General features: G+C 50.6%; 99 protein-coding genes, 8 tRNA genes and 1 other annotated feature (1 of these 108 running past the window's edge). Of the genes, 24 read left to right on the top strand and 83 right to left on the bottom strand.

The features are described 5' to 3' along the window. The 19 genes from ybeY to spoIIP all read right to left on the bottom strand — a co-directional run. On the bottom strand, positions 1 to 64 hold the 5' portion of the coding sequence (gene ybeY, locus AC15IQ_RS12480) for an rRNA maturation RNase YbeY (protein ID WP_483179480.1). The gene continues 407 nt to the left of window position 1, outside the view; 64 of the gene's 471 nt are visible here — the first part of the coding sequence; its start codon is at positions 62 to 64; its stop codon lies beyond the left edge, outside the window. Beyond that, entirely contained in the window at positions 33 to 2225 is a 2193-nt protein-coding gene (locus tag AC15IQ_RS12475; RefSeq protein ID WP_483179479.1) for an HD family phosphohydrolase, read from the bottom strand. The genes ybeY and AC15IQ_RS12475 overlap by 32 nt, the downstream gene beginning before the upstream one ends. Positions 2226 to 2270: 45 nt before the next feature. Beyond that, entirely contained in the window at positions 2271 to 3227 is a 957-nt protein-coding gene (locus AC15IQ_RS12470; RefSeq protein ID WP_483179478.1) for a PhoH family protein, read from the bottom strand. An 82-nt stretch (positions 3228 to 3309) separates the two neighbouring features. Then, a complete protein-coding gene (yqfD, locus tag AC15IQ_RS12465) occupies positions 3310 to 4518 on the bottom strand; it encodes a sporulation protein YqfD (protein ID WP_483179477.1) in 1209 nt (402 codons plus the stop codon). A 13-nt stretch (positions 4519 to 4531) separates the two neighbouring features. Further along, positions 4532 to 4810, bottom strand: coding sequence for a sporulation protein YqfC (gene yqfC, locus AC15IQ_RS12460; RefSeq protein ID WP_483179476.1), 279 nt, complete (start codon positions 4808 to 4810; stop codon positions 4532 to 4534). 600 nt (positions 4811 to 5410) lie between these two features. After that, positions 5411 to 7048, bottom strand: coding sequence for an FAD-dependent oxidoreductase (locus AC15IQ_RS12455; RefSeq protein ID WP_483179475.1), 1638 nt, complete (start codon positions 7046 to 7048; stop codon positions 5411 to 5413). Between the two features lie 436 nt (positions 7049 to 7484). Further along, positions 7485 to 7661, bottom strand: coding sequence for a 30S ribosomal protein S21 (gene rpsU, locus AC15IQ_RS12450; RefSeq protein WP_481037926.1), 177 nt, complete (start codon positions 7659 to 7661; stop codon positions 7485 to 7487). A gap of 76 nt (positions 7662 to 7737) precedes the next feature. Beyond that, the gene (locus AC15IQ_RS12445; protein ID WP_483179474.1) at positions 7738 to 8088 is read right to left on the bottom strand and encodes a histidine triad nucleotide-binding protein; all 351 of its coding nucleotides are present in this window, start codon (positions 8086 to 8088) and stop codon (positions 7738 to 7740) included. Between the two features lie 150 nt (positions 8089 to 8238). Next, positions 8239 to 9522 (bottom strand): tRNA (N(6)-L-threonylcarbamoyladenosine(37)-C(2))-methylthiotransferase MtaB, encoded by a 1284-nt coding sequence (gene mtaB, locus AC15IQ_RS12440; protein WP_483179473.1) that lies wholly within the window; start codon positions 9520 to 9522, stop codon positions 8239 to 8241. Positions 9523 to 9539: 17 nt separating this feature from the next. Continuing rightward, entirely contained in the window at positions 9540 to 10286 is a 747-nt protein-coding gene (locus AC15IQ_RS12435) for a 16S rRNA (uracil(1498)-N(3))-methyltransferase (RefSeq protein ID WP_483179472.1), read from the bottom strand. Between the two features lie 33 nt (positions 10287 to 10319). Beyond that, positions 10320 to 11240 carry a 50S ribosomal protein L11 methyltransferase gene (gene prmA, locus AC15IQ_RS12430; protein WP_483179471.1) on the bottom strand — a complete coding sequence of 307 codons (921 nt, stop codon included), beginning with the start codon at positions 11238 to 11240 and terminating at the stop codon, positions 10320 to 10322. 13 nt (positions 11241 to 11253) lie between these two features. Then, positions 11254 to 12387 carry a molecular chaperone DnaJ gene (gene dnaJ, locus AC15IQ_RS12425; protein ID WP_483179470.1) on the bottom strand — a complete coding sequence of 378 codons (1134 nt, stop codon included), beginning with the start codon at positions 12385 to 12387 and terminating at the stop codon, positions 11254 to 11256. 165 nt (positions 12388 to 12552) lie between these two features. Continuing rightward, positions 12553 to 14379 carry a molecular chaperone DnaK gene (dnaK, locus tag AC15IQ_RS12420; RefSeq protein WP_483179469.1) on the bottom strand — a complete coding sequence of 609 codons (1827 nt, stop codon included), beginning with the start codon at positions 14377 to 14379 and terminating at the stop codon, positions 12553 to 12555. 61 nt (positions 14380 to 14440) lie between these two features. Further along, positions 14441 to 15004 (bottom strand): nucleotide exchange factor GrpE, encoded by a 564-nt coding sequence (gene grpE / locus AC15IQ_RS12415; protein ID WP_483179468.1) that lies wholly within the window; start codon positions 15002 to 15004, stop codon positions 14441 to 14443. 80 nt (positions 15005 to 15084) lie between these two features. Beyond that, positions 15085 to 16116, bottom strand: a complete 1032-nt coding sequence (gene hrcA, locus AC15IQ_RS12410) for a heat-inducible transcriptional repressor HrcA (RefSeq protein ID WP_483179467.1) — start codon at positions 16114 to 16116, stop codon at positions 15085 to 15087. Positions 16117 to 16210: 94 nt separating this feature from the next. Next, the gene (gene hemW / locus AC15IQ_RS12405) at positions 16211 to 17368 is read right to left on the bottom strand and encodes a radical SAM family heme chaperone HemW (protein ID WP_483179466.1); all 1158 of its coding nucleotides are present in this window, start codon (positions 17366 to 17368) and stop codon (positions 16211 to 16213) included. A 198-nt stretch (positions 17369 to 17566) separates the two neighbouring features. Further along, on the bottom strand, positions 17567 to 19369 hold the full coding sequence (gene lepA / locus AC15IQ_RS12400) for a translation elongation factor 4 (RefSeq protein WP_483179465.1): 1803 nt from the start codon (positions 19367 to 19369) through the stop codon (positions 17567 to 17569). 454 nt (positions 19370 to 19823) lie between these two features. Continuing rightward, complete coding sequence (locus AC15IQ_RS12395; protein WP_483179464.1) at positions 19824 to 20174, bottom strand: hypothetical protein; 351 nt, start codon at positions 20172 to 20174, stop codon at positions 19824 to 19826. Positions 20175 to 20188: 14 nt separating this feature from the next. Beyond that, positions 20189 to 21199, bottom strand: coding sequence for a stage II sporulation protein P (gene spoIIP / locus AC15IQ_RS12390; RefSeq protein WP_483179463.1), 1011 nt, complete (start codon positions 21197 to 21199; stop codon positions 20189 to 20191). A 167-nt stretch (positions 21200 to 21366) separates the two neighbouring features. Here spoIIP and rpsT point away from each other — a divergent pair, with 167 nt between their 5' ends. Then, on the top strand, positions 21367 to 21633 hold the full coding sequence (gene rpsT / locus AC15IQ_RS12385; RefSeq protein ID WP_483179462.1) for a 30S ribosomal protein S20: 267 nt from the start codon (positions 21367 to 21369) through the stop codon (positions 21631 to 21633). 78 nt (positions 21634 to 21711) lie between these two features. Here rpsT and holA read toward each other — a convergent pair whose 3' ends face one another. Then, entirely contained in the window at positions 21712 to 22701 is a 990-nt protein-coding gene (holA, locus tag AC15IQ_RS12380) for a DNA polymerase III subunit delta (RefSeq protein WP_483179461.1), read from the bottom strand. A gap of 178 nt (positions 22702 to 22879) precedes the next feature. Here holA and AC15IQ_RS12375 point away from each other — a divergent pair, with 178 nt between their 5' ends. Next, complete coding sequence (locus AC15IQ_RS12375) at positions 22880 to 24256, top strand: NAD(P)/FAD-dependent oxidoreductase (RefSeq protein WP_483179460.1); 1377 nt, start codon at positions 22880 to 22882, stop codon at positions 24254 to 24256. Between the two features lie 111 nt (positions 24257 to 24367). Further along, complete coding sequence (locus AC15IQ_RS12370; protein WP_483179459.1) at positions 24368 to 25303, top strand: MBL fold metallo-hydrolase; 936 nt, start codon at positions 24368 to 24370, stop codon at positions 25301 to 25303. 47 nt (positions 25304 to 25350) lie between these two features. On the opposite strand, the gene AC15IQ_RS12365 is transcribed toward AC15IQ_RS12370, so the two are convergent. Then, positions 25351 to 26784: an MATE family efflux transporter gene (locus tag AC15IQ_RS12365; protein ID WP_483179458.1), complete on the bottom strand. Its 1434-nt coding sequence runs from the start codon at positions 26782 to 26784 to the stop codon at positions 25351 to 25353. Positions 26785 to 26903: 119 nt separating this feature from the next. On the opposite strand from AC15IQ_RS12365, the gene AC15IQ_RS12360 reads away from it, so the two are divergent. Beyond that, on the top strand, positions 26904 to 28229 hold the full coding sequence (locus AC15IQ_RS12360; RefSeq protein ID WP_483179457.1) for a 5'-deoxyadenosine deaminase: 1326 nt from the start codon (positions 26904 to 26906) through the stop codon (positions 28227 to 28229). Here AC15IQ_RS12360 and AC15IQ_RS12355 read toward each other — a convergent pair whose 3' ends face one another. Both AC15IQ_RS12355 and AC15IQ_RS12350 read right to left on the bottom strand, forming a co-directional pair. Further along, positions 28230 to 30545 (bottom strand): DNA internalization-related competence protein ComEC/Rec2, encoded by a 2316-nt coding sequence (locus tag AC15IQ_RS12355; protein ID WP_483179456.1) that lies wholly within the window; start codon positions 30543 to 30545, stop codon positions 28230 to 28232. It abuts the gene before it with no gap. Further along, on the bottom strand, positions 30545 to 31138 hold the full coding sequence (locus tag AC15IQ_RS12350; RefSeq protein ID WP_483179455.1) for a ComEA family DNA-binding protein: 594 nt from the start codon (positions 31136 to 31138) through the stop codon (positions 30545 to 30547). Before AC15IQ_RS12350 ends, AC15IQ_RS12355 begins: the two co-directional genes overlap by 1 nt. Positions 31139 to 31435: 297 nt before the next feature. Here AC15IQ_RS12350 and AC15IQ_RS12345 point away from each other — a divergent pair, with 297 nt between their 5' ends. From AC15IQ_RS12345 to leuS, 3 genes are all read left to right on the top strand, one after another. Then, on the top strand, positions 31436 to 31606 hold the full coding sequence (locus AC15IQ_RS12345) for a DUF1540 domain-containing protein (RefSeq protein WP_483179454.1): 171 nt from the start codon (positions 31436 to 31438) through the stop codon (positions 31604 to 31606). Between the two features lie 318 nt (positions 31607 to 31924). Next, positions 31925 to 32000, top strand: a tRNA-Ala gene (locus AC15IQ_RS12340). Between the two features lie 99 nt (positions 32001 to 32099). Further along, entirely contained in the window at positions 32100 to 34571 is a 2472-nt protein-coding gene (leuS, locus tag AC15IQ_RS12335) for a leucine--tRNA ligase (protein WP_483179453.1), read from the top strand. A gap of 94 nt (positions 34572 to 34665) precedes the next feature. On the opposite strand, the gene rsfS is transcribed toward leuS, so the two are convergent. From rsfS to AC15IQ_RS12310, 5 genes are all read right to left on the bottom strand, one after another. Next, entirely contained in the window at positions 34666 to 35013 is a 348-nt protein-coding gene (gene rsfS, locus AC15IQ_RS12330; protein WP_483179618.1) for a ribosome silencing factor, read from the bottom strand. A 40-nt stretch (positions 35014 to 35053) separates the two neighbouring features. After that, positions 35054 to 35641, bottom strand: a complete 588-nt coding sequence (yqeK, locus tag AC15IQ_RS12325) for a bis(5'-nucleosyl)-tetraphosphatase (symmetrical) YqeK (protein ID WP_483179452.1) — start codon at positions 35639 to 35641, stop codon at positions 35054 to 35056. Then, positions 35638 to 36264 carry a nicotinate-nucleotide adenylyltransferase gene (gene nadD / locus AC15IQ_RS12320; RefSeq protein WP_483179451.1) on the bottom strand — a complete coding sequence of 209 codons (627 nt, stop codon included), beginning with the start codon at positions 36262 to 36264 and terminating at the stop codon, positions 35638 to 35640. Before nadD ends, yqeK begins: the two co-directional genes overlap by 4 nt. 199 nt (positions 36265 to 36463) lie before the next feature. After that, positions 36464 to 37408: an SPFH domain-containing protein gene (locus tag AC15IQ_RS12315; RefSeq protein ID WP_483179617.1), complete on the bottom strand. Its 945-nt coding sequence runs from the start codon at positions 37406 to 37408 to the stop codon at positions 36464 to 36466. Between the two features lie 37 nt (positions 37409 to 37445). Beyond that, positions 37446 to 37877 (bottom strand): NfeD family protein, encoded by a 432-nt coding sequence (locus AC15IQ_RS12310; protein WP_483179450.1) that lies wholly within the window; start codon positions 37875 to 37877, stop codon positions 37446 to 37448. Between the two features lie 242 nt (positions 37878 to 38119). Here AC15IQ_RS12310 and AC15IQ_RS12305 point away from each other — a divergent pair, with 242 nt between their 5' ends. From AC15IQ_RS12305 to AC15IQ_RS12295, 3 genes are all read left to right on the top strand, one after another. Continuing rightward, positions 38120 to 38764: a hypothetical protein gene (locus AC15IQ_RS12305; RefSeq protein ID WP_483179449.1), complete on the top strand. Its 645-nt coding sequence runs from the start codon at positions 38120 to 38122 to the stop codon at positions 38762 to 38764. Positions 38765 to 38788: 24 nt separating this feature from the next. After that, on the top strand, positions 38789 to 39823 hold the full coding sequence (cysK, locus tag AC15IQ_RS12300) for a cysteine synthase A (protein WP_483179448.1): 1035 nt from the start codon (positions 38789 to 38791) through the stop codon (positions 39821 to 39823). 211 nt (positions 39824 to 40034) lie between these two features. After that, the gene (locus tag AC15IQ_RS12295) at positions 40035 to 42470 is read left to right on the top strand and encodes an S-layer homology domain-containing protein (RefSeq protein WP_483179447.1); all 2436 of its coding nucleotides are present in this window, start codon (positions 40035 to 40037) and stop codon (positions 42468 to 42470) included. 149 nt (positions 42471 to 42619) lie between these two features. Here the strand turns inward: AC15IQ_RS12295 and AC15IQ_RS12290 are convergent, their stop codons facing one another. The 7 genes from AC15IQ_RS12290 to rplU form a co-directional block, all read right to left on the bottom strand. Further along, positions 42620 to 43882, bottom strand: coding sequence for a glutamate-5-semialdehyde dehydrogenase (locus AC15IQ_RS12290; RefSeq protein ID WP_483179446.1), 1263 nt, complete (start codon positions 43880 to 43882; stop codon positions 42620 to 42622). A 30-nt stretch (positions 43883 to 43912) separates the two neighbouring features. After that, positions 43913 to 45040 carry a glutamate 5-kinase gene (gene proB / locus AC15IQ_RS12285; protein ID WP_483179445.1) on the bottom strand — a complete coding sequence of 376 codons (1128 nt, stop codon included), beginning with the start codon at positions 45038 to 45040 and terminating at the stop codon, positions 43913 to 43915. A gap of 71 nt (positions 45041 to 45111) precedes the next feature. After that, positions 45112 to 46374, bottom strand: a complete 1263-nt coding sequence (obgE, locus tag AC15IQ_RS12280) for a GTPase ObgE (RefSeq protein WP_483179444.1) — start codon at positions 46372 to 46374, stop codon at positions 45112 to 45114. A 4-nt stretch (positions 46375 to 46378) separates the two neighbouring features. Next, entirely contained in the window at positions 46379 to 46828 is a 450-nt protein-coding gene (locus AC15IQ_RS12275) for a Spo0B domain-containing protein (protein ID WP_483179443.1), read from the bottom strand. 88 nt (positions 46829 to 46916) lie between these two features. After that, positions 46917 to 47210: a 50S ribosomal protein L27 gene (gene rpmA, locus AC15IQ_RS12270; protein ID WP_483179442.1), complete on the bottom strand. Its 294-nt coding sequence runs from the start codon at positions 47208 to 47210 to the stop codon at positions 46917 to 46919. Between the two features lie 5 nt (positions 47211 to 47215). Then, a complete protein-coding gene (locus AC15IQ_RS12265; protein ID WP_483179441.1) occupies positions 47216 to 47551 on the bottom strand; it encodes a ribosomal-processing cysteine protease Prp in 336 nt (111 codons plus the stop codon). Next, positions 47548 to 47865, bottom strand: coding sequence for a 50S ribosomal protein L21 (gene rplU / locus AC15IQ_RS12260; protein ID WP_483179440.1), 318 nt, complete (start codon positions 47863 to 47865; stop codon positions 47548 to 47550). The genes AC15IQ_RS12265 and rplU overlap by 4 nt, the downstream gene beginning before the upstream one ends. A gap of 11 nt (positions 47866 to 47876) precedes the next feature. Continuing rightward, positions 47877 to 47954, bottom strand: a sequence feature (ribosomal protein L21 leader region). A 231-nt stretch (positions 47955 to 48185) separates the two neighbouring features. On the opposite strand from rplU, the gene AC15IQ_RS12255 reads away from it, so the two are divergent. After that, a complete protein-coding gene (locus AC15IQ_RS12255; RefSeq protein WP_483179439.1) occupies positions 48186 to 48809 on the top strand; it encodes a carbonic anhydrase in 624 nt (207 codons plus the stop codon). A 256-nt stretch (positions 48810 to 49065) separates the two neighbouring features. On the opposite strand, the gene AC15IQ_RS12250 is transcribed toward AC15IQ_RS12255, so the two are convergent. The 6 genes from AC15IQ_RS12250 to AC15IQ_RS12225 form a co-directional block, all read right to left on the bottom strand. Next, positions 49066 to 50487 (bottom strand): Rne/Rng family ribonuclease, encoded by a 1422-nt coding sequence (locus AC15IQ_RS12250; protein WP_483179438.1) that lies wholly within the window; start codon positions 50485 to 50487, stop codon positions 49066 to 49068. Continuing rightward, positions 50484 to 51170: a TIGR03936 family radical SAM-associated protein gene (locus tag AC15IQ_RS12245; RefSeq protein WP_483179437.1), complete on the bottom strand. Its 687-nt coding sequence runs from the start codon at positions 51168 to 51170 to the stop codon at positions 50484 to 50486. Before AC15IQ_RS12245 ends, AC15IQ_RS12250 begins: the two co-directional genes overlap by 4 nt. Further along, on the bottom strand, positions 51154 to 53004 hold the full coding sequence (locus AC15IQ_RS12240) for a TIGR03960 family B12-binding radical SAM protein (protein ID WP_483179436.1): 1851 nt from the start codon (positions 53002 to 53004) through the stop codon (positions 51154 to 51156). The genes AC15IQ_RS12245 and AC15IQ_RS12240 overlap by 17 nt, the downstream gene beginning before the upstream one ends. Positions 53005 to 53272: 268 nt before the next feature. Beyond that, on the bottom strand, positions 53273 to 54142 hold the full coding sequence (locus AC15IQ_RS12235; RefSeq protein WP_483179435.1) for a site-2 protease family protein: 870 nt from the start codon (positions 54140 to 54142) through the stop codon (positions 53273 to 53275). Continuing rightward, entirely contained in the window at positions 54143 to 54712 is a 570-nt protein-coding gene (locus AC15IQ_RS12230; protein WP_483179434.1) for a peptidoglycan DD-metalloendopeptidase family protein, read from the bottom strand. Between the two features lie 165 nt (positions 54713 to 54877). Then, positions 54878 to 55669: an REP-associated tyrosine transposase gene (locus tag AC15IQ_RS12225; protein ID WP_483179433.1), complete on the bottom strand. Its 792-nt coding sequence runs from the start codon at positions 55667 to 55669 to the stop codon at positions 54878 to 54880. Positions 55670 to 55741: 72 nt separating this feature from the next. On the opposite strand from AC15IQ_RS12225, the gene AC15IQ_RS12220 reads away from it, so the two are divergent. Beyond that, positions 55742 to 56227, top strand: coding sequence for a transposase (locus AC15IQ_RS12220; RefSeq protein WP_483179616.1), 486 nt, complete (start codon positions 55742 to 55744; stop codon positions 56225 to 56227). Between the two features lie 154 nt (positions 56228 to 56381). Here AC15IQ_RS12220 and AC15IQ_RS12215 read toward each other — a convergent pair whose 3' ends face one another. The 31 genes from AC15IQ_RS12215 to AC15IQ_RS12065 form a co-directional block, all read right to left on the bottom strand. Then, positions 56382 to 56792: a YkvA family protein gene (locus tag AC15IQ_RS12215; protein ID WP_483179432.1), complete on the bottom strand. Its 411-nt coding sequence runs from the start codon at positions 56790 to 56792 to the stop codon at positions 56382 to 56384. Between the two features lie 30 nt (positions 56793 to 56822). Then, positions 56823 to 57959, bottom strand: a complete 1137-nt coding sequence (gene rodA, locus AC15IQ_RS12210) for a rod shape-determining protein RodA (protein ID WP_483179431.1) — start codon at positions 57957 to 57959, stop codon at positions 56823 to 56825. Positions 57960 to 58144: 185 nt separating this feature from the next. Continuing rightward, complete coding sequence (gene minE, locus AC15IQ_RS12205; RefSeq protein ID WP_483179430.1) at positions 58145 to 58447, bottom strand: cell division topological specificity factor MinE; 303 nt, start codon at positions 58445 to 58447, stop codon at positions 58145 to 58147. An 11-nt stretch (positions 58448 to 58458) separates the two neighbouring features. Then, on the bottom strand, positions 58459 to 59256 hold the full coding sequence (minD, locus tag AC15IQ_RS12200) for a septum site-determining protein MinD (protein ID WP_483179429.1): 798 nt from the start codon (positions 59254 to 59256) through the stop codon (positions 58459 to 58461). 14 nt (positions 59257 to 59270) lie between these two features. After that, positions 59271 to 59885, bottom strand: coding sequence for a septum site-determining protein MinC (gene minC / locus AC15IQ_RS12195; protein WP_483179428.1), 615 nt, complete (start codon positions 59883 to 59885; stop codon positions 59271 to 59273). Between the two features lie 148 nt (positions 59886 to 60033). Next, a complete protein-coding gene (locus AC15IQ_RS12190) occupies positions 60034 to 62109 on the bottom strand; it encodes a penicillin-binding protein 2 (protein WP_483179427.1) in 2076 nt (691 codons plus the stop codon). Then, positions 62110 to 62613 (bottom strand): rod shape-determining protein MreD, encoded by a 504-nt coding sequence (gene mreD, locus AC15IQ_RS12185; RefSeq protein WP_483179426.1) that lies wholly within the window; start codon positions 62611 to 62613, stop codon positions 62110 to 62112. It lies immediately after the preceding gene. A 3-nt stretch (positions 62614 to 62616) separates the two neighbouring features. Continuing rightward, complete coding sequence (gene mreC / locus AC15IQ_RS12180; RefSeq protein WP_483179425.1) at positions 62617 to 63474, bottom strand: rod shape-determining protein MreC; 858 nt, start codon at positions 63472 to 63474, stop codon at positions 62617 to 62619. A 5-nt stretch (positions 63475 to 63479) separates the two neighbouring features. Next, positions 63480 to 64502 carry a rod shape-determining protein gene (locus AC15IQ_RS12175; protein ID WP_483179424.1) on the bottom strand — a complete coding sequence of 341 codons (1023 nt, stop codon included), beginning with the start codon at positions 64500 to 64502 and terminating at the stop codon, positions 63480 to 63482. 21 nt (positions 64503 to 64523) lie between these two features. Beyond that, positions 64524 to 65210 carry a RadC family protein gene (gene radC, locus AC15IQ_RS12170; protein WP_483179423.1) on the bottom strand — a complete coding sequence of 229 codons (687 nt, stop codon included), beginning with the start codon at positions 65208 to 65210 and terminating at the stop codon, positions 64524 to 64526. Continuing rightward, the gene (locus tag AC15IQ_RS12165) at positions 65185 to 65796 is read right to left on the bottom strand and encodes a Maf family protein (protein WP_483179422.1); all 612 of its coding nucleotides are present in this window, start codon (positions 65794 to 65796) and stop codon (positions 65185 to 65187) included. Before AC15IQ_RS12165 ends, radC begins: the two co-directional genes overlap by 26 nt. A 17-nt stretch (positions 65797 to 65813) precedes the next feature. Continuing rightward, entirely contained in the window at positions 65814 to 66080 is a 267-nt protein-coding gene (locus tag AC15IQ_RS12160) for a DUF4321 domain-containing protein (RefSeq protein WP_483179421.1), read from the bottom strand. Positions 66081 to 66220: 140 nt separating this feature from the next. Next, positions 66221 to 66850: a redox-sensing transcriptional repressor Rex gene (locus tag AC15IQ_RS12155; protein ID WP_483179615.1), complete on the bottom strand. Its 630-nt coding sequence runs from the start codon at positions 66848 to 66850 to the stop codon at positions 66221 to 66223. A gap of 96 nt (positions 66851 to 66946) precedes the next feature. Further along, on the bottom strand, positions 66947 to 67936 hold the full coding sequence (locus AC15IQ_RS12150; RefSeq protein WP_483179420.1) for an inorganic phosphate transporter: 990 nt from the start codon (positions 67934 to 67936) through the stop codon (positions 66947 to 66949). Next, a complete protein-coding gene (locus AC15IQ_RS12145) occupies positions 67929 to 68561 on the bottom strand; it encodes a DUF47 domain-containing protein (RefSeq protein ID WP_483179419.1) in 633 nt (210 codons plus the stop codon). The genes AC15IQ_RS12150 and AC15IQ_RS12145 overlap by 8 nt, the downstream gene beginning before the upstream one ends. Before the next feature lie 103 nt (positions 68562 to 68664). Beyond that, the gene (locus AC15IQ_RS12140; protein ID WP_483179418.1) at positions 68665 to 69924 is read right to left on the bottom strand and encodes a bifunctional folylpolyglutamate synthase/dihydrofolate synthase; all 1260 of its coding nucleotides are present in this window, start codon (positions 69922 to 69924) and stop codon (positions 68665 to 68667) included. A gap of 29 nt (positions 69925 to 69953) precedes the next feature. Beyond that, entirely contained in the window at positions 69954 to 72599 is a 2646-nt protein-coding gene (locus AC15IQ_RS12135; RefSeq protein WP_483179417.1) for a valine--tRNA ligase, read from the bottom strand. A 314-nt stretch (positions 72600 to 72913) separates the two neighbouring features. Further along, the gene (locus tag AC15IQ_RS12130; RefSeq protein WP_483179416.1) at positions 72914 to 74677 is read right to left on the bottom strand and encodes an adenine deaminase C-terminal domain-containing protein; all 1764 of its coding nucleotides are present in this window, start codon (positions 74675 to 74677) and stop codon (positions 72914 to 72916) included. A 154-nt stretch (positions 74678 to 74831) separates the two neighbouring features. Beyond that, positions 74832 to 75662 carry a flavodoxin family protein gene (locus AC15IQ_RS12125; RefSeq protein ID WP_483179415.1) on the bottom strand — a complete coding sequence of 277 codons (831 nt, stop codon included), beginning with the start codon at positions 75660 to 75662 and terminating at the stop codon, positions 74832 to 74834. A 115-nt stretch (positions 75663 to 75777) separates the two neighbouring features. Beyond that, entirely contained in the window at positions 75778 to 76425 is a 648-nt protein-coding gene (locus AC15IQ_RS12120) for an adenylate kinase (protein WP_483179414.1), read from the bottom strand. An 18-nt stretch (positions 76426 to 76443) separates the two neighbouring features. Continuing rightward, positions 76444 to 78894 carry a sodium-translocating pyrophosphatase gene (locus tag AC15IQ_RS12115; protein WP_483179413.1) on the bottom strand — a complete coding sequence of 817 codons (2451 nt, stop codon included), beginning with the start codon at positions 78892 to 78894 and terminating at the stop codon, positions 76444 to 76446. A gap of 98 nt (positions 78895 to 78992) precedes the next feature. Next, positions 78993 to 80336: an acetyl-CoA hydrolase/transferase family protein gene (locus AC15IQ_RS12110; RefSeq protein WP_483179412.1), complete on the bottom strand. Its 1344-nt coding sequence runs from the start codon at positions 80334 to 80336 to the stop codon at positions 78993 to 78995. 140 nt (positions 80337 to 80476) lie between these two features. Further along, entirely contained in the window at positions 80477 to 81883 is a 1407-nt protein-coding gene (locus tag AC15IQ_RS12105) for an SLC13 family permease (RefSeq protein WP_483179411.1), read from the bottom strand. 140 nt (positions 81884 to 82023) lie between these two features. After that, on the bottom strand, positions 82024 to 82854 hold the full coding sequence (locus AC15IQ_RS12100) for an FAD/NAD(P)-binding protein (RefSeq protein ID WP_483179410.1): 831 nt from the start codon (positions 82852 to 82854) through the stop codon (positions 82024 to 82026). 12 nt (positions 82855 to 82866) lie between these two features. Then, positions 82867 to 83892: a 4Fe-4S dicluster domain-containing protein gene (locus tag AC15IQ_RS12095; RefSeq protein ID WP_483179409.1), complete on the bottom strand. Its 1026-nt coding sequence runs from the start codon at positions 83890 to 83892 to the stop codon at positions 82867 to 82869. A 20-nt stretch (positions 83893 to 83912) separates the two neighbouring features. After that, positions 83913 to 86057, bottom strand: coding sequence for a molybdopterin-containing oxidoreductase family protein (locus tag AC15IQ_RS12090; protein WP_483179408.1), 2145 nt, complete (start codon positions 86055 to 86057; stop codon positions 83913 to 83915). 438 nt (positions 86058 to 86495) lie between these two features. Next, the gene (locus AC15IQ_RS12085) at positions 86496 to 87938 is read right to left on the bottom strand and encodes a sigma-54 interaction domain-containing protein (RefSeq protein WP_483179407.1); all 1443 of its coding nucleotides are present in this window, start codon (positions 87936 to 87938) and stop codon (positions 86496 to 86498) included. 128 nt (positions 87939 to 88066) lie between these two features. Beyond that, positions 88067 to 88876, bottom strand: coding sequence for a 4Fe-4S binding protein (locus AC15IQ_RS12080; protein WP_483179406.1), 810 nt, complete (start codon positions 88874 to 88876; stop codon positions 88067 to 88069). A 106-nt stretch (positions 88877 to 88982) separates the two neighbouring features. Then, on the bottom strand, positions 88983 to 90635 hold the full coding sequence (locus AC15IQ_RS12075) for an acetate--CoA ligase (RefSeq protein ID WP_483179405.1): 1653 nt from the start codon (positions 90633 to 90635) through the stop codon (positions 88983 to 88985). A gap of 57 nt (positions 90636 to 90692) precedes the next feature. After that, positions 90693 to 91874, bottom strand: a complete 1182-nt coding sequence (locus AC15IQ_RS12070; RefSeq protein WP_483179404.1) for a lipid-transfer protein — start codon at positions 91872 to 91874, stop codon at positions 90693 to 90695. Positions 91875 to 91905: 31 nt separating this feature from the next. Further along, positions 91906 to 92334: a Zn-ribbon domain-containing OB-fold protein gene (locus tag AC15IQ_RS12065; RefSeq protein ID WP_483179403.1), complete on the bottom strand. Its 429-nt coding sequence runs from the start codon at positions 92332 to 92334 to the stop codon at positions 91906 to 91908. 343 nt (positions 92335 to 92677) lie between these two features. On the opposite strand from AC15IQ_RS12065, the gene AC15IQ_RS12060 reads away from it, so the two are divergent. Further along, the gene (locus AC15IQ_RS12060) at positions 92678 to 93943 is read left to right on the top strand and encodes a YecA family protein (RefSeq protein ID WP_483179402.1); all 1266 of its coding nucleotides are present in this window, start codon (positions 92678 to 92680) and stop codon (positions 93941 to 93943) included. Here AC15IQ_RS12060 and yihA read toward each other — a convergent pair. From yihA to AC15IQ_RS12015, 9 genes are all read right to left on the bottom strand, one after another. After that, positions 93927 to 94541, bottom strand: coding sequence for a ribosome biogenesis GTP-binding protein YihA/YsxC (gene yihA / locus AC15IQ_RS12055; RefSeq protein ID WP_483179401.1), 615 nt, complete (start codon positions 94539 to 94541; stop codon positions 93927 to 93929). The genes AC15IQ_RS12060 and yihA overlap by 17 nt on opposite strands. A gap of 73 nt (positions 94542 to 94614) precedes the next feature. Beyond that, entirely contained in the window at positions 94615 to 96963 is a 2349-nt protein-coding gene (gene lon, locus AC15IQ_RS12050; protein ID WP_483179400.1) for an endopeptidase La, read from the bottom strand. A gap of 118 nt (positions 96964 to 97081) precedes the next feature. Further along, a complete protein-coding gene (gene lonB, locus AC15IQ_RS12045; protein WP_483179399.1) occupies positions 97082 to 98725 on the bottom strand; it encodes an ATP-dependent protease LonB in 1644 nt (547 codons plus the stop codon). A 123-nt stretch (positions 98726 to 98848) separates the two neighbouring features. Further along, positions 98849 to 100099 carry an ATP-dependent protease ATP-binding subunit ClpX gene (clpX, locus tag AC15IQ_RS12040; RefSeq protein WP_483179398.1) on the bottom strand — a complete coding sequence of 417 codons (1251 nt, stop codon included), beginning with the start codon at positions 100097 to 100099 and terminating at the stop codon, positions 98849 to 98851. 27 nt (positions 100100 to 100126) lie between these two features. Next, a complete protein-coding gene (gene clpP / locus AC15IQ_RS12035; protein ID WP_483179397.1) occupies positions 100127 to 100723 on the bottom strand; it encodes an ATP-dependent Clp endopeptidase proteolytic subunit ClpP in 597 nt (198 codons plus the stop codon). Positions 100724 to 100776: 53 nt separating this feature from the next. Continuing rightward, positions 100777 to 102117, bottom strand: a complete 1341-nt coding sequence (gene tig / locus AC15IQ_RS12030; RefSeq protein WP_483179396.1) for a trigger factor — start codon at positions 102115 to 102117, stop codon at positions 100777 to 100779. Positions 102118 to 102288: 171 nt separating this feature from the next. Then, positions 102289 to 102363 (bottom strand) — tRNA-Gly (locus AC15IQ_RS12025). Between the two features lie 70 nt (positions 102364 to 102433). Then, positions 102434 to 102889, bottom strand: a complete 456-nt coding sequence (locus AC15IQ_RS12020; RefSeq protein WP_483179395.1) for a peptidoglycan-binding domain-containing protein — start codon at positions 102887 to 102889, stop codon at positions 102434 to 102436. 83 nt (positions 102890 to 102972) lie between these two features. Next, positions 102973 to 104169: a tetratricopeptide repeat protein gene (locus tag AC15IQ_RS12015; protein WP_483179394.1), complete on the bottom strand. Its 1197-nt coding sequence runs from the start codon at positions 104167 to 104169 to the stop codon at positions 102973 to 102975. A 152-nt stretch (positions 104170 to 104321) separates the two neighbouring features. Here AC15IQ_RS12015 and AC15IQ_RS12010 point away from each other — a divergent pair, with 152 nt between their 5' ends. Beyond that, on the top strand, positions 104322 to 105179 hold the full coding sequence (locus AC15IQ_RS12010) for a L,D-transpeptidase family protein (RefSeq protein WP_483179393.1): 858 nt from the start codon (positions 104322 to 104324) through the stop codon (positions 105177 to 105179). A gap of 303 nt (positions 105180 to 105482) precedes the next feature. Next, positions 105483 to 105559, top strand: a tRNA-Pro gene (locus tag AC15IQ_RS12005). Between the two features lie 86 nt (positions 105560 to 105645). Here AC15IQ_RS12005 and AC15IQ_RS12000 read toward each other — a convergent pair. Beyond that, positions 105646 to 106410 (bottom strand): SDR family NAD(P)-dependent oxidoreductase, encoded by a 765-nt coding sequence (locus AC15IQ_RS12000; RefSeq protein WP_483179392.1) that lies wholly within the window; start codon positions 106408 to 106410, stop codon positions 105646 to 105648. A 116-nt stretch (positions 106411 to 106526) separates the two neighbouring features. On the opposite strand from AC15IQ_RS12000, the gene AC15IQ_RS11995 reads away from it, so the two are divergent. Then, positions 106527 to 106952 (top strand): UDP-N-acetylglucosamine 2-epimerase, encoded by a 426-nt coding sequence (locus AC15IQ_RS11995; RefSeq protein WP_483179391.1) that lies wholly within the window; start codon positions 106527 to 106529, stop codon positions 106950 to 106952. Here AC15IQ_RS11995 and AC15IQ_RS11990 read toward each other — a convergent pair. Beyond that, positions 106949 to 107995, bottom strand: a complete 1047-nt coding sequence (locus tag AC15IQ_RS11990) for a two-component system sensor histidine kinase NtrB (protein ID WP_483179390.1) — start codon at positions 107993 to 107995, stop codon at positions 106949 to 106951. The genes AC15IQ_RS11995 and AC15IQ_RS11990 overlap by 4 nt on opposite strands. Positions 107996 to 108325: 330 nt before the next feature. Between AC15IQ_RS11990 and AC15IQ_RS11985 the strand changes: the two genes are divergently transcribed. The 8 genes from AC15IQ_RS11985 to AC15IQ_RS11950 all read left to right on the top strand — a co-directional run bounded on the left by AC15IQ_RS11985 (position 108326) and on the right by AC15IQ_RS11950 (position 115201). After that, a tRNA-Gly gene (locus tag AC15IQ_RS11985) sits at positions 108326 to 108399 on the top strand. Positions 108400 to 108404: 5 nt separating this feature from the next. After that, positions 108405 to 108481 (top strand) — tRNA-Arg (locus AC15IQ_RS11980). Positions 108482 to 108503: 22 nt separating this feature from the next. Next, a tRNA-His gene (locus tag AC15IQ_RS11975) sits at positions 108504 to 108580 on the top strand. A gap of 47 nt (positions 108581 to 108627) precedes the next feature. Next, a tRNA-Gln gene (locus AC15IQ_RS11970) sits at positions 108628 to 108702 on the top strand. 14 nt (positions 108703 to 108716) lie between these two features. Continuing rightward, a tRNA-Lys gene (locus AC15IQ_RS11965) sits at positions 108717 to 108792 on the top strand. A 414-nt stretch (positions 108793 to 109206) separates the two neighbouring features. Then, positions 109207 to 110754 (top strand): class I SAM-dependent DNA methyltransferase, encoded by a 1548-nt coding sequence (locus AC15IQ_RS11960; RefSeq protein ID WP_483179389.1) that lies wholly within the window; start codon positions 109207 to 109209, stop codon positions 110752 to 110754. Beyond that, complete coding sequence (locus tag AC15IQ_RS11955) at positions 110744 to 112069, top strand: restriction endonuclease subunit S (RefSeq protein WP_483179388.1); 1326 nt, start codon at positions 110744 to 110746, stop codon at positions 112067 to 112069. The genes AC15IQ_RS11960 and AC15IQ_RS11955 overlap by 11 nt, the downstream gene beginning before the upstream one ends. A gap of 9 nt (positions 112070 to 112078) precedes the next feature. Beyond that, the gene (locus tag AC15IQ_RS11950) at positions 112079 to 115201 is read left to right on the top strand and encodes a type I restriction endonuclease subunit R (protein ID WP_483179387.1); all 3123 of its coding nucleotides are present in this window, start codon (positions 112079 to 112081) and stop codon (positions 115199 to 115201) included. The last annotated feature ends 142 nt before the right edge of the window (positions 115202 to 115343 follow it).

Here is a 115343-nt window from a genome sequence, read left to right as displayed (position 1 = left end):
TGGTTTTCTGCATCACCCTGGTGTAATTAACCTTATTCTGCTGGTTGATAATCAGGGTCTCCATCCGGTTCCCTCCTCTTTTCGAATTCCCTTACTATTATCTCCGGGTATTCAATGCGTTTATGATATATTCCCTCCAGGGATTTGCAGAAGGACTGGGAAATGATATCCAGATCTTTAAAGGTCAGGTCAGCCGTCTCCAGCTGGCCTTCGCTGAGTTTGTCATTGATTATCATACGGACCATCTGATTGATTTTCTGCGGATTGGGATCCTGCAGAGAACGCACCGCTGCTTCCACCGAGTCAGCCAGCATCACCAGGGCTACTTCCTTGCTCTGCGGCTTGGGGCCTTCATAGCGGAAATTGTCTTCATTGATATAACCGTCCGGGTCCTCCTCCAGGGCGCGGCTGTAAAAATATTTGGCCAGGCTGGTGCCGTGATGCTGTTCTATGAAATCCAGTATGGCCTGAGGCAGATGGGCCTCACGGGCCAATTCCGCACCCTCTTTTACATGGGAGGTGATTATCAAGGTGCTTAAGGCGGGAGCGATCTTCTCATGGGGGTTTTCGAAGCCGCGTTGATTTTCCACAAAATACTCGGGGCGCTTAATTTTCCCCACATCATGGAATAATGCCCCCACCCGCACCAGCAGTGGGTTGGCGCCTACCGCCTCAGCCGAAGCCTCGGCCAGATTGCCCACCATCAGGCTGTGATGATAGGTCCCCGGAGCTTCCAGTAACAGTCGCCGCAACAGGGGATGATTCGGGTTGGATAATTCTAGAAGCTTTATCATGCTGGTCAGAGAAAATCCCGACTCCAGATAAGGCAGAGCTCCGATCATTAGCACTGCCGAGAGAATTCCATTGGCTGCGCCCATGATAACGCTCACGGTCAGAATGCTGGGGTTTATTTCGCCGCCAATCAGGTTAAGGGTAATGATGGTCACTATGTTGGCAAAGGCAATGCGCAGACCTGATTTGGCCAGGTCTGACATCTGGGTGAGGCGATGCACCCCGAAGACTCCTACAGTGCCGCCTATGAACGCTGTTATGGCATAATGCAGCTGGTCTCCCTGAGTAAGGAAGCCTACATACAACGCCATAATTATGGTCATAAAGTAGGCCATACGGTTATCGAGGAGGATGGCGATGAGCATCGAGCCGGCCGCCACCGGAGCCAAAAATCCTGCCAGGTGATGGAGCTCGGGGTTGTCACCGATCTTTATAATGGTAACGAACCTGGCGAAGGCTATTACCAGGATGAATATCAACCCTATTAAGAGCATCATCATATCATTGCGGTAAAACTGTTCATAATGGCGGCGCAGGAATTCCAGAACCAGCCAGAAGGTGAGCATTACGAAGATGGAAGTACCGATAAGGGTGGCAATATAGCTTTTGCTGCGCTGTATGCCCAATTGTTCCAATATGGAGATCTGCTCAGGGGTGACCCGGTCACCCTCACGAACAATGATTTCCCCTGCTTTGATGGTCTTTTGCACCGGCTGCACTGCGTCGGTGGCTTCTTTCAAAGCTTTGTTAGTGGCGCTTTCATTGTATATCAGATTGGCGCGCAGTGAATTGATGCATATTATCTTGATGACATCCCGGGCCTCGGGTGCATAGCCCAGCTCGCTTATCCTGCTGAAGGCCTGTTGATATATGCCATTCAAAGTATCATCGGTGATGGGGTTGGTCATTAAGGGACGTACGATGGTGAGGCTGCTCTGCCGCATCTTCTCAATATCCGGGGCGGAAGTGGCCATGAGATACTCCGCTAAGCGAACCGGGGTATATTGCAGCTGAAACAATTCCTTTTTTACATTGGTCTGAATAAGCAGATTCTGCACCGCATCATTCCTGTCCTCCTCCGGTCCAGCCAGGATCTCGTTTAGCCTGGTGAAGAACAGATTGATGTCTTTTTCGGTGTTGGTCAGGGCGAAGTTGTCCTCCTGATAGACCTTCTGCACCTTGTCAGCGGCTTGCTGTTTGAGGATTTCGGTCTGTTTGGTGTCTATTACCACCGCATTGATATTGGATACGATATTACTGCGCGCAACTTCATCCTGTTTCAGCCAAACCTGTTTGGGGTTGAAGTTGCTGAACAGGATCAAAATGGTTATGCCGAAAAAGAGGAGTATGCTTAATAGCTTCTTAGTACGGGATTTCTGCAAAAATATATTGAAACGTCTCAGGATAAACTGCAACACAGTGGGGATCTTCATGCTACGCTCCTCTACGTACTCACATCTGAGAATGGTAGTGGATTTTTAACTGCCATGGGTTTCATAAGCGTCGATTATCTTCTGCACCAGGGGATGGCGGATGACGTCCTCTTTGGTGAGATAATCGAATGCTACCCCTTCAACCCGGCTGAGTATCTTCTGAACCTCAATCAAACCCGAAAATTCTTCTTTGGGTAGGTCGACCTGAGTGATGTCGCCGGTGATCACCGCCTTGGAGCCGAACCCGAGACGGGTCAGAAACATCTTCATCTGCTGAGGGGTGGTGTTTTGGGCTTCATCCAGAATTATGAAAGCGCTGTTCAAGGTACGCCCTCTCATGTAGGCCAGAGGGGCGATTTCTATTATATTGCGCTCAATATAGCGCTGGGTGACATCTACACCCAGAACATCGAAGAGCCCGTCATAGAGCGGACGCAAATAGGGGTTGACCTTCTCCATGAAATCTCCCGGGAGAAAGCCCAGTTTTTCACCCGCCTCCACCGCCGGCCGCACCAAGACGATCCTCTCCACGTCCTTGTTCTTCAATGCCCGCACGGCCATAACCACCGCCAGATAGGTCTTGCCGGTTCCGGCTGGACCTATCCCAAACACCACATCATTGTCCATGATGGACTGTACGTATTTCTTCTGTCCCAGGGTTTTGGCCTTGACTGCCTTGCCACGCACAGTGGTGATAATAGTGCCGGACACGATCTCATTGTGGCGCGCCTTCTCGCCGCGTTTGATGAGTTTGTCGACATAGTTGATATCATTAATTGTCAGTTGACCTTCATGATCTACAATATCTATAAGACTGTTGACCAGTTCTGTGGCCTGGTCCACTTCATCTGCCGCCCCTTTAACATATATATCAGAACCCCGTGCCGAAATATCAGCTGGACACAAGCCTCTGAGATAGCGGAAATTCTCGTCTCCAGTCCCGAAAAAAGCTGAAGCAATGTCATTGTTGGCAATCGATATGCGTTGTTCTTTTTCGATCAAATAGCTTTTCCTCCCTGGATCGTCTGGCATGGGCTGCTTTTATGCTAGTTATTATAGCACATGTCATCAGGAAGTACACTTCTCATGACCCGGCTATAGGCTGGACTACGGCTATATCTTCTATGATCTCCACTGAGACCTTGATGCGCATGATGGTATCGCTGGGGGATGATAAGACCTCAAACTTGCTGTCGGTAACCACGGCGGATTCCCCAATTTGGTCCTCCAGACTCTGTAAAGCCTTTTGCCGGGCGATCTGTGTGGCTTCGAGCTCGGAATGGATAACCTCCTCAGGCTGCTCCTCACTGAACAGATGATAGTTGAAACCTAATGGTCCAAAGGGAGTGCCCAGTATATAGCTGGTGGCTTTGATCTGTTCATGTTCATACTGGGGCCTCTTCTGACCCCAGAGGGTGAATTCCTTCCATGGAGTCAGCAAGCCTACCTGATGGGCTTCTCGTCCGCTCAAGACCATGTTCTGGCTCCTTAAAGGGCACTCTCCGTAGCCCTGGTACCACACCCGGGCTTTCACTACTCCTCTGGCCTGCACCTGGTAAGGGGTGAGCGGCTCTATTGGAGGAGGAGCATAAGGATTCAATACCGGAGTGACCGTACCCGAAATGAGTACATCTCCTTTAGCCACCGCCTGCCCGCTCTCGACCTTGGCCTGACCGTCTATAACCAGGATTTCCTCTACCACCCCGCTGCGGGCTGCCACCATGTCACTGGGCCCGGTAATCTCCTGCTGCGGAACCACGATTTTCTCCACTACTTTTATATTGGCTTTGACCCCGCGGATATCTATTTTAATATAGGACAGATCGCCAATCTCTCTTAACACCTGTTCCTCCACTTCCACACGGCTGAAGCTCCATTTAGGCACGCCCTGCTGGATGCCGTATTTGTTGATGGCGGCTAAAATCCGTTCTGTGGGGATGCGTTCATTGCCCTTGACTTCTATGAACCATACGAAGGAAGAGAGCAGGTAAAGCGCGATGATGAAGAACAGCCCCCCCGCCATGAAGCCCACCCGTCTTTTCATGATGCTTTTATACACCGGCAGTCCGTGTTTTGAAACCACTTGCAGATGGTAGCCATTCTCCTCGGCTATGGTACGCAGGGCTTCATAGCCGCTGCTGCGGATTTCAAAACGCATGCCATTTGACAACGGTTTGATATTCCAAATATATATCCCCCGCGATAAGGCCATATTTATCAGGCGTTCCGGATATTGACCTTCTACAGTGACTGTAATCACCCCGCCGAATTGTTCAAAAAAGCGGTTGCCCATGGACTAACCCCCTTTAATCCCTAAACCTAACCGATTTGATTTCACCGCTGATATACAACTCTTCCGGCATTAAAGCTCTGATCTCCATGTCCTGACCTTCGATTTCCAGAAACCCCCGGCTCAGATTGATACGCAGCAGCTGGGGGTTATACTGTATGATGCCGCGGTGGTTTTCCAAATACAGTTCGTTTCTCCCCACCAGAGTCAGCTTAGGTATGTCCATGACCAGGTCGCGGGGTATCTCCAAAAAATCGGCCACAGCTTTATTAAAGGCCTCCCTGCGGTTTTCCATTTATAATCACCTCTCGGCTAAATTCACTCACACAAGTATATGCCAGCCGAAAAGTCATAATGACTGCAGGAGCGGGGCTCTGCTCCGCCCGCCAAACCACATTCATGAAATAGCTGTAATTTCTGGGGGTGTACAGGTCGTCTACCCCTAACCATGAAATATTTTATATTATTTGCGGACGCTAAACCGTTCCCTGCCGCACCCGAATAACAAAAGGGGCTGTACCAATGTCCATTTTGGACATTGGTACAGCCCCCTACATACCGCGAGCGGAGCAGAGCCCCGCCCCTACATACCGCGGGTGGAGCAGAGCCCCGCCCCTACATACCGCGGGCGGAGCAGAGCCCGCCCCTCATACTGCGGGCGGAGCAGAGCCCTGCCCCTACATACTGCGGGCGGAGCAGAGCCCCGCCCTACATACCGCGAGCGGAGCAGAGCCCCGCCCTACATACTGCGGGCGGAGCAGAGCCCGCCCTACATACCGCGGACGGAGCAAAGCCCGCCCTACATACCGCGGGCGGAGCAGAGCCCCGCCTCTACATACCGCGGACGGAGCAAAGCCCCGCCTCTACATACCGCGGACGGAGCAAAGCCCCGCCCCTACTTGGGATACATTTTGTATCCGCCGCTGATGTTCTTGACCTTGAATCCTTTTTGACGCAGGATACGGTTGGCCACATACGACCTCAAGCCAACCTGGCAGAAGGCCAGAATTTCTTGGTCCTCAGAGATTTGACCCAAATTATCGCGCAGTTCATCCAAAGGCATATTGACCGAACCCTCCACCGGCATCTTCTGATGTTCCTTATCGGTGCGCACGTCCACCAGCAAAGCACCGGCTTTGACCAGAGCATCAACATTTTCCCATCTGACCGGCTCCACCATGCCCTCCAAGATATTGGCAGCCGCATAACCGGCCAGGTTGACAGGGGTTTTGGCGGAAGAGAAGGGCGGCGCATAAGCCAGTTCCAAATCCTGCAGATCATACACCGTCATACGAGCACGAATAGCAGTAGCAAAGGCGTCTATGGCTTTGTCCACATTGTCGTATCCTACTATTTGCGCTCCCAAAATCTTGCCTTCCGGACTGAAAATCAGTTTGATGGTCATCTGGCTGGCACCCGGATAATAGGTGGCATGAGAGTTGGGGTGAACATGGCAGGTCAGATAGTCGATTCCCCAGCGTTGCAGGGAGCGCTCATTCCTGCCGGTCACAGCCACTACCATATCCATGAGTTTGATTATTCCCGTCCCCTGACTGCCCGGATATTCGATCTTGCGCCCGGCGATATTGTTGGCCACTATCCACCCCTGGCGGTTGGCCGGTCCGGCCATGGGTACCAGGGTGGCGTTACCAGTCACATAATCGTTGACCTCGATGGCATCTCCTGCGGCATAAATAAAGGGGTCCGAAGTCTGCAAGTATTGGTTTACCTTGATTCCTCCGGTTTCACCTATTTCCAGCCCGGCCTGCACAGCCAGCCAGGTTTCCGGCTTGACTCCGATCCCCAGAATAACCAGGTCGGCAGGGATTTCAATTCCGCTTTTCAGTATGACTTTATTGACTGCCGGGTCTCCTTCCAGGGCCACTGCCACATCTCCGGTGATAAACTTCACCCCTTGGGAGGTCACATATTTCTCGACGATACTAGCCATTTCCGGATCTAAAACGCCTAAAATCTGCGGACTGGCTTCAACCACGGTGACATTCAATTCCCGCACTTGCATCATTTCCGCCATTTCCATGCCAATGAAACCGGCCCCGATAATTACTACATTTTGTACATCGCTAACTTCCACATGGGCTTTTATCTTCTCGCTATCGGGAATATTTCTGACGGTATATACATTGGGCCGGTTGATCCCTGGTATGTCGGGTATCACCGGAGCTGCGCCCGGACAAAGCACCAGATAATCGTAGCTTTCGGAGTATTTCTCTCCGCTGCCAAAGTCATGGGCTACAATTCGCTTTTCTGTCGGTATGATCTCCTGCACCTCGGTTAAAACGCGTACATCTATGGCAAAACGTTTAGACATAGCTCTCGGGGTCTGCACTAAAAGGTTGTTCTTTTTGGCGATAACGCCTCCCACATAGTAAGGCAAACCGCAATTGGCAAAGGAAATGTCCTGGCCCCTTTCAAACATTACTATCTCGGCTTCTTCGTCCATTCTTCTCAATCGTGCTGCAGCACTGGCGCCAGCAGCAACCCCACCTATTATCACTATTTTCTTTCTCATACCGACCCGGCAGAAGGTTCACAAAAACCTTCAGTCCAGGTGCTTCACCTCCTTTTCTACAAACTATCTCTTATCTCCTATTTAGATATACACTGCGACTAGCAGAGTACACGGCTTAGTAGAATTGAAACGCAAGTATGCTTACCATAAAGGAGACTATCACCAAACCTACGACGACTGACAGCCAAATCCGTTGTTTGCTGCGGGCGCCTTTTTTTAAAAACGTCAAGATCATAACCTCCTTACCAAGTCTTATATAAATAAAAGTCTGGCAACTAAGAGTTTACCAGACTTTTGTCGGTTTATTGAAGCATGGCATGCAACATCTTGGTTGGGTCTTGAAAAGGTTATCGCTTTGAGCGGTTCCGGTTTGGTTCCGGTTCTCGACTCTCCTCCTTTAAGCTGCCACATGCCTCTCTAGTCTAAGGATGCCGCTCTAGTATTTCTTTTTCTTGCGTGCAGCTTCAGATTTTTTCTTTTTCCTTATACTAGGTTTTTCATAGTGTTCGTGTTTTCTAATATCTTGCATGACGCCTGATTTCTGACAGGAACGTTTAAATCTTTTAAGCGCAGAATCAAGCGATTCATTCTTTCCTACTTTAACTTCGCTCATTGTTTCCCTCCCCTCATCCGACTGGGCTGAAATAAATGCCATTCTATTTTACTATTCCCGAGCTTCCCCGTCAAGATTAGCCTGGAGGCCATTTGAGGTCCCGGCCGCCGAGCAAATGGTAGTGAACATGCATAACCAGCTGTCCGCCCCATTCTCCGCAATTGTTGACCAGGCGGTAACCTCTCGTGGCAATACCCTGTTCATTGGCAATCCTGGCTGCTGTAAGCTGTAAATGGCCTAGTAGGCTGGCATCTTCCAGGCCTGCTTGGTCAAGAGACGGAATATGCTTGCGGGGTATAAGCAGGATGTGAATCGGCGCCGCAGGGTTGATATCTTCAATGGCGATCAGCTCATCATCCTGGTATACTATTTTAGCTGGAATCTCCTGAGCCGCGATCTTACAGAATATACAATCCGCAGCACTCACTTCTTTTCACCCCCTCTAACCTCGAAGCAACCTGCTTTTGAGCTTATGGTGTACGAATTCATTTTACCAGATTATCGGGCTAAATTAAAACCTCTTTTCTTATTTCCCCGATTTATCCATATTATTCATCAAGCAGTACTTTTTTAAACCTCATGGCTGCAGGCTGCCTAGAGCAACGCCCTGTTCCTGTCCGCTGATGCGAACCGGGACCAATTCCCCGCGCAGATCTTCGGGGCTTTCCCATTTCACAGTGATATAGTTGTCGCTCAACCCGCTGTAGGTATGCGACCCGGCTTGCTGCTCCACCAGCACCTCTATCACCTGACCCTGTTGTTTTTGCACAGCTTCTGCGCGCTTGCTGATGGCCAGTTCCAGTAAAACCTGACTGCGCTGCTGTTTTATCTCCTCCGCCACCTGTCCGGGCATAAGTGCCGCCGGAGTGCCGTCTCGCCGGGAATACTTAAATACATGCAGATCAAGCATAGGCAGTTGTTTAAGAAGATCGTAAGTATCCTGGAAATCGGCATCCCGCTCTCCGGGGAAACCCACCATCACATCGGCGCTTAAGCCCACGCCGGGGATCCGCCTGCTTATGTCCAGTATCAACTCACCATAATAATCCCGATCATAGCGCCGGTTCATTGCCTTAAGCACGGCGTTGCTGCCGCTCTGCAGAGGAATATGGAAATGCCTGCAGATACGGTCATGGCTGGCAGCAAGTTCTAGAAGCACCGGAGTCACCTCCAAAGGCTCTATAGAGCTGAGCCGGAGACGGTAGTCGCCCCTGACCTGTTGCAGCAGATATTTCAACAGCCCCGCCAGGTCGATGTCCCTCAGATCATAACCGTATAGCCCGCTGTGTATGCCGGTTAGGACTATTTCCCGGTAACCCAATTCCACCAGGCGGCCCAACTCATCCTTAACATGCTCCGGCTTTTTGCTGCGCACCGCTCCGCGGGTATACGGTACAATGCAGTAAGAGCAAAAACTGTGGCATCCGTCCTGTATTTTTATAAAAGCCCGGGTGCGTTCATGGCGGTGGCTATAAAGTACCGGTTGGATAGTTTCATTATTGGCAGCGTCTGCCTTAGATATGCTGCCCTCGATCAATTGCGGTATGCTATTTTTTGATCGGTTGTCTACCACCAGTGATACACCGGGAATGGCCTCGATCTGTTGCGGAGCAGCCTGAGCCAGGCAGCCGGTCACCACAATGGTGGCTAGAGGATTGCGGCGCGAAGCCCGGCGAATAACAGCCCGGGCTTTTTTGTCACTTACATGGGTCACGGTGCAGGTATTGATAACATAGACGTCGGCGACCTCATTGAAACCGACCTCCTGATAGCCCCGTCTCAGGAAGTCTTCCTTGATTTCTTCTGTATCAACTTGATTGACCTTGCAGCCCAAGGTGTAAAAGGCAGCCTTCTTGACCATGGCTCCTCCTTATTCGATCATCCCAGTTCTCCCGCCTCATACAGGGCCAGCGCAGCGGCTACTACTGCGGCCGTCTCGGTGCGCAGAATGCCCCGGCCCAGGGAAGCGGTTAAGACTCCCGCAGCGGTCAGTTCATCAATCTCGCTGTCATCCCAACCACCTTCGGGTCCTACCATTATATAGAGTTCCCGGTTTATACACCCCGGGATCAGTCTATGCAGGAGTTCTCTATAGCCTGCCTGCTTTTCTTTTTCATACAGCACTATACCAGGAGCAGCTTGCATAAATTGCAATACCTGAGTTACATCACGGACTGGCTGAACATGCAGCAATCGGTTGCGCCCGGATTGTTTACAGGCGTCTCGGACGATAGCATCCCAGCGCTGCATCTTCTTGTCCAGCAGGCTCGCTTTCAACTGGGCTACGCTGCGTTTGCATTGCAGGGGGTATAGCGAGTGCACCCCCAGCTCTACCGCTTTCTGTATTATGGTATCCAATTTATCGCCTTTAGGCAGACCCTGAACCAGATGAATATCAATCGCCGCTGCGGGAGTGTCTTCCAGGACTTGCAGCAGCAAGGCCTGCACCCGGCGGCCTTGTGTGCCTTCCAGCATAGCCTGGTAGGACCGGCCCTGCCCATCGAACAGGACCACCTCCTGACCGGCTTTAAGCCGCATCACCTGCAGGGCATGGCGGGACTCGTTCTCATCGAGCAGAGCCTGATGCCCGTCTATGTCTTGTGGAGCAATAAAAAAGCGGTGCATCAAACACCCCTCTTTTCTCAGTGAATTGACGGCTCAGCTTCGTCGCGCCGCCACTCCGACCCAATCTGCGTCGAAAAGCACCTCTTCGATGACCAAACCAACCTGTTCCATAGCCTGTCTCATTTCCGGCCAGCGTCTATCCTGGATGCCGGAGGCGAATAACCATCCCGACCGGTTAAGCGCCGCTGCCGCCGCGGGCAGCCAGGGCAGAATGATGTCAGCGGTCAGGTTGGCCATAATGAGGTCAGCTTGCTCACAACCAATATCGGTGTAAATGTCTCCCGCATATACCTTGATCCTATCAGCCAACCCATTCAACTCAACGTTCTCTGCGGCCACTTTTACCGCTACACTATCCAGATCTATGGCTAGCACCTCGGCCGCGCCCAGTTTAGCCGCCGCCAGGGAGAGAATCCCTGAACCGCATCCGGCATCGATAACCCGTTCCCCGCCACGAAGATACTTTTCAATGAGCAACAGGCAGAAGCGGGTAGAGGCATGGCTGCCGGTTCCAAACGCCATACCCGGATCGATTTCGATCACCACATCTTCTTCCTTGGCAGGCCACGGCTCCCAGGAGGGTTTTATAAGCAGTCGCTGTCCCACTTTGAAGGTGTGGTAATACTGCTTCCAACTGTCCTCCCAATCTTTATCCTCAACCTCGTTATACTGGACCTCATAGCTGCATCCGCAAAGGCTCTGCACCTCATCCAGGCCAGCTGAGATCTGCTCCTGCAATTCCCGCTCGGCATGAATATAGGCTTTTATACGGTAAGGTCCGAGACCGCTGAAATCGCAGCGGGGAGCCTTATCTTCATCCACCGGTTCCGCAAAAGTATTTGCCAGCTGCGGGTCTTCTATCATCACCCCACCGCTCCCCAGTCGGTGAAACAATGCGGCCGCGGGTTCAACACCCGGGCCGGCAATCAATACATTGATCTCTATCCATTTCAAAGCCTAAGCACTCCTAGCCAATAGCATCTTTAAACTTGTCGAATATGCCTTTGCGTCCGGGCTTCTGCTCTTCGCCGCCTTCGTAGAAGGCCTCTAACAGTTCACGCTGTTTCTTGCTGATGCGGGTGGGGATGCGCACCTCGACATTGACCTTGAGGTCCCCGATGCGATGCCCCTGAATGTGCGCCACTCCTTTGCCTTTGGCAGTCAGTACAGTTCCCGGCTGAGTGCCTTCCGGTATGTGCAGGTTATGGATTGCTCCTCCGGGAAGGTCTATGGTGATATCGGCTCCTAAAGCCGCCTGCACGAAATTGATCTCCAGCGTGGTGATGAGATTATAGCCCTCGCGCCTGAAGCGAGGATGTGGTTTAACCGCTATCAAGATGTACAGATCTCCAGGAGGGCCGCCATTGCTGCCCACCTCGCCTTCGCCCGAGATGCGCATCCGGGAACCGCTATCGACCCCAGCCGGGATACGCACATTTATTTTGCGGATTTTCCGTTCCTGCCCGGTGCCACGACAGCGGGTGCAAGCTTTCTCAATGATCTTGCCCTCACCGCGGCATTGATTGCAAGGCCGGACGGTTTCAAAACGCCCAAACGGGGTGTTCTGTACGTTGCGCATCTGCCCGCTGCCATTACAGGCTGAGCAGGTCTTGGTGGAAGTGCCCGGTTCGGCTCCGCTGCCTTCGCATTTTGTGCAGGTTTCGACTCTGGATAGTTCCAGATCACGCTCTATGCCGAACAAGGCATCTTCAAAGTTTATATCCACGCGCATTTCACGGTCTGCGCCCCGCCGCGGACCGCTCCTGCGGCTGCGTCCACTGGCGCTGCCTCCGAAGATGACATCGAATAAATCTCCGAAGCCGAAGTCACTAATATCGAAATCGAACCCGCCGAAGCCTCCGCCCTGTCCGGGTTCAAAGGCGGCATGCCCGTACTGATCGTAGGCAGCCCGCTTCTGCGCATCACTCAGAACCGCATAGGCTTCGGTGAACTCCTTGAACTTCTCGCCAGCCTCAGGATCATCCTTATTCACATCAGGATGGTATTTGCGAGCCAGCTGGCGATAGGCTTTCTTAATCTCTTCCGGAGTGGCATTGCGACTGACCCCCAGCAGCTCATAATAATCTCTTTTTGCGGGCATATGAATCCACCTTCCAGGATAATAGGCTGCGCCCGAAAACCATGGGGCTTCCGGGTCGCTCAGGCCTGTTTGTTCGGTTTATAAGCCTCAGCCGACAAGGCCCGAGGCAACCATCTATATATTATACGATGTAAATAGCTTTTTCTATAACATATGTGCAGGAGGTTATTTTTCATCCTCCACGCTGTAGTCGGCGTCGAACACACCATCTTCCCCGGGACCACCGGGCTGACCACCCTGCTGCTGGCCTGCTTCACCCCCGGCCTGTTCATACAGTTTGCTGCTCACCGCGTAAAAGGCCTGAGTCAGGGCTTCGGTCTTGGCTTTGATGTCTTCTACATCGCTGCCCTCCAGGCTGGTTTTTAGCGCGGCTATAGCAGCTTCTATCGACTGTTTGGATGCGTCGTCGATCTTGTCCCCGTTCTCCTTCAGGGCTTTTTCCGACTGGTAGATCATGCTGTCCGCAGTGTTGCGGGCTTCGATTTCTTTGAAACGTTCTTCGTCTTCTGCGGCATGGCGTTCGGCATCTTCCATCATTTTCTTGATCTCCTCTTCGGACAGTCCGCTGGAGGAGGTAATGGTGATCTTCTGTTCTTTGTTGGTGGCCAGGTCCTTGGCGGTGACGTTGACTATGCCGTTGACATCGATATCAAATTTGACCTCGATCTGCGGCACTCCGCGCGGAGCCGGCGGAATGCCAGTCAGCTGGAACCTGCCCAGTGTAACATTGTTGGTGGCCAGTTTCCTTTCCCCCTGCAGCACATGTATATCCACTGAAGGCTGCTGGTCAGCAGCGGTGGTGAATATCTGGCTCTTGGCAGTAGGGATGGTGGTGTTGCGGTCGATTATCTTGGTGAACACCCCGCCCAGGGTCTCGATCCCCAGGGATAAGGGGGTCACGTCCAGCAAGACCACATCGGTGACATCTCCAGCCAAAACCCCGGCCTGAATGGCTGCGCCCACAGCCACTACCTCATCGGGGTTGATGCCTTTGTAAGGCTCTTTGCCAATAAAGTTCTTAATGGCGTCCTGGACTGCCGGGATGCGGGTGGAGCCGCCCACCAGGATCACACGGTCAATCTGTTCTGGTTTAAGCCCCGAATCCTTCAAAGCTTGACGGGTTGGTCCCATGGTCTTTTCCACCAGGTCAGCGGTCATGTCATTGAAACGCGCCCGGGTGAGGCTTTTCTCCAGATGCAGGGGTCCTTCCTGAGTGGCGGTTATATAAGGAATATTGATATCGGTGCTCATCAGGGTGGAAAGCTCGTGCTTGGCTTTTTCCGCCGCTTCTTTGAGGCGGTGCATGGCCATTTTATCATTGGTCAGGTCAACACCCTGCTCTTTCTTAAAATCGGCTATCAGCCAGTTGATGATCTTATCGTCAAAGTCATCGCCGCCCAGGCGGTTATTTCCGCTGGTCGCTTTGACCTCAAAGACTCCGTCGCCGATTTCCAGGATGGAGACGTCAAAGGTGCCGCCGCCCAAATCGAATACCAGAATGGTCTGGGCGTTCTCTTTATCCATGCCATAAGCCAGTGCGGCTGCAGTCGGTTCATTGATAATCCGCAGCACTTCCAAGCCCGCGATTTTACCGGCGTCTTTGGTAGCCTGACGCTGGGAGTCGGTAAAATAGGCCGGCACCGTAATGACCGCTTGAGTAATTTTTTCGCCCAGGTAGGCCTCGGCATCGGTTTTCATCTTCTGCAGTATCATAGCCGAGATTTCCTGAGGAGTATAGCTTTTATCGTCGATCTTGACCCGGTAATCTGTGCCCATACGGCGTTTGATTGACAACACCGTACGGTCCGGGTTGGTTATGGCCTGACGTTTGGCGACCCGACCCACCAGTCGCTCACCACTCTTGGAGAAGCCCACCACCGATGGGGTAATGCGTTCACCTTCCGCATTGGTGATAACTTTGGCCTCGCTGCCATCCATGACTGCTATAGCCGAGTTGGTAGTGCCCAGGTCAATTCCTACAACTTTTGCCATCTAACACACCTCCACATTTTGGAACTATTATTTGCATTTGCATTGAATATAACTGCAACTTTTATCCACTGACCTTGACCAGACTGGGCCTGATGACCCGGCCGTGCATGACATAACCCTTCTGTAATTCTTCGATAACAGTATTATCGGGGTGTTCGGCACTTGCTTCCACCATCAGGGGTTGGTGATATTGCGGATCGAAACTCTGTCCCAGAGCCTCCACTGGCTCCACTCCGGCAGTGGCTATGATCTCTTTCAGCCGCTGACAGACCATTTCAATGCCTTTATGCAGGCTGGCGTAATCCTGATCAGGGCTGGCCATGGCCAGAGCCCGATCCAGATCATCAATCACAGTCAGCAGGGGTTTGATTAAAGGCAAGGGTGCGAATTTGAGATACTCATCCCGTTCCCGCTGATTGCGTTTCCTCAGGTTTTCCATTTCAGCCATCGCCCTGAGGTAGAGATCGTAATTCTTTTTGCTCTCCTCCTGAGCAGCCAGCAAATCCTCCTGCAGTGCAGCTACAGTCGCGGCTTCTGGGGCATCATTATTTAGATCTGGTTGCTGGGATTCTTGTGCTGCGTCCAATTGCTCTTGATGGTTGACTGTCGGGTCATGTGCTTTCATCTTTGTTTCACCTCTGTATAATCAATTGTTGTCGTTTGCGGCCAGGCATGGCTCTTCCCGCCGGGGCGGCAAGGCTGCGACTAGCCATGGTAATGTTTTTTTAAGACTTCATCTATTATTGTGCGCACCGATTCAACTGTGCCTGCGGCCTTCCAGTACTCCATGCGCACCGGCCCGATCACGCCTACCCGGCCGATTTCGCCGAAAACTTTGTATCCGGCTAGAACGATGCTCATCTCTTTGGCCTCATCCAGGCGGTTCTCCCGTCCGATGGTAATATCCACAGCTTCACCGCTGGCTTCGGGCAGCAGATTCTTTAGCGCAGTATCTGCTTCTAGTATGGTCAGTATTTTCTTAAGCTTTTCCAGGTCTTTGAATTCCGGCTCATTGAGCATGTTGAGAATTCCGCTGATGACCACTTTTTCCTCGCCAGTATTCTCGGTCAGGTTATCGATGGCTTCCAGCATGCTGTCGATCGCCTTCTTGCGCTTTTTGAGGTCGTCCCTGAGGGATTGCAGGTCGGTCCTGCGCAGTTCAGTCAGTTTTTTGCCGGCGAAAAGGCGGTTGAAAACCTCATTGATACTCTGCACATCTCGGCTGTTCACTGATTCGGGCACATCGATGCGGCGATGCATTAACACGCCGGTATCGGTGACCACAATCACCATGGCTTTGCCCTTCTCCACCGGCACCAGTTGAATATACTTGAATTCATCAAATTTGATGGTAGGGACGATGATAAATGAGGTATAGCGGGTGACCTGGGACAGAAAACTGCCAATCGATTGAATAACTTCGTCCCAATCCTGCAGGTTGTCCTTGAGAATTTTTTGCAGGAGTTCCACTTCGTCATCCACCAGGGTCTCCCGTTCCATCATGCAGTCCACATAGTAGCGAAATCCGCTTTCGGATGGAATCCGCCCCGCGGAGGTGTGGGGCTGCTCCAAGTACCCCAAATCCTCCAGATCGGCCATCTCATTGCGCACCGTAGCAGCGCTGATGCGCAGGTTGTGTTTTTTGACGATGGCTCTGGACCCTACCGGTTCAGCAGTTTCCACATAGTCTTTTATAATTGATTCCAGTATCCTCTTTTTGCGTTCATCTAAGGTCATATCGATCACCCCTGTTAGCACTCGACCTCATTGAGTGCTAATCCCTACTTAATAAAAAATAGCATCGCTACCACTTCTTTGTCAAGCCTGGAATCTACGCAACAAACCCGCATAAAACCTGGTTTGAGACCATAATGCCCGCTTTCGTCAGCCTTAACCAACCGTGTTCCAATTCCAGCTTTCCCTGGCTGATAAACATTTCTATTTCGCTCTTATACATTTGCATCAAGTCGATGCCAAAACGCCTCTTATAATCTGCAAGATTTACACCCTCGTGCAGGCGCAAGGCCATGATCACTGCCTCAACCGCCTGTTCGCGGGGATCCATTTTCTCCAGCAAGAGCTGCCCTGGCACATTCCCGCAGTCCCCGGACATATATTCATCCAGGTCCGGTCTATTCATCCAGCGCCTATTCCCCAGCCGACTGACTGCCGCAGCGCCAAAGCCCAAATACTCACCGAAATGCCAGTAGCGCAGGTTATGACGACAACTGTACCCGGGCTCAGCCAGGTTGGAGATTTCATACTGCTTAAGGCCTCTATGGCCCATATAATCAAGGGCCGTAAAATACATGGCCTCGCACTCTTCTTCCTCGGTTTGGGCCAGCTCTCCTCGGGCTATAGCCTGGGCCATGGGAACCTCATCATCCAGCTGCAAGAGGTAAATGGAGATATGGCGGGGCAAGTATCCCGCCACCGCGGTCAAGGTCTCCATCCAGCTATGCTTAGTCTGCCCGGGGATGCCATAAATTAAATCAAGGCTCAAGTTATCGAATCCAGCCGCCCGGGCTGCGGTTATGGCTTCTGCCGCCGTGTTTGCAGAATGCAAACGCCCCAGGGTTTGCAGTTCGCTATCCTGAAGGCTCTGCACGCCTAAGGAGATGCGATTGATGCCAGCCTGCCGATAGCCGACCAGGGAATTCAGGTCGACTGTGGCCGGGTTGGCCTCCATGGTAATCTCGGCATCCTGCTGCAAATGGAATGAGGATGCCAGTGTCTGGATCATTCGGTTTATCTGGGTGGGAGTTAGCAGGCTGGGTGTTCCACCGCCAAAAAAGACGCTGTCGACTGGCTTAGTTCGATATGCGGCTGGGCAGGCTGCAATTTCGTTGCATAGCCTGTTTGTATAAGCTTCCAGCTCCGCATGCCCCAGCCCGGTTACAGAATAGAAATCGCAATAAGAGCATTTTTTCCTGCAAAAGGGGATATGAACATATATTCCCAGACTATGCTGCGGCCAGCCAGCTTTCATTCAACACACTCCGAATAATTAATGAAGGGGACAACAATTCGCCTATGCCCCCTTATTCGATGCAATTATGTATTGCGCCCGGTGAAATTCCCGGTATATGATGATTCAAAACTGAATGACACATTTAAAGCGTCCCCACGTGTCATATGATGATTCAGAATTGAATGACACACTTAACGTGTCACACGTATCATTTCATTATTCTTTTTCTATGTTAAGTACTGACATGAAGGCATCTTTGGGAACTTCTATATGGCCGATCTGCTTCATGCGCTTTTTACCTTCTTTTTGTTTCTCCAGAAGCTTTTTCTTGCGGGTGATGTCGCCTCCGTAGCATTTGGCCAAAACGTCTTTGCGCATGGCTTTTACCGATTCGCGTGCTATAACTTTGGCACCGATGGCGGCCTGTATGACCACCTCGTACATCTGCCGGGGGATGATGCGGCGCAGCTTCTGGGTCAGGGCTCGGGCCCGGTAATAAGCATTGTCACGGTGGGTAATAAAGCTCAAGGCATCAATTATTTCTCCATTGAGCATAATATCCATCTTCACCAGATCAGACATCTCATAACCGCTGATTTCATAATCCAGAGAGGCATAGCCCCGGGTGCGAGACTTCAAGGCATCGAAGAAATCGTACAGTATCTCCCCCAGGGGCAGTTTGTAGGTTATCATCACCCGCTGCGAGGTAAGGTATTCCATGTTAACATATTGCCCCCGCTTCTCCCGGCACAATTCCATTACGGTTCCCACATACTCGTTGGGCACCATCATGCCGGCCTTAACATAAGGCTCCTTGACCCCTTCCATACGCTGTGCCGGCGGCCACAGCTTGGGGTTCTGTATGTCTTCTTCACTGCCGTCGGTAAGCATAACCTTGTACACCACACTAGGGGCGGTGGCCAGAAGACTTAAATCATATTCCCGTTCCAGACGCTCCCTGACTATTTCCAGGTGCAAAAGACCCAGAAATCCGCAGCGGAAACCGAAGCCCAGGGCATCCGAGCTTTCCGGTTCATAAAACAGGGATGAGTCATTCAGTTTCAATTTGTCCAGGGCATCCCGCAGACGTTCAAAATCGTTGTTCTCCAGGGGGTATAGACCGCAATACACCATGGGCTTTACCACCTGGTAGCCGGGCAAAGGCCTGGCAGCCGGATTATTGGCCAGGGTGATGGTGTCCCCTACCCGGGTGTCGCTGACATTCTTGATACCTGCCGCCAGATAGCCGACTTCGCCCGCGCCCAGGGTCTCAACCTCAGTCATGTACGGGGATATGACTCCTAAAGCAGAGACTTCATATACCTTGCCGCTGGACATCATCTTTATCATATCGCCGCGGCGTATCTGTCCCGAGACCACCCGTATATATGATATGGCACCCTGGTAGGGGTCGAAATATGAGTCGAATATCAGGGCCTGCAGGGGTCCATGTTCTTCGCCCTGCGGGCAGGGCACTCTTTCTACTATGGCCTCCAGAACATCTTCCACACCCCAGCCGGTTTTAGCGGAGATTGATATAATCTCCTCACTGGCTATACCGAGCACATCCTCCATTTCGGTCTTTACTTTCTCAGGTTCAGCGCCGGGGAGGTCAATCTTGTTGATGATGCCGATAATCTCCAGATCCTGATCCATGGCCAAATAAACATTGGCCAGAGTCTGGGCTTCAATGCCCTGCGAGGCATCAACCACCAGCAAGGCACCTTCGCAGGCCGCCAGGCTGCGGGAGACTTCGTATGAAAAATCCACGTGCCCCGGAGTATCGATCAAATTGAGTATATAATTCTTGCCGTCACGGGCCTTGTATTTGAGCCTCACCGGCTGCAGCTTGATAGTTATCCCTTTTTCCCGTTCCAGATCCATCTTGTCCAGAAACTGTTCTTTCATCTCCCGGTCACTGATGGTACCGGTGACTTGCAACAGGCGGTCGGCCAGGGTCGATTTCCCGTGGTCGATATGAGCGATGATGCTGAAATTGCGAATGTGGTCCAGTGACAAAGAACTGCCCTCCAAATCGTATGGGTGAATACCGCCTAGATTATAACCGAAATCCAGGTTATGATGCAATTCTATCCTTATCTCTCCATGCGGCCGCCCTCTACCCGATATTGGCCTTCATCATTCCCAGCACCAAATGGGCTTTTTTCGGTATCAGGATGTGCATCTTACCCCGGCGATGGTGCTGATCCCCAGCATATAGAGCGTATCGGAAGTGAAAACGCCGCTAATCAGATATTGGTAATAAGCTCGGCCCGAATATGTAAAAGGCCACCTTGCGGCCAAACTTCAAAGGGCGCGCCAAGGCCACGGTCAGGCCTTATGCAATAGTACTGCCGGGGCCATGTAAATACCGCTTCAGGCCATCTACCCTTTCCTCCCGGTTCTTGAGCGGACATACAAAAAAGGCCTCCATGACGGCCTTTAGCTGCTTACTGCTATAATGCTGTTTTTATTACGGCCCGGCCCATTCATGAAGGATCTCCCCGGAGCGCTCTTGCAGCCAGGCCAGCACCCTGTTCAGATGTACCTGCCCCTCGTGCAGCACAACTTTACCAGCGATGGTTATCCTCAAAGTCAGTTTATTCAGATGGGCTTGGATATCCCGCATCGATTCCGCAGTGCACGGGTAAATCTGGCCCAGAGCCTCGACCTGAACCTGCCCGTCCCCTAAGTGTACGGCAAAAACGTAGCCGGGATTATTCATAGTCAAGTCGTTTAGGCCCTGATTGCTTATGTTCAATCCGGCCGCTACCAGCATGAATAATATGCTGACCGGAAGCAGCCATAAAACTGTCCTCATCACTACAAGGATCCTTCCTATAAAACCTCGGCCAGTACATCGGAAAACAGAGTGGCCGCATACTGCGCTTCAGCCAGGGTGTTATGGTCATAGCCAATTTCCAGCAGCAGAGCCTGCGGATGAAACTCCTGATTGTAGGTTCCGGCCTTTGTGCGCACATCTTTCACCAAACCGGGGTACTTGGCTTCTGCAGCCTGTTGTATGGCATGAGCAAAGGCCAGGTTTTTTTTCCACTCTGGATGCGGTTTGCGTTCGTTGGTTCCAACTATGATAAGAATCGGGGCACATTTCTTGCCGTTGATGGTGACAGTCTCACCAGAAGTCGCCCCGGGAATACTGTCGCGATGGACATCAAATATCGCCTCCACCGATTTGTTGTTGGCCAGGTAGTTTTTTATAGTATTCCGTGATTTGCTGTAGCTTATAAGATAGTCGGCATCGTGTATGGTATTGATGAATTCGCTATTAAATCCATCCTTGCGCAACTCGTCGTTCAAGTGCTGAGCCACCTGGTTTATCAGCCCTCTCTTGCCGTCCACCCGGGCCTTGACTCCGTCCGGTATATAGGATTCAGCGCTGTGTGTACAATAGAGCATGATCTTACCCTTATTCGGCCGGGCAGCAGCGACTGGATCTGGAATCGGTTCGGAAACATCCTCTGTGTCAGCAGCGGATACGTCCTCCACTTCAATAACGCTGAAATCCTCCTCATCTGGACTGGTGTAAGCCAGAGCCTGTATACTCGCGGTTAAAAGCGTCTCTGAAAACACCTCGTCCAGATATTCAGGATCAAGATACAACAGGTTCGCCTCACCGGGCAGGAAACTGCTGTCCCTAAACATATTCATGGCCATCTTTTCCCCGATCACGATGCGGCTGAAGGGGTCCAGGTAATCGACCGTAGAAGTCCTGATGGCGGGCAGGGTGACCCGCTGGTAATTGCCGGTAACACCTATTAGGATGATGATTACAAACAGCTGCACCAAAAATACACTTTTTAGCAGAGACATAAAACCGCGGCGCCTCATGATTCCACCTCCCGTTCGTAATAAATTTATTTATGTGCAGGAGAGAATAGAACCGTATCTATACAATATTAATAAAGGCGGCCAAAAATAACTGCCAAATCATTGCATTTTGAAAACCATAATGCTATAGTATTTCTGTTGGATATGACCCACAAGGAGGTGAAATGGTGGCAAAAAGCAAAACCCCGGCCAAGCGGGCAAGAAGGGCTGAAGAGAATCGAATCAGAAACAAAGCCTACAAGAGCAGGCTTAAAACAGCCGTGAAGAAATATGAGGATTCATTACAGGGCGGCGACGTAGAAACTGCTCAGAAGAGCCTGATTGCGGCAACCTCCCTTATCGATAAAAACGTGACCAAGGGGATTCTGCATAAGAACACTGCAGCCAGAAGAAAATCGGCTCTGGCGAAACGGTTCAATGCACTGGCAAAATAAGCAAAAGACCTGTCTTAAAGGCAGGTTTTTTATTTTCTGAAAAGCCTTATTCCAGGCGTGGCAGCAAACGCACACCTTTCATCGGCGCCGGCCTTGACCGCACACCTCAATAATCAACGCTTCCAGCACAATTTTTCCATCCCTGCCGCTGCTCTTGAGATTAATGTCAGCCTGCAGGAACAGTTCAAAGCACCTCTTAAGCTCATCCCAACTGTATTGACTAGCTGCAGAGAGCAGTCTTTTAACGGCAAAATCCCTGGCCCCGGTAGCTTTAGCGATTGCTGCCTGGTGCATGCCCTCCTGGCTGAAATGCTTGACCTTGCCCAACAGCATGAATTGCCTGATGATCATGTACAGAAAGAAGGTCGGCTGTCCACCCTGGCGGAGCAGTTGGTAATACGCCTTAAGCGCCTCGCGGCTGCGGCGGTTGAGTAAAGCATCGGTCAGCTTGAAAACACTGGTTTCGATCTGTTGGTCCAATTCCTCCGCCACATCCTGCTCAGTGATCATTTCGGGGCTTTTCTGCAGGCTCAGTTTCTCTAAGAGACGCTGCAGGTAATACATATCCTGACCGCTGCTGGCCAGCATTTTTGCAACCGGTGGGGCCAGCGGCTGATTCAAGGCGGCGGCCAGTTGTTTCACCCAGGTCTCCAAGCCCTGGGGATTAGGCCTGACACAAGCGACTTTGTGCACCGCTTTACCCAACTTCTTCATCAAGGGGTGTGAAGACACATCCTCTTCGGCGGTGAAGATAACTACCTGGCCGGGGATGGGCTCACTTAGGAAAGCGGCCAGCCCTTCCACCAACTGTTCCACCTTGCTAGCTTTGCGGCGGGTTTTGCCCAGCCAGGAGGGTCGGCGTATGACCACCACCCGTTCCAGGGCGAACAGGGGGCTGAAATCAAGCTGTTCCAGCAATTGCTGTGCAGTGAGTTCATCAGCATCGATATATACCAGTTCCGCCTCAGCCCCGCCCTCCCGGCTGAGCTCGGCCCTGACCCGTTCTATTTCCTTATCTATAAGATACGGCTCCGTTCCGTAGATGAGTATAAGGTTGCTTATCGCCATGAGTACTCCTCCTGCAGCCCTGAACCGGGACATCGGGTACAAAACCATGATACCATAAGCTGATAATAGCCGAAATGTGATAAATTAGTAGTACTTCACATAACATTAAGGTGAGACGAGCAACCCACAAGACAACCAGCCGAGCAGAAATGTGCATGGTAATACAGGAGGAATGCTTATGCCTCATTATGATGTGATAATAATCGGCGCCGGTCCGGCCGGTATATTCACTGCCCTGGAATTGTGCCAGCACAGCGGCTTAAAGGTGCTCTTAGTAGAAAAGGGCAAAAAGGTGCAAGACCGCCATTGTTTGATCGGCGGACAGATAGACACCTGCCAGGGATGCCCGGTATGCTCGATAATGAGCGGTTGGGGGGGAGCCGGGGCCTTCTCTGACGGCAAACTGACCCTGACCAGTGATTTCGGAGGCTGGCTGGCGGACTACATCGGCAAAACCTACCTGGATGAACTGATCGCCTATGTTGATGATATCTACGTCAAACATGGGGCGCCGCCCCGGGTATTCGGCCAGGACGACGTGAAGACCCGCGAAATCGCCATGAATGTGGCCTCAGCGGGCCTGAAACTGGTCCCGGCCCGTATCCGCCATATGGGCACGGAGAATACCAAGGCGGTGTTAGAGGCCATGTACCGATCTTTGCAGCCCAGGGTCGATATCCGCACCGGGCTGATGGTCGAGCAGTTTTTGATTGAAGACGGCCGGGTGGTGGGCATATCAACCGCCGCTGGTGATTTCTTGGCCCCCTATGTGGTGGCCGCACCGGGAAGAGAGGGTGCCCACTGGTTCTCCCAGCAGGCCCGGAACTTACATATAGCTATGCACAACAACCAGGTCGACATCGGGGTGCGAGTGGAGGTCCCGGAAGTGGTATTGAGGGAAGTTACTGCCTCAGTGTGGGAACCCAAATTGCTTTTTAATACCAAAACCTATGATGACATGGTGCGGACCTTCTGTGTTAATCCCAATGGCTATGTGGTGATGGAAAATACCAATGGAGTCATCACCGTTAACGGCCATTCCTATGCCAACAGCCAGAGCGGGGTAACTAATTTCGCCCTGCTGGTGAGCCAGGAATTCACCGAGCCGTTTGATAAGCCTATCCTTTACGGGCGCTGCATTGCCAGCCTGGCCAACATGCTCAGCGGCAGCATCATCGTGCAGCGCTACGGGGATCTGAAACGCGGCCGCCGTTCCACCCCGGCCCGCCTGTCCCGGGGTCTGGTCACTCCCACCCTAAAAGGAGCAGTTCCGGGGGATCTGTCCCTGGTCCTGCCTCACCGCTACCTGATCGGTATCATGGAGTGCCTGGAAGCTCTGGATAAGGCCTTTCCCGGGGCAGCCTCCGATCACACCCTCTTGTACGGGGTGGAAGCCAAGTTTTATTCCGCCCGACCGCGATTAGATTCCCAGTTGCAGACCCCTATACAAGGCCTGTGGGCTATCGGCGACGGTGCCGGAGTCACCCGCGGCTTGATCCAGGCCAGCGTCTCCGGGGTGGTGGCAGCCCGAGCCATACTGGCCGAGCAGGGATAGTGGAATAAGGGCCGGTTCTCAGAACTGGCCTGGGATCTGTTTCCAGCCCCTAAAATAGGGGACACCTGAACCTATTCCTTGGCCTTGACACCCCCGGCGATCCGGGCTAGCATGGAAAAGAAATGCTCGTCCAAAGGGGAAATGGCTATGAAAATCACCAAGATATCCGGGAATACTCATTTCATCCCCGGTCCTACCAATGTTGGGGTATTTGTTTTCAAGGACAAATACACTCTCTTGATCGACAGCGGAGACAGCAACCAAGATGCCCGCCTTTATGAGCGAATACTGTCTGAGGCTGACCTTAATGTCAAGTATGTGTTCAACACCCATGAACATCATGACCACTGGGGAGGCAACAACTATCTGCAAGAGCATTACCCCGGCAGTGTTTTCTATGCCTCAGAGACGAGTGCGCTATTCATCGAGAATTTTCAAATGTATCCTTTGGCCATTTATGGCGGCCTTCCCCCGGCCACTCTGGTCAGATCTATGGGCGGAAGCAGGTCGGGACGCATCGACCAGCGCTTGCGGCCAGGCACCATACGGGTCAATGATGAGAAATTCGATATTATACCGCTGTCAGGCCATTCCCTGGGGCAGATAGGGATCGCCACCCGGGAAAAGGTCTGTTTTCTGGGCGATGCTCTGTTCAGCCCTGAGATATTGGACAAATACGGCTTTCCCTTCATATCAGATGTGGCCGCACAGTACCGCACCTTCAACGCCATACTGGATCTGCCTTACGACTTATTTGTCCTGGGGCATGCTGAGAGAATCTATTCAAACGGACAGATCCAGGACCTGGTGGACCTTAACCGTTTCCGCCTGGACCACTGTATGGAACTGCTCTTAGACCTGTTACAGCAGCCCAAAAGCAGAGAAGAATTACTGGAGGAAGTAATCATCCTGGAGGAACTCAGACCCGACTTCCACGAATACTGCCTGCTTAACTCCACTTTGGGGGGCATGCTCAGCTACCTGATGAACACCAGCGGACTGGAATTGCAGCTGGAGAATGGCAGGGTTTATTACTACCAGAAATAACCTCACTCGGCTGGCAGCTGTATAGCAGCTTTGGTGAAACAGCTATTCTACCAGATATATAATTTTTGCCAGCGCAGCCAGGCCCATAGCCGTTTGGCCCAAGCCCCGCTGCGGATCAATTGCAGCACTGGACTGTTTTGTCCCGGCTGCAGCTGCTTCCACAACCGTACCCAGAACACCGCAAATATTCCTACCGACAGCAGTTCAGACAAGGTGAAGGCCAGCCATACCCCATTGAGCCCCAGATAGGGCGGCAGCAGAATCAGTGCGGGCAGGAAGAATAGCACCTGGCGGGTCAGCGACAGCCACATCGCGGCCATGCCTTTACCTATTGCTTGCAAGACCGTGCTGAGGATTATTATCGGCCCCACTAATGGCAGTAAGATGGTGCCCAGGCGCAGCGAAGCAACCGCAATTCTGGTCAGATCGGCATCCTGAGAAAAGAAGCCTACGATCCATTGGGGATGAAACTGCATGACCGACCAGCCCAGGCCCATTATCAATACTATAAAAGCCGAGGCCTTTATCAGCACTTCTTTTACCCTTTCATAGCGCCCCGCCCCAAAAGCAAAGGAAGCTATAGGCATAGTGCCCTGTAACAGTCCCCCTATAGGTATTAACACCAGGGAGCGGACTCTGAGGAAGATGCCCAGGGCGGCCACCGCCTCAAAACTGTGAAAAGCCAGGATACGGTTTATATAGACCATTATCAGCACCCCCGCCACTTCCATCACCAGGGCCGGAAATCCCACCTTGTAGATAGCCAAAAAAATGCGGGGACGCAGGGAAAAATGCCTTAACGACCAGCTCAGATAGTTCTTGCGCCGGGTCATCACCGCCATCATCATCACCAGACTGCCTACTTGTGCCAACAGGCCTGCCCAGGCAGCCCCGTTCAATCCCATGGCCGGGACCACACCCCAACCGAAAATAAACAACGGGTCCATGGCTACATTGAGAATGATACCGATCAAGCTGGCCACTACCGGCAAGACCGTATCTCCTTCCCCCTGCAGAGTGCTGCCCACAATTATTAGCACCATAGTCACAAGCGAGCCGGGCAGGGCGATGCTGAGGTAACCCTGACATAAGCCCAGGGTTTCCGGGGTGCATCCGAACATTATCAATAAGGGCACCTGATAGCGATACCCCAACCACAGAAAAAAGACGCTGTAGGCAGCTGTGATGAGCATGCCGTGCCAGGCGATATTGTCGGCATGGCGATACTGCTGCTGGCCTAGCATACGACCAATCAGCGATGCAACCCCGGTTCCTAAGGCTGCAGCCATACTCACTATCAAAACCTGCAAGGGCAGACATAGGGTCAAGGCTGCCAGGGCGGCTGGCCCCAACTGGGCTATGAAATAAGTATCCGCCAGGCTAAACAGGGCATACAGGACCATTCCCCCCATGGCCGGGCAGGACAGGCGCAACAGCAGGACACCGACTCGGTTGTGCAGCAGGTCAGGTTGTTGGATCATAATCGCCCCCTGCATAAAGCTATGAAATCCCAGCCCAGAATAGTATGATGGAATCAATCGCTGTACAGAATTTGTATAGGTGGGTAGATTTATCCACATACCGCAGAGGAGGCAGACAGTTGTCCTTATTGATCAAGAACGGCCTGGTGGTGACCATGAACCCGCAGAGAGAAGTGATGTATGCCGATGTTTATGTTGAAAAAGACCGCATCACAGCTATTGGTGACTGCAAGGCCTTTACTGCCGACACGGTCATCGAAGCTGCTGGCTGCCTGGTCATCCCCGGTTTGATACAGACCCATGTACATTTGTGCCAAGCCCTTTTCAGGGGTATGGCCGATGATATGGAACTGCTGGATTGGCTCAAGAAGCGGATCTGGCCTTTGGAAGGGGCCCATGACCAGGATTCCCTGTACTATTCTGCCTTACTTGGTTGTGCCGAACTTCTCCGGGGGGGCACCACCGGCATAATTGACATGGGCACGGTGCATCACACCGAGGCTGTCTTTACCGCGGTGGAAAAGGCCGGCATACGTTACCTGGGCGGCAAATGCCTGATGGATAGTGGTGAGGAAGTGCCAGCTACTCTGGTGGATGATTGCGACAATGCCCTTGAAGAGAGCCTGGCCTTGTACCAGTACTGGGAAGGTGCAGGTAATGATCGTATCCATTACTGCTTTTGCCCCCGCTTTGCAGTCTCCTGCAGTGAAGGCTTGCTGAGAGAGGTGGCGAAAATTGCGGCAGCTGAACATATCCCGGTGCATACCCATGCTTCCGAGAATCGTGCCGAGGTCAAACTGGTACAGGATCAGCGCGGCATGCCCAATGTGCTCTATCTGGACCACCTGGGTCTGATCGGCCCCAACCTGATTCTGGCCCATTGCATACACCTCAATGATGCCGAAAAGGAACTGCTGGCAACCAGCGGTGCGCATATCGCGCATTGCCCCGGCTCCAATCTCAAGCTGGCTTCTGGTATCGCACCTATTCCCGAATTGCTGGAGAAAGGTGCCAATGTATCCCTGGGAGCAGATGGCGCCCCATGCAACAACCTTTTAAGCATGTTCAATGAAATGCACCTGGCTGCATTGATACATAAGCCGCTTTATGGGCCTGTGGCCATGCCGGCGGAAACCGTATTCACCATGGCCACCGTTGGCGGGGCCAAAGCCATGGGCTTATCCGATCAAGTAGGCAGCCTGGAGGTGGGAAAAAAGGCTGATTTGGCCGTAGTATCCCTGGCGCCCTGGCATCACTGCCCGCCACAAGGGGCCGGAGTATACTCCCATCTGGTCTATCAGGCTGTGGCCGCTGATGTTTGCGCCACCATCGTGGACGGCCAGGTGCTGATGAGAGAAGGCCATTTGATGACCATTCCCGAAACCGAAGTCAGGCTCCAGGCAGGCCAGGCCTTGGAGAGGGTAAGGAAGCGCTGCGGGCTATAATTATGGATGCCTGTTTTTGAAGGTCTGGATTCTCAATGTTTGGCCATCACTATAGAAGCTAACCAGGCCGTCCCTGTCGGTGCGCAATAACCTGGCTCCACCCCTGGCTATATCGTCGACCACATCTTGATGCGGATGACCGAAAGCGTTTTTACCCACCGACAATACCAACCATTCCGCCTGCCTATCCAATGCGCTGCTCCAGGAGTAGCGGCTGCCGTGATGGGGCACCTTGACGATGAGGGCTTTATCCCGGTGCTGCCGCAGCACTTCTTCCAGGCCGGCTTTACTCTGATCAGCGGTGAGCAAGGCTGAAAAATCCCGGTAGCGGCAGTACAATACCAGGGATCGCTCATTGTTGCCCGACTCCCCTGCTAGCTCTGGCGGCGGATACCAGACCTCCATCCGCACACCATCGATATTTAACACCTGGCCTTGTTCCAAGGCTACTACCCGACTGTCCTGCTGCCTGGCCGCAGCCAAGAGGTGCTGTGAAAGCGGTTCGGTCATGGAGGCAGCCGCCAAGCCTACATATTCAGCCGGGCGCTCCTGCATCACCTCCAAGAGTCCCTGTATATGATCCACATCAGGGTGGGTATTTATTACCATATAGAGACGGTTGACCCCCAGGTGGTTCAAGTATGGCGATACTTTGCGGCGTCCCACCTCGGTGAATAGACTGCCCCCGCCATCAATCAGAATGAAACGGTTGTGAGGGGTTTTTAGCAGAATGCTGTCACCCTGGCCGACGTCTATAAAGGTCATTTGCAGCTGGCCAATGGAAAAGCACCACCGGGGTATGAGTATTATAACCAAGGCGGCCCCCATCATCAGCAAAGGCCAGCGTAGCGTTATACGCCCGGCCTCTAAGCGCAGCTGCCAGGTCAGCCACAGCAGTCCGGCAAAATACATCGCTACCACGGCTATCGGCGGGGTGGCCACTATCCAGTATGCAAAAGGCAAGGCCTTGCAGAAGTCATTGAGAGACAATAGAACATACGCACCAACACCGGTGGGCATAAGCAGCATAGTGCTCAGAAGGGGAAAGGGAACTGCCAGCAATAAGGCTGCAAAGCCTAATATCACAATGATTCCGGCCAGATAGGTAGCCAGCAGATTGCTCAGTATGGAGACCGGGGTGATAAGGTGGAAGTAATAGGCTATCAGGGGCAGTACCGCAACCTGAGCGCACAGCGGTACCAGGAGGTAATCCCAGTGAGGCTGCTTGAACTTAAAATACTTTTTGACAGCCGGATACAGTGAGACCAGCCCCCAGGTGGCTAAGAAGGATAATTGAAAAGAGATGGTGAACAGGGCGCAGGGATCCATCATCAGTATGATCAAAGCAGCCAGCCCCAGCCCATTGGCAGGCTGATGGTTCCTGCCCAGATATCCCGCCATAATCGACAATAAGGCCATGGCCACAGCCCGCTGAATCGAGACCGGCCATCCGGTGAGGCTGCTGTATAGCAAAACCAGAAGTATGGTAATAACCAGGCCGGTGGTCCGTGGCAACCTCCCCAGTGCTATCAGCCCAGCGGCCAAAAGGACCACAAAGCCGACATTGAGGCCGGATACCGCAAATAAATGCACCAGCCCGGTCTTCTGAAAATCCTGATACAGATCCTCATCCAGGTTGTCCAGTATCCCCAGTACCATGGCCAGGATGAGTGCCGCCTCTTCAGCCGGTAATACCGCGCGGGTGTGTTCCACCATGCGGTTGCGCAGCAGCGGGGCCACTGCCAGGATCCGGTTAGGTCCCGAATCCTGACGCAGATCATTTGATTCCTCCACCTGCAAGAGGTAATAGATATGATGCCGGGACAGGTAAGAGGGGTAATTGAACTCACCGGGATTGCCGGGTTCATCGGGCTTTTTCAGCACGCCTTTAAGCTCTACGCTATCACCGGGCCTAAGCTGCACCTCGAAGTCGCAGAAAACCTGAAATCGTTTTAAGTAGGGATTATCACTGGCGGTTTTAATAGTGAAGCTGCTCCTTTTTTCCTTAACCCGGGGATAACTTGTTACTTTTGCGGAGATTACCTGAGCTGCCGAATCATCGACCTCGGGAGCGGCCGGAAGATAATGCCAGTGCATGTAGACCAGCCCGGTTGCGGCTAACAGCAAAGCGATCAGGATCTCTTTCCGCAATAGCTGAAAGCGCCACCAGATAAGGCTTGAAGCGCCCACTAGGCCTGGTGCAGCCACCCACCAGGGCACATAGACCAGCGCGATACCAACTGCAAAATAGACTGCGCGCATAGCCCATGAAGGCGTGAACAAGCTGTCTACCAGTTTTTCGGCCGAGGTTCCCATCAGTACACCGAGATACGGTCTTTGATGGCTTCAAAGCGTTTATCTCCAATCCCGCCCACCTTCTTGATATCCTCGATTTTCTTGAAAGGGCCGTTGGTATTGCGGTAATCCACAATCTGCTGAGCCAATCCCGGACCTATGCCCTCCAGCCCGGCATCTAACTCGGCGGTTGTAGCCCGATTGATATTGATTTTGTTACTAGGGGCTTTTATCGGAGGGCTTTCACCCGGTACAGCTCCGTCAGCCTCCAGCTCGGGAACCAGTATGCTTTCCCCATCGATCAACTCCCGGGCCATACCCAGGTAGCGCAGGTCGGCAGTGGGAAGCGGAACCGCCATGGCCAGGGCCTGATGTACCCGGTCCCCCTCCATTAAGTGATACACCCCTGGTGAAACTACCGCTCCGGCCACATAGACCTGAATCTCCCGGGGGGACTGTGGCGTACTGATCTGCAGAGCTTCACCTCCCTCGTCGGGGCTGGCCATGATTTGCGGCGGAGCATTGCGGTAATGCATAAACCAGTACGAACCCGCCAACAACACAACAGCTAGCAAAGCTATCCCAGCTATAATGTAAGGCCGCTCGATCTTCATCTCCCCATACCTCCATACTACTATTCTACAACTATTTACATATATTTCCAATATAGTCACATTCAGTCTGCTTTTACGGATATGATATTGCAATTGCCGTCATATTCGTAGCCGAATTGGGACAGGGTTGCGCCGCCGCGTTTGTTGATTAGGGACGTTAAGCGGTAAATCTGATCCTTCTACGTGACGAAGCTTCCGATTCATCCCTTTAAGAACCGTTGCTTAAATTGTGGGGTATAAATCGGTCATGCCGGGGCATAGTTACAATATCAGCGTTTAAGGAGGGGAATGTTGATCATGACTGGAGAACAAACTATTCGCTGCGGGGTAGAAAGCTGTAAATTCTACGGCTCGGGAGGATATTGCCGATTGGAATCCATAGAGGTCGCTCCCCAGCACCACATATGCAGCGGCCTGGCCAACGAGGAAACCCTTTGTTCCAGCTACGAACCCATCTTGGAATTATAAAATAGAGCTGTCTGCTACGGATCATGCGGGGCGATTTTTGCCAGGCATATTTGTCAGCGGGAGATCCGCAGTTGCCTTGCGTCGAAATTAGGGACTTCACAGTTGCATAACACAAATTTATATAGTAAAATAACTTTCGTGGATTAAACACGGCTATTTTTTATAGCAAAAGGCTAGGAACCGGAGCAGTAAGCTGGCAGCCTACAGAGAGCCGCCGATCAGGTGGAAGGCGGCAACGACTGGTTGAACTCGCCGGGGAGCTGCACAGGCGGTAAGCCTGTGACGCAACCTTCGTTACAGGTTGAAGTGGACAGACGTGGGGCTATGGCGCAGTTGGGAGCGCGCTTGAATGGCATTCAAGAGGTCGGGGGTTCGAATCCCCCTAGCTCCACCATAATTATATCTGTCAACAAGGGTGGTACCGCGGGAAACCAGCTCTCGTCCCTCAAGGGATGAGGGCTTTTTTGTCTACTAAACGCCAGGAGGTAGAGTGATGGAAAACAAGTACGATTTTAAGGTGATAGAGACCAAGTGGCAGCATTACTGGGAAGAGCATGGTTTCTATAAAGTGAGCGAAGATCCCGGCCGGCCCAAGTATTATGACCTGGAAATGTTCCCCTACCCTTCCGGCAACCTACATATGGGACATGTACGCAATTACGCCATCGGTGACGTGGTAGCCCGTTTCAAAGCCATGAACGGTTTTAATGTGCTCCATCCCATGGGATGGGATGCCTTTGGCCTGCCGGCTGAGAACGCCGCTATCAAGAATGGCATCCACCCTTCCATCTGGACCGATACCAACATGGAGAATATGAAAAGTCAGCTTAAGACCATGGGCATCAGCTATGATTGGGACCGGGAAATAGCCACCTGCAAACCCGATTATTACAAATTCACCCAGTGGATGTTCTTGAAGCTGTACGAACACGGGCTGGCTTATAAAAAGAAATCGGCGGTTAACTGGTGTCCTTCCTGCCAGACAGTGCTGGCCAACGAGCAGGTTGTCGACGGTGGTTGTGAACGCTGTGAAGCGGTAGTGGAAAAGAAACAACTGGAGCAGTGGTTTTTCAAGATTACAGATTATGCCCAGCGCCTGTTAGATGATCTGGAGATGCTGCCGGGATGGCCGGAAAAGGTCAAAATCATGCAGCGCAATTGGATCGGACGCAGCGAGGGCTGTCAATTCGACATGAAAATCAAGGGCAGCGATCAGGTGGTACCGGTATTCACCACCCGGGCGGATACTGTTTTTGGGGTTACTTATATGGTAATGGCACCCGAGCACCCGCTGGTAGCGGATATCTCCCAGAATACCCCCCAGGCCCAGGAGGTTAAAGAGTTCGTGGAACGCATCAAGAACCTCAGTGAAATTGCCCGCACCTCCACCGAGGTGGAAAAGGAAGGGGTATTCACCGGGGCCTATGCCATCAATCCCATGAACGGCGAAGAAGTACCGATCTGGATTGCCAACTATGTATTGATGGACTACGGAACCGGAGCTATAATGGCGGTTCCCGCCCATGACCAGCGTGACTTCGATTTCGCCCGCAAATACAATCTGCCTATCCGGGTGGTGATCCAAGGCAACGACACCCCCCTAGATGGAGCCGATCTCACCGAGGCTTATGTGGGTGACGGCAAGATGGTGAATTCCGGAACTTTTGATGGCAATAGCGTTGAATCCGGTATAGCAGCGGTTATTGCTTATATGGAGGAGCATGGCATCGGTCAGGGTTCGATCAACTATCGCCTGCGCGACTGGTTGATCTCCCGGCAGCGGTACTGGGGCGCTCCCATCCCCATAGTCTACTGCAACGATTGCGGAATGGTGCCGGTGCCTGAAGAAGACCTTCCGGTGCTCTTGCCTGAGGATGTGGAATTCAAACCGTCCGGGGAATCCCCCCTGAATTATGTGCGTTCCTTTTTCGAGACCAACTGCCCCAATTGCGGTAAGGAAGCCCGCCGGGAAACTGATACCATGGATACTTTCGTCTGTTCATCCTGGTATTTCGACCGCTTCTGCAGTCCGCATGAAAGTGAACAACCTTTCGATAAAGCCGCCACCGATTATTGGATGCCGGTGGACCAGTATATAGGAGGGGTGGAGCATGCCATCCTGCATTTGATGTACGCCCGCTTCTTCACCAAATTCCTCTATGACATCAAATGGCTGTCATGCCAGGAACCGTTTACCAACCTGCTCACCCAGGGTATGGTCTTAAAAGATGGCTCCAAGATGTCCAAATCAAAAGGCAATGTGGTAAGCCCGGAAGATATCATCAATACTTACGGGGCCGACACCGCCCGTCTGTTCATCCTGTTTGCCTCTCCTCCGGAGCGCGACCTGGAATGGAGCGATGCCGGGGTCGAAGGTGCCTACCGTTTCTTAAACCGGGTGTGGCGTCTGGTAGTGGATTACGCACATTTGATCAATAGCCAGGACGGCGAAGGGGCTGAGTTGGATGAAGCGGCACGCCAGCTGCGTTTCAAAACCCATGCTACCATTAAGAAAGTGACTGACGATATCGAAGGCAGATTCAATTTCAACACTGCGATAAGCGCCATCATGGAACTGTCCAACATGCTGGGGGCTTACCGCGACAATCCCCAGCCCAACCCTGCAGTGGTGAAAGAGGCTTTGGAATCGTTGCTCCTGATGTTGAGCCCCTTTTCACCGCACATCGCTGAGGAATTATGGCAGTTGACCGGCCATGAAGGCAGTATAACCCTGATGGCCTGGCCACAATACGACCCCTCCGCTTTAGTACAAGATGAGATCGAGATGGTCATACAGATAAATGGCAAAGTACGAGACCGCATCATGGTGCCTTCAGACAGCAACGAGGAGGAGGTGCGCCAGCAGTGTATGCAGACTGAGCGCATCGCCGCACAGCTGCAGGGCAAAACGGTGCAGAAGATGATCGTAGTACCCGGAAAACTAGTCAACATAGTGGCCAGGTAGACCGGCTGATAGGCAAAGATGACAGGGGGACGGGGTTGTTGACACACTCAAGAGTGTGCCAACAACCCCGTCCCCCTGTCATCTTCCTGTCATCCTATGATTGCATGCGTTCCAGGCTTACCTCACGAGCGTCGCCCCACAGATTTTCCAAATCGTAGTACTCGCGCTCCTCCTGGCGGAAAACATGGAAAAGGATAGAGCCATAATCCAACACCACCCATATGCCTTCTTTGTGCCCTTCGCGACGCAAAGGCTTGATCCCCGCCTCCGCCAGACGGTCCTCAACGTGTTCGGCTATGCTCTTTACTTGCAGGATATTCCGTCCTGCTGCTATAACAAAATAATCGGCGATTACGGTGAGGTGGTTAACATCCAGAACCACCACGTCCATGGCCTTTTCTTCCCAGCAGGCTTCAGCGATCTGTTGCAGCATCTTCTCCATGTTCAGCAATCATCAATCCCCCTTGTTTATTTCATGGTCGTCAGGCCAGGTCCATCATATTTCCAAATAAACGCAGATACTGGTTCCTCACTTCGACGGTCCGCGGGTGCAAGAGCCTTCCCCGCTCGATGCAGTACTTGATGGTAGTCTCCAGCCCCAAAAGCATGCCGTAATCCAGGTTGCGCAGGGCCAGGCAGCGCAGCCGCTCCATACCCGGGTAATCCCGTCCCGGTTCGATCATGTCGGCCAAATAGATGATCTTGTCCAGGCCATTCATATCGAGCGCTCCCAGGGTGTGGGAGCTGACCGCGTGCAGCAGCTCCGCATCATCGATATCCAGTTCGTCAGCTAATAGACAGGCCCCCACCGACCCATGCAGCAGATCCGGCACCTCTCGATCTATGGGTACCAGTTCCAGGCCATACTTTTCGGCTAAGTCAATCAATTCTTGGCCAGAAATGCCTTTGGCATAATCGTGCAATAATCCAGTCAGATAAGCCTGTTCTTCGTCAAATCCATACTGAGCCGCCATTTCCCGGGCGGTATTAGCGACATGCACTGAATGCTTGAACCGGCTCCGGGATAATTTAAAGCGAATGATCTCCAGCGCCTCCTTGGGGCCGATCATGATTTCATTCCTCCTCGATAGAGGTCATGGTCATAGATGTATTCCTCAACCTGCCTGGGCAAAAGATATTTAATGGTTTTCCCTGCGGCTACCCGACTGCGGATATCGGTGGAGGATATGTCCATGGCGGGAATCTCCACCTGCCTCATCTCCTGCCACCATTCATCGGGCAAAGTGTTTAGAACCGGATGGCTGCGATCGATCACATAGTTAGGCCGGGTGACTACCACGAAACAGCACAGAGTAATTAATTGCTGATAGTCTTTCCAGGTATCTATGGTCAATAAGGCATCCGCACCCATCAAGAAATATATCAAACTGGCGGGATTAAGGCTTCTCAACCTGCGGATAGTATCGATACTATAAGAGAACTCGCCCTTCGGTTCTTCCAGGGACGAAATCCCAAAAGCAGGGTTGTCGCTGGTTGCCAGTTGAAGCATCCGCAAGCGATGCTCCCAAGCCGTCACAGCTTGGGAGGTCTTGTGCGGGGGTCGGCCGGTGGGAATAAACAACACCTTATCGATGCCTAACTGCACCCGGGCATGTTCTGCCGCGATCAGGTGCCCGTAATGGATGGGATCGAATGTCCCTCCAATGACCGCCAGCTTTGCACCTGCATCCAAACAATATCTCCCCCTGTCAGGGCTGGCATATTCCAATTCCAGTAACATTGCATTGGTGTGCCAAAATCTAAGGTAAATGATACCTGTCATGCATTAAAAATGCAAACCGACTCAAGTCGGCTATGCATACGGCTCTGTCGAGGTACCATTATCAGCCTGATCCCCATTTACGGGTACGCACACTCGCTCTACAGCGCATTTATTCTCCGCTTTTGAAGGCGTCGCCGCCGCTTTCCTTCAAGGCTGCAAAGACTCCAGCCAATCCAGCCAAGTCCCCGGGGATGATCAACTTGGTGGCCTGGCCTTCGGCCATGCTCTTCAAGGTCTCCAGGGATTTTAACGAAATGACCTTCTGGTCCGGTGCCGACTCGCGCAGCATAATCAAGCTGTCGGCGAAGGCCCTCTGCACATTGAGAATCGCCTGGGCCTCACCCTCAGCATTAAGGATTTGCGCCTGGCGGTGCCCTTCAGCCTCACGGATGGCCGCTTCCCTTACTGCCTCGGCTTTGAGGATGGCAGCCTGCTTCATTCCTTCAGCTTCCAGGATGGCCGCGGTCTTCTGGCCTTCGGCGCGCAGAATAGCCTCGCGCTTCTCACGCTCAGCGCGCATCTGTTTTTCCATGGCGGTCTGTATATCCTGTGGAGGCAAAATATTCTTCAACTCCACCCGGTTGACCTTAATACCCCATTTGTCGGTAGCCTCATCGAGAATCACCCGGAGTTTGGTATTGACGATGTCCCTGGAGGTAAGGGTCTGGTCCAGTTCCAGTTCGCCGACAATATTTCTCAGGGTGGTGGCGGTCAGGTTCTCGATAGCCAGTATGGGGTTGGCAATTTCATAGATATAACTGAACGCATCTGTTACCTGGTAATAGATGACGGTGTCTATCATCATGGTGACATTATCCTTGGTGATGACCGGCTGGGGCGGAAAATCCACCACCTGCTCGCGCAGGTCGACTACGGCTCGGAATTTGTCAATCAATGGTATGATAACATTAATGCCCTGCTCCGCCCTTTTGTGGAATTTACCCAGGCGTTCCACTATTCCTACCGTAGACTGTCGGATGATACGGATTGAGGAAAACAGCAAACCGATGACAAATAATACTACTACAAGGTTGACGAAAAAGCCTAGCAATATGACCACTCCTTTCAGCTTAGAAAACTCTATTAATCAATTATTCTACTGGAGCTTTCTCTACCATTAACTTGACCCCTTGAATACCAACTACCCGGATGCGAACATCCACCTCGATGTCTTCCTCAGCGGTTGCTGTCCATATCTCACCATTGACCTTGGCCTGGCCGACATGATAGGGATTGATCGATTTTGTGACCACGCCGTGCTGACCTATCAGTGCGTTGACATTACTGGGGGTATCCTTGGTTTCCAGGAACCTCAAGGCTATAGGTCTGGTAAATACAATAAAGGCCAGCGTGAATATCGCAAACACCAGCAACTGCGACCCTATGGAAGTCAGCCATCCAATTTGCACCCCCAGAGCGGTCAATAAAGCTGCCAGGGCCAGCCACAAAAACCATAATCCCACCGTAGCCAGCTCTATCATCCCACATACCAAGGCCAGCAGTACCCATTGAAGACTTGACATGAGATACCTCCTTCCCGTCATAGTGAGCTGTTTTGTATATCATAACACACTCGTTTACAGTCTGCTGAAGCAACCGGTTGTGAGCAAAACGGAGTGTAGACACATAGTATATTTTATGCACAGTTCAGCCAAATAACCTGCTAAAAGGGGGGAATAGAAGTTCTGCCATGAATTAAGCCTTTCCCCCCTGCCCCAAAAACCATATAATGAAAATATTAGTCTGAATGGGGTAGAAAAGTCGAATGAAGGCAGATAAAGAGATTCGCTTGACCTTTCATAACCGCGGATTGCGCAGCTACATCGAAGTGGACCTGTGCAGTGAATGTCCCCGTCAGGACGACAAGGGCTGCTGCGGGCATTATTCGCCGGTTTTTTACAGCACCGATCTGGCCTATCTGGCCCTTAACCGGCCGGATCTGCTCGACCTGATCTTCAGCCAGCCCCATCTCACCATATTGGATGCTTCGATCACGGTAAACAATGAGATTGACGGTTCAAGCTACCGCTGCCGTTTCCATAAGCGTGAAGGCGGGTGCGTTTTAGAACAGCAGGAACGCGAATCAGTGTGCCGCCATTTCGTATGCCCGGGTATCAACTGGCAGCAGGAACCGGCTTTGGAGTCATGGCGGCAGTTTTTTGAACACTTGGAAGACTATGAAATAGGTTTGAATCAGCGCATTGCCCAGCGGCTGGAGTATGATGGCTGGACGCTGCGCAGGGCGGACACTCGAGGCCAATTGTTGGAGGTCTTAAAAGGCATTTATTTACAAGAAACCTCGATACTGCCGGATTTTATTTTAAATCAGCCCAGCGACCAGGAATATATTGTGCTTAGGACACTTAGCTACGGAGAACAGTGGGAGCTGTTTTATAAGACTCGTAAATAGGAACTAATAACGTGGAGGTTTGTCATGGACTGGGATATTAACAGAAAGATCAAAAACAGTGTTTTGGATGCGGTAGGATACTCCCCGTTGATTCGATTGAACCGGGTATCAGCCGGCATCAATGCCGAGGTTTGCGTAAAAATGGAATTCGTCAACCCCAGCGGCAGCTTGAAAGATCGGGTAGTGACAGCCATAGTAGAACAGGCCGAACAGCGTGGCGAGCTCAAACCGGGTATGATTCTGTTAGAAGGCACCACCGGCAATACTGGCATATCAACTGCTATGGTGGGAGCCGCCAAGGGCTACAAGGTTATTATCGTCATGCCTGAGGGAATGACCGAAGAACGCAAAAAGACCATTCAGGCTTATGGAGCTGAACTGGTTCTCACCCCCGGCGCAGAGAGCGATGTCGATCTGGTTCTTGATGAAGTGGAGCGCCTCAAACAGCAGTACGGTGATCAGGTATTTCAAATCGGCCAATTCTCACGTCCGGACAACGTCTTGGCCCATTACGACCGGACCGCTCCAGAGATCTGGGAACAGACCGATGGCAGAGTGGATGTTTACATCATGTGTCAGGGCACCGGAGGCACCGTAACCGGCAACGCCAAATTTCTGAAGGAGAAGAATCCCGATATCAAGATCTTCATCTCCGAGCCATCGGACTCGCCTATCTTAGCCCATGGGCGCATCGGCCCACACCGGGTGCAAGGTATCGCTGACGGCCTTATACCTGATATCCTGGATTTACAATACATCGACGGCATAGTACTGGTAAGTTCCGAGGAGGCTATGGACACAGCCCGTCAGTTAGCCAGTCAGGAAGGCATATTCTGCGGACCTTCCTCAGGCATCAATGTGGCTGCCGCCTTGAAAGTAGCCCAGAAGTATCCTGACCGCCAGTGCATTGTGACCATGATCAATGACAATGGGCTGCGCTATTTGTCCACTGAGTTGTGTGGCATACCCGCAGAACGCACTCTATTGGAACGGGATTACAAACTTTCCCCACAAGACCAGGAGAAGTTAGCCCGGTATAATTATGAAGTAATCGTCTAAGAATCAACAAATTCGGGTAGGGTGATTTCATAGCAGCACCCTACCCGATTATTTTTTTCTGAATCGAGGGGAAACCTGGGTTATTGTAGAGAAAAACCCGTATTTTTCTCTGGTAGTGGAGGTGGGCCTTGGAAATCTTGGAATAATGCTGACAGAATGGTAAAGTATCGGAGTATAATAGTAAAATAAAAAATTATGAGGTTACTAAAAAATGAAATTTATTCAGAGCCAAAGATTCACCGCAGTTCTCCTGGCCTTTACCATCCTTTCGGCAACATTTTTGACCGGTTTTACATATCAGCAAGGCATAGGGTATGTCTATTATGAGACCAACTCAGAAATTTATCATAATGCTCTTTATTACGAACAATTGGCGGGTCATAGCACCAATGGGATCATAAGAGCCTATTTTATCACTGCGGATACCCAGGACACAGATTTGAAGCCCTATGTTTTTGAAGGTGAAGTTACCGGAACTTATACCATGAATACCATGGTCAGTACTCTGGAGAATCAAGGCTACAAGGTGGTCGCGGGAATTAACGGAGATATGTATGACACCGCCACCGGCACTCCAAAGGGACTTACCATTCATGACGGTAAGATCAAAACATCCGGATATGCTCCGGAATATGTTATATCCTTTGACGAAGCCGGTATCGCTTCCCTGGAGAAAGCAAATCTAAGATTTACGCTGAAGGGAACCATTAACGTTCCCACTATAGTTGTTCAGGATCCTGCTCAGTCGGAAAAACCGGCCCAGCTCGATGATTCTTACCAATTGTCGGAGTCGACCCCACCGGCAGATTCCACCGAGCCGACAGATGTTGTCCTCGCGCAAGAGACGGTTTACGTGCCCACAGAATATAATGCCGATATCGGTTATTTCAACGTTCCACACGGTGGGTCCAAGGCTTTGCATCTTTATAACCGCCACTACGCATCCTCCACCAAAACCTGTGAAACCTCTGTTGAGGTAGTATTGGATGCGCTCTCGCCGGAAAATGCGGAATTAACGGTAGGAAGCACAATCATTGCTACTGTAGCCGAAGTCAGAAATGGTAATTACAATACGCCGATAGGTGACAGTCAACTGGTGCTTTCAACAGTGGGCGATTCGGCCTATGCGGTGCCGCTGGCTCAGCTGATTCCCGGAAGCCAGGTAGAGATTTCCGCATTAGATGACAGTGGCACAAACCTTTCAAACAGCCAAGAAGCGATCGGTGTAAACCATGTATTATACGATAAGGGTCAATATGTATCCAGCGGAAGCAACCTGAACCCGAGAACCGTCATCGGTATCAAACCGAACGGAACCCTGGTGTTGTATGTGGTCGATGGAAGGCAGCCAGGTTTTTCAGAAGGCCTGGGACTGACCGACGTAGCAGCCCACCTGGTTGATCTGGGTTGCAGCACGGTCGTGAATATGGACGGAGGCGGCTCTACGGTCATGGCGGTGAGAGCGGGAGGAATCGATTCTAGGGCAGTTGCCAAGAATTCTCCTTCCGGGCAAACCCAGAGAAAAACAACCAATGGTCTGTTTTTGGTATACGACCAACGCGGGGATTCCGATGCAATGCATTTGCATACTTATCCAAGTCAGCCGGTGGCCATGCCAGGAGCGCATATTCAGCTGAAAACTTACGCAACCAACAACAGATATGAGCCGGTTCCGTTGAGGAAAAATGCAGAATACAGCGTTGATCCCGATTCAGGCCATTCCGTGGACGTAAACGGCCTCTTTAGCGCCGGCAGCGCCATCGGACCTGCCGTGATCGAAGTGCAAAGCGGAGATCTGAGTACAACCGCCCAGGTCGATATTCAGAATAAGATAACTTTTACGCCCAATGTACAGAATCTGCTGATCGATCCAGGGGAAAGCTTCGACATCAATGTATCAGCCAAATACGGGTATGCGCCGATTGCCAGCCAGGACAGCCTGTTTGCATGGAACTGCGATCCTGAGATCGGTACCATCGATGCCAACGGGCTCTTTCAGGCCACGAATAGATCTGGCATAGTGGGAAATATCTATGTAGCCTACAACGGCGTACAGCAGGCCATACCGGTTCAGGTTGGTCTTGCCAGCATTGACTTTGCCGATACTAAAGCACATTGGGCCAGAGAATACATCGGGAAGTTGGCGGCCTGGGGAGTTGTAAATGGAATGGGCAACAATTACTATTTACCGGATGATTCTCTGACCAGGGCGCAGTTCCTGACGATGCTGGCAAATACGATCGATGGCTTAGACGTGACCCAGGCTGCTCCGGCGGGCTTTAGGGACGTACCTGCTGCGGAATGGTACTATAACTATGTTAATTGGGGTTTTGAGCAAGGAATCGTACGGGGTATGGATAAAACCTCCTTTGCTCCCAATGCCAGGATAAGCAGAGAGCAAATGGCGACCATGCTTGACAATTTCGCCAAAAACAACGAATTGATCCTTCCGCCAACAAATGAGGGAATTATCTTTACGGATAGTACCAAAATCAGTCCGTGGGCTGCCGAAGCTGTAAACAAAGTCGTATCCTCGGGCCTGATGGGGGGATATCCGGAAGGGGATTATAAGCCGCAGGGGAATGCAACCCGGGCCGAAGCCGCAACGGTTGTCTATAAACTGATGATGATAAAGGATAATAAATAGCTCCCCGTGTCAGGGGACGGTTCTGCGACACACCCCGCAGACATGTCCGGGGACGGTTCTGCGACATGCGTGTCAGGGTGTGTGTCAGGGGACGGTTCTGCGACATGTGTCAGGGTGTGTCACAGAACCGTCCCCTGACACATCAAAGCCTATTCTCTGATCTGACCGTCGCCGTATACGATGAATTTGATGGTGGTCAATTCAGTGAGCCCCATCGGGCCGCGGGCGTGCAGTTTCTGGGTGCTGATACCCATTTCCGCCCCAAATCCAAACACATTGCCATCGGTAAATCGGGTGGAAGCGTTGGCATAAACTGCCGCTGCGTCGACTGCATTGATGAAGCGGCGCACGTGGCCATAGTTTTCGCTGACAATGGCTTCGCTGTGGCCGGTACCATAGGTGTTGATATGGGTGATGGCCTCTTCCACATCGTCCACCATTCTTACCGCCAGTATAAGATCCAGGTATTCTTCGCTCCAGTCAGCATCGCTGGCAGCCAATAGGCCGTCTACGATGGCCCGGGTACGTTCACAGGCGCGGATTTCCACCCCGGCCTGCTGTAATTTGGGCAGCATCAGAGGCAGGAAAAAGGGCGCGATCTTACTGTGCACCAAGAGGGTTTCAGCCGCGTTGCAGACCGAGGGACGCTGCACTTTGGCGTTGAAAACGATCGGAAGGGCTTTTTCTATATCGGCATATTCATCCACATAGACATGACAGTTGCCCATGCCGGTCATGATAACAGGCACCTTGGCGTTTTCCATCACAGCTTGTTTGAGACCTTTCCCGCCCCGAGGGATGAGAACATCCAGAGTGTCGTGCATTTTCATCATAAATACAGCCGCTTCGCGGTCATCACTGTCCACCAATTCGATGGCCCCTTCTGGAATGCCAGTATTATAGGCAGCCTGCGATATCACTTGGGCGATACTGCGGTTGGAGTTCAAGGCCTCTTCCCCGCCCCGCAACAAGATGGCATTGCCGGATTTGAGGCACAAACCGGCCGCGTCTGCGGTCACATTAGGACGCGACTCATATATGATGCCGATCACCCCGATAGGGGTGCGTATCCTCCCTACCTCCAGACCATTAGGTCGGCGCGTCATCCCCAGGACTTCACCTACCGGGTCGGGCAGAGCCGCGATCTCACGCAAGCCCTGGGCCATATCGGCCACCCGTTTTTCGTCCAGGGAGAGCCGTTCCAGCAAAGCGGAGGTCAGGCCCATTCGCCTGCCGTTCTCCAAATCGATAGCATTGGCATTGATGATTTCCGCGTGATTAGCTTCTAAGGCGTCGGCCATGGCATACAAGGCCTGGTTCTTAACAGTGGTGGAAGCCGTGGCTAAAAGCCTCGAGGCCTTCTTGGCCCGTCTGCCCTGCTCCAGCAGTATGTTCTTCAAATTATCCTCCATTAATCCTCACTCCTTGATCCCGCTGATATGCTATCGCACCAAACACAAGTTGTTGCGATGAATCACTTCGTCATAGTCCTTTTCTCCCAGGATCTGCTCAATATCGCTGCTCTTGTGCCCGGCGATTAGCCTGATCTCCCCCGCGTTGTAATGGGTTATTCCCCGAGCTATTTCTGCGCCTGCCGGGCTCATGACCCCTACTACCGCCCCGCGCTCAAACTCGCCGACAACCCCAGTGATACCTGAGGCTAACAGGCTGCGGCCCCTTTTGATCAAGGCGAGTGCTGCCCCCTCATCGACTACGATGCGACCCTGCACCAGGCTGCCGAAGGCGAGCCATTTCTCGCGGGCATGCATCCTGGTTCCGCGGGGTACAAACAGAGTCCCCACTTCCTCACCGGCGATGATTCTACGAATAACGTTATCTTCCGCACTATTGGCGATGATCATGGTTATTCCCGAAGCCATGCAAATTCTGGCCGCTTTGAGCTTGGTGTACATCCCTCCGCTTGAAAAGCTGCTGCCCCGGTTGTGAGAGCTGTCCTCCATTGCAGAGCTTATCTCGGTAACCTGGGTTAACAGGCGGGCATCTTCTGAAGAACGCGGATCAGCGTCATACAGCCCGTCGACATCAGAGAGGATGATTAACAGGTCAGCATCAACAAGCCCTGCCACCAGGGCGGAGAGGGTATCATTATCCCCGAATTTGATCTCCTCTACTGCTACGGTGTCATTCTCATTTATAATAGGGATGACTTCCATTTTCAGCAAAGCCAAGAGTGCATTGGTGGCATTCAGATAGCGGATGCGTTCGTCGAAATCGCCCCGGGTCAATAGCAACTGGGCTACGGTCTGATTGTATTCGGCAAAAAGCTTCTCATAAAGCTGCATTAGAGCCCCCTGCCCTATGGCTGCCAGAGCTTGCTTTTCGGGGATGGTGGTGGGAGCCTTCTTCAGACCCATGCGGTTGGCTCCTACCCTGATGGCGCCGGAACTGACCAGGATCACCTCCATATCACGGTTGTGGAGGTCGGCCATCTCTCGCACCAGCTGCTCGATGCGGAACAAATTGAGCTTTCCGTTGGCATATGTCAGAGTGCTGGTTCCTACTTTTATTACCACCCGGCGGGCGTTGGCCAGCTTTCTGCGTTTGTTCACTCCTCAACACTTCCTATGATTAATATCGGCAGCACTCAGATAAATCTGGCTGCACTTATTACAAAATTCCTCTACTCGCTGAAATCGAATTCCATATCCTTAATGCGCACCGTATCACCCTCTTTGATACCCTGGGCTTTCAAGGCGTCTTCCAAACCCATGCGGATGATGGTACGCTGGAAACGCTGCAGCCCTTCGTCAGTGGAAAAGTTGGTCATTGTCAAGAGCTTTTCAATTCGGTTGCCCTTAACTACATAAACCCCGTCCTCCACTTCGATATAGAAAGGGGCCTCATCCACAAAGCGGGTTACTACGGTCTCTTCCACTTCCTCCTCGGGCGGAGGCGGCGCCTCTTGCAATACCTGATAGACCCGTTCCACCAATTCCTCCACCCCTTGCCCGGTCACCGCCGAAATGAATAGCAGGCGCGACCCGAAAGCCTCTTCAAGCCGCTGGCGGTTTTCCTCAGCCTGGGGCAGGTCCATCTTGTTGGCTACGATCAAAGCCGGACGTTCCAATAATTTGGGGTTGTGTCCGGATAATTCTGCCTCCAGGGTGTGATAGTCCTGCATCACATCGCGGCCTTCGGTTTCGGCCGCATCAAGAATAAACAATAGGACTCGGGTCCTCTCGATATGGCGCAAAAAGCCATGACCGAGTCCAGCCCCCTGATGGGCGCCTTCGATCAGACCGGGTATATCGGCCACCACGAAGCTCTCATGGTTGCGAGTCTGCACCACCCCCAGATTTGGAGTAAGGGTGGTGAAAGGGTAGTCGGCGATCTTGGGCCGGGCTGCGGAAATACGCGATATCAAGGTGGATTTACCCGCATTGGGGAAGCCCACCAGACCCACATCGGCCAACAATTTCAGTTCCATCCTCAGCCAGTGCTCCTCGCCGGGTTCGCCGTTTTCCGAAACCGTGGGGGCCCGGTTCACCGAACTGGAGAAGCGCGCATTGCCGCGCCCACCGCGTCCGCCCCGGGCTACCACCGCCTCCTGGCCGTGTTTAGTCAAATCGGCAATAACCTCGCCGCTGTCCTCATCTTTGATCACAGTTCCCACCGGTACCCGCACCAGCAAATCCTCACCCCAGGCGCCGTGCATATTCTTGCCTTGCCCATGCTGGCCGCGTTCAGCTTTGAAATGACGTTTGTACCGGAAATCCATCAAGGTTCTCATACCTTCATCGGCCTGAAAGACTACATTGCCTCCACGCCCGCCATCGCCTCCGGCCGGGCCTCCCTCAGGGACATACTTCTCCCGGCGGAAAGCTACGATGCCGTTGCCGCCATCGCCGCCTTTCACATATACCCGGGCTTCATCTATGAACATGGCTTCACTCCTCTATTTGCACCTGTACTTCCCGTCTCAGGAACGGTCCGGAAAACACTACCCGGCCTTTGCCTGCATGCGCGGTCACATCAGCATAGACGACCGGTTCTTCCTCCAAATTGAAGGCTGCCTTGGCGGTCAACTGCTCTAAGCTGTTATATGGTTCCTGCCTTTTTTCAAACACGGCATAAGAATCCAGTTGAAACTGTTTATACCTTAGTATTAGCCCCAGGTCGCTGCATAATAAGGCTTGCTGATAAAAAAACAGGGCGGCTTCGGCAGGCAGTTCCTCAAACAAGCGGCGTTCTTCATAAAGCTGCTCGACTATACTGTTTATGTACTGGCGGGCCGACTCTGGTTTGCCCAGGTCGATGTAGCCCATTATCACTTGCAGGTGATTACCGTTATCGTGTCGTATGCGGCGCAATATGTTTACCATTTGCTCAGCTTCCATAATTATCCCCCCGAACGTGAACTAATGATAACAAAAACCCCTGAAAAACTCCAGGGGTCTCGCTAATCAGATATTGCACTGGTCGGCTTTATTGCGCCGCTGATTCCAAAGGATAGACGCTGACCTGTTTCTTGTCGCGGCCTTTTCTTTCGAACTTGACAGCGCCATCGATAACGGCAAACAAGGTGTCGTCTCCGCCGATCATGACGTTGTTGCCGGGATGAATCTTGGTGCCGCGCTGTCTGACCAGTATATTCCCGGCCTTGACAAACTGCCCATCCGACCTTTTAACGCCCAAACGCTTGGAGGTGCTGTCGCGTCCGTTTTTGGAGCTGCCCACTCCCTTTTTATGAGCAAATAATTGCAGGTTAAAAGTAAACATGGTTTTTACCTCCTGATTCTCACTTTTACATATTGCGGGTACGCTTCCTGTAGGGACAGCAACCCGGCTTCCATGGTGGATAAAATCAAACTGGCCTTGTATCTGTCATCGATTCCCATATCTGCCGGCAGGATACACTTTAAAAGCGCATCTTCTCCCTCGACAATGTTCACCTGCGGGGTCTGAGCCAGGTGTTTGGCCAACCCCAGCAGCGCAGTCTGCGCTATGGCAGACACCCCGGCACAGTAGATATCCTGGCCTGGGGCGGCATAACCGGCATGACCACTGATGGTGAATGCGGCTATGTCTTCACCTCTATAATCAATGGTGGCGGTAATCATCCAACTACGATCTGTTCGATCTTGATCTTGGTAAAAGGCTGTCTGTGGCCTTGTTTGCGCCGATAGTTCTTTCTTTTCTTGTACTTGTAAACGATGATCTTTTTATCTTTGCCCTGTTCACAAATCTCAGCAATGACTGAGGCACCTGCCACCACAGGATCTCCCACTTTCAAAACGCCGTCATCACCGCTTACCAGCAAAACCTCCGGCAAGGTTACCTTATCGCCCTTTTCTCCGGCAATCTTTTCAATTTTCAAAATCAATCCTTCGTTTACTCGGTACTGTTTGCCACCGGTCTTAATAATGGCATACATTAAGCTACACCTCCGTTTTTTAGACTCGCCGATGATAGGCAGGCCATTGGCCATTTTAGTGAGCCCTCACCGAGCGGTTGCAAAAACTCGCAACACATATGAAAATTTACCACATTTATATTACCCTAGTCAAGTGCGGCCATTTTTCTTAGAACCCTTGATAAACGCCTGGGGCGCCGCCATTAATCGCGGCTCTTAGGTATTACAGAGCCTCTGGCCAGCAGAATATTTCGGCTGCTATAGTTGCAGGAGTATGCCCCCCGATACCGAATTATTTCACCAAGGGTCACAATATATAAAGAAATCAGGGGGGATAAATCTTGACAGACTTAAATCACGAAAATGAAAGCAGCCGTATAACCGCCGCTGATGCTTTGAGAAGGCTTATCGAGGGCAACCGCCGCTATGTAGCCGGTCAATCCACAACGGCTGACCTGAGCACTTCCCGCCGCTCCAATCTGCGCAGCAACGGACAGCACCCTTTTGCAGTGGTTCTGACCTGCTCCGACTCCCGAGTACCACCGGAACATATCTTTAATCAAGGCCTGGGCGACCTGTTTGTGATACGCGTAGCCGGCAACGTAATCGATGATTTAAGCATGGGCAGTATCGAATACGGGGTCGAACACCTGGGTTCACCGCTGCTATTAGTGCTGGGCCACGACTATTGCGGGGCCGTAAAAGCAAGTGTCGACGGCGGAGAAGCACCTGGCAAGATCGGGGCCATCGTAGAACGCATCCAGCCCAGCGTTGAAGCGGTCGTACAGTCCGGTGCCTCTGGGGATGACCTGTACCGCAAAGTCGAAGACCAGAATATTCTGGCGGTGATCAAGGAGATTCAATCCAGCCCCATCGTTAAGCATCTGATTGAGCACGGTCATCTCACCCTGGTAGGCGGCAAGTACCACCTCGATTCTGGGGAGGTCACCTTCATAGAGGTCTAAACCACTCTAATCGGGCAGGAGAATACTCATTAGTTGGCAGCCGGCATCTCACACCGTATGGACCGTTTGGTATACGGCTATTTCAGGGTATATACATCACCCAGCGGGTAAAATCCATCAGACTGACAGGTCCAACCAGTGTGAACCTCTGGTTGAATAAGGCCAGGGGATATGTGGACAGATAAGGGGGAGTTCTCAAATGTCAGAGAACTCCCCTATTACTTCCTGTCTCACTTTGTCCATGCGCATATCCCCATTATTGCCCCCGCAGGGTGTATTCCAGCGGTCCCATGCGGTCGCTCTTTAAGAACTTAACCTTCTTGCCGCAGCGCTTTTCAATATAGGGCAGATCCTGGATATCGCGGTTTATCTCATCAATCAGGTCGGTATGGGCCTCGCAGATCAGAGTATCCTGCTGTATGTAGTCCATGTTGACCAGTTTGCGCTTGATCTCGCAGGCGACTGACTGCAGGTTGACGGTGCGGCCCCGGCCGTTGCAGCGGGTGCATTCGTCGGTGAATATTTCTGAAATGCCGTAGCGTGATTTTTTGCGGGTCATCTCCAAAAAACCTAAGCCGGTCATACCGATGATGCGGGTGTGAGCCTTATCCTTGGCCAGTTCACGCTTCAGGGCTTCCACTATCTCTTCCTGGTTCTGCTTGTTTTTCATGTCGATGAAATCGATCAGTATGATCCCCCCCAGGCTGCGGAGCCTTAGCTGCCTGGGGATCTCAATCGCAGCCTCCAGGTTGATGCGGTAAACGGTATCTTCGAAATCATCCTTGCCGGTGTATTTGCCGCTGTTGACATCAATGACGGTCATGGCTTCAGTTTCATCTACGATCAAATAGCCCCCATTTTTCAGCCACACCTTTCTTCTCAAGGCGCGGCGGATGTCTTTTTCCAGGCCGTATTTTTCAAACAGGTCGCCGGGTTCGTATAAGACCGCCCTGCATAAAGTGGCCTTGTGCTGCAGGTAATCGAGCACCCGATTGCGCAGCCGCTCATTATTGAGAATTATGCGATGAATCTCCATGTCAAGATAATCCCGCAGAGTGCGTTCCAGTACGTCGATATCTTCATAGATCAGACTGGGGGTCTTCATGCGCTGATAACGATCCAGAATCTCCTGCCAAACCTTGATCAGTTCCTCCAGTTCGTTCAGAATTTCATCGTCATCGGCCTCCAGGCAAGCGGTGCGCAAGATGCACCCATATTCCAGGGGCTTGAAGCTGTTCACCAGGCTGCGCAGGTATTCGCGGCGCTTGCTGTCCGTGATCTTGCGCGAGATAGAAACTTCGTTCTGAAAGGGCAGAAGCACCAGAAAATGGCCGGGTATGGTTATGTTTCCGGTAACCCGGGCACCTTTTTCGGAGAAGGCCTCTTTTTTAACCTGCACCAGGATGTTCTGCCCGCTTTTTAATAGATCGAAAACGTTACCGCCGCGCTTCTTGTCAGGGGAAATGATATCCCCGGCGTATAGAAAGGCATTTTTGGCCAGGCCGATATCCACGAAAGCACAGGATAGGCCGGGGATGATGTCTTTCACCCGGGCTTTGTACACATTGCCCACGCTCTCATTCTGATCGGCCCAGAATATCTCAGCCAGGCGGCCGTCTTCAACAATGGCCACCCGTGATTCCCAGGGGTAAACCTCAGCGATGATCTCTCTGATCACGGACTTTTCACCTGCTCCATGGGGGTGTAGAACTTATTCCCGACCCGGCAATAGTTGCCGCTGCGCCACACATCGACCAATTGCTGCGGTGCCAGACCGAATTGGCTCAAAAGGTCGGCCAGTTCATCAAAACGCACATTTACTGGTTCCCCGGTACTTACCCATGCTTCAATAATATCAAATTGAGCTTCACTCTTGATCTCTATTTTGAAAATTCCTGGCTTAAGGTCTTTAGGACGGTTCTTTTTTTTGCCCCGGCTGGCCACCACTAATTCCGGCTGTTCAGTAATCGTGCTGATCCGCTCCCGAGTCTTTGCATCGGCCTTTACTGCTTTGAAAGCATAGCTGGCGGCATTGACCAATCCCATTATCGATGGAGATGTCGGTTTGATGGCTATTGCCCTGGTTGCCGTAAGGCCTTGCGGGCACACTGTGTTGAGCCGTTTGACGAACTCTTCTTCGGCAAGCTCGGTGGCGAGTTCAATATCAAAGTATTCCCGTTCCCCCCACAGACCCACTGGTAAAACCGTTCCCAAAGACAGTCTGATGTGGGGATTGAAGCCTTCACTGAGGGCGTAGGGGATCCTGGCCCGGCGCAAGGCTCTCTCCATGGCGTGTATCATATCCAGATTGGCCAGGAACCTCAGCTCCGGACCAACTCTGTATTCAACCCTTAATCGCATCCAAACCCTCCCCAATTTGCAGTTCCACTTCTAGGGATGGGCATACCCCGCAATCGTTGCAGCCCTCCATGCGGCAATCGCCGCTGCTGACTCCCCTATCGGCCAGTTCATCTTCCTGGATCAGGAATTCTTTATCAATGCCGACATCAATAATGTCCCAGGGCAGGGCTTCATCATAACTCCGTCTGCGGGTCACATATATGTCCGGATCGACTCCACATTCCTCAAAGGCCTCCATCCAGGCCGAAAAACGGAAATGTTCACTCCACCCGTCGAAGCGGCAGCCCTTCTGCCAGGCCCGGTGGATCACCTGTGCCATCCTGCGGTCTCCGCGAGCAATGGCGCCTTCCAGGTAAGTGGTTGCCTCATCATGGAAACTCAGTTTAATACCTTTCAAGCGGCGCCGGCTCAGGTAATGCCTTTTTTCCTTAAGTTCAGCCATCGAATCCTGAGGCCTCCATTGAAACGGGGTATGGGCTTTGGGCACGAAACAGGCCAGGCTGGCCCGGATTTCCACCTTTCGACGGGCGAGTTCATCACCGCGTTGCTTGACTTTGATCAAAAGGTCGATTATCCCATCCAGATCCTCATCTCTTTCACCAGGCAGGCCTATCATGAAATAGAGCTTGAGCGCGTTCCAGCCCGAGGAGAAAGCTGCCGACACCGCCTCCAGCAATTGCTCTTCGCTGACATTCTTATTTATCACATCGCGCATCCTCTGCGTACCCGCCTCTGGCGCCAGGGTCAGGGTGGTCTTTCTCACCTTCTGAACTTCATTGGCCAGTTCCACTGAGAATTGATCCACCCGCAGCGAGGGCAAGGCCACTCCGATGCCCTCTGCTCCATATCTCTGCACTAACTCGAAGACCAGGGGCTTCACCTGTGAAAAGTCCAGGGTGCTGAGTGAGACCAGGGATAACTCATCATATCCGGTGTTGCGGATTTGCGCTTCGGCCTGCTCCAGCAGGGTTTGCAGGGCACGTTCGCGTACCGGCCGGTAAACCATGCCGGCATGACAAAAGCGGCAGCCCCGTTGGCAGCCGCGCATTACCTCCAGAACGGCGCGGTCATGCACTACGGATAAATATGGTACCACGGGCTTTTCCGGGAAATAAGCCGAATCGAGACTTTTCACCACCCGCCGCCGCACCCGGCGGGGAGTCTCCTTATCCAAAGGTTTGATGGATTGGTAATGTCCTTCTGAGTCGTATTCCACTTTATACAAAGAAGGGACATACACCCCTTCAAGCCTGGCCAGCTGCATCAATATGTCCTGGCGCGGAGCCCCACGATAGCCTTCTACCAGATTCAGTATCTCCAGTATCACTTCTTCGCCGTCACCTATCACCAGGGCATCGAAGAAATCCGCGAAGGGCTCGGGGTTGGCACAAACTGGTCCGCCCCCGATCACTATGGGGTGCTGCGGTTCGCGGTCTTCAGTCAGCACGGGTATACGCCCCAGGTCGAGCATATTTAAAACATTGGTGAGGGACAACTCGTACTGCAAGCTGAAACCGATCACATTAAAATTCTCAATGGGCTGAAAATTCTCCAAGGAGTAAAGCGGGATACCCTCTTCGCGCATGATGGCCTCCATATCGGGCCAGGGCGCGAAGCAGCGCTCCAACAAATGGTGGGTCTGTTCATTTACCAGACCGTATAAAATCTTGCTTCCCAGATGCGACATTCCCACTTCGTACACATCGGGGAATGCCAGCAGCATTTTGACCCCGCCGAAATCCCAATCTTTCTTTATACTGTTTAATTCATCGCCGCTGTAGCGGGCAGGTTTACTGACTCGGGGTAGTATGTCACGAATGATTTTTTGCTGCAATACGACAACCTCCCACTTTATTGTATAAGGCGTCCGCAATTGGCTTATCGATTACTAAATACTTACCGGCCTGATTGATAGAGAACGGGCAGATTCATGGTGCAGCCGCCGTTTTCAAAAGCTGACCATTCGAAATGCCCGGTTCTAAAAAGCGATCATCGGCCATAAAGATATGCCGTTTAAAATGCTTATCTTTTTATGATAGGGTTTTCATCTTTAAAAAGCAATGTGCATCAATAGCACTATCGCATGAGAACCTCTCCAGAATTCAAAATCTGCATTCCCGCAAGGTTGCGGCAGGTCCTCTTTCCATAAAGCATTCGATTATTTCGGCTTCGGTATACACCCCGTCCACATGATGGGAATCATCCAGTACCACCACGATCAAATAGTGTTTGGGCCGGGTGTCTTTGAGCAGGCTGCTGAGCGGAGTGTTCCAGGAGCTCACCAACTGCCTGGATTCCAGCAGCCCCAGGCGGTTTAACTCCGATTTCTTATGAATCAGGTAACGCATGAAGGAGTAAGCCAGAAAACGGCTCTCCCGCACCGCAAACCAGAACAGAATCAGCCCGGCCATTATTTCCTGGGCCATGAGGACAGTCTCCTGGGCGTAGTAAAATCCATGCCCAATGATAGCCAGAGCACATGCCATACCCATGAAAGCAGCCAGGCGAGTGGCGCGCTTAAATCCCATCAAGGGGGACAGCCAGGAACGCAAGACCCGGCCCCCGTCCATGGGGAGCGCCGGCAGTAAGTTGAAAAGGCCCAGGAAAAGATTGCAGCGCACCAGCCACAGACTGGTCTCAGTATCCATTCCGGTAGGTACAGAATAAAAAAAAGCAGCCAGGCTAAGACTGGCTAGCGGGCCGGCCAAGGACATGAAGAATTCCTTATCTGGCTCCAGCCCGGTAAAATCCTCGATGTAGGCCTGCCCGCCAAAAGGGGTCAATTCAACCGCCGTCATCTTAATACCCAAGGCCCGGGCAGCTATCACATGGGCCATTTCATGAAGAAAAAGCGCTGCCATAAGCAGGAGTAAAAGCCTCCCCTGGCCCAGGTATACCCCCAGGCCGATCAAGGCCAATACCAGCCAGTGGATGCGATAAATGGTGCCGGCAAGCCTCGCTAGCGGAATCATTTATGGAAACAGATGGCCTGGATCCAGCGGTCCCTGCGGGGAATCGATGGCGAAATAAAGCTGACTGCCGCTGCGCCCGATGACGGTATCTTTGGAAACCATCTGCCCGGCGCGCACTAAAACCCGATCCAGCTGCCCATATTCAGAAATGAGCCCCTGTTCGTGTTCAATTCGCACCTTATACTGCCCGGCCTCCCCCTGCACCATGTCGACCTTGCCAGGCAGCACCGGTTTCACCGGCGAATTGTTATTAACCCTCAGGAGCACACCCGGGAACAATACCGCTTTATTCTGGCTGGCATCCCAACTATTACCAAAAGAGCGCACTACACCGGTATAAGCACTGGGCAACTGTAGCACTTGATCTGAAGCCGCAGGACTTACCTGATGGCCGGATAAACGCTCGTTGATGGTGGCCAGAACCTGATTGGCCAGCTGATCTTCGTAGAGGATCACCCGCAGGACTGGTTCCACCAAGTTCCTGCTCCAATTCCCAGACTGCAGTGAGTACCCCACCAGGGCAACAATAGCTATAACTACTAATAATCTTACTTTAAAACTCCCCAGCACCGGCTTGACCCCCTTTTTGCCTGACCTAGACCAAACAGTAATGCTACATTATATAAAAGCCAACCGAAATGTATGCCATCTGTATACCGGCACAGGCATGGGGACGGTTCTTCAGGCATGGGGACGGTTCTTTCAGGCATGGGGACGGTTCTTTTGCCTGTTCTGCTAGTCAGTTTTGACTTTCTCTACAACACTTTTGTCGATACCGAGAAGTGAAGCAATCACCCGTTGTGATAATCTTGTATTAGTTCGCAGGTATCGGATTATCTCAGTTTGTTTTTGTCTATCCTTTTTTATCTGATCAATTGCCAAACCGTTGTATTGCTCTCCCAAATAATCCGTAAGATGAGCCCGTCCTTCCTCAATTGTTCGGATAGCCTTTTCATCTTCAATATCAATAAACGTTGAATTATCAACCAGTAACGAGAAACGTTCAAATTCCTTGAGCGCTATGTTCCTATTATCGGTAATGATACTTAATACAAATTCTGTTTCTAACCAAGCTCGACCTTGCGGCTTGAAATATTCAGAATAGCTGCTCCAGCGATAATCAGACGGTTTGTCTACCATCCTGGCCTTGACCGGGTTGTTGTGGATGTACCTCACAGCCGATAGCAAGTACCGATCATCTTGAATAGGTTCACTCTTGAAACGATCCTGAAAGACATGCCCGACCCGACTTTGTTTCCAGTTATAAAAAGTAGCATAGCGAACTGCTATGCCTTTCATAATTGATGCCAATTCTTGGCCTTTGACATTTATTAGCAGATGAACGTGATTGTCCATTATACAGTAAGCATAGACTGCGAATTCGGCTTCTTTTCCTTTTGCCTCTATGCCATCCAAAAACCGCTGTTTATACTCTTCGTCTTGGAATACGTTCTTACGCTCATTCCCCCGAAGCATCACGTGATAAACACCTGTGCCACTTAATTGCCTTGACTGCCTTGGCATCATTCCCACCTCCGATACACTTATTGTATCTTAATATGGTTTATGGTTTAGCAGGCAAAAGAACCGTCCCCATGCCTGTCGAGATTTACCGGTAATATAGCCAACACCGACTTTCAAGCTGACAAATTCCAATATGACCAAGAGCAAGACGTTTACCTATGCCCCGCAAAAGAGATTCTCTATCCAGGCAGAATAAGAGAAGTCAACGGAGTAAAATATCGAACCTACAAAAACTACCGGGCCTGTAAGGGCTGCCCCTTAAAGGATCAATGCACCAAAGCCCAGAAGGGCCGAACAATTAGCCGCAACCTAGCCCAGCCATTACTGGATGAAATAGACCGCCGGACCAAGGAAAATCGAAAACTGTATGTACAAAGGCAAATGATCGTAGAACACCCATATGGAACCGTAAAAAGGGGCTTGGGTTATAGTTACTTTTTAACCAGGGGATTAGTGTCTGTAAATACGGAAAACAAGTTACATATGTTGGCCTACAACATGCGAAGAGTAATCAATATTCTGGGAGTTGAAGAAATAGTAAAAAGGCTGGCCTCAGCATAAACTGCACCAGCCTGTTTTTTATCAAAATATCACTAGTAATACTAAATGACCAGTAAAACCTATCACGTAGTTTTGGGATCTCATCGAAAGTTCTCACACGGTCTGCCGTCCCCATGCCTGCCCATGCCTGTGCCCATGCCTGTTCATGCCTGTTTTAGCGGCGGGATCTTTTTACCACTTTATTGTATACGTTGGAGGGTATGAGGTGTCGCGACAGGTCGAGGACCCGGTCCAGCATTCTCAGTAAAGGTTCACTGCCGTCCCAGTAGGATTCCAGGCGATTGTAAGATACGCTGTTCATCAGTCTCTTCAAAACCAGTGCTAAGAGCAGGACATCATCAACTTGACCGAGGGCCGGGATCATATCAGGCAAAAAATCCATGGGAGACAGCACATAGGCGGCTGTGCCCAAGAGCATGAGGCGGTCGGCATGGCTCACCCCTTCGTCTTTTAGCAGCCGATATACCATTTTTAAGAGGTTGGGCACAAAATGTATGATTTCCTGCGCCGCGTTACTATGCCGCTCCCGCCCCATCGTTTGGGCATCCAGATTTTCATAAGCCATAGCAGTCCCTCCTTTTTATTCGTGTCATGCTCAGAATACAATTTTCTTACCCCGCACATTCACTGACAGTATAAGTGCCACCGCCAGCAGATTGGTCAGCATGGAACTACCCCCATAGCTGATGAAAGGCAGTGGTATCCCGGTCACCGGCATTATACCGATGCACATGCCGATATTCTCAAATATGTGGAACAGCCACATGGCAGAAATCCCGGTTACTAGTAACGCTCCGTACAGTTCGCGGGAAGTGTAAGCTATATACACCGCCCGAGTAAGAAGCAGTCCAAACAACAACAAGACTAGACCTGCACCTATAAAGCCCAATTCTTCACCGATGACCGCATAGATGAAGTCAGTATGATGTTCAGGTAAAAAATTGAGCTGTACCTGACTGCCTTGAAAAAGCCCCTGTCCGCTGAAGCCTCCCGACCCGATGGCCACTAGTGACTGAATGGTGTTCCAGCCGGCATCGCGCCCTCCCATGCCGTCGTTGTATGGATCTATGAACACGATCAGGCGCTTTAATTGATAGTCCTTTAACGGAATCCACATGTCAAACTGAAAGTGCAAGAACAAGACTAACCCAATCAAAGCCAGCGCACCAAAAAAGATAAATAGCAAAATGCGCTGATTGGCGCCGGCCACATACATCATGATAAAAGTAATAGCAATGTAAACCAGGGCCGTTCCAAGGTCGGGCTGGAGCATGATCAATACAAATGGCACCCCCATGAATGCAAAACAGGGCAGCATCCCAGCCAGGTTGTTCAAATCTTGGCGACGGCGCTGTAAAAAGTCGGCAAATGCCAGCACTAAAAGCACTTTGGTGAACTCGGCGGGCTGCAGCGGCGGCAAGGGGCCAATAGAGATCCATCCGGTAGTGCCCCGCACTTCTTCACCAAATAGCAATACCACTACCAGCATAAGCACGGAGAGACCATACAACAAAAAGCTTATGCTCTTCAGTTCCAGGTAATCGTAGCGGACGATGACTATTATCCCCACCAGGCCGATAGCGACCATCACCAGTTGTTTCTTTATGAAATAATAAGGATCGCTGGATATCCCGCTGCTGGCACTTACCTGAATGACCATCCCCATCACCAGGATGGCGGCCAAACTCAGCAGGAAAGGGCGATCCACAAATTTCAACCTTTTTTGGTCCACATTTAAACCCTCCCTGACCATTATAGAATGCAGCAAAAACTACTGTCCACCCTCAAATCAAGGCGGCACTCCCCCCATTGCGCCCGATTACAAACAGCCCATATCTGCAGAAATGACAAAGCCCGGGGTGGGCGGCCCGGGCCTTGTCGGACGTTAGAAGCTCAAGGACTTACTTTAAGGAGGAATTATGTCATTGATGAACCCTGCACCTCAGCCATGCGGGTGCGTTTAAATCCCTTCACCGGTATATTGGCTACCAGGGCGAAGGCTGAGTCCTCATTGGCCAGATTGACCTGCAGAGCTTCTTCATCTATCTCCAAATACTCGCGGATGACCTTAAGTAAATCTTCCTTAATTAGGTTGAGATATTCAGGAGAAATCGTATTGCGATCATGCACCAGCACCAGACGCAGGCGTTCTTTGGCTACTTCCTTGCTGGAGGTGTTGTCCTTGGAGAAGATTCTGCCTAATACATCTAGTAATGCCATGCCCTTCCCCCCTATCTAGCCAGTTTCAGCATTCTCTTGAATTTATCGACCAGGTTGTCAGTATTCTCGGTTTCTATGGGTACGGTCTCTCCCATGACCCGTCGTGCAATACGCCGATAAGCCCCCCCGGCACGGGAAGCAGTCTCCAATACGGCTGGTTCGCCGCGATTGGTGGAAACCACGATGGTTTCGTCTTCAGGAACCACTCCCAACAGATCAATGGCCAGAATATCCATGATGTCTTCAATATCCATCATGTCGCCGCGCTTCACCATCTTACTGCGCAGGCGGTTAATGATCAGTTTGCTTTTGCCCAGTCCCGCCGCTTCCAGCAGACCGATGATACGATCGGCATCCCTGACCGAGGATACTTCTGGAGTAGCCACTACGATAGCATCGTCAGCACCGGCTATTGCATTGCGAAAGCCTTGCTCGATACCAGCCGGGCAGTCCACCAGGATAAAGTCAAATTCATTACGCAATTCATTGGTCAAATTCTTCATCTGATGCGGAGTGACTGCAGTCTTATCCTTGGTCTGGGCAGCCGGCAGAAGAAACAGAGCCTCATAGCGTTTGTCCTTGATCAAACCCTGTTTTAGCTTGCAGTTGCCGTTGACCACATCAACAATATCGAACACGATACGGTTTTCCAACCCCAGGACCACATCCAGGTTTCTTAATCCAATATCGGTATCCAGCATGACTACCTTTTTGCCCATCATAGCCAGAGCTGTCCCTAAGTTAGCGGTAGTAGTAGTCTTGCCCACCCCGCCTTTTCCGGAAGTTACAACCAGAACCCTACTCTTCATCCCCAAGCCTCCAATCATATTTTTAACTTTTCAATAACCACCTTATCATCTCTTATACGGGCCACTTCAGGGTTTTTGACCGATACTACTTCGTTGTCCGGCGGTCTGGTAATATGGTCAGCTATTCGCAATTGAGTCGGTCTCAGGCGATATGCTGAGATCACTGCGCTCTGGTCACCCAATGCCCCGGCATGGGCCATGCCTCGCAGGCACCCCATCACCACGATGTTGCCACCAGCCACAATCTCTGCACCCGGGTTGACATCACCCAGTATAACGATATTGCCGCTGCTGGCAAGTTTCTGCCCGGAACGCACATTTTTACATAAAAGCATGGTTTCCTGGTAATGCGGCATATTGTCAATGAGCGGCTTATCCCGGGCAGACTCCCCATCATCGCCGACTATATCCTTTAGATATACTCCATGAGACAACATCACCAATTCCAGTTCTTTCAGTTCACGGTTGGTCAGGCGCCGCTTACCCATAGCCAACGCAATCTGCGTTCCATGAGGGCATTTCAATAGGGTCAGCTGCTGGTCCAGGCCGTGTTTCATATCACTAAAGCGCTGGTAGGGGCTTAAATCAATGGTATCCTGCACAAACATCTCTTTTGCTGCGGTCAACATTCAACCACCCCCTTAACAGTGTTGCAGGTCCTACTCCCTAATCATTCTATGAGTGGCATTTTATTCCTTTAGCGAAAAAACACAAGATAGGGGTTTTTCGCGCTAAAAACCCCTATCTTAGTCGGTTGATCACCATTAAATTACGCCATTAGTCTACAGCGATATTCGACATGTTGTGGGAAACTTGTTCCTGATTCATATTATACTGGCGGTGGTCCTTTATGCCAAAGTATTGCTCGAAAACATCCCGGGCCACTAACCCTGCCGACTCACTGCCGTGGTATCCATACTCCACCACCCCGGCGAAGGCGATCTCCGGATCGTCATACGGCGCAAAAGCCAGGAATACCCCATTGTAATTCTGCGAGGAGCCGTCAGGAGCACGCCGATTCTGAGCCGTACCGGTTTTAGCAGCCACCCGGATGTGAGCCGGGAAACTATTGAAGAGAAAGTGACCGGTGCCTCCGGGTTCGGTGACGGCCAGCATGGCCTGCCTGGTCTGAGCCAGGGTGCGGCTGGACACCGCCACTTGGTGCAGCAGGGTGGGGCTGAACTGTTGTATGACCCGCCCGTCGGAGGCCACTATGCGGTCCACCACGTAAGGCTGCATCAGCCGCCCGCCGTTGGCTAGCGCAGCAGCGAAATTTGCCAGTTGCAAGACGGTGTATTCGTTATATCCTTCTCCTATCGACATATTAAAAGTGTCATAGGCCTGCCACTTGGTGTTGAAATTATAGTCAATCTGGTACTGAGCTTCCCATTTGGCGATTTCATTCTTTTTTTGTGACTCCAGCTTACGACGTGAATCCTCATCAGCAGCCTGATCCAATAGATTTTGATACTTTTCTTCAATTTGCGTTTTCAAAGCCTGGTATTTACGATCTGTAAGGACCGCGTTCAGTTCCCGCTTCCACTCTGCGGTGGGCAAAAGCCCAGCGGTTTCATAAGGCAGGTCGACGCCGGTCTTGCTCCCCAGACCGAGCTCCCGGGCGATTTTAACGATGTTCTCCTGGCCTACACGGCGGCCCATCTCTTGGAAATACACATTACAGGAACCCGCCATGCCGGAGTAGTAATTGACATTGCCGTGCACCCCCCAGCACTTAATATACGGTGCTACCCAATAGGCCCCCTTGCAGTTAACATATTCCTTGTCAGGGTCCATCAAGCCGGTCTCTAATGCGGCCATACCTGTAATCGGCTTAAAGGTAGAGCCAGGCGCATAGCTGACCTGAATGGCTCGGTTTAGGAAGGCTCCAGGATTCATGGGGTCGTATACCTCACCCTGGGGAAAATAGTAAGCCGCACGCTGTGAGCTGATATTTCCCTTCCAATCATCAGGCACCATGGCAGGTACACTGCACATGGCCAAGATTTGCCCGGTCTTGACATTGAGCAAGACCGCCGAGGCTACCCGGGCGCGCGGATGCCTGGGCTGCAATCCGGCCAGCATGTTATCCATGCTCTGTTCCATTACTCGCTGCAGGTCCTGATCCAAAGTGAGATACAGGTTATTGCCCCGGCGGGGCTCTAAAGTCACCAGTTCCCGCACCGGACGCCCGCGCGAGTCGACCTCCACATTACGCGCTCCATCCTGACCGCGCAGTTCCTTCTCGTATTGCTTTTCAACTCCCGATTTGCCGATCAGACTGCTCAACCCATACTTATAATCCTGCTGCTGGTCGATTTCCTCGGGGGTTATGGAGTGCATATAGCCTAACACATGGCCGGCCAGAGCCCCCTGGGGATAATTGCGCAGGGGTTCCACCGCGATCTCCACTCCGGGCAGCTCCTGACGGTGTTCCTCCAATTGAACCACCAACTCCCAGGGAATATCGCGCAACAATACCACCGGCTCATAGAGGCGGTTTTTTTGCAGGTTGATCTTTTCATTTATCATTTCTGCTGTGGTCTCCGGGTAGGCAGGCTGAAGCAGAGAAACCAGGCGCGAAACCACCTCGGTCTGATCAGTCATAGCCGGGTAGTTCAAACTCAGAGTATACACCAGCTCGCTGGCGGCCATAACATTGCCGTTGCGGTCGTATATTTCTCCCCGGGCCGCTTTGATGGGCACCAGGCGCACCCGGTTTTCCTTGGCCTTAGCCTGATATTCGGTATTGTGTAAGAGCTGCACTACCGCCAACCTGACTAAGAGCACCGTCAGCAACGCAATCACCAGGTAGGAATATGATTTCAACCTGGGCCTTACTTCTTCGGTTTTCATTTACCTCTCCCTATTGTGACGCAGCAAGCCGTGCCGTGAAGAATTATAGTACCATACATATAAAGGCGTGGCTAATAAAAGATTATAGCTGGCCTGAAAGAACAGAGTGATCAAGACTTGCCGGTCGGCTTCTGTCATCACCCCAAGTACCAGGCTGGTAAAAAATAAAAAAAGATAATTCAACACCGTGCCGATCAGCACCGACAGAATGCCTACAGCCAGATTCTCTTTGAAAACATTGCCCTGCAAAGCACCGATGAGATAGCCCGTTAGTCCTTTGGCCAGCGCGTTCATGCCGATAAACCGACCCAATAGCAGGTCTTCTAAGAGTCCACACCAGAATCCATATTGTGCGGCTTTGCGGGCGTCGTTTAAAAGCGCATAAAAGATCACAAATACCAGGACCAGGTCCGGTAATGTGTTCTTTATACTATAGGCGGAAAACAGTGTCGACTGTAAAAATAATGACAGAACTGGCAGCAAGCACAGCATCAGGTAGCGCACGCTTTACTCCTTCGCGCCTGGAGCGCCCTGGTACGAGGTGATCAGTAAGACTTCTTCCAACTGGTCAAAGGATACCACCGGCTTGACAGTTGCTGATTTCAACAAACCTCCTGGTTCTTCGGTTATATCCTGAATGGTCCCAATAACGATGCCCGGGGGATAGATCTCCGACAAACCTGAGGTCACCACTCGCTCTCCGATATTAATGGTGGAATAATAGGGGATGTTTGCCATCTCCAGGAGATTATCATCGCCCACCCCGGCAACGATGCCCCGAGTCTCTCGGCTGTCCTGGGAAACCACCCCCACCGCCATCTCGCGGTCTGTTAAGAGATTTACCTGGGCGGTGTGAGGGCTGGTGCTAGCTACCCTTCCGACCAACCCCTGAGGGCTGATAACGGCCATATTACGCCTGACTCCATCGGTTTCGCCCTTATCCAACACCAGGTACTGATACCATGTGCTAGGGCTGCGGGCGATGACCCGGGCCGGAGTCAGCCGGTAGATCTCCAGGTTATCGTTCTGGAAGCCGATCAGGTTCTGCAGCCGCAGAGCCTCGGCGCGGTATTCGGTCAGAGCCTGATTTTCCAGTGTCAAGGTCTGATTATGTTGTTTTAAAGTCTCTATTTCTTGCAGCAGTTCTCGCTTGTTGGAAAAAACCGCGGTCACATCGGCAAAATTCAGGTTAAACCCGGTGAAGCCGCCCTGAAAAAACGCAAACCCTTCGCGGATAGCGCTTTCCGGGTAGGTTATGTTCTCCCGCTCTGCAGCGCTGGCGTGCATAGCAAGAAAAGCTACCGTAAATGCCGCCAACAGTAGCCACAGGTATTTATTGCGCAAAATTGCAAGCAATCCACTCACCCAACTTATAAGGTGCGTTTATGTGATACCAGCACCCTCTTTAATACTTCTATGTTCTCCAACACCTTGCCCGTCCCCAGACCGACTGCTAAAAGCGGGTTCTCACAGACATATACCGGCATATTGGTTTCCTGGCTGATCAATTTATCCAATCCCTTGAGTAAACTGCCTCCCCCGGCCAAGATGATGCCACGGTCCATAATGTCGGCGGCCAGCTCCGGCGGAGTCTTCTCCAGGCAGACCTTGATTCCGTCGACAATATGCTGTACAGTCTCCTTCAGCGCTTGTTGGATCTCCGTGGAAGTGATGCTTATGGTCTTAGGAAGCCCTGTGACCAGGTCTCGGCCCCGCACCTCGTAGTTCTCTTCTTCGCCCTCCCACAGGGCAGAACCAATCGATATTTTGATGTCCTCGGCAGTGCGTTCTCCGATCAGCAGGTTGTAATTCTTACGCAGGTGCTGGATGATGGCTTCATCCATGTTATCCCCGGCAATCCGCACCGATCTGGCGGTCACGATGCCCCCCAGAGAAATGACAGCTACCTCAGTAGTACCCCCACCTATGTCTACCACCATGTTGCCGGTAGGCTCATGCACCGGCATACCTGCTCCGATAGCAGCAGCCATGGGCTCTTCAATCAAATAAGCCTCTTTCGCACCACCTGCCAACGCGGCTTCGCGGACCGCCCGCTCTTCTACCGTGGTGCAACCGGTGGGTATGGAAACGATCACTCTCGGCCTGATAAAAGGCGTCTTTTGCCCTAATGCTTTGCTGATAAAATACTTCAACATCGCCTGGGTAACGTCAAAATCGGCAATAACCCCATCTTTCATGGGACGAATGGCCACGATATTGCCCGGGGTGCGGCCTATCATCTGCTTGGCCTCTTCGCCCACAGCCAGGACTCGCCCATTGTCATTCTGAATAGCCACCACTGATGGCTCGGTCAACACAATACCTTTACCCTTGACATGTACAAGAGTATTGGCGGTGCCCAAATCTATTCCCATATCTCTAGCGAAAACCAAATGTGTTTCCTCCTTATAATGCTATATCAGTCCTCGGGATTTCATGCTGCAATAATTATTATCACCAATTATCACATGGTCCAAGACTTCTATACCCACAATCTGCCCGGCTTCAACCAGTCTCCGGGTAGTCTCCATATCTTCGTTGCTGGGGCTGGGATCGCCGCTAGGGTGATTATGAACCAGAATAATAGCAGCGGCGCTGCGCTTGATGGCGTTTTTAAAAACCTCTCGGGGATGGGCGATGGAACTGTGCAGTCCCCCCACCGATATATCCTCGGCTACGATGATGCCGCCTTTCCGGTCCAGGTAAATGACTTTAAAATGTTCCCGGTCCAGGTAGCGCATATCCTCCATAACCAATGTCTTAACATCCTCGGGCGAAGTTATTACCGCCTTGTTTTCCTGACACAACGCCAGGCGACGCCCCATTTCGATAGCGGCTTTGATGCTGACCGCTTTGGCCAGACCAATACCACGCTCGCTCATCAACTCTTCCAGACTGGCCTCTTTTAGCTTGCGCAGGGTTCTGTATTTGATCATTAGCTGTTCGGCTAGATCCAAAGCATTCATCCTGGCAGTGCCCATGCCCAGGATGATGGCCAGCAACTCGTGGTCGTCTAGGCGCCCTTCGCCCAACCGGGCCAGTTTCTCCCGGGGCCGCATGTCCTCGGGCAGATCCTTAATGCCTACCGCATTGTAGCTCATCCACTTTCACCCCCAGTAAATGTAAGCCTTGTTCTTGCAGCATTAAATACAGGGTATGAAGTGGCAATCCTACTACATTATAAAAACAGCCCTCGATTTGCTCTACAAATACAGCGCCCAAGCCCTGCGCCCCATAAGCGCCAGCCTTGTCCATGGGCTCACCACTAGCGATATAAGCCCAGATTTCATCTTCCTGAATATTACGAAAACGCACCCGGGTTATTTCACTTCGGGTTTGTATACTTCCAGTGGCAGTGTTTAAGACGCACACCCCGGTCATCACCTGATGTTCCCGCCCGCTGAGCAATGACAGCATCGCAAAGGCTTCTGAGCTATCGCCGGGCTTTCCCAGAACCCGTCCGTCGACTACCACAATAGTATCAGCCGCAATTATAAGGGCATCAGGTTCCATACCGGCCACCGCCCTGGCTTTGGAGGCGGCTAAGTCGGCACAAGCCTGAACCGGGTCCCCCTGAATATCATTAAGGCTCTCATCTACATCGGCAGGATTGCAGGTGAACCGCAGGCCAATTAGAGAAAGCAGAGTTTTACGTCGGGGGGATTGTGAAGCCAGGACGACACGCATGGTCTTTATCCTCTCATCTATAACTTTCTAAACAACACATAGGCGATTAGAATTCCCAACAGGGTGAAAATGCTAACATTAAACATCAACCCCAGGGTCAGCGAAAAGATTTTCAAATCAAGCGTAAAAGGGGCAAATCCCAGGTTTTGCATCCTCCCCAGAACCTGCCCGGCGGGCCATGTTTTGACTATAGCGTCCCCTATAAAACTCCCGATGATACCCCCCAGTATCAAGAGGAGGGCCAGGATCTGCCATCCAGTTTGTAATCTGCCGCGACCAGCCACTGTATCCTCCTATAACTTCTTTACAAGTTTAGCATTACCCTTGATCAAAAACAAGGTAAGCAAAAAAGGAGAATGCCTCTTTATTCCGAGCATTCTCCGCCAATTGTGATGATTTACAGCCCTGGCCATTTTGACAGCTATTAGCGGTTCAAGGCCAGATTAAAGCTCAAGATTTCTAAATTGACCGACAGGTCGACATTGCGTAAAACGATGTCCGGGGGCACCTTCAAGACTCGTGGGGAAAAGTTCAGTATGGCTTTGACCCCAGCCTCCAGAAGCTGATCGGTGACGTCCTGGGCATGAGCTGCCGGTACCGCGATGACCCCGATCTGTATCTCATGCTGAAGGACCAGGGCAGCCAGTTCTTGCAGGGATTTGATTTCCAATTCGCCCAGGGTATTGCCTATTATGTCAGGATTTACATCCAGTATCGCGCAAATATTGAAACCGCGATCTGAAAATCCCTGATACAAGGCCAGGGCTGATCCGAGTTTGCCGGCTCCGACTATAATAGTATTCCAGCGGTGGTCCAAACCCAGGATCTTCATTAACTGACAGTATAATTCGGAAACCTTGTATCCCACTCCACGGGTTCCAAACTCCCCGAAATAGGCCAGGTCTTTTCTTACCTGAGCTGAGCTGACCCCTACACCATTGGCAATCTCCCCGGAAGAAATGGTGTCCTCGCCTTCTTCCATGAGTTGGTGCAGATAGCGGGAATAGATCGACAATCTCATGACAGTGGCTTCAGGTATTTTAAACGCCTTCAAGAACTCCAACTCCTTTGGCTGGCTGTGGTGTTCCATTAACAAAAAATAACCAGCGATAATGAATTTTTTCACTAACTCCAGACAGGATTAGCCTCATTATAGCAAAATCTTGATAATGTTGTACACCACTATCGCCACCAGAGCGGAAGAAGGAATGGTCACAAACCAGGCCAGGACGATTTGCCGGGCAATATTCCAGCGCACTCCTTTAAGGCGTTTGGCGGCCCCCACCCCCATGATGGAAGATGACACCACATGGGTGGTGCTGACCGGAGCACCCAGCAAGCTGGCTCCATATATGACTGCAGCGGAGGTAGCATCAGCGGCAAAACCATTGATGGGTTCAATGCGAAAAATTTTGCCGCCCATGGTGCGGATGATCTTCCACCCCCCGAAGGCGGTTCCCGCCGACATGGCCAGGGCGCAGCATACTTTGACCCACAGCGGCACATAAAATTCCGGTATTAAACTGGCACTGACTAGTACCATAGCGATAATGCCCATGGACTTCTGAGCGTCATTGCTGCCATGGGCAAAAGAGGCCATACAGGCGGAAACGATCTGCAGTTTGCGGAATTGGTTGTTAACTCTTGCCGGAGCAGCGTTTTTAAAGACCCAAAAAAGTATTGTCATCACCACACTGCCGGCCACCAGCCCTATTATCGGGGAAGCCAATAGTCCCACCACAATTCTGCCAAAACCACCCCATAGTACCTGCTGCGCACCTACAGCACCGATGACCGCTCCCAACAGGCCTCCTATCAATGCATGTGAAGAGCTGCTGGGGATGCCGAAGTACCAGGTGAACAGATTCCAAAAAATAGCCCCGATGAGTGCGCATATTAACACCAAGGGGGTGATCAGATCGGGTGGTACGATGCTCTTGCCAATGGTGTTGGCGACCGCGGTGCCGCTTAGGGCACCAGCAAAATTGAGGGTAGCGGCCACAACAATAGCCGCCCGCGGAGAAAGGGCTTTTGTAGATACTGAAGTTGCGATGGCGTTGGCAGTGTCATGAAAACCGTTGATAAAGTCAAAGATCAGAGCCAGGATTACCACCAGGCCGATTAATATCAAACTAGACATACTTGACCGCTATTCCCTTAAGAATATTACCTACATTTTCACAGTAGTCCAAGGTGGTTTCAAGATGCTCGTAAATCTCTTTCCATTTTATTATGTCCACTACATTGGTGGTGTTCTCAAAAAGAAGGGCAATGCCTGCGCGATACAGGTAATCGCCCTCGTGTTCATATGATCTTATCCTCTCACTGGACTCGATGATGCCATTGTGATTGGTTCTTACATCGGGCAACTTCGCTACTGCGGATTTAATCTCCTGAGCCGCTTCCTGTAGTACATAAGCTAGTTTTAGGACATAGGATTCCTTCGGCTTGACTGCTTTGTAAATCACTATTTTCTCCATGGTCCCCTGAATGTGGTCTAATACATTGGTAAGTTCCCGCGTCAGAGCCAAAATATCCTCCCGGTCAAAAGGAGTCACAAAGGAGTTGTTGATCTGTTGCATGACTTTGCTCATGGTATCATTGCCGCGTTCTTCGACTGCGCTGATCATTTCCAGTTTGCTTACGGGATCGCTTTGATGCTCGAGATAATCCTTTAATATGTCAGCTGCTTCCCAGATGGCTTCAGCGATTTCATCAAAATAGTTAAAGAATTTTTCTTCCCGCGGTTTCAATTTTATTACCACCTGTATACCTCCCCGTATACAATTCTGGTTTAATTATAACAATTAGTCGCATAGAACTTTGTTAACAATGTGTTAAGGTAAGTTGCCGGTTTTAACAAAAGTTTTACATTACCCGCGGTCCAGATAACAGATACTGTCGGGCCTGGTCTATTACAAAAAAGGAGCCGGTCACCAGCAAATATTCAGCCTTGCCTAGTATTGAGCGGCTTAACTCCGCGGCCCTGGCGATGTCTGGTTCGACTGTGCAGGGAACCGCAGGAAACAACTGCTGCATAATATCACCACAGCGCCTCCAGTTTTGGCTGCGCGGTCCCGCCGGTCTGGTGACTACGCACGCGGCACTGCCATTACCCAAAATATTCAATACTTGCGCGGCATCTTTGTCGTCTAGCATGCCAACCAGAAGCACTTTTTCCCTGCCGGGCAGGAGTTCTTTAAGAGCTTGATCGAGCGCCCGGGCTGCCTGAGGGTTGTGAGCCACATCACATATTATCAGGGGATCGTGGCTGAGCACTTCTAAGCGCCCTGTTGAATGCAATTTACCCAGTGCTGATTTAATATATTCGTCGGTTACAACAAACGATATCTTTTCCAATTCAGTCAGAGCGGTCAAGGCACAGCTTAAATTACCCAGCTGAAAACGGCCTGGGAGCGACAACCAAACCTTTTCCAGTTGATGTTGGCCGGCCTTTATATCCACCCATTGCCCGCTGAGGTCCTGAGGACCAGCGACAGCAATTCGGGTCCGGCAGCATTCCCTCACCGGACTGTTTAGCTCACCGGCCCGAGCTTCGATGACCTGCCGGGCTTCAGCCTCCATTTTGCCTACTACCACCGGAACACCCGGCTTTATGATCCCGGCCTTGTTAACAGCGATCTCCGCCAGGGTTTCTCCCAAAAAGGCCATGTGATCATAGTCTATCGAGGTGATTACGCACAGACAAGGCAAGGCGGCTGTAGTGGCATCATAGCTTCCGCCCATGCCGGTTTCCAAGACCGCGATATCAACTCCCTCTTCTTTGAAGAAGAGAAAGGCGATGGCGGTCAATATTTCAAACTCGCTGGGAAAATCATGCGTAGAAAGGCTCCGGGCTGCCTTTAACACTTTTTCCAGGTAAACATGTAGTTGACCGGGCGAAATAGCCCGGTCATCGATCTCAAATCGTTCGCAATAGGAGTGCAGGTGCGGGGAGCTGTATCGCCCGGTGCGATATCCTGCGGCCGTTAATACCCTGGCAATAATCAGTGCGGTAGAACCCTTGCCATTAGTGCCGGCTACCTGAACCACCTTAATATCTTGCTGGGGATTACCCAGAGCCTCTAACAGCAGAGTAATCCTCTCCAGTCCTGGCTTTATACCCAACTGGCATGATTCCTGCAGTTTGGCTGCTATTATCCCTTCAAAATCTGCAGACGTTGTATAATCCCCTCTCTTTTAGCCTCAGCTTCCTGCAATTTGCCCTGTTCTTTGGCGATGACCCCTGCCGGAGCCTTGGCCACGAACTGGGGATTGTTCAGTTTAGCATCAGCCTTATCAATTTCAGCCTGTGCGGTCTTCAGCTCTTTTTGCAGGCGCTGCATCTCTTTATCCACATCGATAGCCCCACCCAGGGGAACATACAACTCGGCTTCAGCCATCAGACTGGCCGCAGCCTGCCGGGGCTTGTGCTCCAATTGGGCTACGACCTGCACTTCCTGCAGGTTGGCCATGTCTTCCATCAGACCACGATTAGCAGTCAGCATGTTCCTGACTCCCTCGTCGGCAACCACCGCCACAACCTGCAGCGGGGTCCCCGGGTTGACCGAAAACTCCGCCCTGATGTTGCGGATGGAACGAATCATCTGCATAAGCAACTGCATATCCCTGACGTCGTCTGGCCAAACTGTAGTGCCCGCTGGCCAGGCATCCAGCATAATAGTCTCATGGTGGCCGGGAAGATGCTGGTAGATCTCTTCGGTGATAAAGGGCATGAAGGGATGCAGAGCACGCAGTATATCCAGCAACACCTTGACCAGCACATTCTGCGCTACCAGGCGGCTCTGTTCCTGACTGCGATCAAACAGGCGCGGTTTGACCAGTTCGATGTACCAGTCGCAGAACTCATCCCAGATAAACTCATACAGTTCACGGGCGGCCTCACCCAGGTCAAATTTTTCCAGGTGAGCGGTTATGTCCCCCAACCGGGCAGTAAGTTCTGAAATGATCCAACGGTCCGCCAAGGTGAGATCATTCTCATCTATATCCATCGGCTTATAACCATCCAAATTCATCATTACGAAGCGGGAGGCATTCCAGATCTTGTTGGCGAAGTTCCGGGTATTCTCCACCTTCTCCCAGTTGAAACGCACATCGTTTCCCGGGGTTACCCCGGTAGTCAGGGAGAAGCGCAGGGTATCGGCCCCGTATTTCTCAATCACCTCGATGGGATCGATGCCGTTGTCCAGAGACTTGCTCATTTTCCTTCCCAGCCCATCCAATACCAGTCCGTGGATATTGACCACCGAGAAGGGAGCTTTGCCGGTCTGTTCGATGCCGGAGAAGATCATCCGGGCCACCCAGAAGAATATGATATCGCGCCCGCTGACCAGAACGCTGGTGGGATAGTAGTAGCGCAAATCCTGGGTGTCATCAGGCCAGCCCAGGGTGGAGAAGGGCCACAGGGCGCTGGAAAACCAGGTATCCAGGACGTCTTCGTCCTGCACCAGGCTAGATGATTGACACTGCGTGCAGGCAGAGGGATCAGTACGGCTGCAGATCACTTCACCGCAATCCTGGCAGTACCATACCGGAATGCGGTGGCCCCACCACAACTGCCGGCTGATGCACCAATCGCGGATATTCTCCATCCAGTTGGTGTAAATGCGGGTGAATCGTTCCGGGACGAAGCGGATCTCACCGGCTAGAACGCGCTCAATGGCCGGTTCGGCCAGGGGCTTCATTTTAACGAACCACTGCGTGGAAATGAGCGGCTCTATGACGGTGTCACAGCGCTGGCAATGCCCCACCGCATGCTGATGTTCTTCAATTTTTAAGAGATAACCTCCCCGGGTCAGGTCTTCCACCACCCGCTGGCGGCATTCATCACGGCTCAATCCCTGGTAGACCCCGGCATTCTCATTCATAACGCCATAATCATCCATAACCGCGATCTGGGCCAGGTCATGGCGCAGGCCCATTTCGAAATCGTTGGGATCATGAGCCGGAGTGACCTTCACCGCACCGGTCCCAAACTCACGATCAACGTAACTATCCGCAACTACGGGAATCAACCTGTCCATAAGCGGCAAAACCACCTGACGCCCTACCATATGCTGATAACGGCTGTCCTCGGGATGCACTGCCACCCCGCTGTCACCCAGCATGGTCTCCGGTCGGGTAGTTGCTACCACGATATAATCGTCACTGTCCTTTACGGGATATTTAATGTACCACAGCTTGCCGACGGTGTCTTCATGCTCGACTTCAATATCTGAAATGGCGGTATGGCAGCGGGGACACCAGTTTACTATATAATCCCCTTTATAGATCAGGCCTTTCTCAAAAAGGCTCACAAACACCTCACGCACTGCCCGGGAGCAGCCTTCATCCATGGTGAAGCGTTCCCTGCTCCAGTCGCAGGAAGCCCCCATCAGCCTCAACTGGCTGGTTATACGGTTGCCGTACAGGTGTTTCCATTCCCACACCTTTTCCAGAAATCCCTCACGCCCCAGATCATGTTTGGATATACCCTGCTTAGCCAATGACTCCTCCACCCGGGCCTGTGTGGCGATGCCAGCGTGGTCGGTTCCGGGGACCCAGAGAGCATTGTACCCCTGCATACGCCGCCAGCGGGTGAGGATGTCCTGTGGAGTGATATCCATGGCATGGCCGAGATGAAGAGCACCAGTGACATTGGGAGGCGGCATAACGATTGAAAAGTGCTTTTTGCTGTAATCAGGGAAAGGGGTGAAATAACCTTTCTCTTCCCAATATGAATACCACTTCTTTTCCACCGCCCCGGGGTTGTACACACTGGGCATATCATGTCCCTCTGACATATGATAACCTCCTCCGTTCTAATCACCAGGCTCGAATTTTTTAATTTCTGACTGTATAATGTCAATTTTACTGAATATCATCCCTACAGCGCAACTGATAAGGCCAAAATCATGGCAGAGCAGTACATGACTTCCGTATCAGGGATTATTGCCTTACTGGGGTCAACCCAGACATAGCTCCTATAGGGTGGTGCCAAGGACGACTTGCAAACCAGGTTATGATAATCTAAAACAAACCACCGCTACCGATGGTTTGCACTTTCTTACCAAACTCTTCTTTACTTCTAGATATCAATACTAATAGATTACCAGTTTTAATCCACTGTAAAGGGGTGCGAGGGCCTTAATAATTGCCTTCTCTTCACATCAATAATTCCCTCTGGAGTAAGACGTATCTCAGGTAGGTGTGTGGAAGTTATAAAAAGCAGGGTATAGAATAGGTCATGGAAGGGATAACCCATGTCCAGCATAGCGTTTTCGATTTTAATCGCATCGTGAATAACATGCTGCATTGGTTGTTCTGACATAAAGCCAACCAGTGGCAGTGATATTTCCGCAACTATTTTTCCTTCGTTTACTACCGCGATTCCACCTCCCAATTCCTGCACGCGTCGTAAAGCTTGAAGCATTGCGCTTGGATTTTGACCGACTGTAAGTATATCCAACGAACCGGTGTAAGATGTTGCTATAGCATCCAGTTTCGTAGCAAAACCTTCAATAAAACCATGGGTAATTTGGCGGAAATTACGAGCGAGAAGGGCGACATAACAAAGCCCCGATTCACGCGAAATGCATAGTCGGTTGCCACTTACCTGAATTTCTTTTCCCAGCTCATAGTCAATGCGTTTAGTAATCACAGGATCGATCAATTTCATTACCGGGAAGGTTTTATTGTCATCAACCAGAGGCTGTAGCCAGATGGCATCAAAATTCTCTTTTGGTCTTTTAACAGCCTGGTTCTTCATTTCAGCCCAGTCTATACTCAATGATGGATAATGAACTATTACCTCCTCATCGGTCCTTTCAGCAACCAACCTGCCATCAGCAAAGACCTGCCTGGGGGTCGGATGTTCAAGATCATCAAGAACCAGGATATCTGCAATCCTCCCTGGTGCAAGTCCGCCGATCTCATTATCCAGGCCTAAATATACAGCTGCATTTCTGCTCATGAGTTGATAAGCGTGAATAGCAGGCATACCATTTTCGATGGCAATTTTAATCAAGGCATCATTAAAGCCATCTTTAAACGCTGGTGCGGTAGGGCCGTCGGTGGTCATCATTATTCTTTCCCAGGCTATGTTTTGATGTTTCATTAAGCCTTTCACTATACTGGCAAGGTCAAGCCGTGTTGATGAATTCCTTAAGGTGGCATACATTCCCATCTGCAGCCTTAGCAGAACATCTTCAGAGGTTATCGATTCATGGCAGGCTGTAATACCAGCTGCTGCCAACGGATTAAGGGTGCGGTCTGAAGCCCCGGGGGCATGGCCTTCGGCCTTTTTACCTAGCCAGCCAGCCTCTACCATCCATTGCTGCATGGCTTGATTACCTTCAAGCAACGCAGGCCAATCAGTTATTTCTCCCACCTGAGCAAACCAAGGATGTCGTATCAACTGGCTGACGGTTTCTTGGGGAAATATCGTGGGTTCATGCAAGCTGAAGGTCTGAGGGTCAAATCGGGCACTCCAAAGCATCTTAACCGGGTGCTCGCCGAACTTCTCGATTATGGCAATAATTTTATCATAAGGTAAAAAACGCATAAACAAGACATCGTCATTTATTGAGCAGGTGGTACCCAGAGAAATTACATAATCAGCATAAGCCAAGGGGTTAAACAATTGAAAAGGGTGGGCGTGGGCCTCTATATAGCCCGGAACCATGATTCTCCCCTCTAGGTCAATTACGATGGTATTGCTCCCGACCATATCGTGAGACGAACCTTGATAAGCGATTCGCTGCCCCTTAACAGCAAGATTAGTCTCTATAATTCTTCCATTATATACATCCAGCATCATGCCGTTGGTAAAGTAATAGTCAGCCTCTGATAATCCGCGTGATACATCTAGCAGATTCTGCATGATAGTTGTGTTCCACGACCTTAATCTTCCTCTTCCCATCATAACCTCCTTTGGTCGGTTGAAAATTGCTCCATCAACCTGAGCGATCATAAATTATTAAAGATAGGGGATTGTCACTTGCCCTAAAGGGATTCGACCTGATCCTTAATGAAACCTAAAGTTTTACCCACCAGTTCATATCCCGGTAGGCATTTTGCACTGTCTTTAATCGCTCCCTTTGCTTCTTGAAATCCTGTTTCATGCCTACCAACCAATCACCAAAATGGGCCTTTATATGTGCTGGTGAAAACCTATATTCTTGGGATTCTGGAAAAACGGGGGGGCCTCCAGCCCGCAAAACCCCTTTGGTTTTGCACAGTGCACATTCAGCCCCGTTATCTTTGCATAAACGGAAAAGGTCGGATCCGCAACGCGGACATTCCCAGGCTCCGGGTTTATAGGCAGGGCCATTTAACAAACGTTTTCCAAGGCTGTGCGCATATTCCAGGTTAGTTGGGCTGAGCAAAGACTCTCCCGGCAATGCGGCTTGAACCTGCCAGTAGTCAACTACCTTTAATTGTAGAATTCGGGGTAAGACCAGGGCTGCGGTCTTGGTATACCCTTCCCATCCTTCACGGCCAAAAGGGGACACTAGAATACAGGGTTTTCCCGATGTGAATTCTGCATGATTAAAGGCACCGATCAAGCGGTCCGTCAACATTTTATAATATCCATGCGGCCCTAAGGAATAGACAGGAAACCCGATTATAATGGCATCAGCTCTTATGATCTTATTAAATATAGAATTAAAGTCATCATTTATACTGCATACTGTGTCTGCCGAAAGGCACCTGTAACACGCTTTGCAGGGCTTAATCTGCAAATTAGTGAGACGTATAAGTTCATAATTACACTTTTCAGGTATGCTTGCCATGATTTCTTTGACTAAAACCTCAGTATTACCCAGTCTTCTTTCAGAGATTATCAACCCCAGCACGTTCTTCATGAGCATCCCCCTTTTTTCACTCAGGTTATTTAGAGCCTTCAATCATCGCACCCGAATACAATGACTGACCCATAAAGTATCAAAATGCAATACTTTACAGGCCATTTCTTTATCGCTACACCCCGCTCACAGCGCGACAAATATTGTTGAAGACCTCCTGCAACTCTCGATTGCCGTTAATTGTCTTCAGAACGCCCTTATGACAATAATAGGCCACTAAGGGTGCGGTCTGCTGCTCATATACTACCAGTCGGTTGGCTACTGTCGCTTCGCTGTCATCACTGCGCTGATACAATTCCCCTCCGCATTTATTACATTTTCCAGTATGCTTAGGAGGATTGGACAGTGTATGGTAGGTTGCCTGACATTGCCTGCATATCCTGCGCCCGGTCATGCGGGACTGCAGGACGTCATCCGGGATTTCGATATTAATCACCGTATCGAGACTACGATTTAAACCCGCCAATATACCGCCTAACGCATCCGCTTGGGGGATGGTGCGGGGAAAACCATCCAATAGAAAGCCGTTCTCACAGTCAGGCCGGGCCAGACGTTCCCGAACCACCGCAACGGTTAACTCATCGGGCACTAACTGGCCTTTTTCCATTATGGCCTTTACTTGCAGTCCCAGTTCCCGGCCCTGTTTGATCGCTTCCCTGAACATGTCACCGGTAGAAATATGCGTAATGCCAAACTTCTCTACCAGCATTGCGGCCTGAGTCCCTTTACCTGCCCCAGGGGGGCCCAAAAGGATAATGTTCATTGTCTTTCATCTCCCTTGTTATTCCTTGACCGGTATTCTCATCCCATAAAAAGAACGCCACACGAAGAATAACGCCACTAACAGGAAGACCAGGCCTACTGAAGGAGCGATATCCCTGAAGGCTTCGGTGATGGCGATCTCCATGGCTAAGAGTCCGAACAGGGTGGTGAATTTGATGATCGGGTTCATGGCCACTGAGGAGGTGTCTTTAAAGGGGTCGCCCACAGTGTCCCCTACCACGGTGGCTTCATGCAAGGGGGTGCCTTTTTCCTGCAGGTCAACTTCCACTACCTTTTTGGCGTTGTCCCAGCATCCGCCCGCATTGGCCATGAATACCGCCTGGAACAGGCCGAATATGGCGATGGAAATCAGATAGGACACGAACAGCGATACCGCAAAGTTGCCGTTCTCACCTGCCCGCGGCGCTGCCAAGCAGGCGAAGGCGATGGTGAAGGAGAAAATGGCGATGAAGATGTTGAACATGCCCTGCTGGGCATACTGAGTGCAGATCTTGACGACTTCTTTGGATTTCTCTATGGAAGCCTTCTGATCAGCGTCTTCATCTAAACGGATGTTCTGCTTGATGTATTCCACAGCCCGATAAGCCCCGGTGGTGACCGCCTGGGTGGAGGCGCCGGTGAACCAGTAGATAATACATCCGCCGGCAATAAAGCCGAAGATGGTGAAGGGGTTGAGTAAGGTCAGAATCTGTTCCGGTTCTACCCCTAATACGTTCTTGATGACCAATATCAAGGAGAAGATCATGGTGGTGGCACCGACTACGGCAGTACCGATCAACACCGGTTTGGCAGTGGCTTTAAAGGTGTTGCCGGCTCCGTCATTGGCTTCCAGGTAATGCTTGGCTTTCTCAAAGTCGGGTTTGAATCCAAATTTGCTCTCAATCTCTTTGTCTACATCTTGGATTTCCTCGATCAGGGACAGTTCATAGATCGACTGGGCATTGTCAGTAACCGGGCCGTAGCTGTCAACGGCGATGGTGACCGGCCCCATCCCCAACATACCGAAGGCTACCAGACCGAAGGCGAAGATGGAGGGATAGATCATTATATTGTTCAAACCAAATCCACTGGCATAATAAGCTGCAAACATCATAGCGAAGAATACCATACCAATCCAGAAGGCACTGAAATTACCAGCTACCAGTCCGGAGAGGATGTTTAAAGACGGCCCGCCCTCACGGGAGGCTTTTACTACTTCAGCCACATGGCTGGAGTTGGGGCTGGTGAATATCTTGGTGAATTCGGGGATCAAGGCTGCTCCCAGGGTGCCTATGCTGATGATGGCAGATAGCACCACCCACAGCTGTGACAATTCTTCGGGAACACCTGAATTCGGGCCTAACAGGAAGTAGCTGGCTACGAAGGTAGCTGCGATGGACAGTATGGAGGTGATCCATACCAGGCTGCCCAAGGGCTGTTCAAAGTCGAAGTCGTCTTTAGAGCCAAAGCGGCTCTGGCTGAAGGCCCGGTTGATATAGAAAGCAGTTATGGAGGTGATTATCATCAACACGCGCAGGATGAATATCCAGGCGATCAGGGTTGCTGCCAGGGCCGGTTGCACCGCCAGCACGATGAAGGTTACCAGGGCCACACCGGTTACCCCGTAGGTCTCGAAGCCGTCGGCTGTCGGTCCTACGCTGTCACCGGCATTGTCTCCGGTGCAGTCGGCGATAACGCCGGGATTTCGGGGGTCGTCTTCTTTGATGCCGAAGACGATCTTCATCAGGTCTGAGCCGATGTCAGCGATCTTGGTGAATATGCCCCCGGCGATACGCAAGGCGCTGGCCCCCAGTGATTCACCGATGGCAAAGCCTATCAGGCTGGCTCCGGCCAGGTCTTTGGGAACCCACAAGAGGATAATCAGCATCATGATCAATTCTACGCATACCAAGAGTACCCCGATGCTCATACCGGCATCCATAGCTATGTTCAAAATTTTAAGCGGTTTCCTCTCCAAAGAGGAAAAGGCGGTTCGGCTGTTGGCCAGGGTGTTCATACGAATGCCGTACCAGGATACACTGTACGAACCTAAGATGCCTATAACCGTCCAACTTAAGATTATCAGCACTGAACCGAGGGGCATCTCGCCCAGATAGCCGAAATAGAAGGCTATGCAGAAGGCGATGAACAGGAACAGTATGAAAAGTAGTTTGCCCTGCTGCAAAAGGTAGGTCTTGCAGGTCTCATAGATGATGCTAGCCACATCGAGCATGGACTGATGGGCATTAAGCTTTTTGACTTTGACGAATTGATAGTAGCCGAAGGCCATACCTAAAACGCAGATAAGTATGCCATAAACCAGCAAGTTGTGATGGTTGGCTGCGAATTCTGGCAGGATCAGGTCGGCTTCACTGGCTAGGGCCATGACTGGCACCAGCAATACTGCGACCAGGCTCAAAAAGCCCGTAAGGAATAATTGTTTTACTGTTTGGGTTAGATTACCGTGCACTTTTTCAAACCTTCTTTCTAATGAAGAGCGTATTACTGGCCTTAATAAGGCGCAACATCTAATATTTAGGTAATGAGTTGTGGCGTGATAATAAACCACTATGCTATTTTGTTACTCCGCCGCCATATTTTCATTTCTGCGGCACGTTTTATTAATTCATCCCTAAACTGCGGATGGGCAATACTGATAAGGGCTTCAGCTCTTTGATAGGTAGATTTACCTTTTAGATTGACCATACCGTATTCAGTGACCACGTAGTAAGTAATACTACGGGGTACGGTGACGGTCGCGCCGGTAGGCAAGGTGGGAACAATTCTGGAGATCATTTCACCGTTCTTGCCGATGATGCTCGAACTCAGGCAGATAAAACCCTTTCCCGCCTCGGACTTGTATGAACCGAATATATAGTCAAGCTGTCCACCGGTTCCAGTAATCTGACGAATGCCGGATGATTCCGAACAAACCTGACCATAAAGGTCAACTTCGATAGCATTGTTAATGGCCATGACCCGCTGGTTCTGCGCAATAACATAGGGGTCGTTAGTGTATTCTACCGGGTAACTGGCACATACCGGATTGTTATCAAGAAAATTGTATAGTTTATCGGTCCCCATAGCGAAAGTATAGACCATCTTCCCCTTGTCAATTTGTTTGAGCTTACCAGTAATGCGCCCCGCCTCATACATGTCAACGTAGGAGTCTACTAGCATTTCGGTATGCACACCCAGGTCTTTTAAATCTGACCTGGCTATCATAGCTCCAATAGCATTGGGCATAGCTCCAATCCCTAATTGCAGGCAGCCGCCATTAGGGATGGCATTGACGACAAGCTCAGCAACCTTTTGATCAATGTCGTTGATTGGTACCTGCGGCAATTGAATTAATGGCTCACTATCTCCTTCTACCAGATAGTCAATTTCCGAGATGTGCAAAGCTTCCTTATTGCCGCCCAAACAACGGGGTATGGAATTGTTTACTTCGGCTATGACAATTTTAGCTGCGGAGACAAAAGCCGTAGTATACGAATTGGCAGTGCCGAGATTGAAAAAACCGTGTTCATCCATGGGGCCTACCTTAATCATGGCTACATCAACCGGCACATAGCCGCGGTAATACCAGGAAGGAACTTCATGATAGGTTAATGGCTCGTAATAACACAAGTCATTATCGTGTAAATGACGGCTGACGCTGCTAAAGTGAGTGTCAATTAAGGTAAAATGCTCTCTTTTGGGATCCACCTGTACAACTTGCGGTACAAAAGGACAGCAGTTGGTTCGTACTATAACATTACATAAGTCTTCTTTGCGATCCGCAAGAGCAGCATCAAGTAGCTGTGAGTTCATTACAAATTCTCCATAATGAACATTATCACCTGACTTAACAATTTTTACGGCTTCTTGGGCATTCCTCAATTTATTCGTATATTCCTGGGCAAAATTCATGTATCGTCCGCTCCTTTGGTATGGTCTGGCAGGAATCTCCTTTTTTTTTTAGATTCCCCCACTTATTGATTGATGTCGGCAATAGGGCAACCTAATAGGCTAAGAAGCCTTATAGGCTGCCCCGGTTAGAATGGAACCGATCAGTTGATAACGCCAAGCATCCGCCAGTAGGGAATGCTCACTATCAACGCAATTACCACTGCCGCCACATAGCACAAGCCGGCAATTAAAACATGGTTGGAAGCCCAACCTTTGCCGGATATAATCCCTTCCGCCATTAGCATCCAGGGCTGTTGATAGGATAGAAAGAAGAAGTTAACCCCTGCCAGATAAGCAAACATAATCACCAGCGGATGAATGCCAAAGTTATTGAACAGAGGAACCATTAATGCAATAGTCAAGGCAATAGTCGATAACCCCCAGGGAACGTCAATAAAACGTATTAGCAATATCCCCAGGGTGATTACCAGCATGAACAGAAGCGGCGACGGAGCCAGACCAAACAGGGTGGGCTGTAGAATAGGATTAATCCAGGCAGCCACCTTGGCCTCGGCAAAGATGGTCACTAAGCTTATGGTTACCCCGAAAAATACGATTATGTCCCAGTTGGCTCCAGTGCCGACTTCGGGTGCCTTTATTATGCCACACAAAAGCAGGATGGCTAGGGCTAACAAAGCTGTTGATGCTGAGGGTATTCCCGTGAATTTTTCTGTGGCAAACAATATTAATGTCACTGTTAAAACCAATGCGGTAATGATCTCAGGCTTAGTAATGGGGCCTAATTGCGCATATTGCTGTTTAAAAGTGTCGCTGGTTATCCCAATAGCTTCCTTGGGCTTCATTAAAACATAGACCAGGATGGCAAAGACCACGGTTGCTATAAACCAGGGTACGAATAATACTTGAAACCAGGAGTTGAAGTTAACTAAGTGTTTAAGATCTGCAGGAGTAAATCCGAGCAGAATAGGGCCAGCAAGACCTCCTGTCAGCCAGCCGGAACCTGGTATGAGGCACATTGCAAAAGCAATTATGGCGATATAAGCAGAGCCTTTGGAACGATACTCCAACTTGCAGGCATCAATGACCCCCAGAGCAATGGGCATTACGATAGCCACCCTAACCGTCGTGGATGGAGTGAGAGCCGAAAGCACCACACCGATAATGAACCAGCTCAAGGCTATGCTCATCCAACTGGGTTTAAAGCTCTTTAATACCAGGTAGGCAATCCTTTTGCCCAGGCCAGTTTTCTGTAATACAAAACCAAAATATAGGGCGGGGATTAATATCCAGAGGGCAGAATTAACAAAGCCTGATACAACAGTCGTATACTTAAGTCCGAATAAGAGGCCGCTGGCCACCAGGAAGGTAGATCCAGCCATAAAGGGGACTCCCCCAGGTTTAAAAATCCATAAGCCCAGGGCGACAACTACCGAAGCCAGGATATAGTGTCCTTGAGGGCCAAGTCCGGTAAAGGGTTTTAGGAGTCCGATGACAATGGCAATCAATGTGACTACAATTGTACCTGTTATCTTAGAATCCTTAAACAAATGATATCCCTCCCTTAATAATACCAACTAGATGACTAACCTGCTTCTAGCTCTACCCCCCCTTTTACAGCCATCTTCCTACAGGATGGTGGGGCCAACTTAACCTGGGGCATGTCTGGGATATGCCCCAGGCTGAATCGCTAAATCAACTTCTCCAAGTTGTTCTTGACCTCTCCGTAGGCGAATATCGGGCCATCTACACAGACCTTTTTATAGCCCACCGCACAATGACCGCATACTCCCATGCCACAATGCATTCTGCTTTCCAGGGCCAGCAAGATTTGATCATCAGGTAAGCCCATTTGCGCCAGGCCTGCACAGACATTATTCATCATTTTGCCCGGCCCGCAGACTATGGCTACAGTATTATCCGCCTCAACCCTGACTTTTTTAAATAGTTCAGTTACTGGTCCAATGGTCTGATTCCAATTCTGGTCTGGCTGATCTACAGTAACACTTATGCTGATATTATTTCGGTGGGCATCCTCAGCATTGAAAAGAAAGTCCTTATAGATCAGGTCGCCGGGGGTCCTGGCGCCGTGAAGCAATATGACCTCCCCGAATCGATTTCTATTGGCGACGATGTAGTTGATAAGCTGCCGGGCGGCAGCTAATCCAACCCCGCCGGTAACCAGGCAGATATTCCGGCCTTGCATGGCTTCTAATGGGTATCCGTTACCGAACGGTCCCCTTATGCCAATTTTAGATCCCGGGGTCAGCCGGGCGGTTTCCCGGGTGGCTTTCCCCACCTGTTGAATGGTGGTCTGAATGAGGGTTGCTTCCGGATTGAGCACCGCAGCAACGCTTACCGGAAATTCACCGGAACCGAAAATAGTCAATTCCATAAACTGACCCGGAAGGACACTCCTGGCTTGCTTTTTTGCCATTTTAATCGTCAGGGTTCTGATCTGAGGAGTTTCCTCTTTAATCTCCTGTACCACAGCCATTTCAGGCAAATAAATATTTTCCAATGTAATTCCCTCCTACAGTCTGCTCATAGCTTCACGGATATCAATGTGAGATGGGCAGAAGTCAGCGCATCTTCCGCAGCCCACGCATGATACCTTGCCTTGTCGCACCAGGCTGAAATGGAATTTGTCATAAATGCGGTGCTTGAACCTGGACTTCTTTTCCTCTCTTAGATTAAAATTGCCGGCCATTTGGGCAAATCTTTCAAAATGGCATGAATCCCATACCACTACCCTTTTACCCTGGCTGTGATCGCCCTTGGCTTTCTCATTGATGGTGAAGCAAGTACAGGTGGGACAGACCATATTACAAGCGCCGCAAGTATAGCATTTATCGGCAAATTCATCCCACAACGAATCATTGTACTTCTCTGCTAACGCCGATGTTACTTCATCCAGCGAGAAACGCCCCTTTAGCTCATCCTCAGTCTTTTGCAGCTTTTTAGCTCTAGCCTGGATGTCTTCGGGAGCAGCGGCCTTAAAATATTCCAAGCTTAACAGTCTTTCGCCCCGCTCTGAACCCGATCTGCAGAAGTAGCCGTCCCCGATGTCAGTTAGCAGCAAATCAAAACCACTTTGGGCATCAGGTCCGGAGTTGACACTGCTGCAAAATCCCCGCGAGCATGCCGAATCACAGGTCAACCCGATTATGAGGCTTTTGTTTCGTTTGTCGGTGTAATACTGATCAAGGCCAAATACCTTGTCCAAAACCGCCAGGGCGGAGATGTCACAGGGGTGCAGGCCAAGTATCACCTTTTCTTTGTCCCAAGCCTGGCGCAGGTTTACAAGTTCCACCTCGGTGCCCACCCTTTGATACTGATAAAGGGCTTCGTTATCAGGAAAATACAATTTCTTTAGCGAGCCCATGGTAGTGGTATAACCCATTTCCAAATCGATCGCCCGATCGATGTCGTCGAAGGTGGGGTAGGCATAGGTTGATGTGCCCCCTCCCTTACGGGTCGGGCCGATAATATGATATTTTTCTTTGAGATCAGCAAAAAGTAGTTTGAGAAAATCGTGCTTTCTAATGACTTTATCCATGTCTACTCCCCCTCATCTGTCTACTCCCCCTCATCTGGTGCCAGGTACACTTTGCAGGCCAGTCCCCTTAAAGTCAAACAACCAGTGGCAGTGTCCCAGGGACGAGAGTACTCGGTGAGAAGATTATTATTGGCATCTTCATAGCCATAGTCACCCCACCCGAATTCAACATTGACAACCTTGGGATGCATGCCGGGCTGAAGGGCCAACTTCTGCCTTATCCGTCCCTTGAAGGTTTCGATATATATCCAGTCGCCATCTTTAAAACCCTGTTCTTTGGCAGCATCGGGATTCATATATACTGTAGGGGTCGGCGATTTTATCCTCAATTCCTTGACCCCACGGTATCCTGACAACATGAAGACCTCGCTCTTGTAGTTGGTCATTATGAATGGATATGACTCAGTTATTTCACATGGGCCCATAAGCGGTTTAACCAGGTCTTTAAATCGGGGCAACGGATCGACCTTGGATTTGGCCAGTTCCTCGCAGTATAACTGCACTTTGCCAGAGCGGGTGTTATAGCCAATTACTTTTTCTGGATCGTATAGGCTTTCCCCATGCAAATACCTAACATTATCACGGAAGTACTCCCAGGTCATTCCCAAAGGTTCCAGCATATAATCCATGGCCATGATTTCGTCTTCCCAGAAATATTGTCCCAAACCGACCCGCTTCGCCAGTTCATTGACCATTTTATGATCCGGCCAGGCTTCTCCGGGAGGATCAACTACTTTAACATTGGCCCGAAGATTTCCAAACCAGGCCGGCCAGTAAGCAATGCCATCGTATTCGCTTAGAACCGCTGCGGGAAGGACAATATCAGCAATTCTGGTAGTAGCGGTATGGAACAGCTCGGAAACCACCAAAAGCTCGAACTTCTTAAAGGCCTCTTCGGTTGCGATGGAGTCGGCGTAGGTGAGCAGGGGGTTATTAACAAATGTCAGGCCGACCTTGGGAAGATAAGGCTTTTCGGTCAGCAAAGCGTCTACTAGAGCCTGGGTGGGTACGTACCCGAATTTGGCAGCTATGGAAAAATCGGAACCACCAATGGTTCTCTCCGGTGTGCGCGGATACTCTTTGAGTTTTTCCTTTAAGTCGCTCATCATAAATGCACCCGGTGGATAATAATTCGGAGGGATTTGATCCACCAGACCGCCATAAGGTGTATTGACGCTGCCAATAAGCCCTCTTAACACCGCTAAGGCCCGGGCCATTTGAAAAGCTTCTATGTTGCCTTCCAAGGAGTTGCCATTGCCAATCAATGCCGGTTTAACCGTTGCCATCAGCCGGGCTACTTCCTGAATGTCTTTTTTAGGAACCCAGGTGAGTTTCTCAACTTCTTCCAATGTAAAGGTCGCGACTTCCTGGCGTAATTCCTCAAAGCCAACTGTCCATTTCTCGATGTAATCAGGGTCGTAAAGCTTTTCATCGATGATCACCTTGATAAATCCCATGGCTAGTATTCCATCACTACTAGGCCTGGGTCTTAGCCAATAATCGGCATCAGCTGCGTGCATGCCCTTTTCCGGCCATAATTCGATGTTCTTGGGATCAATCACAACCAGTTTGGTATCGCCGCCAACTATAAGACGGTTGAGGTCATTGCGCCCGATCTGAGAGAAGGTTCCGCCAGTATGAGCGATGTTGCTGCCCCAAATGGTGACCAGTCCGGGGTTGCCTTCCATCCTGGCGCGAATATATCTGGACCCGAAGGTATACCGCAACGCTTCGGTGGACTGCACTCCGCAATAATTACCCGGGGTAATGGTGTTGGGAGTACCGAAAGCGGTGGCAAACCGCTGAGCAAAGGGGAATTCCATGCCTTTGGGTTCTCCCAGCACCATGATCACATACTCAGGCCCAAATTTTTCTTTTACATCAATTAGCTTTTCAGCAATAGTATCCAGGGCCTCATCCCAGGATATTTCCTCCCATTTGCCGGACCCCTTTTCGCCGACTCTTCTCAGTGGCTTGGTAAGACGGTCTGGACTGTTAACGGTGCCAATTAAATGGTCAGCCCCTTTCTGAATGGAGCACATATTGGCGGGATACCCGGCACCAGCCTTGACTTCAACAAGCTTACCGTTTTCAACGACAGCAGTTAGAGCACAGTGATTGCCACAAATATGGCAAAACGTAATATGCTCTTTGCGCGTGGCCATAATCTATCGCCTCCTTATTTTACCGTTATAAAAAATCTGCATCCGCTCCCATAAATTGCGTACATCATGAGCTTCAAAGATCTTATTTAGAAACTTTATCCACGCGGAGATAGAGTATAAATATAAACTTGCAACATATGTGCCAAAATATATAGACCAGTTTCTCATACCCTACTGATTGAAGGATGAAAAACTGGCCCCGATAAATAGCCTTTTTGGGCATACTTAGAATCTTCAAATACCTGCAGGAATTAAATTATAGGAATTTATTGTTTAACAAAGAATGGGATAGGGCGCATATACGCACCCTATCCCAAACATTAAGGTTCATCAATGTAAAGACCTATTTCCTGATATATATTCTATTTTTCGGTGCATCTTTGCACCCGGGCGCTTTATCATCAAAGGCTGCAGGCTGAGTCGTAAGCATCCGACCAATTACTCATTGCCGTTAGATACTTTTAGTTTTTGCCTTTTTCGTTTAAGAGTGGAGTAGTCTATCCCTAGCATATCGGCTGCTTTCCGAGCTCCGTATTCATTAACGGCTTTAGCGATAATATCCATTTCATACTGATCCAGCATATCCTTTAAGTTGGTCATATTCTGCTGTTGTACCTGGCTGCCCTGACCCTTTTGGGCTGCAACCGGAAGGTCGTTTACTGTGATTTTGGGGCCATCTGCTATTAATACCAATCTCTCGATGAGGCTTTTAAGTTCTCGAATATTGCCCGGCCAGTGATAAGTTTCCAAACAATCGCATACCTCAGAAGAAAAGACATGCCTGGTCCCGTATTGCTTATTAAATTTCTGCAAAAAGAGGTTGGCGAGATGAAGAATGTCCTCCTGTCTCTCCCTTAATGGGGGTATATATATAGGCATGGTGTTTATTCTAAAGAATAGATCTTCCCTGAACCGCCCATCGCGGATTCTTTGTTCCAGATCCTGGTTGGTGGCGCATATTATTCGCAGATCCAATTTCACCGGGCTGGTTCCGCCTATCCTCATGATTTCTTGGTCTTGGAGAACTTTAAGCAGCTTAACCTGCAAGTTGTAGGGTATATCCCCTATTTCATCCAAGAACACTGTGCCACCGTTAGCCAATTCAAATAAACCGGGCTTGCCAGCCTTCTTGGCTCCGGTAAATGAGCCCTCCGTATAGCCAAATAATTCCGACTCCAGAAGATGTTCTGGAATCAGACTGCAGTTTATTTCCATAAAAGGCTGATCTTTTCTGTCACTGAGATCATGAATAAGCCTGGCCAACACATCCTTGCCCACACCAGATTCCCCGGTTATGTTAACCGTGACATCAGTGTTGCATATTTTGCCCACGATCCTCATTATATTGATCATCTGCGGGCTTTTTATGATAATCTCATCGTCCGCGAATACGTTTATATTATGCTGGAATTGTTCCCGGTAGCCATATTTTTTCTTTTCCAACTTACTTAACAGTGAGCCCTGAATATAATTTAAATCATTGATTTCACGGTAGTTGGAAAAATATAATGGTTCACCCTTAAAAATAAATGGCAAAGTGGTAATCAGATAAATATGTCCGGTCTTAAACTGCTGTACCGAATGAACAATATTGCTCTTTTCCGTTTCCTTCACTGCTCGGAGGAAAGGGCCCACTTTCTTAAAATCATGCGGGCTTTTTCCCATGATTTTGGTTCTATCAACTCCGGTAATTCTTTCCACAGCCTGGTTTACATAAAAAACTACTCCATTTTTATCGCTTAAGGCTATGCCATCATATGAATAATCGAAAATCTGGAGTAAATCTTTAATATGGGAGATATTGTTTTGGTCAAGGTATTGGTAAAGCAACTTCTCATACTCAATATCCGATCTTCCATCTCTTGCATTACAATCGGTCAAGCCACACACCTCCTTGAACCCTTCCATAACCGGTATCCGTTCTCTATGTCTGATGTAAAAAACCACCCCCTTAATTGTGAGATGCAGTACAAGCCCATTTACTATTAATTATAACATGGCCGGTCAGCTCATTTATTGCCATTTATACCCATGGGAGATATAATGCTGTCGTTTCCGATAGGGCACGAGGTATAGCATTTGAAACAATAATAATGCATCCCGACCATTTGCGCTTGATAAAGTTTCATCAGATCTGGGCTGGTCAACATCTTCTTACGGGTATCCGTGGGGCTGTCCAATAACTTCCTGCCAAATGCCATTAAGCCCCCCATACCGTATGGTTGTGAATAACGCAGACATTTCAGAGCATCGGTCTTTCCCGGTATATCCAGAGCGCCCGCCGGGCAGTTCTCTACACAAACATCGCAATAGGTGCACAGATCCTCGGTAAAAGGTGGGTCAGACGGCAAATCCAGCTCATTGATAACCGCCTGGTAGACTACCTGAGTTCCGAGACGGGGATGAATAATCAGGTTATGGCGGCCGAAACTCCCCAACCCAGCAGCTAATGCCGCATGCCGCAGGGAAACCTCTCCAATTAATCCTTTAGCTGTAGAATTCATATCCAAGGGGTACGAAGACGGTACCGACATGGCGTGAATGTGGAACTCTCTTTCTAAAAATCTGGTCAACTTGAAACTACAATAGCGGATAAATTCCGTTATCTCCAATCGCCCATTCATAGCTATACTATTGGAGGGACTTACGCAATGTGCGGCTTCTTTGAAGGCCATAACCACAAGGGACTTGGCGGTGGGGAATAATCCTAGAATATCTGGAGACTGCGGGCTGTTGTAATCGGTGATGCTGGCAAAGCCGACATCATCTGCCCCCAGTTTTAATGCATAATCGCGTATCCAATCTTTAATCGCTTTCATATACTCCGTCCTTTCCAGTCAAAGCAGACTGGCATATCGCCTGATCCAAGGGCGATACGCCAGTCTGCTCCATTTAATGTGCTGGCCGAGGGCCTATTTGCTGCAGTTAACTTGCTTCAGTAACCTGGGCCTCTTCACGTTCTCTCAACTTGCTTCTAACAATCTTATCAGTATTGGTGCGAGGCATTTCCTCCTGGGGGATGAACTCGATCTTCTTAGGATATTTATAATCCTCAATAAGTCCTTTGACATGCTCTTTAATCTTAATTTTCATATCTTCTGTGGGCTGGTATCCGTCCTTGAGTACCACAAAGGCCTTAATTACTGAACCCCGGACGGGATCCGGACTGGGCACACATGCGGATTCAAGCACACCTTCACAGTTGTTTATGGCGGATTCTACTTCAAAGCAAGGAATTTTATATCCAGCGGTTACAATAATGTCATCGGTTCTGCTGTGATACCAGAAATATCCATCTTGATCCATAGTACCGAATACTCCCGGCCGATTCCATCCATCTTGCACTCCAGTGGCCTGCTTATCAGGTCTTTTCCAGAACTGATGCCCAGAAGGACCCCTGACCAGCAGTTCCCCGGCAGTACCCCTGGGCACTTCCTGGAAGTTCTCGTCAACTACTATATTCTCAATACCCGGAATGGTTCTGCCGGTCGAGCCAATTTTATCTTCGGGCATTCCCTCGTACGCCGACAACCAGTAGCAATTGTCACCTGAGCCCATACTATCGATGATAGGGCGGCCATATCTTCTCTTCCATTCTTTACAAGTACTGGCCATCAACGGTTCGCCCGCGCTTTGGAACAGGCGGACAGTTTTTAAATCATCCACATGGTCGTGAGGGGAATCCAACATAATATTAAAGGCGGTAGGAACACAGAACAGGACAGTGACACCGTGTTTTTTCACGGTGGCGAACATTTCTTCAGGATGGAATCTTTCAGTGATGGAGATAGCAGCGCCAAAATACCAGGGATAAAGCACAAAGCAGGCTACCCCAAAGGCAAAACTGAATAAAGGGTGGCCTCCCAGGATATCATTTTCGGTTATTCCCAGAGTATGTTTGCCATGAGTCTCGGCAACACACAGATTGTCCAGTATGGTGGTAGCTCCTCCCTTGGGATTGCCGGTTGTCCCAGAACTATAAATTATCCGGAACAGACTGTCAAGGCAGGTATCTGCGGGCTGGCACTCTTCGCTTTGGGACTCAACGAGGTCTTCCCATGAAACGGTTCCTGGTTCGTTATTGCCACAGTAGACGATTTTAATCATCTCAGTGTTGGCTTTTTCAATTTCCTCCAAACAGGGAACATGGCAGATAATCGCCACCGCCTCAGAATCTTCCCATCTGAAAGCAAGTTCCTCCCTTTTTACCAAGTGATTCACAAATACCGGAATAGCACCAATTTTTAAAATCCCAAAAAAGCTCATCAGCCACTCGGGTCGATTATGGCCCATTATCATGACTCGGTCATACTGTTTTACTCCTAGACTTTTCAGACCATTGCCCACCCGGTTGATTTTGGCATAGAATTCTCCATAGGTGATCTTTTCATCGTAAAAATACATGGCCACTTTGTCAGGATTCTTTTTGGCCCATCTACCCACCAGGTATTCTGCAGCGTTGATCTTGTAAGGATAGGATAATAACTCAGGCAAGGTATAGACCTTTTCCGGCAGAGATTCCGGGGGGCCAAAATACTTCTCCCAGTTCGGTAAATCAATGTTGTAGAGTCTTTTCATACTGGTCACCTCCGTTAATTATAAACTTAACTGGTAATTATTGATGTACCCGCCAAATCACACCTTAAATACTGCTGCGGCACTGTTGCCTAACATCCCGTAAGTCTGAGCCATACCTACTTTTGCGCCTTGCACCTGCCTTTCACCACATTCGCCTCGGAGCTGCTTAACAACTTCATGGATTTGCAGTAGACCCTGGGCTGATACTGCTTCGCCAAAACATGCCATCCCTCCACTGGGATTAACCGGTATTTTGCCAGCAAGCTCCGTTTCGCCGCTGGCCAGTAATTGTTCGGCCTCGCCTGGCCCACAAAAACCAAGAGTCTCTAAATACTGTAAATAATGCCACGAACTATTGTCGGGAAGTTCAACCAGATCCATTTCTTCCGGGCCAATACCTGAGGTACGATATGCCATCTGCGAACTCATATAACTCTCACTAAGCATTGGAACATCGGTCTTCGGAGGAGCAGCTAAAAGGCCCAGGCGTGCTGTCGGATCGCCATAAAGGGCGCTTCCCAGACCAACCCCAGCTATCATTACCGGCTTTGAAGTAAACCTTTTAGCTATCTCGGCGCTGCATAGTATGGTGGCTACCGCTCCATCCCGGGTGGCACAGATCATCAGAAGCCGCAAAGGATCGGCTACCATAGGTGAGTTCAGTACTTCATCCACTGTATACACCTTACGATAAAGCGCATTAGGGTTTAAGGCACCGTTCTTACTGCAAGCCACCTTGGCCCTGGCCAGATCAACTTCAGTGGTGCCATAACGTTCCATCCGTTGTCGGCATTCCAAGGCCCAATAACCTGGATTGGTTATCCCCAGCATTTTCCACCTCAGGTAATCGCAATCTTCTGGGTTCTCTCCTCCGACTATAGGTAAGAAACCAGCCGGAGATATATCTGTACCTAGCGCCAGACAAATATCCTGTTCGCCGCTGGCGACTGTCTGGTAAGCTGCCCTAAACGTCGAGGTAGCGGTAGCGCACACATTAAAAACATTGGTTATGGGTATTCCGGTTTCACCCATTACAGCCGCAATAGAATGTCCGGACAAAAGGCCTCCCACTCCATCCCATATAAAGCATCCAGAAACCATGGCTTGTATATCTGTCCATTGCATTCCGGCATCGTTAAGGGCATTTATAATCGCTTCAACACCCAGATCAACAAAGCTTTTCCTGGGGAACTTGCCCCAGGGGTGCATACCTACTCCAATAACTGCGACATCTCTCATTGTCTTTGACCTTCCTTTCACCTATTCGTACCTAGTCAACAGGCTTGAACTTCCAGCTTAAAAGATCATTTCCTTTTTCATCCTGGTGGAGTGTTTCTAGTACCAGTTCCACCTCTATGCCTGTTTTGAGATCTTCGACGGCTATTCCAGTCATTATGCCTATAATGTTAATTCCTTCCGGTAAGGCTACTAAACCCAAGCCGTATGGTACGAAAGGCCTCGGTGAAACGAATGGGGGTGGGGGGGGATAATGCTGAACGGTGAAACTCTCCAACGTGCCTCTGCGGCTAAGCAGCACTTCCTCAACCCCTCGGTTTGAGCAGGTTGGCTTGTGGGTTTGATAAAATTTGGGGAAAAAGTAAGACCCGCAGGAACTGCATTTCCCCCCAATCAGCCTGGGTTCTTCCGGATCCATGGTAAACAGGCCATCGACCGCTGCCCTAGGTTTTTTTGCATCCATTTTTGTCTCTCCCTTTCTAACGTTTACACGGATAACCAAGTAACCACATTCTAAGAGCTCTTGACATGTATGGATTGCAAAATCCATGCCAGGTATTTCGGGCTAATTAAATGACTAAATGAGCTTAAGCTTACTCCCCTTGCTAAGGGAAGGGCAGCGAAATCTTCTCTCCATACAGTAAATTGAAGCCCCTACTTATCAAGGGCGCAAGCTAAGAAAATGGGCGCCAAGCTGCGCCCATCTTCTTAAGCCCTGGTGTACCTTGTGACTTCTTCACATTATTGTTAAGCAAACCAGGTTATGCTAATCTAAATTGAGCAAAATTCTTAAGGGGGAAGCCAAATTGGCAAGACAGAAGATTGGCCGCAATGATCCCTGCCCTTGCGGCAGCGGCAAGAAATACAAACATTGCTGCGGCCCCTTGGCTGAAATCACCGACATAACCGTGGACCCATTTATCCGCTACAGCAACATCATGACCGCTTTGAAGCTCAAGCTGGAACAGGTCAATGCTAAGGATATCCGCAAACACCGACGCATCCTGCAAAGCCGTTTCGTGCGCTTTGCCGCCGAGAAATCACTGCCCCCTGAGCATGACACCATTTTTTCCGACTGGCTGTGGTTCGATGTGCTGGGGGATAGCGGCCACAGCATCGGCCAGGCCTATCTGTTGGAAAACGGCCCTTACCTGGACCAGGCCTCCCGCAGCTGCCTGGAGGCGTTGAACCAATCGAGACTTGGTTTGTACGAAGCCATCGGCTCTTCCGGCATGCATCTCTATCTAAAAGACCTGGCCACCGGTGCTCAGAAACGGGTGCTCTTGAAAGAGACCCTGCAATTCGACAACAGCGACATCATCCTACTCATGGGTCGCCTGGTGGAGCTGCCTGAAGACAATATCTTTTCGGGTATGGTGTTGATGATTCAGGACCAGTCTCTGGAGAAGGCCTTCCTGTCAGACCATATGACATACCTTCTACGCCTTATGTCAGACGAGTCTGCCGAGGAAGTGTTAAAACACAACGGAGAGATGGTTTTCGGTATTTTCAATCATGCCCAGCACAAGACCTTATTGAAACTCAACGATATAAGGTTCCTCTATCACCACGGCACTCAAGAAGAAGCGGTAGAGCGCATCATCGCTGCCAATATTGGCTATGAACCGCTGCATCACACTCAAGGCTGGACCTGGCTGGCGGCAGACGGAGGTTTAGGCCCGTATGCCCGCCTGGTGGTCGGCCCGGAGCTGGTATTAAGCTGTGCCGACCTTTTGGACGAGATAAATAGCCAGCAAGCACAGCTAAGCCAGATATGGGCCAATCAACCGCTCAGGCTGATGAGCAGCGTGCTATATCCACAGCCGCCAGGTGTAGACATGATGCCCGTATGGTTTATGGTAGTGAAAGATAAGGAAACCGAACGGTGGCTGGATACACCCCATCCGAAAGATGAAACGACCCCGCGGCAGATAATGCAGCAAGCCGAGGGCAGACAGTCCTTGGATGCTCTATTGGCCCGGTTCGAGGAGAGCCGGGAAGGCCAGGAGGAAAAGGAGCTGGCCGCTTATATGCGGGAACGCTTGCAGTCCGAGATCAGCTCTCAGGGCTGACAGGTCCTTCTTCTGGCTCCAGGATCTCCTGCAAGGCCTGGCGCAGTTCCTCCACCCCGGAACCAGTCACGGCGGAGAAACACAATGGCTCTACCCCGGGAGGCAGGCTAAGGTCTTTTTTTATTACCGCCAGGTGTTTGCCCTGTGCTCCGCGGGATATTTTATCAGCTTTGGTAGCCACGCACAGTATGGGCAACTGGTTGTGGATCAGCCAGCTCTGCACTTGAATATCGTCTTTGCTGGGGGGATGCCTGATGTCGACCAAATGCAGTATCCCCCTTAATTGCTGGCGCTGGGTAAGATAAGACTCGGTGAATTTTCCCCATTTGGCCTGTTCCTGCTTACTGACCCGGGCATAGCCGTACCCGGGCAGGTCTACTAAATACCAACTATCATTGATCAAATAATAGTTTATGGTGCGGGTCTTGCCGGGTGTGGAGCTGGAGCGGGCCAGGTTTTTACGGTTGACCAGTTTGTTTATCAATGATGATTTACCAACATTAGAACGACCTACAATGGCGATTTCGGGTAATTCACCCTGGGGCAGATCTTTAATATGTACATATATACCCTGCAACTCGGCCTTTTTGATTTTCATATCAACATCCTTAACATGAGGAGAGGGAATTGTTTTTCCCTCTCCTTGACGTCTGCCATTATACACTGAACTATTATGACGGCGGGAGCTGTTCAGGCTCAGGCCTGATCAAGGTCTGCGCCAATACATCGTCCATATGAGCAACAGTGACGAAATTCAACTTGCGGCGCACGTTGCCGGGGATGTCTTCCAGGTCTTTCTTATTCTCCACCGGCAGGATGACAGTGCGGATGCCGGCCCGGTGAGCCGCCAATACCTTCTCCTTCACACCCCCGATGGGCAAGACCCGCCCTCTTAAGGTTATTTCCCCGGTCATGGCGATATCACTGCGGGCGGCATTGCCTGATAAGGCCGAGGCCAGGGCGGTGGCGATGGTTATACCTGCAGATGGACCATCTTTGGGAATGGCGCCTTCGGGGACGTGCAGATGCAGATCATACTCAGCCTGCAGTTCCGGCTTGATACCGAGTTCCCGGGCGCGGGATTTTACGTAGGTCAACGCCGCCTGTGCCGATTCTTTCATAACATCACCGAGTTTGCCGGTTAAAATCAGCTTGCCTTTGCCCTTGAGCAAGGCCACCTCAACCGATAGAATATCTCCCCCGGTCTCGGTCCAGGCCAGACCTGTGGCCACCCCGACCTGATCCTCTTTTTCCGCCACCCCGAAGCGGTACTTCTCTTTGCCCAGGAATTTGCTCACATTGCTGCCGGTGACATTGACAAAGGATTTGGAGTCTTCCACTACCATGCGGGCCACCTTGCGGCATATCGAAGCGATTTGCCGTTCCAAGTTGCGCACCCCGGCTTCACGGGTATATTCGCGTATGATCTTGCGCACTGCTCCCTCCGAGAAGTCAATATGCTTCGGTTTGAGGCCGTGTTCCTTGACCTGTTTGGGAATCAGATAGCCGAGTGCGATGTGCACCTTGTCCTCCTCAGTGTAGCTGCTTATTTCGATGATCTCCATGCGGTCTAATAACGGCCGGGGAATATTATAAGCCGAATTGGCGGTGGTTATGAACATCACCTTAGAGAGATCAAACGGTATTTCCAGATAATGGTCGCTGAAGCTGAAGTTTTGTTCCGGGTCCAGCACCTCTAAGAGCGCGGAGGCCGGGTCACCCCTGAAATCCATGGTCATCTTGTCGATCTCGTCTAAGAGGAAGACCGGATTTTTCGAACCGGCCTGCTTGATGCCCTGCAAGACTCTTCCTGGCATGGAGCCCACATAGGTGCGGCGGTGACCTCTAATCTCGGCTTCATCACGTATGCCGCCCAGAGACATGCGCACGAATTTGCGTCCTAAGGAGCGCGCCACCGATTTGCCCAGAGAAGTTTTCCCCACTCCGGGGGGCCCTACCAGGCATAAAATGGGGCCTTTCATCTTCTTGGCCAGCTTGCGGATGGCCAGATATTCCAAAATCCTCTCCTTGGGTTTTTCCAAACCGTAATGGTCCGCTTCCAATATGCCCGCAGCAGCTTTCAGATCCAACCGGTCGCGGGTTTCCACCGACCACGGCAGGGATAGGATCCAGTCCAAATAATTCCTCACTACTACCGCTTCCGCCACCATGGGAGGCATCTTTTCCAACCGCTCCAGTTCTTTGTAGGCCTTCTCCCGTGCATCTTTAGGCATATTGGCGGCTTCAATGCGCTCTTTCAATTCCTCCACTTCGCTGGTACGGTCGTCCTTTTCGCCCAGTTCCTTCTGTATAGCTTTCATCTGCTCGCGCAGATAGTATTCCTTCTGGGTCTTTTCCATCTGTTTGCGCACCCGAATATTGATCTTTCTCTCCAATTCCAGGACTTCCATTTCTTTGGCTAGGATCTCGCACAAGTATTCCAGGCGGGTCCCTACCTGCAATGCTTCCAGAATGTGCTGTTTTTCCTGGATGCGCAGGGTGAGATGTGAAGCTATCACATCAGCCAGACGCCCCGGTTCATCGATAGCCACTACCGATACCACCGTCTCCGGGGGGATCTTCTTGCTCATGCGCACATACTGCTCAAATTGCGCTATCAAGGTGCGCATCAGGGCTTCCACCTGGGGGTCTTTTTCCTGAGTGTGGTCATGATGCTCTTCTATCTCCACCTTGATATATGGATCGTGGCCAGCGTAACCTTTGATCTCCGCCCGGTGCAGCCCTTCCACCAGGACCCGCATGGTTCCTCCGGGCATCTTGAGGATCTGCCTGATTTCCGCTACAGTACCGATGGCGAAGATGTCCCCTTCTTCTGGTTCGTCGGTCTGGGCTTCTTTCTGCGTGGCCAGAAATATCTCTTTATTGTCCAACATGGCCTCTTCAATAGCCTTGATTGACTTTTTTCGTCCCACATCCAAATGTATCACAGTATATGGAAAAACCAGTACGCCGCGCAGGGGTAGCATGGCTATTTGCCGGTATTCTTGGTCTTGTTGCATATTAACACACCTCCAGGCCAATTATTACTATCAGCCATTTATTCTACTATATGTGTTCTAATGGGACAATATTGCATAGGATTTGCATATCAATGACTTCAATATGCCTATAAGTCCATTATATGTTTATATCTTCAGAGATAAAAGCGTTATCAAAGACTTGTTGAAGATCATTCACCGCGATGATCTCCATATCCGTGAAGCTGGTGAAGATATTAAGCCAGTTCTCATGGGGGATAATGGCGCGTTTGATGCCCGCCTTGCGGGCCGCTTCGATCTTGCTCATCACCCCGCCCACCGGTTTGATTTTGCCATGCACCGACACCTCGCCGGTCATGGCCAGGAGATGATCCACCGGCAGCCCTTTATAAGCCGAGTAAATTGCTGTGGCTATACTCACTCCGGCCGAAGGTCCGTCTACCGGTACCCCCCCGGGGAAATTGAGATGAATATTAAAATTGCGCAATTTCAACCCATACCGGGCTTGAAGCACGGTGAGCACATTTTCCACCGCGCCTCTGGCCATGCTCTTACGGCTGTATTTGCGGTCAGGACCTCCCATTTCCTCCTGTTCCACCACCCCAGTGACATTCCAGGTGCCCAGGCCATCGTCTACCGGTACACAGTTGCATTCCACCTCGATCAATGTCCCCACATTGGCACCATACACCGCCAGGCCGTTGACCATTCCCACGGTGGGAAACTCTTTTACTTTGACCTCCGGCCGCGGCGAGAAGCGACCGTTATTTAATACCTTTTCCACCGTGTTCAAAGTGATGCTGCAGTTGCTTTCCATCTGGGCTATGCCTGCGGCCAGTTGTACGATGTTGACTGCCTCACGGCCGTTGCCGGCGTAGCGGATGATCTCGTTCAAAGCGGCCTCATCAATTTCAAATTTTATCTTCTGCACCGCGCCTAAAGCTATCTGGCGAATGTCTTCTTTATCCAAAGGCTTGAAAAAAACCTCCATACAGCGGGAACGCAAGGCCGGAGCTATCTCGCCCGGCATGCGTGTGGTAGCTCCCACCAGACGGAAATCAGCCGGCAGGCCGTTAACAAAAATATCATGGATATGCTGAGGTATATTGGGGTCGTTCTCGGTAAAATAGGCGCTTTCCAGAAGTACGATGCGGTCCTCCAGAACCTTCAACAATTTGTTCATCTGGGTGGGGTGCAGCTCCCCGATCTCATCAATAAACAACATACCGCCATGGGCCTTAGTGCAGGCCCCGGGCTTGGGCTGAGGCACCCCTGCAGTACCCAGGGATCCGGCTCCCTGATAGATAGGATCGTGTACGGAACCGATCAACGGGTCGGCGATATTTCTTTCATCGAACCTGGTTATGGTGGCATCCACCTCCACGAATTTGGCGTCAGGGCCAAATGGCGAGGATGGATTATTCTTAGCTTCCTCCAGAACCAGGCGGGCCGCCGCCGTTTTACCGACCCCCGGAGGACCATATATAATGACGTGCTGCGGGTTGGGGCCGCACAAGGCCGACCTTAAAAGGTCTATCCCCTCTTCCTGGCCCACCACGTCGGAGAGCTGATTCGGTCGGGTCAGGCTGGAGAGCGGTTCACTTAGTTTGACCTTGCGCATCTGCTTCAATTTATGGGTCTCTTTTTCCGCTTCCCTGACCACCACGCTCCTGCGACTCTGCTGACTCTTCAACAGGTTCCAGAAGTATAAACCTATGATCACCGCAAATGTCAATTGAATCAGGTATAGTACTGCGCCGTATTTTACAAAGAATTCGTTCAATTGCTGTTTTTCCTCTCTCTCGTTTTAAGCTATTATTCCCGAAGGCTTATCATCGGTATAAGGAAAACCAGCAAGTAAAAAAAGGCAGCTTTCGCTGCCTTTTCCTTATTGCCCAGTATGGTTTTATTGCACCTTGCGTTTAGCCTCCACAGTTACCAACAGGGGCTTCTCCCTTTTTTCAATAACATCCTTGGTAACAACCACTTTGGTGATATCGATACGGGAAGGTACTTCATACATCACATCCAACATGATGTCTTCAATAATGGCCCGAAGTCCCCGGGCGCCAGTGTTGCGGCGCAGGGCTTCCTGTGCGATCGCCTCCATGGCGTCTTCCATGAATTCCAGATCCACCCCGTCTAGTTCCAGAAGTTTCTTATACTGTTTGACCAGGGCGTTTTTGGGTTCTTTGAGGATCCTGATCAGAACAGGGGCATCCAGGGCTTCCAGGGTAACGATTATGGGAACCCGGCCTACAAATTCTGGAATGAGGCCATATTTCAACAGGTCTTGCGGCAGTATCATCTCCAGGATCTCGCCGATTTTTTTCTCCTGACGGATCTTGATGTCGGCGCCGAAGCCCATTACCTGCTGACCGATGCGGTTTTGAATGATCTTGTCGATGCCTTCAAAGGCTCCCCCGCAGATGAACAGGATGTTGCTGGTATCGATCTGTATGAATTCCTGATGGGGATGCTTGCGTCCGCCCTGAGGCGGAACAGAAGCCACCGTTCCCTCCAGTATCTTCAACAGAGCCTGCTGCACCCCTTCCCCGGATACGTCACGAGTTATGCTGGGGTTGTCGGTCTTCCTGGCTATTTTATCGATCTCGTCAATATAGACGATGCCTTTTTCAGCTTTTTCAATATCATAATCAGCCGCCTGTATTAGCTTGAGGAGAATGTTCTCCACGTCTTCACCCACATACCCCGCTTCGGTAAGAGAGGTGGCGTCTGCAATGGCAAAAGGCACATTGAGAATGCGTGCCAAAGTCTGGGCCAGTAAGGTTTTTCCGCTGCCGGTCGGCCCCAGCATCATAATATTGCTCTTCTGTAGTTCCACATCGTCCAGTTTCATTCCCAGGTTGATGCGCTTGTAATGGTTGTAAACAGCCACTGCCAATGATTTCTTGGCCTTCTCCTGACCAATCACATAGTCATCAAGGATTTCCCTGATCTCGTTTGGTTTGGGGATATCCCCCATTTCAAAACCCAGATCATCGGCCAGTTCCTCTTCAATGATCTCATTACACAGCTCGATGCATTCATCACAGATGTACACACCTGGCCCAGCCACCAGCTTCTTGACCTGGTCCTGAGTCTTGCCGCAAAACGAACATTTCAGCTGGCCTTTTTCGTCCCCGTACTTGTGCATAAGTTCACCCCTCTTGGCGAGCTTCCCCTATTTCTTTTGGGATTCTCTGTTGAAAACCTCGTCTATGAGGCCGTACTCCTTAGCTTCGACAGCAGTCATATAATAGTCTCGTTCGGTATCCCTTTGCACCTTCTCCAGATCCTGACCGGTTCGTTCCGACAGGATACGGTTCAAGGTAGCTTTGGCCTTCAAGATCTGCCGGGTGCGGATTTCGATATCGGTGGCCTGACCTTGTGTGCCTCCCCAGGGCTGGTGAATCATTATCTCCGCATTGGGAAGGGCAAAACGCTTGCCTTTGGCCCCTGCAGCCAATAGAAATGCTCCCATGCTGGCGGCCAAACCGACACAAATGGTGGAAACATCCGGGCGCACATGCTGCATGGTGTCATATATGGCCATGCCGGCGGTGATAGACCCGCCAGGGCTGTTGATATACAGCGATATGTCCTTGTCGGGGGCTTCCGCTTCCAGGAATAAAAGCTGCGCTATCACCAGGTTAGCCACAGTGTCATCTACGGCACTGCCCAAAAAGATGATACGGTCCTTTAATAAACGGGAGTAAATGTCGTATGACCTCTCACCCCGATTAGTCTGTTCTACTACCATGGGAACCAGATATGACATGATTATTCACCTCTTAGTACAAAGATTATTCAAATCGGATATTTACGGTGCGTTTATTCTATAGCAGAGTCTGCAGCAGGTGCTTCGTTTTCGGCCTCAGCCTGCTTTTCAGTAACTACCGCCTTTTCTATTAGATAATCTATGGCTTTATCGATCTTAAGCTGCATGGTAACCGCTGCCATCATCTCTTGCAGTTGTTCCCGGGCATCTTCAATCGACAACCCGGTGTTTTGGGCTACATCTTCTATATGTTTGTTTATTTCTTCGTCGCTGACTTCAATCCCTTTTTCTTCGACCAGTTTTTCCAGGAAGAAGTCGCTCCTGACCTTATTCTCAGCCTCAGGATACAGGGATTCCAGCAGTTGTTCGATACTTCCCCCGGTATACTGCATATACTGTTGCAGTTCCATGCCCTGTGAAGCCATGCGGTATTCCAGTTGCTTCAACATAAACTCAGCGTGCTCCTTGACCACGGCCTCAGCTATTTCCATTTCACAGCGCTTGAGGGCTTCTTTTATGACCTCCTGGCGCATGATGTCGCGGCGCCTGGCTTCCATTTGGCCGGTCAGATTTTTCCGGATACCCTCGATAAGCTCATCAACGGTCTCAAACTCGCTGACTTCCTGAACGAACATAGCATCTAGTTCGCGGGGCTTCTTGGTCTCGATCTTGTTGACCTTGATTTTAAATACGGCCTCTTTACCGGCCAACTCTTCGGACTGGTAGCTCTCCGGAAAAGTAACGGTTACGTCTTTCTCTTCTCCGGTTTTCACCCCCACTACCTGTTCTTCATAACCGGGGATGAAGGTATTGGAACCGAGTTCCAGCGGATAGTTCTCAGCCTTGCCGCCTTCAAATGGCACCCCGTCGACGAAGCCTTCAAAATCATGGAATACAGTGTCACCGTTGACCGCTGGCTCGTCTTCGGCTTTTACCACCAGTTCCGCATAGCGGGCACGCATTTCATCGATCTTTCTCTCAACATCCTCGTCGGTGACCTCCATAACCGGCACCGAGATCTCCAAACCTTCCATTTCACCCAGCACCACTTCAGGCTTTATCGGAATGCGGGCCTGGAAAGTAAAAGCCTGACCGCTCTGCATCTCTCCGACTTCAAGGCTGGGCTGGGCGATGGGTGTGATTTCCAGTTCCTTTACGGCTTGCTCATAAGCTAAAGGCACGATGAATTCAATAGCATCCTGATAGAGGATCTCAGGCCCAAAACGGGCTTCCAACAACTGACGAGGAACACGGCCTTTTCGGAATCCAGGCAAAGATACCTCTTTTACGACTTTATGATAGGCCTGCTGCAGGCCTTCTTCCACTCGCTGTGCGTCGACCTCTACTGCTATGTAAGCTTCACTGTGTTCTATTTTTTCTAACCTGGCTTCCATTTATGCTCCTCCTAACTGCATCCAATACTTATCACTGCTCATCATTGCCACAATGTTTTTAGATTATCCCTCATTGAGCGGTTTGTAAATACCAATTACCCTGATAAAGAATTTACCCTAAATATAACCAAAACACAACACCCCGGCAGCAGCCGAGGTATAGTATGCATATGGAGCGGAAGACGAGATTCGAACTCGCGACCCTCGCCTTGGCAAGGCGATGCTCTACCACTGAGCCACTTCCGCATACGCTTTTTCTATAATATACAGTATAGCCACACTTGTCCATAAGTCAAGTCGGGTAAAGTAAGATTTTTTATCTTAAAGAACGCATCTTGCATATTGTGGGACCATCCAGGCGCCCGCTCACAGAAAGGCCCATTTCCATCTGATAAGCGGTCAGAGCAGCCTTAAAGGCCTCTTCAGGCGCTTTGCTATCGTCCCAATAGCCTTGCTCTACCAGCAATTCCTGAGCAAAGGCTATATCCTCTTCGGTCAAGAATTCTATTTTAGCCTCAGTGTAAGCCGTATCAACTCCAGACTTGCGGTGGTACTGCTGAGTACTGATTTGAAGATGCTTTAATTCCTTTAAATCACTATTAGCAGAGGCCTGCTCACGCAATATACTGTCAACAGTGTTCTCTAAGCCTTGCATCACTTCATTGGGCATTGCTGAAGACTGCACCCTGGCAGTATCCGGATAACTGCTGGGCACGCCGCATCCGCACAAGGATAAAACCAGCAGCAAAACCAGCAGCATTTCATATTTCACGCCAAACACCTCTCCTGCAATTATATCCTGGATATAATATCGTCACAAAAGAGGTGTTGATTAAGCATTCTTAGCTATATTCTTTAAGAATTCATGACCCGCTTATACAACGGGGTGGTCTGATAGCCTCCCGGCTCACTCTGTTCGTCAAGGCGTTTAAAACACTCCCGGGTCTTATCTGTCTGACCGAGTTCATTATAGACCCAGCCCAGATAGAACAGACTGTCATCGTAATAGTTGGTGTTGGGGAACAGGTCCAGATAGCTGTTGTACAACCGTTCTGCACGGACATAATCCTTTTGCAGGAACGAGATCCGGGCCAGGTAATACTGAGCCTCGCGGTGCAGATAATCCTGCCGGCCCATCGATACTACCATGCCTAAATTGCTGGAGGCATTCTTAAAATCGCCCTTACGGTAAGCCTGGAATCCGGCCTGGTAATAATGCTTGGCCTGGCCTTCATCATACCATGTGCCACCCATCTGCTCTTCCCCGTAATCCTGGCCTAAGCCCTCTTCAAAAGGCTTCTGCTCTACTGCCGCTGGGGTCTCCGGGGACGGGTAATCAGCCCTGGCTACTGTTTGCAGCGGCGCTTGTATGGCCTGCCGGCTTACCGCCGGAACCGAATTCTGCTGCCAGGCCGCGACTCCCAGGATTACCATCAAACAGGCGGCCCCTGCCAATAGCTGCAAGGACTTGCTGTGGTATTTGCGTTCTTCGGCTTTGGCCTTAACTGCAACCGGGACCTGAGGAAGGTTTGATTTGCCTGCCGCTGTAGTGGCGGCCAGGTAGCCCAGGAGATTTTGATGACTCTTATCAATTTCCAGGCCTTTGTTCCAGGCCTGCCGCGCCCGGCTGCGATCTCCGTTAGCCAAATAGCACAGTCCCAGGAGTTCGTAGAGACTGACAAAACCGTCCTTTTCCAGCTTGAGCTCCTGCAGCCTTTCCATGGCTGCCGCGAAATTCTTGCGCTCCATAAGGTCGATAGCCTCCTCAAAGCGCTTCATCCAAAACTGGAAGGATGGTTTGCGTATCTCCGCCAGGCGCTTTAATACCGGGCCGCTGGCCGTTTTGGTCTCCCGGGCCTGCTCCCACCAAGACACCGCCTGCTTGAAATCCCCCAAGCGATAGCAGCATTCCCCAGCCGCTTCCAGCCAGCGCACATCATCAGCTTCCATATGTTCATTCAGCACCGCCAGGGCCGCAGAGATTTCACGTTCTTCCATCTTCGCCAGGGCCAGCTCCAGGTGCTCTTGCGTAGTTTCATGGTTGTTGTTCAAACAATACCACCCCCTTCCCTGCTAAGTTCCACAAAAGCGAGCAAATACCTTCCAAAAATTGTAAGTCAAATTCCCCCAAAAACCGGGCTTTATATTTGTCATCAGTCCGGCTCGTCACAAATAAGCATGTATTAAATAAGCTCGCGAGGAGTGTGATCGAATATATGTATATGTCCCGTTTTTTGCGTCTTACCAAGCCTTCCATGCAGGGTCCCGACGTCCTGGCGGTCAATCAGTCCTTACACACCCTGGGGTATCTGCACGATGAAGTCGACGACATTTTTCATGCTGGGACCGATCAGGCCTTGCGGGAATGGCAGGAAAAAGTCGGAATAAACCCGGATGGTATAGTCGCTCCAGATACCTGGTGCATGATCGGCGGCCAGTGTGCCACCCTATATGAGTCGGCTGTAGTCCTGCAGCGCTATCCGGTCATCACCATCGATCTGCAGACCCGCCGCCTGCATTTCTACTCCAGCCTTGATACATACCGCACCTACCCGGTGGCCATTGGCAAAAAGAGCACCCCCAGCCCGCCGGGCAATTGGACCATCGTTCAGAAAGCCGTCAATCCCGGAGGACCCTTCGGATCCCGCTGGATGCGCCTGTCGGTTCCTTGGGGCGGCTACGGCATTCACGGCACCAATAACCCTCGCTCCATTGGCCGCAGGGCCAGCCACGGCTGCATACGCATGTATAATAAGGATGTCATCGCACTTTATGAGATGGTTCCTATAGGCACACCGGTGTATATCATGGGTGAGAGCATTACCGGAAGGGTGTTGAGGATAGGAGCCAGGGGAGACGATGTAGCCCGGGTGCAGCGCCGGCTGCGCCGCCTGGGATATTACAAATACAGGATCGACGGGGTCTTCGGCAAGAAAATGGAGGATTCGGTGAAGCTCTTCCAGCAGGCTAACAACATCACTGCTGACGGGATAATCGGCCCCAATACCTATGTCGCCTTGCAGAAGGCCTTGGATGTGCGCAGCAACGATACTGACCCATAAGCAAGAGCTTCATTATATAACAACAGTTCATCACCAAGAGGTATAAAGAGGGGGGGCTTCAATTGACAGGCGGCGTCAGTAAGTAACTGCTGCCGCCTTCATCGATACTGTGCATAAACGGTATTAATGATCTGCGCCGTCTAAAACCTGCCACCGGATTGTGAAAGCGGACCGACAGGGGTGATGATGGATTAATGTGAGTCCGAAACAACTTTTCTGGCCCTCTCCGACGAAGACGTGAAGTTTCTGGCCGCAGCAGTAAAATTGACACTTTCATCTGGGGGATGATAAGATATAAGAGTTCGGGGCGTGGCGCAGCTTGGTAGCGCGTCTGATTTGGGATCAGAAGGCCGCAGGTTCAAATCCTGTCGCCCCGACCAGTATTATGCACATACTTAAGGGTTTGTTTCTCGGCTTGCGCAATGAAACAAACCCTTTGTTGTTCATCGTATTCCCTGATAAGCACCTAGCCGGCGGTCAGCCCACCGTCAATAGTGTAGTAACTGCCGGTTATATATGATGAACGGTCTGAAGCCAGGAACACAATAAGTTCTCCTACCTCCTCAGATTCTCCATAGCGCTTCAGGGCAATCTGTTGCTCAAACCCTTGTTTTACTGATGCCGGGTCGGAAGGCAAGGCCCCTTGCTCTATGGATCTCATCATCCTATTGTTAATCGGTCCTGGACATACCGCGTTTACTCTTATTCCCCACTGAGCATATTCGAGGGCTGCTGTTTTTGTCAGTCCTAAAACCGCATGTTTTGAAGCCACATATGGTCCCAATCCGACCGAACCGATCAGACCTGCTACTGATGAGATATTGATTATAGATCCCTTGTTTTGGCTTTTCATTGCCGCAACCACATGTTTTAAGCCATAGAAGACCCCTTTGATATTAACATTGAGAACCCGATCCAGTTGTTCACCGGTAATATCGGTGATAAAACCGAATTGCCCTTCAATCCCTGCATTATTAATAAAAACATCAATTTTACCGAATTCTTCTATGGCTTTGTTTACATAATGCTCGACCTGCGCCTCCTGACTCACATCAGCCGGTACAACAACAATATTATCGGCTTTTATCTCTTCAGCCGCAGTTTTCAAAGCCCCCATATACAGATCGACTAAGACAATCGATGCGCCTTCCCGGGCAAATATCTTGGCGGTTTCAATGCCAATGCCCCCGGCACCGCCTGTGATAACCACTACCTTGTTTGAAAACTCCATGGTTTCCTCCTGAGGTTTTTGCTTAGTATTTCCCCGCAGTAACTAAAGATGCAAAAATAAGACACCGGGTAAGAGGATATCCCCAGTGTTTAAATTGTAATGCCAGGCGGTTCCGGTTGCGGATCACACGCCTGCACCCTCAAAGTTCAAAGATCATCGAGGAGAGGGGGTTGACCTTCCATCCTCATGTGCGCTGGTCTCAGCCTTTCAGCGTTTTTGATTTCAACCACCTGCAGTTAAACGCCTTTTGCGTGATTTCAGACAGTTGGACCCTGGCGGAAGAAGCCAACTATTTCAAGTTTCCTGCGGTCTATGTGCGCACTAATACAGAGCGGCCCGAGGCTATGGATGAGGGTAATTTCATTCTCACCAGCGGCACTACAGCTGAATTCCTGCAAGCCATGGAATTGGCCCTGGATATGGCCGAGCATGGTGATGTGGGAGAAAATGTCCCCGATTACGCCGATGAAAGCGTCAGCACCAAGGTTATCAAGATCATTCAAAGTTATACCGGGATCATAAAAAAGGTTTGGAATTATTAGCCAATGGGGGCAGCCCCATCACCCGCCGCAAAGCAAACCCTAAAACAAGTCCCGTTGTGGCTGGAATCCACTTGGATCGAGGCCTGGTGTTGGGCGGCGATGTTATAGCAGACCGGCAGGCCCAGCCCGGTGCCGTTTTCTTTGGTGGTGAAAAAGGGCACCCCGATATGGTCTATGATCTCATCGGGGATCCCCCCGCCCCTATCGATCACTTCCAGAATCACTTGATCACAGCTCTGCTGAGTACGAATGGTCAGGGTCTCATTATCCGGCATGCTCTCCAGGCCGTTGCGCACCAGATTGAATACCAATTGGCGTATTTCCTGTTCATCCAGCATCAGCACGGGGATATCCTCCAACTCCATACAGAGGTTTTTGTCCTGTCTGCGCGCATCGGCATTTAACAAGGGAAAGAGGCTCTGGAGAATGTGATTTATACTCTTGGGCTGCAGCTCTGGCTTTTTTGTCCGGGCCATCAACAGGTATTCCGTTATTATGGCATTGACCCGGTCAATCTCCTCTAGCATCAGATCGAAATATTCCCATTCTTCCGCGTATTGTATATTCTCCCGCATGATTTGCAGAAAGCCACGAATGCTGGTAATGGGATTACGCACCTCATGGCCGATGCTGGCAGCTATCTCCCCTACCAAGTTGAGTTGGTCCAGGCGCATGATCTCCTCTCGCAGCCTTTTGCTCTCTGTGATATCGATCATTGATGCTACCCGGTGCTTATTGTCAGGTATAGGGGCTAAGGTGATCAGTACATACTTATCCTGCCCCTGCTGGCCGCGTATTTTTCCTTCGATGCGCAATGGAACCCTTTCCAACTGCAATGCCAGCATCTGATCGCAGTGCTTCAATCGCTCCCAACTGTCATCATGAAAAATTTCTTTTAATGAGTCCAGCTTCTCGATCTTATCCCGACTGCAACCACACAGCCGTTCTAATTCCGAGTTGAGCAGCAAAATCCGGCCATCATCTCCATAAATGAGCATGGCTGTGCCGGTGTTTTCGAAAATGGCGCGGTAGTAAGGCTCCACCAGCTGGAAGGCATCTTTGCCACATGGTTGCTTACCTGGTTTTGATTTACTTATGTCTGTTCCCTCTTTCTGTTAACACTACCTTATTTCGGTAGATTGGCTATTGTTCATGCTTACACCTTTAGGAATATTGACATACTATGTCGCTTTCAAACCCGAAATTCAAAGTGTATTAGACAACTTCGCCATAATAGTGAGGGTATATAGACGGTCAACCGTGCATATAATAGTAATTAGTCCAAATGACAACAGAGGCACAAAGGTAATAATAAAACTAATTAAAGTATTCCTTGTAATGGGCTATCAGAAAAGGTATAATACACTTTGCGGGCGGGTGTAGCTCAGTGGTAGAGCCCCAGCCTTCCAAGCTGGTTGCGAGGGTTCGATTCCCTCTACCCGCTCCATTTTTGTCCCTGTAGCTCAGCTGGACAGAGCAACGGCCTTCTAAGCCGTGGGTCGGGGGTTCGAATCCCTCCGGGGACGCCACTTTCGAACTGACTTGTTTGTGGTGGGTGTAGCTCAGTTGGTTAGAGTACCAGATTGTGGCTCTGGGGGTCGTGGGTTCGAGTCCCATCACCCACCCCAATTTAACCTTGACACTGCTAACCGGGTTTGAGTATACTCTAATCTGTTGGGGTGTAGCCAAGCGGTAAGGCAACGGACTTTGACTCCGTCATGCGTTGGTTCGAATCCATCCACCCCAGCCATATTTATAAAACAAGGGCCATTAGCTCAGCAGGTAGAGCACCTGACTTTTAATCAGGGTGTCGGAGGTTCGAATCCTCCATGGCTCACCATTAGAAAACGAGAAACCGCGCGAATTGCGCGGTTTTTATATTTCTGAATATGGGCTTTTTTCTATTAGAAAAGGCTCATGACACCCCAATGACACATTTTTCGGGGCAGACTGCATTTTGCAGAGAACAGCTCTTCAGTGGCTATAGCTCTACCATTTTTGCATAATCAGAGTATCATGGGCATAATTGTTCCCAGTCGTGTTGGCACCCTTAACTACCTACCCGCTACTGCTTCTCCCCAGCTCGTTAGGTAGTCACAGGTACCAAACCTCTCTTTTATAAACACATACTGAAGGACAATAATCCCACGCAGGCAGGATTTACCTATTTTGTGCGGAAATATGTAAATTATGACAAAATATTGTCTGGTCGCTGAGTATTATATGGAGATAACTCACTGCTTTGGAGGTACACATGGCTAATGGAAACGGAGCCAATCTGGGCTTCGAAAAGCAGCTCTGGAGTGCTGCAGACGCATTAAGGTCAAACATGGATGCGGCAGAATACAAGCATGTGGTCCTGGGTTTGATCTTTCTTAAATACATATCCGACGCTTTTGAAGAGCAGCATGCCCTTCTTGAGGCGGAGCAGGTCCATGGGGCTGACCCTGAAGATCCCGATGAATACCGGGCGGAAAACATTTTCTGGGTGCCCAAGGAGGCTCGTTGGTCTAATCTAGTAGCCAATGCCAAACAGCCAACCATCGGCAAAATAGTTGACGATGCCATGCTGGCTATTGAGAGGGATAACCCTTCATTAAAGGGTGTATTGCCTAAGGATTATGTTCATCCCCGCCTGGATAAGCAGCGCCTGGGGCAGTTGATTGACCTTATTGGCAATATCGGCCTGGGTGACCAGGACAGCCGGTCTAAGGACATCCTGGGGAGGGTGTATGAGTATTTTCTATCTCAGTTCGCCAGTGCGGAAGGCAAGAAGGGCGGCCAATTTTATACTCCCCGCTGTGTGGTGCAGCTACTAGTTGAAATGCTGGCTCCTTATAAAGGCAGGGTATTTGACCCATGCTGCGGCTCTGGGGGCATGTTTGTACAGTCTGAAAAGTTTGTAGAGGCTCATGGCGGCCACATTGGGGATATCAGCGTATACGGGCAGGAGTCCAACCATACCACCTGGAGACTGGCCAAGATGAACCTGGCCATCCGTGGTATTGATGGCAATCTGGGTAAAGAACACGCAGACAGCTTCCATCGTGACCTGCACCCTGATTTAAAGGCCGATTATGTCCTGGCCAATCCCCCGTTTAATGACAGTGATTGGCGTGGAGACTTATTAAAGGAAGATAAAAGGTGGGTCTATGGCACCCCTCCCACCGGTAATGCCAACTTCGCCTGGGTGCAGCACTTTATTTACCACCTGAACCCTACCGGCATAGCTGGATTTGTACTTGCCAACGGGTCTATGTCCTCAAATCAGTCTGGTGAAGGCGAAATTAGAAAGAACATCATTGAGCAAGATGACCTGGTGGATTGCATGGTGGCTTTGCCTGGGCAACTTTTTTACTCCACTCAAATCCCCGTTTGCCTGTGGTTCGTCGCGAGGGATCGCAAGAATAGTCGCTTCCGGGATCGTAGAGGGCAGATACTGTTTATTGATGCCAGAAAGATGGGCACCATGATTGACCGTGTACACCGTGAGCTGACTGATAAGGATATTCAGAAGATTGCTGACACTTACCATTCTTGGCGTGGGGATAAAAACTGTCAGGCTACCTATGCGGATGTACCCGGCTTTTGTTACAGCGCCTCATTAGACGAGGTACGCAAGCATGACTATATTCTAACCCCGGGACGCTATGTTTGTGCTGCAGAGGTTGAAGATGATGGAGAGCCTTTTGAAGAAAAGATGGCTAGGCTGACTGCTCAACTGAAAGAGCAGATGGCTGAGGCAGTTCGCCTAGATGAACTAATTTGGGCTAACCTGGAGGATATTGGGTATGGTAACTAGTTGGCCAGAAATGCCGTTCGGAGAACTATACGCAGTTCCATCCAAAAATGGCCTTACTCGTCCAAAAGCTATAAGAGGTACCGGTGTGCCGATGGTAAATATGGGCGAATTATTCGCCTATGATAGAATATTAAATCCTGACATGGAAAAGGTACCAGTCTCGGCAAAGGAAAGCGAGTCATTTTTATTGGAAGCTGGTGATTTATTATTTGCAAGGTCTTCATTGACGCTTGCAGGTGCTGGCAAAGTCAGTATCGTACTACCATGGCACGAACCAAGGACCTTCGAATCGCATATTATTAGGGTTCGATGTAATAGGGATATTGCTATCCCGGAATTCTACTATTACCTTTTTAAGTCCTCGGTAGGACGTGATTTGATCAACTCCATAGTAGAGCAGGTAGCTGCTGCTGGCATTCGAGGTAGCGATTTGGCGAAAATCCGGGTCCCTGTTCCACCAATTAGAATTCAGCAAGCAATTGCCGCTATTCTTAGTGCTCTGGACGGCAAAATCGATCTCAACCAAAAGATGAACCAGACCCTGGAGGAAATAGCCCAGGCCATATTCAAGAGTTGGTTTATTGACTTCGACCCAGTGCGCTATAGGGCTTCCGGACAGCAATCACCAGGGTTGGCTCCTCACATTACTGATCTTTTTCCCGAGAAACTAAGAAAAACCGATATGGGCGAGTTACCTGACGGTTGGCACAGCACTAATCTCAGTGACATAGTGCATGTCAATCCACCTCGCAAGGTGCCGAAAGGTACTTTAGCTACGTATTTAGACATGGCAAATATGCCAACGCAGGGTCCATCGCCTTTATTCTGGACCAAACGGCACTTCAGTACTGGCATGAAATTTATTAATGGTGACACATTGGTTGCACGCATAACACCTTGTTTGGAAAATGGTAAAACTGCCTTTATCGACTTTTTAAATAAGAACGAAACAGGTTGGGGCTCCACGGAATATCTTGTACTTCGACCTCATGATCCAATACCACCTGTATTCGCATACCTATTAGCACGTAACAATTCTTTCAGATCTTATGCGATTCAACAAATGAGCGGATCTAGTGGACGTCAGCGGGTCCAGGCTCAAAGTATATCTATGTTTAAGGTTTGTGTACCGAATAAGGAACACAAAATATTTGATGTGTTTGGAAAGGCTGTCGATAGTCTATTTGATAAAATCTCCAATAATATGCAGCAAATAAGGACATTGGCTGATATTCGCGACACCCTTCTCCCCCAATTAGTCTCCGGTAAACTCCGTGTCCCTGACGCAGAACGCATCGCCAGCCGCTATCTGTGAGGTGATATTGTGACGGCTTTTTATGAATCTGAACTGGAAGAAGCGGCCCTCTTATGGTTGCAGGGGTTGGGATATACCGTTCATTCCGGTCTCGATATTGCTCCCGGTGAGTTGCTGGCTGAGCGCGAAACATACAGCCAGGTCATACTGGAACGAAGGCTCAGAGATTCGTTGAGGCTTATCAATCCCACCATATCGGCTGATGCTCTGGGAGAAGCTTTGCGCAAGCTTCTCCATCCTGATCAGCCTTCTTTGGTAGTAAATAATTACGTCATCCACAAATATTTGGTTGAAGGTATAACTGTAGAATACCAGCGCCCGGATGGCTCGATTGGCGGGGATATTGTCCACGTGATTGACTATGACAACCCCATTAATAATGATTTCCTGGCTGTCAACCAGTTTACGGTTGTTGAGAATGGCATTGAACGGCGCCCGGATATAGTTATCTTCATCAATGGACTGCCCATGGCGGTAATCGAACTGAAGAATCCGGCTGATGCCAATGCAGACATTTGGAAAGCCTTCAAGCAACTGCAGACCTATAAGCAGCAGATTCCTTCAATGTTTTATTATAATGAGGCCTTAATCATCTCCGATGGTGTGCAAGCCCGTATCGGGTCGCTGACCGCAGACAAAGAGCGCTTTATGCCCTGGAGAACTATAGACGGAAATGAACTTGCGGATAATATGCTGACCCAGATCCAGGTGCTATTACAAGGTTTCTTTGACAAAGGCCGTTTTCTGGACCTGTTCAGGCACTTCACGGTTTTCGAAGATGTCGGTGGCGGAGTGCTGATCAAGAAGATGGCTGGCTACCATCAATACCATGCCGTAAATCATGCCCTGAATGAAACCATTCGTGCTGCCATTCCGGTTGAGTCGGCCTTGGCTGCCGATCCCCCTGGTTTTTACCTTGGGGGTAAGGCTGGAGACAGGCGTGTTGGAGTCATCTGGCATACCCAGGGCTCAGGCAAAAGCCTGACTATGGCCTTTTATGCCGGTAAGGTAATCCTCCATCCCGCCATGGAGAATCCCACCATAGTTGTTATTACAGACCGCAATGATTTGGATGACCAGTTATTTGGCACCTTTTCACGCTGCCATGAACTGTTGCGCCAGCAACCAGTGCAGGCCGAAAGCCGCACTCATTTGCGCAAATTGCTCCATACCGGTTCAGGCGGGGTGGTTTTTACCACAGTGCACAAATTCTTCCCCATTGAAGGCGAAGACAGGCAGCCACTCTTATCTGCCCGTCGTAATATTGTGGTAATTGCCGATGAAGCCCATCGCAGCCAATACGATTTTATGGACGGTTATGCCCGTTATATGCGGGAGGCATTGCCCAATGCATCCTTCATAGGATTTACCGGTACACCAATTGAGCTAACCGATAAAAACACCCGAGCAGTATTTGGTGACTATATCAGCATCTACGACATTCAGCAGGCTGTGACTGATGGGGCTACTGTACCCATTTACTATGAAAGCCGCCTGGCCAAGCTGGTATTGGATGAATCAGAGAAGCCCAGATTAGATTCCGAATTTGAAGAAGCTACCGAAGGCGAGGAGCTACAGAGTAAAGAGAGACTCAAAACCAAGTGGGCTGCACTGGAAGCCCTGGTTGGCACTGAAAAGAGGCTTGGCCTTATTGCTGAAGACCTGGTAAACCATTTTGAAAAACGCCTGGAGGCCATGGATGGCAAGGCTATGGTGGTTTGCATGAGTCGGCGCATATGTGTTGATCTCTACAATGCCATTACTGCTATCCGTCCTGATTGGCACCATGCCGATGATGACAAAGGTATTATTAAGGTTGTTATGACCGGATCAGCCAGTGACAACACCGATTGGCAGCAGCACATCAGGAACAAGCCGCGTCGGGAACAACTCGCCAACCGTTTCAAGGACCCGGATGACCCGTTTAAAATAGTTATCGTGCGGGATATGTGGCTGACTGGATTTGATGCTCCATCTCTGCATACCATGTATCTTGACAAACCCATGCGGGGGCATGGCCTGATGCAGGCTATTGCCCGTGTTAACCGGGTATTCAAGGATAAACCAGGGGGATTGGTGGTTGATTATTTGGGCCTGGCCCATGAACTAAGCCTGGCTATGGCCAACTACACCACCAGTGGAGGTAAAGGTGATACCGCAATAAATCAGGAAGAGGCCGTTGCGGTTATGAAGGGCAAATATGAAGTCTGCACTGGAATTATGTCAGGTTTCAACTGGTCTGCCTGGTTTAGCAGCAGTCCCACCGAGCGCGTTACTGTTTTGCCAGGGGCTCAGGAGCATATCCTGTCTCAGGAGGATGGCAAGAACCGCTTTGTTAAGGCGGTGGTAGAGCTATCACAGGCATTTGCACTGGCCGTCCCTCATGAAGAAGCTTTAGCCATACGTGATGATTTGGTATTCTTTCAGGCCGTCAAGGCTGTACTGGTGAAAGGAAGCGGGGGCAATGGCAAGAGTCCTGATGATATCGACTATGCCATTCGCCAAATCCTATCCAAGTCGGTGGTTCCAGAAGGGATAATTGATATCTTTGCGGCGGCTGGTTTAAAGAAGCCGGATATTTCCATACTATCGGACGAGTTTCTGGAGGATGTAAAGAACATGCCCCACCGCAATCTGGCGGTAGAGATGCTGAGGAAGCTAATCGAAGGTGAAATTCGCATCCGCAGCCGTAAGAATGTGGTGCAGTCCCGCTCCTTTGCCGAGATGCTGGAGAAATCTATCCGCCGCTACCAGAACCGGGCAGTTGAAGCCACCATGATCATACAGGAGTTAATTGAACTGGCTAAGGAAATGAGGGAAGCCAGCCAGCGGGGTGAAAAACTGGGACTGACAGACGATGAGGTAGCCTTCTATGATGCTTTAGAAGTCAATGATAGTGCAGTTAAGGTGCTGGGTGACGATACCCTCAAGGAAATCGCCAAGGAACTGGTCAAGGCGGTGCGCAAAAACCTGAAGATAGATTGGTCAGTGCGTGAGAACGTCAGAGCGCAGATGCGAGTCATGATCAAACGGATACTGCGCAAATACGGTTACCCTCCGGATAAGCAGGCTAAGGCCACGGAGCTGGTATTGGAGCAAGCTGAGACGTTGTGTAAGGACTGGGTGGCGTAGACTCACTTTACACTGGTAGCTAAGTTGCATTTGGGGATTTGGTTACAGCCTCGAATAAATCAGGAGCTATAGCAGGAGCACTAAGCATACCAGCCTAGAATTATTACACTGGGTCGCTGTTAATGCTTGGTGGGTTATAGAA

This window comes from Syntrophomonas sp. DTU019 (assembly GCA_913757435.1).
Classification (GTDB): Bacteria; Bacillota; Syntrophomonadia; order Syntrophomonadales; family Syntrophomonadaceae; genus DTU019.
Note: the sequence above shows the minus strand (reverse complement) of the source record. Positions and strands in the feature narration are given on the sequence as shown.

What these genes read in the sequence shown, in the direction of transcription:
- AC15IQ_RS12475 (WP_483179479.1), bottom strand. Translation starts at nt 2,225, where the DNA reads ATGAAGATCCCCACTGTGTTGCAGTTTATCCTGAGACGTTTCAATATA.
- yqfD (WP_483179477.1), bottom strand. Translation starts at nt 4,518, where the DNA reads ATGGGCAACCGCTTTTTTGAACAATTCGGCGGGGTGATTACAGTCACT.
- yqfC (WP_483179476.1), bottom strand. Translation starts at nt 4,810, where the DNA reads ATGGAAAACCGCAGGGAGGCCTTTAATAAAGCTGTGGCCGATTTTTTG.
- AC15IQ_RS12455 (WP_483179475.1), bottom strand. Translation starts at nt 7,048, where the DNA reads ATGAGAAAGAAAATAGTGATAATAGGTGGGGTTGCTGCTGGCGCCAGT.
- rpsU (WP_481037926.1), bottom strand. Translation starts at nt 7,661, where the DNA reads ATGAGCGAAGTTAAAGTAGGAAAGAATGAATCGCTTGATTCTGCGCTT.
- mtaB (WP_483179473.1), bottom strand. Translation starts at nt 9,522, where the DNA reads ATGGTCAAGAAGGCTGCCTTTTACACCTTGGGCTGCAAGGTCAATCAA.
- AC15IQ_RS12435 (WP_483179472.1), bottom strand. Translation starts at nt 10,286, where the DNA reads ATGCACCGCTTTTTTATTGCTCCACAAGACATAGACGGGCATCAGGCT.
- dnaJ (WP_483179470.1), bottom strand. Translation starts at nt 12,387, where the DNA reads ATGCCCGCAAAAAGAGATTATTATGAGCTGCTGGGGGTCAGTCGCAAT.
- dnaK (WP_483179469.1), bottom strand. Translation starts at nt 14,379, where the DNA reads ATGGCAAAAGTTGTAGGAATTGACCTGGGCACTACCAACTCGGCTATA.
- grpE (WP_483179468.1), bottom strand. Translation starts at nt 15,004, where the DNA reads ATGAAAGCACATGACCCGACAGTCAACCATCAAGAGCAATTGGACGCA.
- hrcA (WP_483179467.1), bottom strand. Translation starts at nt 16,116, where the DNA reads ATGACCTTAGATGAACGCAAAAAGAGGATACTGGAATCAATTATAAAA.
- hemW (WP_483179466.1), bottom strand. Translation starts at nt 17,368, where the DNA reads ATGAAAGCTGGCTGGCCGCAGCATAGTCTGGGAATATATGTTCATATC.
- spoIIP (WP_483179463.1), bottom strand. Translation starts at nt 21,199, where the DNA reads ATGAGGCGCCGCGGTTTTATGTCTCTGCTAAAAAGTGTATTTTTGGTG.
- holA (WP_483179461.1), bottom strand. Translation starts at nt 22,701, where the DNA reads ATGGCGATAAGCAACCTTATACTCATCTACGGAACGGAGCCGTATCTT.
- AC15IQ_RS12375 (WP_483179460.1), top strand. Translation starts at nt 22,880, where the DNA reads ATGCCTCATTATGATGTGATAATAATCGGCGCCGGTCCGGCCGGTATA.
- AC15IQ_RS12370 (WP_483179459.1), top strand. Translation starts at nt 24,368, where the DNA reads ATGGAAAAGAAATGCTCGTCCAAAGGGGAAATGGCTATGAAAATCACC.
- AC15IQ_RS12365 (WP_483179458.1), bottom strand. Translation starts at nt 26,784, where the DNA reads ATGATCCAACAACCTGACCTGCTGCACAACCGAGTCGGTGTCCTGCTG.
- AC15IQ_RS12355 (WP_483179456.1), bottom strand. Translation starts at nt 30,545, where the DNA reads ATGGGAACCTCGGCCGAAAAACTGGTAGACAGCTTGTTCACGCCTTCA.
- AC15IQ_RS12350 (WP_483179455.1), bottom strand. Translation starts at nt 31,138, where the DNA reads ATGAAGATCGAGCGGCCTTACATTATAGCTGGGATAGCTTTGCTAGCT.
- AC15IQ_RS12345 (WP_483179454.1), top strand. Translation starts at nt 31,436, where the DNA reads ATGACTGGAGAACAAACTATTCGCTGCGGGGTAGAAAGCTGTAAATTC.
- leuS (WP_483179453.1), top strand. Translation starts at nt 32,100, where the DNA reads ATGGAAAACAAGTACGATTTTAAGGTGATAGAGACCAAGTGGCAGCAT.
- rsfS (WP_483179618.1), bottom strand. Translation starts at nt 35,013, where the DNA reads ATGGAGAAGATGCTGCAACAGATCGCTGAAGCCTGCTGGGAAGAAAAG.
- yqeK (WP_483179452.1), bottom strand. Translation starts at nt 35,641, where the DNA reads ATGATCGGCCCCAAGGAGGCGCTGGAGATCATTCGCTTTAAATTATCC.
- AC15IQ_RS12310 (WP_483179450.1), bottom strand. Translation starts at nt 37,877, where the DNA reads ATGTCAAGTCTTCAATGGGTACTGCTGGCCTTGGTATGTGGGATGATA.
- AC15IQ_RS12305 (WP_483179449.1), top strand. Translation starts at nt 38,120, where the DNA reads ATGAAGGCAGATAAAGAGATTCGCTTGACCTTTCATAACCGCGGATTG.
- cysK (WP_483179448.1), top strand. Translation starts at nt 38,789, where the DNA reads ATGGACTGGGATATTAACAGAAAGATCAAAAACAGTGTTTTGGATGCG.
- AC15IQ_RS12295 (WP_483179447.1), top strand. Translation starts at nt 40,035, where the DNA reads ATGAAATTTATTCAGAGCCAAAGATTCACCGCAGTTCTCCTGGCCTTT.
- AC15IQ_RS12290 (WP_483179446.1), bottom strand. Translation starts at nt 43,882, where the DNA reads ATGGAGGATAATTTGAAGAACATACTGCTGGAGCAGGGCAGACGGGCC.
- obgE (WP_483179444.1), bottom strand. Translation starts at nt 46,374, where the DNA reads ATGTTCATAGATGAAGCCCGGGTATATGTGAAAGGCGGCGATGGCGGC.
- AC15IQ_RS12275 (WP_483179443.1), bottom strand. Translation starts at nt 46,828, where the DNA reads ATGGAAGCTGAGCAAATGGTAAACATATTGCGCCGCATACGACACGAT.
- rpmA (WP_483179442.1), bottom strand. Translation starts at nt 47,210, where the DNA reads ATGTTTACTTTTAACCTGCAATTATTTGCTCATAAAAAGGGAGTGGGC.
- AC15IQ_RS12265 (WP_483179441.1), bottom strand. Translation starts at nt 47,551, where the DNA reads ATGATTACCGCCACCATTGATTATAGAGGTGAAGACATAGCCGCATTC.
- rplU (WP_483179440.1), bottom strand. Translation starts at nt 47,865, where the DNA reads ATGTATGCCATTATTAAGACCGGTGGCAAACAGTACCGAGTAAACGAA.
- AC15IQ_RS12245 (WP_483179437.1), bottom strand. Translation starts at nt 51,170, where the DNA reads ATGCGATTAAGGGTTGAATACAGAGTTGGTCCGGAGCTGAGGTTCCTG.
- AC15IQ_RS12235 (WP_483179435.1), bottom strand. Translation starts at nt 54,142, where the DNA reads ATGATTCCGCTAGCGAGGCTTGCCGGCACCATTTATCGCATCCACTGG.
- AC15IQ_RS12225 (WP_483179433.1), bottom strand. Translation starts at nt 55,669, where the DNA reads ATGATGCCAAGGCAGTCAAGGCAATTAAGTGGCACAGGTGTTTATCAC.
- AC15IQ_RS12215 (WP_483179432.1), bottom strand. Translation starts at nt 56,792, where the DNA reads ATGGCTTATGAAAATCTGGATGCCCAAACGATGGGGCGGGAGCGGCAT.
- minE (WP_483179430.1), bottom strand. Translation starts at nt 58,447, where the DNA reads ATGGCATTACTAGATGTATTAGGCAGAATCTTCTCCAAGGACAACACC.
- minD (WP_483179429.1), bottom strand. Translation starts at nt 59,256, where the DNA reads ATGAAGAGTAGGGTTCTGGTTGTAACTTCCGGAAAAGGCGGGGTGGGC.
- minC (WP_483179428.1), bottom strand. Translation starts at nt 59,885, where the DNA reads ATGTTGACCGCAGCAAAAGAGATGTTTGTGCAGGATACCATTGATTTA.
- AC15IQ_RS12190 (WP_483179427.1), bottom strand. Translation starts at nt 62,109, where the DNA reads ATGAAAACCGAAGAAGTAAGGCCCAGGTTGAAATCATATTCCTACCTG.
- radC (WP_483179423.1), bottom strand. Translation starts at nt 65,210, where the DNA reads ATGAGCTACAATGCGGTAGGCATTAAGGATCTGCCCGAGGACATGCGG.
- AC15IQ_RS12165 (WP_483179422.1), bottom strand. Translation starts at nt 65,796, where the DNA reads ATGCGTGTCGTCCTGGCTTCACAATCCCCCCGACGTAAAACTCTGCTT.
- AC15IQ_RS12150 (WP_483179420.1), bottom strand. Translation starts at nt 67,936, where the DNA reads ATGTCTAGTTTGATATTAATCGGCCTGGTGGTAATCCTGGCTCTGATC.
- AC15IQ_RS12135 (WP_483179417.1), bottom strand. Translation starts at nt 72,599, where the DNA reads ATGTCAGAGGGACATGATATGCCCAGTGTGTACAACCCCGGGGCGGTG.
- AC15IQ_RS12130 (WP_483179416.1), bottom strand. Translation starts at nt 74,677, where the DNA reads ATGCAGAATCTGCTAGATGTATCACGCGGATTATCAGAGGCTGACTAT.
- AC15IQ_RS12125 (WP_483179415.1), bottom strand. Translation starts at nt 75,662, where the DNA reads ATGAAGAACGTGCTGGGGTTGATAATCTCTGAAAGAAGACTGGGTAAT.
- AC15IQ_RS12120 (WP_483179414.1), bottom strand. Translation starts at nt 76,425, where the DNA reads ATGAACATTATCCTTTTGGGCCCCCCTGGGGCAGGTAAAGGGACTCAG.
- AC15IQ_RS12110 (WP_483179412.1), bottom strand. Translation starts at nt 80,336, where the DNA reads ATGAATTTTGCCCAGGAATATACGAATAAATTGAGGAATGCCCAAGAA.
- AC15IQ_RS12095 (WP_483179409.1), bottom strand. Translation starts at nt 83,892, where the DNA reads ATGGATAAAGTCATTAGAAAGCACGATTTTCTCAAACTACTTTTTGCT.
- AC15IQ_RS12090 (WP_483179408.1), bottom strand. Translation starts at nt 86,057, where the DNA reads ATGGCCACGCGCAAAGAGCATATTACGTTTTGCCATATTTGTGGCAAT.
- AC15IQ_RS12080 (WP_483179406.1), bottom strand. Translation starts at nt 88,876, where the DNA reads ATGAAAGCGATTAAAGATTGGATACGCGATTATGCATTAAAACTGGGG.
- AC15IQ_RS12075 (WP_483179405.1), bottom strand. Translation starts at nt 90,635, where the DNA reads ATGAAAAGACTCTACAACATTGATTTACCGAACTGGGAGAAGTATTTT.
- AC15IQ_RS12070 (WP_483179404.1), bottom strand. Translation starts at nt 91,874, where the DNA reads ATGAGAGATGTCGCAGTTATTGGAGTAGGTATGCACCCCTGGGGCAAG.
- AC15IQ_RS12065 (WP_483179403.1), bottom strand. Translation starts at nt 92,334, where the DNA reads ATGGATGCAAAAAAACCTAGGGCAGCGGTCGATGGCCTGTTTACCATG.
- yihA (WP_483179401.1), bottom strand. Translation starts at nt 94,541, where the DNA reads ATGAAAATCAAAAAGGCCGAGTTGCAGGGTATATATGTACATATTAAA.
- lon (WP_483179400.1), bottom strand. Translation starts at nt 96,963, where the DNA reads ATGCAACAAGACCAAGAATACCGGCAAATAGCCATGCTACCCCTGCGC.
- clpX (WP_483179398.1), bottom strand. Translation starts at nt 100,099, where the DNA reads ATGCACAAGTACGGGGACGAAAAAGGCCAGCTGAAATGTTCGTTTTGC.
- clpP (WP_483179397.1), bottom strand. Translation starts at nt 100,723, where the DNA reads ATGTCATATCTGGTTCCCATGGTAGTAGAACAGACTAATCGGGGTGAG.
- tig (WP_483179396.1), bottom strand. Translation starts at nt 102,117, where the DNA reads ATGGAAGCCAGGTTAGAAAAAATAGAACACAGTGAAGCTTACATAGCA.
- AC15IQ_RS12000 (WP_483179392.1), bottom strand. Translation starts at nt 106,410, where the DNA reads ATGGAGTTTTCAAACAAGGTAGTGGTTATCACAGGCGGTGCCGGGGGC.
- AC15IQ_RS11960 (WP_483179389.1), top strand. Translation starts at nt 109,207, where the DNA reads ATGGCTAATGGAAACGGAGCCAATCTGGGCTTCGAAAAGCAGCTCTGG.
- AC15IQ_RS11955 (WP_483179388.1), top strand. Translation starts at nt 110,744, where the DNA reads ATGGTAACTAGTTGGCCAGAAATGCCGTTCGGAGAACTATACGCAGTT.